This is a genomic window from Ruegeria sp. YTSA075, assembly GCF_059610245.1.
This window is the reverse complement of sequence record NZ_JBXWNG010000002.1, coordinates 517,518-614,482: the sequence shown is the minus strand read 5'-3', so window position 1 is coordinate 614,482 and position 96,965 is coordinate 517,518. Positions and strand designations below refer to the sequence as shown.

The window sequence follows — 96,965 nt, the reverse complement described above, 5'->3', positions numbered from 1 at the left end:
ATCGCGCAGAAAACCAGACAACAACGTCCGACCCTCAACCTCCCCGATCACAGCAGTACCGTTCACGGTCATCGAGATTTTCATTAGATTTTCCTCCCTAAAACTTCCGGCTCAACCGCCAAGAACGCGCTTGAGCCAACCTTTCTTTTCCTCGGTCTCTTGATCTGGCTCACCCGGTATCGCCGGGGCCTCGTCCTGCGCTGCTGCCGGTTCGACTTCGACCGCGCTCTGGAAATTCTCGAAGAACTGATCGGCCATCTTTTTGGCCACGCCATCAATGATCCGACCACCCAGTTGCGCCAGCTTGCCACCCACACGGGCATCGACACTATAGGCCAACAACGTCCCTTCAGGCGCGTCAGACAGGGTGACATCGGCAGAACCCTTGGCGAACCCGGCCGCACCGCCTTTGCCCTCACCTGATAGCTTGACGCTTTGCTGATCGACCATGTCAGACAATGTGACCGAGCCTTTGAAGGTGGCTTTGACCGGCCCGACCTTCTGCACCACGGTTGCTTCAAAACCGTCAGCGGCCGTGCCTGACATTTCTTTGCAGCCCGGTACGCAATCTTTCAGTACTTCTGCAGACAACAACGCATCCCAGACTTTGGACCTTGGTGCTGCTATGACGCGGCTATCCTGTAGCTCCATGTCACTCCCTCCAAATTTCCTGCTACGCTACGCGGTGATTGGCGTGCTGCCTATTCGACCTTGGGAGTAGTCAGCGAAGTTTCGGAGGGGTGTGGGTTAAGCCATGGGTTTCAAAGATCTTTTGGATTCGCCCATCTTGCAAAGCAGCATAAATGGCGTCATCGATCGCGTAGCTGAGACCGCGATAGGCAAAATGAACGGCGACGCCGCTGGTCCAGGTGCTGACAGCAAAACCCGGCAGCGGGGGCGTATGGATGTCCAGATCCTGCGTAAGCCCGGCTTCCAGTTGCGCGCGCGGGCCCATGGCCGCCATCGTTTCCCCCTGGGCCAGGGCGGCCATCGCCTGTTCTGCGGTTGGGAACCTGCGCAGATTTTGTGAAAGCTGGCCACCCGGAAAAGATGACAGGTAGAAATCCGCAATCGAGTCGTTTTCCACGGCCACCGTGTCAAACCGGAAATAGGCTGGGACCGGGGGGTTTTCGGGGTAGGCATCGCGGCGATACGCGATGGCGATCTCTTCGTCGTGATATTGCCCGGTAAAGACAACCTGCTCAACGCGGCAGGCGAATTCACTGTCATAGGGGATATGCAGCATCACATTGGCCACGCGACCATTGATCAGCGGGCCTTTCCAGATCCAGTTGCGCAAATCGGCTTCGAGGTTTTCCCCAGCGGCAACCAGATTAAACCTTGGTTCGACCCCCAGATCCTCGGCGATCAGCTTCCCGATTTCGATATCTACGCCCTGTATCTTGCCTTCTTTTTCAAACGACCAGGGGGGGAAGTCCTCGTAGGCGGCAAAGTCGATATAGCCGCGCTCGACAATGGTATCGAGATCGGCGCCGACAATATCCCGACTGGCATTTTGAGGTTTAGGTTGAGGCACATGATCTTCGCATCTGGCCAGAGCCGACCCGGTTGAAAGGGCGGCAGCTAACAGGGAGAGTAAGAAGAGCGATTTGAACATGTGCCTCAGTCTGCCGTGCTATTGCGCTGCAGACAATCCGATAGTCAGTTGTTCGGCGGCCTCTGCGAAATCAGGGCTGTCACCCGAGATCAAAATAGCGGCGCGCAAGGCGACACTGTCTGCAACCGGCGCGCCCGATCCTGTCTCGATCGAACTGGCAATCTCGTCTAGCTCTGCCTGCAATGAGCTTGCATCAGCATCGCCACCATCCGCCATTCCGGCGAGGATATCCCTGATTTCTTTAAGCCGTTCGGAATGATCATCCAAGGCACCGTCATCGGGACGGGTTTCAATATAGGTCCGGATCGCCCAGGCCGCTTTTTGACCCAGCAGGTCTCCGAAAGCGGGCATTTTGGTAATGCCGTTCTGTGTATAGCCTTCGCGGAAGCGCTCGATGTACCATTCGTCGCCATATTCTTCGGCTTCGAGATAGCGCAGGTCCGGGGCCAGCCCGCCTGAGACACCGCCCAGCCCATGGCACCGGGCACAGTTCTGGTTGTAGCCCGAGTCTCCGATTTCGATGGCCGCTTGCCAAACCTCTTCCCCCTGATCGCGATAGGGGTTTTCGATCAGCCACTCTTCGCTCACGTCGGGCAGAACATCCGTGTTCACCGGTTGCGGCGCGACGTCGCCATGGGCCAGCGCCATGCCTCCGGCGGTGATAGCGCCAAGCACTACACCATAAAATCCAAGACGCATCTTCTCCTCCTTCTGATGCTTTCTCCGGTCATAGCCCAAGCAGAATCGCCGCGAAATTCGACCTTGGTTGCACATCCGCGCCGATTTTCGACTAAGGTCCAATAGGCGCTCGGGGGTGCGGCCTGCTTTAGTCTGGCCGATAGGGAGGAGGCCCATACATGTTCAGGATATTCCGTGTTTTCGCGGTGTTAACCCTGCTGCCCGGTATGGCCATGGCCGAGCTGGAAATCTCGGTCACATATCTGCAGCTTCAGACAACCAGACCGCCGGTTCTGTCCAATCTGGACCCTTTGCCGGAAGATCTGGGTGTATCCGGGGCCGAGCTAGGGCTTGCAGACAATCTGACAACGGCAAAGTTTCTGGGTCACAAATACACTCTGGATGTCCAAACCGTGCCCGAGGATGGTGACTGGCTGGCCGCTGCACGGCAGGCCCTGAGCAGAACCCCTTATTTGATTCTGGACGCTCCTGCTCAGGCGCAGCTTGAGGTTGCGGATTTGCCCGAGGCGGCAGCGGCCGTTTTGTTCAACGCTTCTGCCCCCGAGTTGTCGATCCGGGATGAGGCATGCCGAGCCAATCTGCTGCATACGTTGCCCTCAAATGTCATGAGAACCGATGCGCTGGCACAGTTTCTGGTTAAGCGCCGGTGGCAGAGGCTGGTACTGGTGTCCGGGGTACATCCGGGTGATCAGGCATTTGCAGCCGCGATCAAACGTTCGCTTGAGAAGTTTCGGCTGGATCTAAAAGCAGAGAAAACATGGGTTTTTGACGCCGATCTGCGCCGCAACGCCGCGCAGGAAGTGCCATTGTTTACCCAGGATTTTGGTGATTACGACGTTTTGTTGGTCGCGGATGAATTGGATGATTTCGGCCGTTACATCGCATTCAATACATGGGAGGCACGGCCCGTGGCCGGATCCGAAGGTTTGCAGCCCGTCACATGGTCTCGAGTGGTTGAACAATGGGGTGCGGCGCAAATGCAAAATCGGTTCTTTGACCAGTCCGGCCGGGCAATGAGGCCGAAGGACTACGCCGCCTGGGCTGCATACCGGTCTTTGGGCGAAGCCGTCACGCGCACCAATTCTGACGATCCGGAAACATTGCGGGCGTACATTCTGTCGGACGATTTCGAACTGGCGGGTTTCAAGGGCCGTGCGATGAATTTTCGCCATTGGAATGGTCAGTTGCGCCAACCGATCCCTCTGGTGACGGATCGGGCCGTGGTGGCCATGGCCCCGCTTGAAGGATTTTTGCACCAACGTACCGAGTTGGACACGTTGGGAATCGATCAAGCCGAAAGCCAATGCCAGGCATTCAAGGAGTGACACGGATGAGACTAGCAGCACTTTTGGCAGCAACCGCGCTTTGCGCTCCGGCGGCTGCGGATGAGATTTGGATAAGCAACGAGAAAGACGACACGCTGAGTGTAATCGATATTGAAACACTTGAGGTGATCAGAACCATCGAGACGGGAGAGCGCCCGCGGGGCATTACGTTCTCAAAGGACTACTCGGTCCTCTATATCTGCGCATCCGACAGCGATGCCGTGCAGGTTATGGACCCTGAGACCGGTGAGATCCTGCATGATTTGCCATCGGGTGAAGACCCGGAACAATTCGTGCTGCATCCTAATGATCGGCATTTGTATATTGCTAACGAAGATGACGCGATAACAACTGTCGTTGACACCGAGTCGCGCGAAGTGATCGCCCAGATTGATGTTGGGATTGAGCCAGAGGGTATGGCCGTCTCACCGGATGGGAAGATTGCCATTACCACGTCCGAGACGACGAATATGGCACATTGGATCGACACGGAAACGCGTGAGTTGTTTGCCAACACGTTGGTCGATTCGCGCCCGCGCCACGCGGAATTCCTGAAGGATGGCGCCGAGCTGTGGGTGAGTTCCGAGATCGGAGGCACGATCACAGTGTTTGATGTCGTCTCGCAGACGGAAAAAGCCAAGATCGAGTTTGAGGTTGAAGGTGTACACCCTGACAGGGTGCAACCCGTCGGATTCGAGCTGTCGAACGATAATGAGATCGCCTTTGTCGCCCTTGGGCCGTCGAACCACGTGGCGGCGGTGAATGCCGAAACCTACGAGGTGGAAGACTACATTCTGGTCGGGCGCAGGGTTTGGCACATGGATTTCAACGCGGACAAATCGCTGTTGTTCACCACCAATGGCGTGTCCGGCGACGTGACTGTGATCGACGTTGCCAAACGCGAACCGATCAAGACGATCAAGGTCGGCCGGTTCCCATGGGGCGCGGCTTTCCGCCCAACCAATTGAGCAAAACAGGGAGATTTAAGATGGTTCGACTAACAACGCTGGTCGCGATGTTGGCTTTGGCTGTGCCGACGGCGGCTTTGGCAAATGATGACGACGATGATGATGGGTTTGGCCTCGCGGGTTTGCTGTCAGCCAAAAATAAAGAGGACCTGCCGCCAATCACCTTGTCTGCTGGCGTCCCATTGTCTGAAGCGCCTTGGGAGTTGAAATCCGGCACCTATTACGAGTTCGAGATTCAGGGCGACGGAAGTCAGGAACTTGCCATTATCGGACCCGAATTCTTCCGTGCGATCTGGGTCGATGAGATTGTGGTTGAAGGGCTGGAAATCCGACCACTTGGTGTCGATTCAATCGAGTTTGACGAGGCAGGCGAGATGGAAATAGGCTTTGTCGCCATCAAGCCGGGCAGTTACTATCTGAAAGTGCCAGGTAGCACCGGTGAAACACAACGGCTGGAGATTACCATTAAGTGACAGGGCTTTCAGTCCGGAATGTCAGCTATGACTATGGCGAAAAACGTGCCCTTGATGATGTGAGTTTTCACGTTCCACAGGGCGCGTTTTGCGCGCTTTTGGGCCCCAATGGCGCAGGTAAATCCACATTGTTTTCGCTGCTTACCCGTTTGTTCACCACGTCGCAGGGGACCATCGAGATTGCCGGGTTCGACATGTCTCGACAGCCTCGGCAGGCGCTGGCGCAGATCGGCGTGGTGTTTCAGCAGCCAACCCTGGATCTGGATCTGACCGTTCACAGAAATCTCAGCTACTTTGCTGCGCTGCATGGGCTCTCGGGTCGCAAGGCCGAGGCGCGAATTGTTGACGCGCTTGACCGGCTGTGCATGCGCGAACGTATGGCTGAGCGGGCGCGCGACCTGAATGGCGGGCATCGCAGACGTCTTGAGATCGCACGGTGCTTGATCCACGAGCCTTCAGTCCTGCTGCTGGACGAACCAACCGTTGGGCTGGATGCGGCGGCGCGTAGCTCGATCACGGCACAGGTGCATGATTTGTCTGCACATAGCGGTCTGACCGTACTTTGGGCCACTCACTTGACCGATGAGATTAAGCCCGATGATCAAATTGCTGTGCTGCACCGGGGTCAGTTGCTGCATCAGGGTATCTGTCGGGATCTGACAGGGGACGCGCCATTGCAACAGGTTTTTCTGTCCATGACTGGTTCGACCGAATGAAAGGCGCGTTTGTTGCTCTGTACGCGATCATGATCCGCGAGGCGCTGCGTTTCGTGAGGCAACGCAGTCGGTTCATCGCAGCGCTTGTACGCCCATTAGTGTGGCTAATCGTATTCGCGGCGGGGTTCCGCGCGGCGTTAGGCCTGTCGATCACGCCGCCTTATCAGACCTATATCACCTATGAGATTTACATTGTGCCGGGGCTTTGCGGCATGATCATGCTGTTCAATGGGATGCAAAGCTCGCTTAGCCTTGTTTACGACCGCGAAATGGGTTCGATGCGGTTGCTGCTGACCAGCCCCTTGCCACGCTGGTGGCTGCTATTTAGTCGGTTGTTGGCCAGCACCACGATCTCGATCCTGCAGGTCTATACCTTTTTGGTCGTCGCCGCGATTTACGGAATTGACATGCCTTGGTTCGGGTATCTGCTGGTTTTTCCTGCGCTGATTGTTGCCGGGCTGATGCTGGGCGCTTTGGGGCTGGCGCTGTCTTCAGCGATCAAACAGCTGGAGAATTTTGCAGGGGTGATGAATTTCGTCATCTTCCCAATGTTTTTTTTGTCGTCGGCACTTTATCCGCTGTGGAAGATGGCTGAGAGTTCAGCTCTGTTGCGCGATATCTGTGCTTTCAATCCGTTTACACACGCAGTCGAATTGATCCGTTTTGCGTTGTATGGCGAATTCAACGGCCCGGCGTTGGGTTGGACGATGCTGGCTGGGCTTGTGTTTCTTTGCCTCGCACTTTGGGGTTATGATCCGGCGCGTGGGATGAAACGAGCGGGGCGGTAGCCCATCTACGACCATAGCGGGGATGAAATGCATGTCCCGATGCGATAGACTGACCTTCTAATCGGAGGGTTCGATCATGATCCGCATTGCATGTTGCCTGCTGTTTCTCGGCACTTCTGCTACGGCACAAACCGTCGAGGATGAGTTCGGGACGCTTAATCCACAGGACAGTGGCTTTGGCCGTGTCATGAGTAACATCGAAAATGGTGTTACGGATATGGCGACCTGTGCCACCGGCTATTACATCACCAAGTCTGGTCGGCATGAAATGGCGCGCACACTTTTCACAAGCTGTGCTGAAGCGGGATATGCCAGCGCGATGACTTGGATGAGCCAGTTAGACAACAACGGGCTGGGTGGAGGATATAACCCCGATGCCGCCGCTGCATGGGATAAGCGGGCGGCGGATATTGGCGATCCGGTCGGCAAGTTTAACTACGGGCTCAATCTGTTGCGGGGGCATGGTGTGCCACAAGATGAACGACTGGGGCGTGCTTATGTGGATAGTGCTGCACAAGACGGGCTGAAAATTGCTAAGCGTCTTCAAGATTCCGGATATGATCCCAACGAAGTTACGCCCGATGCAGATGAATGGAAGTATGCTCCGTTGTTCTAAGTCTTCATTCGATCACGAGCTGTGGCAGCCAGTGATTGTCTGGATCGGATGCGTGAATATCCTGCTTGGAAACAGGCCTTAGATTCCCGCTTTCTGGTGGTGCCGAAAGCAGACCCATATCCATCTCATGCAGGGTGCCGACAAGGCGGTCGCCGTCAATTCGCAGCTGATAGTAAATGCCGTTCCACATATCGATGCCATACTCGGTTGCGCCTTTGTGAATGAACAGCAGATCGTATTCCAGATCCGTCAGATCTGTGTGCGACACCTGACGCCGCAGGACATAGGGATAGGGCACGTGACACCAATGCTTGTCCGGCCCCTCCAGACACCGAAACGGTCGCATCGACAGGAAATGTTCGGCGAACGGGTCTGTGCTTAAATCGATGGTGTACGAAACAACCCCTTCGAATTCTGAGAAATTTACATCGCCGATCAGTATCTTGTGATCGGATCTGTCCAGCATGTATATTTGTTTTTGCCCGTCCAGCGGCGCGGCTGGCGCACTTGTTTTAAATCCGAATAGGGCGATCAGAAAACACGCAAAGAACCTCAACATGGCAACCTCCAGACAAAAAAAGTTGCGTCAATCTAGTTGAAATTCGGCATCTGCCTCCTACGACCATTGTGCAATTTCACTGATGGCCCGACCCGCGAATAATACCCTCGCCAACAATCCCGACGCGTCGGAGATTCGGCGTGGAGGAAAGACACAAGTCTAGGGAGGACACCGATGAGCCGGTTTATAATGGCGGTGGTTGCAAGCGTCATAGCGACAAGTGCGGCCTATGCAGAAGTTACCGAAGACGATCTGGCCAATGACCAAACGATCACCAATCAGATCGTTACAAATGGCATGGGACGTCACCTACAGCGCTACAGCCCGCTGGACATGTTGAACAAAGACAATGTTGAGAATCTGCTGCCGGCCTGGGCCTTCAGTCTGGGTGGTGAAAAGCAGCGCGGGCAAGAGACACAGCCGCTGATCTATGACGGCATGATGTATATTACCGGGTCGTATTCTCGCCTTTATGCCATTGATCTGGAGACTGGCAAAGAGGTCTGGCAATATGATGCACGCCTGCCGGAAGGCATTCTGCCGTGCTGTGACGTGGTCAACCGCGGCGCTGCGATCTATGGCGACAAGGTGATCTTTGGCACGCTGGATGCACGGATCGTGGCGCTGAACAAGGACACGGGCGATGTGGTCTGGCGCGACAAGATCGCGGACTACAAGGCGGGCTATTCCTACACGGCGGCTCCGCTGATTGTGGACGGGCTAGTGATCACCGGTAACTCCGGTGGCGAGTTTGGTATCATCGGTGCGGTGCAGGCACGTGACGTAAACACCGGCGATTTGGTCTGGGAACGCCCGGTGATCGAAGGTCACATGGGTACGCTGAATGGCGAAGAAAGCACCATGACCGGCGAGCTGAACGCAACCTGGCCCGGTGACATGTGGAAAACCGGCGGTGGCGCGACTTGGTTGGGCGGATCTTATGACGCCGATACCGATACTTTGGTCTTTGGCGCAGGCAACCCGGCACCGTGGAACAGTTGGTTGCGCGACGCGGGCACCCCGACCGAAGGCAACAAAGGCGACAACCTCTATGCCGCCAGCCGTATCGGAATCGATCCGAAAACCGGCGAGATCAAATGGCACTATCAAACCACGCCCCGAGAGGGTTGGGACTATGATGGTGTGAACGAAGTGGTGGCCTATACTGACCGTGAAGGTAACCAGAGATACGCCACGGCCGATCGGAACGGATACTTCTACGTCCTGAATCGTGAGGATGGCGCCTTTGTGTCGGCTACGCCTTTCGTCAAGGATATCACATGGGCCGATGGCATTGATGAAACCGGTCGCCCGATCTTTAACGAAAGCAATCGACCAGGCAATCCTGCGTCAGCTGCTGATGGTAAGAAGGGTGAAGTGATCTTTGCCTCGCCATCTTTCCTGGGCGGCAAGAACTGGATGCCGATGGCATTTTCACAAAACACCGGCAATTTCTATGTGCCCTCGAATGAATGGGGCATGGATATCTGGAACGAGCCCATCACTTACAAAAAGGGTGCCGCCTATCTGGGCGCGGGCTTTACCATCAAGCCGAACTATGAAGACCATATTGGCTCGCTCAAGGCCATCGACCCAGACACTGGCGAATGGAAATGGGAATACAAGAACGATGCTCCGCTGTGGTCGGGCGTGATGACGACAGCAGGCGGGTTGGTGTTCTTCGGCACCCCCGAGGGCGAATTCATCGCATTGGATGACGAAACCGGTGAAAAGCTGTGGTCGTTCCAGACCGGCTCGGGCATCGTCGGTCAACCTGTGACCTGGGAACAGGACGGTGAGCAATATGTCTCGGTCATCTCCGGCTGGGGCGGTGCGGTTCCACTCTGGGGCGGCGAAGTGGCCAAGAAGGTCAACTATCTGAACCAGGGCGGCACGTTATGGACCTTCCGTTTGCCGAAAGAGCTCGCCTCGGCGAACTAATAGCTGGTCAGGAAAACCAAAAAAACGCGCGTCAGGAATGGTGCGCGTTTCCTCATTTGTACGACTTTCCGACAGTAGGCGTGGTCTGGTCAACTTGATAGGATTGATTAGGTTGGGGCAATTCGATTGCAGAGGCCAGAACACATGCTTGCTGAAGCCACCAGAAAAAACGATTTTGAGAAGGTTCTGATCGTAGACGACCACCCGCTGTTCTGCGACGCGTTGTCCATGACGTTGCAAAGTGTTGCACGGATTGGCGAAATTCATACGGCAGACCGATTGGAAAATGCGATCGAGTTGATTGCAAAAGGGTTTAAGCCGGACGCAGTCATGCTGGATTTGAACTTGCCCGACGTCAATGGGCTTGACGGGCTTATACGCCTCAAATCCGTCGCAAATGTTCCGATTATTGTTGTGTCTTCGCTCTCAGAGCCCCGGATTATCAGTCAGGTTATTAATGCCGGTGCCACAGGGTATGTTCCCAAACATAGTCAACGCGAAGTCTTTCGCGCCGCAATTGAAACGGTACAGACCGGAGATGTCTTCGTTCCCGACGGATGTGCCCTGATCGACGCGAATGAGGATAGTGAACATAGCGATGCTGTTAACAAGCTAACAACTCTGACGAACCAGCAATCGCGGATTTTGCAGCTGATCTGTGAAGGCAAGTTGAACAAACAGATTGCGTATGATCTTTCGATTGCCGAAACGACTGTTAAGGCACATGTTACTGCTATCATGCGCAAACTCGGCGTGCAAAGCCGCACCCAGGCCGTATTGATCGCCAATAAGGCATCGTTTGAGAGCGTCTTGCAAGAATAGGGCCAAGCTGCATACTTTCAGATAAAGTCGCGCCTTTTAGGGAGGATGGCTCGATGGACCAAGCTGTTGGGTGGGCTTCGGCCCAGACCCGTCCGCCAGGTATTGTGAGAACAGAGTTTGTCCCCTGTGGCACAGATCAAGCGATCTCTGTGCTGGCAGGGGCATTTGACTGTGACTCGCTTTCTCTGGTCGTCCTGTTCGTAAGTGCCAGCACGGATGCAGACACAGTGATCTCGGAAGCGCGTACAGCGTTTGCACCAGCACCCGTCGTCGGTTGCACCACTGCTGGTGAGCTTGCCGATTGCGGTTATAGTGAAGATCTGATTGTCGCGATTGGATTTCCCCAGAGTCATTTCGAAGTTCGCACTGTTTTAGTTCCCGATCTTGATGATTTTTCGTCTGAGGACATCATTGATGAGATGATCAGGAATCGAAACCAGATGATGACTGCCGCGCCGGATTGGAGGCACGAGTTCACATTTCTGATGATCGACGGTCTGTCCACCAGGGAAGATGCGCTGACCTCAGAGCTTGCCGTTGGCCTGGGCCCGGTGCCCCTGTTCGGCGGCTCTGCCGGAGACGGAACGCGCTTTGATAGCACATATGTGCTGTCGGATGGGCAGGCGTTGCAAAATGCGGCCGTCCTTTGCCAGCTGCGCACGCGTTGTCCGATCAAGGTCTTCAAAACTGATCATTTTGTCCCCAGCGCCCAACGCATGGTCGTAACAAAGGCTGACCCGGTGAAGCGCATTGTACAGGAAATCAACGCAGAACCCGCCGCGCGAGAGTACGCTCGCATCCTTGGCAAAGATCCCGAACAGCTGACAACGTTTACTTTTGCGGCCCATCCGGTGGTGGTACAGATCGGTGGACAGCATCATGTAAGATCCATTCAAAGGGTCGACGAAAACGGTGACCTGGTGTTCTTTTCCGCGATTGATGAGGGTTTGGTTCTAACCTTGGCTGAACCCAGAGATATGGTGGAACATCTTGAGGAAGAGATTGGACTACTGATGCAGGATCAAGTGCCAGATACTATTTTGGGCTGTGATTGCATTTTGCGCCGTCTTGAGGCGCAGGAGAAGCAAATGACCGGGGCTATCTCTCGGGTTCTGCGCGAGAACCACGTGGTTGGGTTTTCAACATATGGCGAGCAATTCAACTCGATCCATGTAAATCAAACATTGACCGGGGTTGCGATCTACCCCCCTGACGAAGGGTAGGCGATGATTGAGGCTCTCACCAATCCTGCTGACTCGCTGGCGCGCCAAAACGAAAAGCTCCTGAAGATCGTGGCGGCGCTTATGCGGCGGGTTGAAGAGTCTACGGATGAGTCCGGTGCAGCCTATGCACAGTTTCAAAGGGCGGCGATGCTGGAACAGGAGGTGCGCGCCCGTACGGACGATTTGGAACGGGCGCTGGAGTTGCTCAACGACTCGAATGCCCGGCTGGCCACGGCAAATCAGGAAACCGAAGCCGCGCGGGCAAACCTGACCAACGCGATCGAGACCGTGCAAGAAGGGTTTGCGCTGTTCAACCTCGAAGAAGAGCTGGTCCTGTGTAACAGCCGTTTCGGGCTGCATATGCCAGACATTCAGGATCGGTTGTTGCCAGGCTTAAGTTTCACCGAGTATGTCGAGTTGGTCAGCCGATCCAAGTACCTGTCCCTGCCGGATACAGTAACAACCGAAGAATGGGCGCAGCGCAGGTTGGCGCGTCACGCTGATGAGCACGTGGTATTTAACGTCCGGCTAAGTGGCAATCGCTGGTCACAGGTATCTGAACACCGCACACCGGACGGTGGGACCGTTATTCTGCAAACGGATGTCACGGACATCATGCGGATTGAGCGGAAGGAACGGGATCGCATACTGGACGATCAAGCGCGCCTGATCCGTGCCACATTGGAGCATATCGATCAGGGTGTCTGTATTTTCGACAACAAGCTGAGACTGGTCGGCTGGAACAACCGCGCCAGCGAGTTGCTGGTCATTCCCATTTCTCAGTTCCAGATGGGGGCGCAGTTCAAAACCCTATTTGACCGTCTCAGCACGACAATAAGCTTGGAAGGCGGCGTTGCCGACACAGACCTGCTCGCCTGGGTCAATCATCCGACCAACCGACCCCCTTTGCAGTTTCAGATGCAAAGTGGCGGATCAAAGATTCTTGCTGTGTTCGCGCAGGAAATGCCTGACCGGGGCTTTGTGATTTCATTTACCGATGTGACTGCCGAACGCCAGTCAGCACAGGCATTGTACGAAGCCAAGGAACTGCTGGAACAACGTGTGGCATCACGCACGATGGAGCTTGCAGATGCGTTGAACGAGGCAGAGCGTGCGAATGCATCAAAATCCCGGTTTGTTGCTGCAGCCAGTCACGATCTGCTGCAACCATTGTCGGCTGCGAAGCTCTATGTCGCAGCATTGGGCGGCGGATTAGGCAGATCCGAAGCTGGCATTGTCGCTGCAAAAGCCGAAAGCGCGCTAAACAGCGTCGAGCACATTCTTGAAGCCTTGCTTGATATTTCCAAGCTGGATTCAGGGCGCGTATCCGTGCACATGTCGACCGTTTCGATCAAAGAACTTTTCTTGCAGATGGAAGACGCATTTGGACCTGTGGCCCAGGCCAAAGGGCTAGACTTGCGGTTCGTCGCAACCAATGCATTGGTCAGAAGTGACGCCACATATCTGCGCCGGATTCTGCAAAACTTGTTGTCGAATGCGATCCGCTACACTGAAACGGGTAAAGTGCTGGTGGGTGTGCGGCGGCGCGGGGACGGCTTTTTGATCGAAGTCTGGGATACCGGTATCGGGATAGCGTCCCATCATCAAGATTCTGTTTTTCAAGAGTTTCGGCGTCTGAATTCTGACGCCAGCGCAGCCGAAGGGATGGGCTTGGGGTTGGCAATTGTCGAACGCGCCTGCGAATTGCTGAAACATCCCATTCATCTTCGTTCGGAACTTGGCCGCGGAACTGGTTTTTCGATCGGTGTACCGTCAGCCGAACTCATGGCTCCGCAGCAACAAAGCCCGACGGATGCCAGTAAACCGGGTTCCAGTGTTCTTGCCTCGAAAATCGCATTGCTGATTGAAAACGACGAAAGTTTGCGTGGCGCCTTGAGCATGACGATGGAAGCTTGGGGACTACATGTTCTGGAATGTGAGAGCGAGAGCCAGGCGCTCGAGCTACTGCAAGAAATTGATATTTCGCCTGATGTGATCGTCGCTGATTTTCAACTGAGTGGCGGGAAAACAGGAACTGACGCCGTCATGGCGTTGACTGGAAGATTCGGGAAGTTACCAGCCTGTATTGTTTCAGCCAATCGATCAGCTGAACTGACGGAGTTGTGTAAAGAGGCGAACCTGCCCTTACTCTATAAGCCAATCGATACGCAGAACCTAAAGTCTACTCTAGAGGCCAGTATGCGCCCGCGTCCGATGTGACGGAATTGAGATCTGGTTTTGGTTTTCCCCCACTGAAGAGGTCCTCCGCTATGTTTAGGAAAACGGAGGAAACCCATGACAAACAAGCGACCGAAGCCAGAAGAGATTGTCACGAAGTCGCGGTAAGTTGAGGTTCTGACGGGACAAGGAATACCGCGTCTTGATACGATCAGACAGATTGGTGTGACTGAACAAACTTATTACCGCTGGAAGAAGTATGGTGGAATGGGCACGGTGCAATTGAAAGAACTGAAGCGCCATCGACAAACACGGTAAAACCCTGGACTTCATGCTATCCAAACGCAGGAACAAAGTTGCAGCGACGAAGTTCTTCGCTCGTGCGCTTGAGGTGAACGGTTTGCCACGGAAGATTGTCATCGACAAAAGCGGGGCCAACACAGCTGGTATCAAAGCCATAAACAAGATGCTGAAGGGCTTTGGCTGCCCAGTACCAATCGAGATGGTGAGGCGGAAATACCTCAATAACATCATTGAACAAGACCATCGATTCATCAAGCGCCGGATCAGGCCTATATTGGGTTTCAAGGCTTTCGATTCAGCTGCATTTGCCCTAGCCGGTATCGAACTGGTTAACATGATCCGCAAAAGTCAATTCACACCAGGAAACCGTCCCTTTCAACAATTCAAAGATCTGGTCGTTTAACATTACTGGCCAGATGTAATATTCTGAACTTCAATAAGCTTTGCAACAGAACCTGGCCTTTGCATTTGTCGCCGGACTGGACGATCTTACATGCTCACGTGTCCATATGCCTGTATGGCCAACTAACCAGGCACCTTTGTGATGTCGCGCCTGTCCTAATAACTGAGCCTAGAAAATCTGCATGTTGTAAGCGTATTTTACTGGAATTTGCCGTTTGGCGGCGCCAAAACTTCGCAATTTGATGTTTCCCATAGTGAACAAGAGTGTACGATGCGCGCAAATCGGATGAAGTTGAAATGAGACGGATAGACCATGAGCGAACTTGAAGCGCAGCGCAAAATCTCCATCGAAGCGACACAGAGCGGACCTCCGCCTCGGACGATCAACCCGTTCTTCGGCGTCGGGCCTATCACTGACGTGATTCAGGATGAGGCTGAAGGGCGCAAAAACCGTTTCGACTTTGACCGTTGGTTGGAAGCCACCTATCGCAAGCTTGACGACACCGGCGACGATCTTGGGCCGTTCACAACCGCAGAAATCGGCCGTTCGATGCACCGCGGCTATCCGGCGGACGCAATCCTGCGGGACATGATGTTCCATATCCATCGGTATTTTGGTTTCCCCAAAACAAACCCTATGGCTGTGGGCCTTGGCGGCGGCCATAGCGGCTTCACCGTCGCGATCATGCATCTGATGAACCCGAATCTGGATGGTCAGAAACTGTTCGTCGACACCCCGCGTCCGGAATCGGACGAAGCCACCAAGGGCGGGTTCTTTCGCCAAAGCTGGGGCACACAGATCCTGGAATTGCAGCGATTTGCCGCCAACGGGCACGAAGACAAGGTCGTCTTCGCGGGCGCCGAAGGCACGATCCCGTCAGCGGACGAGCTGGAGGCCATGGGCATCACCCTTTTTGTCGGCGTTGGGCACGAAACCACAGGGGCGACCACATATACAACAGAAGAAGTCACCTCGCTTCTGGAATGGTTGGACCGCGATCCGGCGAACCGGCATGCAATGATTGATGCAACTTCAATGCTGGGCGGGATGCCCTGGCCGCAGAACGTGGTCGAGGCCTTCATGGCCAAATGCAACATTTTCACCCCGTTCCAGAAAGCAATCGGTGGGATTTCGGGTTACTTCCTGGCATCGTTCACCCCAGCAGCGATGCAGCTGATCGAAGACAACCAGAAGAACCCGGCCTGGGCGATTGCGCGCCAGTTGAAACTGGTTGTTCCGACCGATGCCAAAAAGCCGCTGACCGGTGAAAAGACAGTGGGTCTTGGCCCGTTCTATGACGCCGCGGCGGACAAGATGACTGGCGGAGTGATCAACACATTCTCGTCGCTGGCTTTTGCTGAAACGACCTATGGTCTGCTGCGCGTCGAAAAGATGTTTGGCTCGGTTGATGTGATGAACCAGCGCTCTGCCGCCAACCGCGCGCAGATTGATACGTGGCTCGCCGGTCAGGACCTGCTGGTTGCCGGTGTTGGCGATGCACAGAAACGCGGTGCGGCGGTGACCTTGCTGGCGGTGAATGATCCGGGCATCATCGATCCCGCCATCCACGCACGCATCATCGCGCGGTCGAAACAACTGTTGGGCTACGAGGGGTTGACCCATCCAAATGGCGACTATGAACCAGGCCTGGACGCAGCCCGCTACGTAAATGCCTTCCCCGGCACACCTGGCGACTATCGCGCCTGGATCGGTGGCATTCGTGAGCCCGAGGATATCGTGCGTCTGCTGGACAACATCTCTTATGCCTATCACCGTGCCAAGGTCGTGGTGCTGGAAGAGGAGCTGGCGGCGCAAGGCATCACCTTCGACGCCTCGACAACAGGTGGTGCGGATCTGCGCCAGGACGATCCGAACCGCGCCTATCGCATTCTGGTGGCGGATCTGGTTGGCCTGAAATTTGGTGCCGACGGGCAGCCGGATGCCTCGGCGGTCAAGGCCTATGTTGAGGAGCAGGGCGCAACCTTCACCTATGGCGGCTGGGATGGGTCCGATTTGCCTGCTGGCCAGCATTTCTTTTACCTGCCAGACCTGTCCACACATGAGGAACTGTCGGCAGCGTGCTGCGGCAATCAATATGATGCGGTCATCGCGGCGGCGACCTTCTTTCCCGAGAATGCAACCTTCCCTGAAGGGGGCGTGCGTATCGGTGCTGGAACCGGCAATATGGCCTGTGCCTGCTGGGGCGGCGGGGATGGTACCGGCGGTTCTGCCCCGCTGATGAACACCCCCAGCTTCAACAGCCGCGCGACGGCACAGACCGCGATGAAGGCTCTGCTGCGTGTTCTGCCCGATCTGAAGGTTGACGAGATGCACAAGCGTGTCGTTGACGGCGACTTTGACACCGGCAAGCACCTGCGCGATTACCCGACCGAAAAGCTGGAAGGCAAAAGACTGGGCGTGATCGGCTACGGCAATATCGGCCGCGAAGTGGCCAAGCTGGGCAAAGCCTTCGGCATGACCGTCGCCATATATGCGCGCGCGCGGCACCGTCAGTGGATTGAAAGCGAAGGTTTCATCTACGCCGCAACTCCGGAAGAGGCCGCCGCAGGCGCGGATGTGTTGTCGCCCCATACCGGTCTTGGTGCCAAGGGTGCGGATGGTGTCTTTGCCAATGCGGGGCTTGTTGGCGCGTCGGTTCTGAATGCCCTGAATGACGGCGCAATACTGGTCAACTACGACCGTGGCGAGGTTGTCGATGCAGACGCGCTGAACGATGCGATGGCTTCGGGCAAAGTGTCCTATGCCGCTATCGATGCCGATCTGTTCATCGCAGAAGATGGCAGCCTGTTTGGTCCGATGGTGCCTTACCGTCCGCTGATCGACGCCTATCCGGGCCGATTGGAGCTGCTGCCCCATGCGGCGGCGGATACCGAGCATACCTCGCGCGTTGAAGGGGCGAAGCAGGCGGTCGATCAGATCCTGTCGGCCATTCGCTATCGCAAAGTCATCAACTGCAAGGGTGATATCCCCAAGGGCTATACCAGCGGCGGCGCCCATACTGTCGCCGGGGTCGGCAAAGTATCCGCCTCTGTGATTGCGTCGGCAGCAGCAGATGCGGATACTCTGATCCGCCTGCGCGACGCGGCTGAAACACTGGCAGCGATCTGGGGTGCTATTGAGTCAACCCGCGATCAGGCCCGTCGGGCGGAACTGATCCAACGGCACGGAGAAGCGCTGACGCTGGCTTCTAACACGCTGCACACAGACTTTGACACATTTGGCCTGGTCGGTGGTTACGATTGATCAGGGTCTGATGGGTAAGTGATACGATGCAAACCGTCCATTGGATGGTTTGCATCCCATACCCGCTGTAGGCATCTGTTTGTGCGACCGCGGAAACACCTGCCAGTATTTCGTGGATGTGTTCCATCCCACGTCCAGCGCGATGCGAGTAGACCACGACGGGAGGTAGATTTCCTCCAAAAGGGCGATCATCACGGTAAAGCGCATACAGGCGCAGCAGGTTTTTGTCTTTCCGTTACCCTGAACCATGATTGGATGCGTTGTCTCATCCATGAACAAGCGCCTGGAATTGAATTTGATGTCCTGGGCCAGCGCATCAAAAGTGGGCGTGGGGTCGCGAAAACCCCCTTTCGTTCAGGGCTTAGAAAGTGACCACAACGAGCCCATTTTGCCCGCTGCTGCGTCATTCATGATTGGCGGATTTGCTCTTCGCTGTTCAGTCGAAATCAATTCCAGTGATGCAACGGTCGATCAGAGTGTCGCCCGTCGCGGGAATGTGCAGACCGTGTCAGCTATGCGTCCGCGATTTCTGAGGATCATAGACGGGGCTTGAAGTGATTGTGGCCGTTGTTTCCAGACCGTCGCCCGACACCATGAGCGTTGTTCCAGCCGAAAGGTCAGGATCTACATGCGCTAGCGCCAGCGATTTGCCCATCCGGTGCGAATAGCAGGGGCTGTTGATTACGCCGACCTCCTGACCATCCAACATCAGGGTTTCTCCGCCTGCGACCATGTCCGGGTGGTCGATGTCGAGGCAAACGTTGTTGACCTTCTCGGCGCCTTTCGCCGCCATGACCGCCGATTTGCCGCGATAGTCACCCTTGGCACTGCTCACCGTGAAGCTCAGGCCGACCTCCCACGGGGTGTTGTCCTGGGTCATGTCGTAGCCGTAGAACAGCAGGCCCGCCTCGATCCGCACCTTGTCGAGCGCGGTGAAGGAACAGGGCATGACGCCTGCCTCGACCAGCTTGTCCCAGATGTCGGCGATCACCGCGCCATCGGCAAAGATCTCGTAGCCACGTTCGCCGGAGTATCCGGTGCGTGAAATCCGGCAAGGATGGCCGAAAAGCGCTGCTGGTGCGTGTTCGAAATAGGCCAGATCGGCCAGGTCGATATCCGTGTGCGCGTTGAGAATCTCCAACGAGGCAGGTCCCTGCACCGACAGATCATGCAGATCATCGGTGAACTGCACCTGAACATCGCGCCCTTCCGCCGAAGCCTCCAGCAGCGCCATCGTGTCGCCAGACCCATGCACGATCATCCATTCGTCACCGCCGTTGTTCGACACGATCGCGTCGTCGGCGATGCCGCCCTGATCGGTGAGAACACACAGGTAAGCTGCCTTGCCCGGTGTAACCTTGGACAGATCCCGCGTTGTTAGGTGATCGAGAACCGCCATCGCGTCCAGCCCGCGTACGAATACCTTTTTCAAAGGCGACATATCGAACATGCCCGCGCGTTCGCGCACCGCGTCGTGTTCGTCATTGGGATCGGTGTCGTAGGTCCAGGCAGTGCCCATTCCGTTCCAATCCTCCAGCCCCGAGCCGAGCGCGATGTGGCGTGAGGCAAGGGCGGATGTGCGGCTAAGCTCTTCGGTCAAGGGTGTTCCTTTCTAGTACCATTCGTCCGGCATCCGCGCCTTGCGCCCGGATACGAAGTCCTCAAGCGCTGCCTGAATGCCGGGTTCCATGTCGGGTTGTTGATAGTCGTTCAGCATCTGATGCCACCGCGCGGTGGCGCGCTGATCAGCGGTGAGTGCGCCATTTTCAGACCAGGTCTCGAATGGGCCGGCGTCAGATATCTGTGGTTCAAAATTCGCCGTCGTGTAGTGGCGCAGGGTGTGACTGGTGGACAGGAAATTTTCGCCTGGACCCGTCTCATAGTAGGCATCCCGGCCAAATGCCTCGTCATCGGTATCGAAGCCCTGCAAAAGTTTCAGCATCGCGCCGCAATGGTCGAGATCCATGATGAACTTCTCATAGGACATCACAAGCCCACCTTCGAGCCAGCCTGCTGCATGCCAGACCTGATGCGCACCTGATAGCAGCGTGGACCACATCGCGTCGGTGCTGTCCTGCATGGCTTGTCCGTCCGGGGCGTTGGACGCGGTGATCTGCCCTCCGCCAGAGCGCACCGGCACGCCAAGCCTCCGGCCCATTTGAGTCAGGGCCATAGTGGTCATGTTCGCCTCGGGCGATCCAAAGGTCAGGGCGCCTGTCCGCAGGTTCATGCTGGAGTGGAATGACCCGAAAACCACCGGACAACCAGGCCGCACCAATTGCGCCAACGCGATGCCCACCATGGCTTCGGCTAGCGTTTGTGCCGCCACCGCAGCCGGAGAAAGTGGCCCCATGGCGCCGGCGAAAATCGCGGGAGAGACACAGACACACTGGCCCGCCTCTGCATAGATGCGCAGAGCTGAGGACATGGTGTCATCATAGATCAGCGGTGAGTTGACGTTGATGTTGGCCTGCATCACCGCGTGCCGGTCCATGACGTTACGGCCAAAGACGATGCGTGCCATCTCGATACTGTCCCGCGCGCGTGAGGGTGCCGTGACAGAGCCCATGAAAGGCTTGGTCGAGAGGGTCAGATGCGCCAGCATCATGTCGAGATGGCGCTTGTTGACCGGGATATCTGTCGGCTCGACCACGGTGCCGCCGGAATGGTGCATGGCGGGCGCAAGATAGGCCAGTTTCACAAAATTGCGGAAATCCTCCAGTGTCGCATAGCGTCGACCCTTTGCCAGATCGCTGACAAAAGGCGAGCCATATCCCGGCATCAACACAACGTTGTCGCCGCCAAGCGTTACGGTTTTGGCCGGGTCGCGGGCATGTAGCTGAAATTCGCTTGGGGCCGTGGCGCACAGCGCGCGGGCGTGACCCGGTTCAAACCTTACACGTTCACCGTCAACCCGCGCGCCCGCCTGGGCGAAGAGATCCAGCGCCGTTTGGTCCCCACGGAATTCGACACCGATCTTGTCCAATATCCAGTCGGCCTGATCTTCGATGCGGGCCAATGCCGTTTCATCCAGCAAATCGTATGCAGGTATCTTGCGGCCGGTGAACGGCGTGCTCTCGCAACGTGCGTTGTGACGAGACAGACGGCCACGGCGCGCGCTGCTGCGGCGACCCTGAGGTGCTGACATACCTGCAGTTGCGTTCAAAGGCTCCAACGCCATCTCTCTTCTTTTGGCTCTGAACGTAGATGATGTTCATAAAAATATAATTGGAAATCGAAAAATTCTGTTCTCTGCGTATAAATAAATTATACGCTAAATTATGTCTGCCCGTTTTCATCACCATGATCAGCTGAGGCTTTTCGCCGAGATCGCTCGCTATTCCAGCTTTTCGACGGCGGCGGAGGCGCTCAATATGACAAAGGGCGCGATCAGCTATCAGATCAAGACGCTTGAGGCCGATCTGGGGTTGAACCTCTTCCAGCGCACAACGCGCGGCGTCACTTTGACCGGAGAAGGTCTGAAACTGCTGGCGATCTGCCAGACGCGATACGACGAGATCGAAGCTGAAATTCAGGCGTTAAAGGGGGCCTCGACCCGCTCTCTGACAGTTGGCGTTTCGACCTATTTCGCGGCGCGCTGGTTGTCGCCACGCCTGATGACCTTCATGCAAACACACCCGGACGTGCAGCTTCGCATTCAGCCGATGATCGAGTTCTCACAAGTCGAGATGCAGGATGCGGATCTTGCAATCAGGTGGGGCAACGGGAATTGGAACGATGGCACCGTGACACCATTCATGCCGATGCCGCCCTTTCCGGTTGGCAACGCCGATGTTGCGGGCCGGGTGGAACGGCTGGGGATCAGGGAGGCAGTCACAGAACTGACACTGCTGCGCGATCGCGAAGACAGCAACGCCTGGTCTGAATGGTTGGAGCTTGCGGGCCTGCCGCCGCAAGCGCGGTGCGACGTGCTGATCGTGCCCGATCCCAATGTGCGGGTTCAGGCGGTGATCAACGGTCAAGGGATCGCATTGATGGATGATCTGGTGGGCGATGAGTTGGCGGCAGGCAAGCTTCATCCGCTGTCAGATATCGCGCTGTCGGACTATGGCTACTTCATCGTCAGGCCGGATCGCGCAGCGGTTTCGGAACCGGCGACATTGTTCTCAGATTGGTTGCTGGATGCCGCTTCAACCCGCAACCAGTCCACGAACGCATCAGCGCCCTGAGCCATTTGCCGATCAACGAAATGTCACCGGGATTGGCCCCGGTTGTTATTGAACGCCACATTGAATCGGTTCGGAATTTGCAAACGGACGGGTTGGGGATCTTCTTGATCGAGCCATTTACCCAACTCGCCCTTACCGGTTGGCCCTCGGTTTGGGTCGGAATAGTTTCGGCGGACCTGTTTCAGGGCGTGACCTTCGGGACAGACATATTGATCGTTTTCTGTATCCCACCCGAAATCCGCCCGCGTCCAGGTTCAGGCACGCTATCGCAGGCCCTGCCCCTCTCAGGTCTATGCAGAGGCCAGCCGTTCCATAGCGTTTATGAGGGGCATCGCCCTGACGCCTCCTTGCCCCGGAACCTCTCTGTCGTCTGCATAGACAAGGATACGTTCCGAGACGTCCAGTTCTTCTGTCGCGATGTGAAACCCACGCGTTACTTTCGCCGATGTCGTCCGCTTGATCTCAATGGCCCAGAGGGCGCCGCGGGGAAGTTTCAACATCAGATCCACCTCAGCCCCCGCTGAAGAGCGATAGAAGCTTGCTTCTGTTCCGCGCGGTGCCGCAGCAATCAGGTTTTCAATACAGAATCCTTCCCAACTGCCGCCGACAACTGGATGCCCCAGCAGGTCTTCCTGTGTTTCGATCCCAAGAAGCGCATGGGCTAGACCAGAATCGCGTATATAGACTTTGGGAGACTTGACCAGACGCTTCCCGGCATTGGAATGCCAGGGCGGTAGGCGACGCACCAGCATCAGGTCAACCAGCAAGTCAAGATAACGCGCAACGCTCTGGCCGGAGACTCCCAGGTTTCCCGCTAGTTTTGCCGCGTTGAGTAACCCGCCTTGCTCATGGGCGAGCATTGTCCAGAATCGGCGCAACGTCTCTGCCGGAATGCGCAACCCGAAAGCCGGAACATCGCGTTCCAGATAGGTGCGGATGAAATCCTCGCGCCACGCCAGGCTGGTCCGGTCGTTCTTTGCCAGGAAGCTGTCTGGAAACCCACCCCGCAGCCAGAGTGCGGAGAGCGCGCCGGCTCCGGTTTCCGACAAGGTGAAAGGCGTCAGCTCGTGGTAACTGACACGTCCCGCCAGGGACTCTGCGCTTTGGTGCAGAAGCGTGTTCGAGGCCGACCCGAGCAACAGGAATTGACCAGCCCGATGCCCTTGCCTTCGCCGCCGGTCAATTTGACCACGTAAGGCCTTGAACAGGTCCGGCATAAGTTGAACCTCATCAATCACCACCAGGCGGCCAACCTGTTCATCGAGATAAAGGTCGGGCTCTTCGAGTACCTGGCGATCGGCAGATCTCTCCATATCGAGATAGACAGCATCACGACTTTCAGCGATATCCTGTGCGAGCGTTGTCTTCCCAACTTGTCGCGGCCCAAGCAGGACTACGCCCGCCTGGTTCTCCAGAGAACCTTCAACTGATTTTTTGTCACCGCGCTCGATCATACCCTGCATTTATTCCATTCAATGGAAGATTTACAAGGATAAATTTTGAGAGTAGTTTCCCTTTCAGCATTCAAATCGGTGTAGTCATCCATTTGCCGCGAACACGTACACATGTCTCGCTCATGCGCCAGGAGCTCAGCGTTTCTTTGATTGCGCTCTCGCTGCGATCACCGGTGAATGCTTTACAACCCACCTGTTGAGAGTGGCATGATCCACCTGCACGCCGCGCTCAGCCATGATCTCTTCCAAGTCACGATAGGACACCGTGTACCGCAGATAGAAGTACACGCGTAGAAAACTTCATCTTTGGGGAAGTGGCAGCCTTTCAATGAGATCATGTTGAAACCTGTTCAAAAAATATTCGAGGGCAACAAGCGTCAGATCACGCATGTTCATCAACTGGGCGTCGGAGTTTGCGACACATCCAACTATGCTGCGTCAGTTCAGCCTGGATCAGGTGGATCATATCGCCAAAGCCCGCGCGCCCGAAACTGCTGTTGCGCTGGACGACCGGCTGAAACGGTTCTTTGGCATTGGTAATTCGACCGGTCTGGGCATGGCCCCATATCTGGTGAACCACGGCGAGTTGCTGAGCCAGTGGATCGAAATGCGTGAAACCGCGCTGGCGCAGGTTCTGCACAAGGCGACGCCCACCGATTGGCGGATCAAACTGTTCCATGACCTGATCGACCGGGCCGAGCAGCATTTTGCCGAAAGCCGCACCGGGGATGAGGAACAGATCGAACACAATCGGGTTCTGATCGCGGAGCTCGCCGAGGTGCGCGATTGGCTTTTTGTCCAAAGCGAGGCGCTGGAAACCTGGTCGGTTTTGTCCAATCACGCCCGCGCTGCCTGGAGCCTTGAGACACAGGAACTGATCCATGCGCTGTGTTTGGAAATCCATCCCGAACTGGTGAATGATCTGGAGGACAGCTTTGCCGTCATCCCGAACCCTGTCATCGACCCGGACATGACCACCGCCCAACTGCGCGCCCTGATCGAAGACCGTTATGACTGGGCGCTGGTCATCGACTTTTCGAAGTCCGAACATTCAGACGCGTTCTGGTATCGCTCGGAAGAAAAGCTGGAACCGCGTTTGGGTTTTGCCGGTGCCGATCCCGGGGTGGAAAAGCAGATGCCGCTGCCCATCGGTCGCCGTGTCCGCGCGTGCTATGACGTGCTGTTGGAAGACCTTGAGGAACATCCTGACAGCGATGTAATCCACTTCCTGCTGCGTCGCCCGGCGCTCAAAAGCATTGTCCGGCGCATCCAGACCATGAGCAAACACAAATACGCGGAAATACGCGCCAACCTTGCGGACCGGGACGTGCGTCCCATGGATTTGCTGCGCTGCAAACTGGCCTTCTTTGGCGTCAGCAAGTTCGACCCGCGTTCAAAGTTGTGGGTGTGCAACACGATGTCTTCAGCACTCTTGCGACCGTGGTTGCGGCGACGTTGCCGCCGGTAAGTTCGGCAAAGGACGCAATAGGGATGAGGTACTCGCGATGCCCATCGTCGAATGCGGTACGAGGCCCATGCTTCTTTCCATTCGGATCATGGTAGTAGGCCAACGCCTGCTTGAACAACCTATCGCTTAATGCTGCGAGCCCAGTCTTTATAGTCGTCGACATATTCCTGAGAAAAATCTTCCCAAGCGACGTCGCCCAAAAACTCCTTGAGACGGGCTACTTTTGATTGCATCGGCACCACGGTGCCTTCGGCTTTCTCTTTCTGAATATGCAAAAAGTACCGATCAATGATGTAGCCAAGTGACACATGCTTTGGTGGTCGAGTGTCTCCAGATAAAATCAGTTCCGCAAGCTGACGTTTTGCTTCGGTATCATTTCGGGTTTTTGTCGATCTACGCTTCGGTCTCCCATCTTCGTCCGTCCACACGATTTCCCAGATTTGGTTTTCGGGGCGCTTACGTAGTCGAAATTCAGGTTGATGAGCGAGCATAACGCTTTCGGGATCAAGCTGCGAATATGACATTTTCTCAGACCTCTGTCGGTGTTCCGTGCCAAGCTGGCACGAAGAGCTTCGTTAAAAGTAGGTCATAGCAAAACGGCAAGATTATGATCTTGAACGTTTTTTATTGGTCGGAGTGAGAGGATTCGAACCTCCGACCCCTGCCTCCCGAAGACAGTGCTCTACCAGGCTGAGCTACACTCCGACCGTGGCGCGGGTCTATACGCGGTGGGGTGGGGGTGCAAGGGGGATTCTGAGCCGGGCGAAAGGATGTGTCGCAAACTCTGAGGCCCATTTGACGAACTTTGCAGTTAAGATACAGGCTCTTTTGCAATTCGCTGTGGTTTAAACTGATGACTTCACGGCACTAAGCGAGGACGGCAGCCTACATAGCCTCTAGGGTGTGAGCGAGGCCATTTCGGATGTGATCTTCCAACAGCTTCTTAGCCATGTCCGCGTCTCTGATCAATGCGGCATCGAACATACCTTTGTGTTCCTTGACGGCCTCTTCGCCGCGATAGGTCAGGACGAGCATCTGATACCGCAGATACTTGTCGTAGATGATCGAGTGCAGAGACAGAAGGTTCTTGGACTTGCAGGCCGCGATCATCGCTTGGTGGAACTCCCAATCATATCTTTTCCAAGTCTCTTTCTCGGACTCGTCGCCCCTGAGAAGTTGTTGTTCCATCAGGTGTAGTTTGTGGTGAGCGGCAACAAGGTTGCCTTCCCAATCCGTGTCGCCGTTCGCAATGGACAGCTCCAAGGCGTGGCGCTTACCAACCGTTTTGACGAACCAGCAGGTGTTGTTGCAAGCTTCTTTGTCAATCCTCGTGAGGTGTGCGTGTTTCCCTCAGGTCATGAGCTTGAGGGGAAGGAACGAATAACGATCAAAGACTTGGAGGGCGTGCCATTGATCGGCTACCGTCCGGCTAAGCCGCACTATGCGCCGCTACGTGATGATCCTCGCTGAGACGTTGCACATTTTTATCTAGCGCTCAGGTCAGGGGGTCGGTTTGGTAGAGCTTCACTTTGGTGCCGCCATGATCGACCACGGGGCCGGCTGACAGGTCGGGCAGGCGTGTGGCACGGGCAAGGGAGGGGTTGCTGGTGACGATCCCGACGCGCCAGCCCTGAAAGCGAGAAATCAGGGTTTTGCCCAGGCTGCCGTATAGCGCACGCAGACGTTTTTCGTCGCCGATACGGGCACCGTAAGGTGGGTTCACGATCACAAGGCCGGTCTGATCGCCGATGGGATTGATGTCACTGACAGAGCGCTGGGCGTACTGAGTGACATCTGAGACCCCTGCCTGTGCCGCGTTGGCGCTGGCGGCCTCAATTGCGCCGGCATTGCGGTCCGAGCCGTGAAAGGCCAGAGTTGTCTCGGTGGTCGGGCCGGTCTGGCGCAGCGCTTCAAATGCGGTGGCATCAAAGCCTGCCAGATCTTCGAATGCGAACCGGCGGGATCGACCGGGCTGCAGGCCAAGGGCGATTTCTGCCGCTTCGATCACAAATGTGCCCGAACCGCACATCGGGTCCAGCACCGGTTCAGATCCGTCAAAACCGCAGGATCGCAGAAACATCGCTGCCATGGTTTCGCGCATCGGTGCCTTGGCTACTGCGGGTTTGTGCCCGCGCTTGTGCAGGGGGTCTCCGGATGTGTCCAGAGACAGTGTGCAAACATCTTTTTCGATCCGCAGCATCACGCGCAGATCAGCATCCGTGGATAGGGATGCGCCCAGTGTTTCGGTGATCGCGCGCTCGATCCGCTGGCGCGCGGCACCGGCGTGATAGATGCGTGACTTGCGGCTGGTTGCTTCAACCTTCACAGGAATGTCGGGACGCAAGAATTCGGACCAGGGAAACTTGCGCGCGCGCTTGTCCAGTTGCGCCAGATGAACCGCTGGGAAACTGCCGATGCGCACCAGGACCTTGTTGGCGCCGCGCAGACACAGATTGGCGCGCCAGACCTCGGACCAATCACCCCGGCAACTGACCCCGCCCGCCACGCGGTGCGCATTTGCGAATCTTTTCTCAACCGCTTCGTCAAAAAGCGGTGCTTCAAGGCCAGGTGTGGCCGCCAGAAAGATTTCGAACAAACCGGGTGTTTTCATTCGGGTTGCTTACACCGGATACAAATCAGGCGCGATACGCTTTTTTTGTGCTAGATTGCGGCCCAGATGGCGGCCTGTTCAGAAAGTGAAGCGGTTATCGGTTTTTCGGCGGTAACAGGTTTGCGTTTCGCGTCCCGCGCGCGTAAAGGGTCCCTGATCGAAGGAACGCTGGCGGATTGCAGAGGGGATTTGGCGCAATCGTCCCCCTGAAATGATGTGGTTCGCGCTATCTTGTCCCTGAACCAGCGGGCAAGATAGTCGGCGTAGGAAAAGAGGCTTGGAAGACCGTAGCGACATGCAAACTTTCAAACTGAAAAAAGGGATGGAATTGCCGGTTCAGGGTGCACCTGAGCAGGAAATCCATCCAGGGCCGGAATTCAAAACCGTGGCCGCACTGGGCGCAGATTATCTGGCGCTCAAGCCGCGTATGCTGGTGCAGGAAGGCGATGCGGTTCAACGCGGCACGCCGTTGTTCTGCCATAAGGATGCGCCCGAGGCGATGATGGTAGCCCCGATGACCGGTAAGGTCGTCGCCATCAATCGCGGCGCGCGGCGTGTGCTGCAAAGCGTGGTGATCGAAGTGTCGGACGCCAATGATGCTGGTGTCGATTTCTCAGGCGTTGGCAATGCGGATACTGCCGAGGGTGTGACCGAGAAGCTATGCGCGGCTGGTCTGTGGACGGCATTCCGAACACGACCCTATTCTAAGATGCCCGCGCCGGGCACCAAGCCGGCAGCCATCTTTGTCACCGCGATGGAATCCGAGCCATTGGCCGGCGATGCCGCAGTGATCATCGCAGATGCGGGGGATGCCTTTGCTACGGGTCTTGCGGCCATCGCAAAGCTGACCGAGGGCAAGACATATCTGTGCCACAAGGACGGCGACAGTATCCCCGGTGCGGATGTAGCCGGTGTCGAAGCCGCTGCCTTCGCAGGCCCGCACCCTTCAGGTCTGGCCGGTACGCATATCCACTTTCTTGAGCCGCTGGCGGGTGACAAACAGGTTTGGACCGTCGGGTATCAGGACGTGATTGCCATCGGTCGCCTGATGCAGACCGGGCATCTGGACCCGAATATTGTCATCGCGCTGTGCGGCCCAGGTGCGCGGCAGCCGCGGCTGATCCGCACGGTCATGGGTGCATCGACTGATGATCTGACCCGCGATGAGGTCAATGTCGACGGCACGCCCCGGATTATCTCGGGCTCGATCCTTTCGGGGACACAGGCCGAGGGGCCAACCGCCTACCTGGGTCGGTTCGCGCGGCAGCTGTCGATCATTCGCGAAGACCACGATCAGATCCCGCTGGGATGGATTCGTCCGATGCCGTCGAAGTATTCTGTCCAGCCCGTGCTTGGGTCCGCCCTGTCGAGAAAGCTGTTTCCGCTGACATCGAACCTGAATGGGGGTCGCCGAGCGATGGTGCCCACCGGCGTGTTCGAGCGGTTGATGCCGCAGGACTACCTGCCAACGCAACTGTTGCGCGCGCTTTTGGTGATGGACACCGACACCGCTCAGGCGTTGGGCGCATTGGAGCTGGACGAAGAGGATCTGGGCCTTGTCGGCTTTGCCTGTCCGGCAAAATATGAATATGGGCTGGCGCTGCGCGACTGCCTTGCAAAGATTGAAAAGGAGGGCTGAGCCACATGGGTTTGCGCAGCTTCTTTGATCGGATCGAGCCGAACTTTACCAAGGGCGGCAAGTACGAGAAGTATTTCCCCATCTACGAGATGGTTGAAAGCTTCATCTACACTCCGAAGACTGTCACCACTGTCGCACCGCATGCGCGGTCGTATATCGACATGAAGCGGATCATGACCTACGTCGTGATTGCGACGATCCCCTGTATCCTGTGGGGGATGTACAATACCGGCTATCAGGCGAACTCGGCCATTGCGCTGTTGGGGCCTGAATCGGCCACCGGATGGCGGATTGCCCTGCTGCAGATGTTTGGCATCTCGCTGGACCCCAGCAGCATCTTTGCCAATGTGATGCACGGGCTGACCTATTTCCTACCGATCTACATCGTGACACTTGTCGCAGGTGGTATCTTCGAGGTCATCTTTGCCACCGTGCGCGGCCACGAGGTCAACGAAGGTTTCCTTGTCACCTCAATGCTGTACACGCTGATCATGCCCGCAACCGCGCCTCTGTGGCAGGTGGCTCTGGGCATCATTTTCGGCGTCGTGATCGGGAAAGAAGTCTTTGGCGGAACCGGCAAGAACTTCCTGAACCCGGCTCTGGTTGGTCGTGCGTTCCTGTATTTCGCTTATCCGGCCAGTATGTCCGGTGACACGGTCTGGACGCCGGTCGATGGCTTCTCGGGCGCGACTGCTTTGTCCGTCTCCGCGTCGCAGGGCTTTCAGGCGCTGGCGGCTGATGGCATCACATGGTGGAATGCCTTCTTCGGTTCGATCCAGGGCAGCTTCGGGGAAACCTCAACGCTGGCCTGCATGATCGGTCTGGCCTTCCTGCTGGCCACTAGGATCGCCAACTACCGCCTGATTGTTGGCTGCTTGGCAGGTACGATTGGCTTCACATTGCTGCTGAACCTGATCGGTTCGGACACGAACCCGATGTTCGCGATGCCTTGGTACTGGCATGTGGTCATCGGTGGCTATGCCTTTGGTCTGGCTTTCATGGTGACCGAGCCGGTTTCGGCCAGCCACACCAACATGGGTCGCTACATCTATGGCGCGCTGATCGGTATCATGGTTGTGATGATCCGCGTCATCAACCCGGCTTTCCCCGAAGGCATGATGCTGGCCATTCTGTTCGGCAACGTCTTTGCTCCGCTGATCGACTATTTCGTCGTGCAAGCCAACATCAAACGGAGGGCGCGTCGCCATGTCTGATCCGCAACCTCAAGAACCCAAAGGCGCGATTGCCCGGTTTCTGGCGGCCTCGCCAGACTCAGTCGGCAAGACGATTTTCATCGCGGTCGCAGTCTGCCTTGTAGCCTCGATGGTCGTATCCGCCGCCGCCGTCAGCCTGCGCCCGGTGCAAGAGACCAACCGTCTGAAGGACAAGCAGGTCAACGTTTTGCAGGTGGCAGGTGTCTTTGAGCCTGGCATCGACGTGACCGAAGCCTTTGCCGCGTTCGAGCCGCATGTTGTGGAATTGTCCACCGGTGATTTCGTCGATGACCAGTTCGACCCGGCCACCTTCGACGACATTGCCGCTGCCAGCGATCCTGAGCTGAGCGTCGCGCTGGACGATGATCCAGCGGGCATTGGCCGCAAGTCGAAATACCGCGTGATCTATCTGCTGCGTGACGACGCGGGTGGTCTGGACAAGGTGATCCTTCCGCTGCACGGCTACGGCCTTTGGTCCACACTCTATGGCTTCATCGCTTTGGAGAATAACGGCAACGATATCTACGGCCTGCAATTCTACCAGCACGGTGAGACCCCCGGCCTTGGGGCCGAGGTGGACAACCCGCGCTGGAAGGCTCTGTGGAATGGCAAGAAGCTGCGAGACGACAATGGTGATCTGCAAATCACTGTGTCGAAATCCCAGCCGGCCGCCGGACCCGACTTCTATATCGACGCGCTGGCGGGTGCAACCTTGACCTCGGTTGGTGTCGATAACCTGGTGAAATTCTGGATGGGTGACGCGGGCTACGCTCCGTTCCTGGCCAAACTGCAAGCAGGAGAGTTCTGATGTCCCAGACCAAGAAAGAGATGCTGGTCGACCCGCTTGTCGACAACAACCCAATCACGCTTCAGGTGCTGGGCATTTGTTCGGCACTAGCGGTGACCTCGTCGCTGCAGGTGTCGATGGTGATGGCGCTGGCGGTTATCTTCGTGACCTCGTTCTCGTCCTTCTTCATCTCGTGCCTGCGCAACCAGATCCCCGGCTCGATTCGGATCATCGTGCAGATGGTGATCATCGCCTCGCTGGTGATCCTGGTGGACCAGATACTCAAGGCCTATGCGTTCGAGATTTCGAAAACCCTGTCGGTCTTTGTCGGTCTGATCATTACCAACTGTATCGTGATGGGTCGCGCCGAGGCGTTTGCGATGAAGAACCCTCCGGTGGCGTCATTCATTGACGGCATGGGCAACGGCATGGGCTATGGCCTGATCCTGCTGCTGGTCGGCTTCATTCGTGAGCTGTTCGGTGCCGGGTCGCTGTTCGGTGTCACCATTCTGGAGACCGTTAACAACGGCGGCTGGTACGTGCCCAACGGCATGTTGCTACTGCCGCCCTCGGCGTTCTTCATCATCGGTCTGATCATCTGGGCCTTCCGCACATGGAAGCCGAACCAGGTGGAAGAGCGTGAATACAAAATTCAGCAGGTAGAGGCCCACTGATGGAAGGTCTGATCTCACTGGCCGTAAAGGCCATCTTTGTCGAAAACCTCGCGCTCAGCTTCTTTCTGGGGATGTGTACCTTCATCGCCGTGTCGAAGAAAATCTCGACCGCGCTGGGTCTTGGGATCTCGGTCATGGTTGTGCAGGCGATCACCGTGCCTGCCAACAACCTGCTGCTGAATTACCTGCTGAAACCGGGCGCGCTGGCCTGGGCCGGGTTCCCGGATGTGGACCTGACCTTCCTTGGCCTGATCTCTTATATCGGCGTGATTGCGGCCATGGTTCAGATCCTTGAGATGGTTTTGGACAAGTATTTCCCGCCGCTCTACAACGCGCTTGGGATTTTCCTGCCACTGATCACGGTGAACTGCGCGATCCTGGGTGGGTCGCTGTTCATGGTGGAACGGGATTACAACTTTGCCGAGGCGACCACCTATGGCCTGTCTTCGGGATTTGGCTGGGCGCTGGCGATTACCGCGATGGCGGGCGTTCGCGAAAAGCTGAAATACTCGGACATCCCCGATGGTCTGCAGGGTCTGGGTATCACCTTCATCACCGCAGGGCTGATGGCGATGGCCTTCATGTCCTTCTCGGGCGTGAAACTGTAAGGAGGGGCGGATGGAAACCTTTGGCTTAGGCGTCGTTCTATTTACCCTGATCGTTCTTGGTCTGGTGGCCATCATCATGGCGGCCCGGTCTAAACTGGTGTCCACAGGCAACGTGAACATCACCATCAACGGTGAGAAAACCGTATCGGTCCCGGCGGGTGGCAAGCTGCTGCAAACCCTGGCGGCTGAAAAGCTGTTCGTCCCGTCGGCCTGTGGCGGTGGTGGCACCTGCGCCCAGTGCCGGGTGAAGGTGCATTCCGGTGGCGGCTCGATCCTGCCGACCGAAGAAAGCCATATCACCAAACGCGAGGCTGCATGCGGTGATCGCCTGTCCTGTCAGGTTGCGGTCAAGCAGGACATGGATATCGAAGTCCCCGAAGAAGTCTTTGGCGTCAAGAAATGGGAATGCACCGTGCGTTCGAACGAGAACGTGGCGACCTTCATCAAGGCCCTGACTCTGGACCTGCCCGAAGGCGAGGATGTGAACTTCCGCGCGGGTGGCTATATCCAGATCGAAGCGCCTGCGCACCAGTTGAAATACACCGATTTCGACGTAGAGGATGAATACCGCGAAGATTGGGATCGCTTCAATCTGTGGCAATATGAGTCGGTTGTGAACGAACCAATCGAACGCGCCTATTCAATGGCCAACTACCCGGATGAAAAAGGCATGATCATGCTGAACGTCCGGGTTGCCTCGCCGCCTCCGGGTTCAGAGGGTATACCGGCGGGTCAGATGTCGTCCTATATCTTCAACCTGAAACCGGGTGATAAGGTGACGATCTCGGGTCCGTTTGGTGAGTTCTTTGCCCGCGATACCCAAAAAGAGATGGTCTTCATCGGCGGTGGCGCGGGCATGGCCCCCATGCGCAGCCATATCTTTGACCAACTCAAGCGTCTGGAAAACCGCGATCGCAAAATCAGCTTTTGGTATGGTGCGCGGTCGAAGAAAGAGATGTTCTTTGTCGAGGATTTCGACCAACTGGCCGAAGAATTCGACAACTTCGAATGGCATGTGGCGCTGTCAGACGCGCAGCCCGAGGATGATTGGAAAGGCTATACTGGCTTTATTCATAACGTCCTGTTCGAGGAGTACCTCAAGAACCACCCCGCGCCTGAAGATTGCGAGTTCTATATGTGTGGACCGCCAATCATGAACCAGTCGGTCATCAACATGCTGCTGGATCTGGGTGTGGACCGCGAAGACATCATGCTCGATGATTTCGGCGGGTAAGAGACAAAAAAAGCCGACGCATCATGCGTCGGCTTTTTTTGTTGGATTCAGACCGCGTCAGAGCCTCAAGTCACTCGCGTCCCTTGGCAGGCAGGACTTGATGTCGAACACCACGCTGTTGGATTTACCGTAAGATCGGAATGTTGACGGATCAGCGTCTTTGTATTCCTGATGCGCCACGGCCAAAATGACCGCGTCGTAAGTTCCGTCCCGAGGGGAACTTAAAAGCGAGAGGCTGTATTCAGCTTCCGCTGCGGCGGGGTCGGCATGGGGATCGTGGACATCAACGCTGATGCCATAGCTCTGTAATTCCTCAATGATGTCGACCACGCGTGTGTTGCGCAGATCGGGGCAGTTTTCCTTGAAGGTCAGCCCCATGACCAGAACGCGGGACGCGCCGACGTTGATGCCGTTGCGCGTCATGCGTTTGACCAGTTGAGATACCACGTAGCTGCCCATCCGATCGTTCAGCCGCCGCCCGGCCAGGATGATCTGAGGATGATGGCCAACGGCCTCGGCCTTGTGGGTCAGGTAATACGGATCAACGCCGATACAGTGGCCGCCGACCAGACCGGGGCGGAAGGGCAGGAAGTTCCATTTGGTGCCTGCGGCGCGCAGGACGGCGTCGGTATCAATACCCATCCGGCCGAAGATCATCGCCAGCTCATTCACCAGCGCAATGTTCAGATCGCGTTGGGTGTTTTCGATCACCTTTGCAGCCTCGGCCACGCGGATGCTTTCGGCCTTGTGGGTTCCGGCGGTGATGATCCGGGCATACAGCGCATCGACCAGATCAGCCACTTCGGGGGTCGAGCCCGATGTCACCTTGCAGATATCCGCGATCCGATGGGTCTTGTCGCCGGGGTTGATGCGTTCCGGGCTGTAGCCCGCAAAGAAATCCGTGTTGAAGCGCAGGCCGGACATACGTTCCAGCACTGGGACGCAATCTTCCTCGGTCGCGCCGGGATAGACTGTTGATTCATAGATCACCAGATCGCCGGGTTTCAGGACTCCGCCCATGGATTCCGACGCCGCGAGCAGGGGTGACAGATCCGGCTGCTTGCCCGCTGTGATCGGAGTAGGAACGGTGACAATATAGGTGTCACAGTCCGCAAGATCTGCGACATCTGTGGTGAAGGTCAGACCGGCGGCTGCGGTCAAATCTTCGGGCTCAACCTCTTGCGTGGCATCGTGACCAGCGCGCAGCGCGTCGATGCGGGCCGGGTTGATGTCGAACCCGATGACCGGGCTGATCTTGCCAAAGGCCACCGCCAAAGGCAGGCCCACATAGCCCAATCCAATGACAGCGATCTTGCGGGCATCGGGGTTCGTTTGCAGCATCCAGGTCTCAGTCTCTATTTGCCGTGATAGTCCCGGAACCACGCGACAAACCGGGCGATCCCGTCTTTGAAATCGGTTTGCGGACGGTAACCAGTCAGCCGTTGCAGCAGATCGGTATTGGCCCATGTGGCGGGGACATCGCCCATCTGCATAGGCATATAGTTTCGGATGGCCTCTTTGCCTATCGCTTCTTCAATGGCTTCGACGAAATCCATCAGGCGCACCTTGTCGCCATTGCCGATATTGACGACGCGATAGGGCGCAACCGGGGACAGGCTGTCCCCCTCTTCAATCTGATCGGCGCTTTCGGGCCGCACGGGCGGCACATCGATCAACAATCGGATGCCCCGAACCAGATCGTCCACGTTTGTGAAATCACGATACATGTCGCCGTGGTTATAGATGTCGATCGGACGGTCATCCAGAATCGCGTCCACGAACTTATAGAGCGCCAGATCAGGCCGTCCCCAAGTGCCATAGACAGTGAAGAACCGGAACATCGTTGTCGGCAGGTCCCACAGATGCGCATAGGAATGGCCCATCGCCTCATTGGCCTTTTTGGTGGCCGAGTAGATGGTCAGCTGGGTATCGGCCTTTTCGACCTCGGTAAACGGCATCTCTTCGTTGGCACCGTAAACCGATGAAGTCGAAGCCATCAGAAGATGATCGACCTGGTGGATGCGCGCGGCCTCCATCACGTTGAATGTACCTACAACGTTGGAGTTAATATAGCTGCGTGGCTCCTCCAGGCTGTAACGGACCCCGGCTTGTGCGGCGAGGTGAACGATAATATCGGGCTGAAAGTCGTCGGCAACTTTCATCAGCTGTTCGTGATCTTCCAGCATCGCCTCGGTCGCGGTGAAACCGGGGGTTTGCATCAGCATCTGGTGGCGGCGCTGTTTCAGGGTGACGTCGTAGTAGTCGGTCATCCCGTCATAGCCATGCACCCGGAACCCTTCTGACAGCAGCAGCTTTGCCAGATGGAAGCCAATGAACCCTGCGGTACCGGTGATCAAAACACGTTTCATGAAACCCTCGAACACAATAAAACTCTGCGCATCAGGGATACTTTCCCCAGCGCAAGGTCAAGCAGATTTTCCCATTTTGCGGCTATTCGGCCAAGCTGGTCGATTAGGTGCACGCCGAAACGCCACCGGGAATTGCCGATTGTCGCCAAGGGCGGGCCGGGGTAGGGAAGGCGTGTGATGATTAGGGATTGGATCAAAGGGCTGTTTCGTCAGCGCGACGCGCAAGCGTCGGCGCCCGCCATGCCCGAAATGGCACCGGACCAGCCCTTTGTCGCCATTGGTGACATACACGGACGGCTGGATTTGTTGCAGGATTTGCTGCCCCGGTTGGACGACAGTTGCCCCTGGGTTTTCGTGGGCGACTATATTGACCGCGGTGCCTACAGCGCTCAGGTCTTGCATCAGCTGCGGCATCTCAGCGAAGCTTCGGGCGGGCGGGTCACCTGCCTGCTGGGCAATCACGAAGAGATGCTGTTGCGCTTTGTTGACGATCCAAAACGGGTCAGCCGCCTGTGGTTGCAAAATGGAGGTGTTCAAACGCTCGCCTCGTTTGGCATCACCGGCGTGGCCGAGGCCATTTTAGGCGAACCGGCGGTCGAGATTGCAGAGAGATTGCAGCAGGTCATGGGTGAGGATCTGTTAAGCTGGCTCCGGGATCGTCCCCTGACCTGGACCAGCGGCAATGTCACTGTTGTTCATGCAGCCCTGGACCCGCGCCATCCCGTTGACGCACAACCGCGCGATATTTGCCTGTGGGGGCATCCGATGCTGTCGCGCGAGCCCAGAGAGGATGGTCAATGGGTGCTGCATGGGCACACCATTGTTGATCAGGCGCGGGCGGAGAACGGCATTATATCCATCGACACCGGCGCTTTTGTCACCGATCGCCTGACAGCGGCTGAGGTGTTTCAGGGCGGGGTGCGATTTACCGCGACCTGAGTGCGGTCAGCCCACGATCATCTGCTTCATACGCAGGGCTTCGTATTCCAGTTCCTGCAACCGGAAATGCACCACATCGCCGATGGTGATCACACCGCACAGAGTGCCGTCGCGCAGGACGGGCATGTGACGAAACCTGCCTTCGGTCATCGTTTTCAGAACGTCATTCAGATAATCATCGGGCGAACAGGTTTTGACATCGCGTGTCATCAGGTCCTCGACCGATTGGGGCAGGGTCTGGCCGGGCGTATCTGCCATGCGGCGCACAATGTCGCGTTCCGACAGAATACCCTGTAGCGCCCCGTTCTGATCCGTTACCAGAACCGCCCCGATCCGCTTTTCCTTGAGCGTGTTGACCACGGAATGGATTGTCTCATTCGGGCGCACGGAAAACACATCATCTCCTTTACCTGTCAACAGTTTGGCCACTGTTGTCTGCGCATGCGACAGGTTCGATTCCGTCGACTGGCTGTAGGTCGACTTGTCAGCCTTGTCGCCGCGCGAGGGGGACTGATACGAGGTTGGAGCCATAGGCATTCTCCTTCCGGGGTATTGTGTGTCTTTCCCTTTCACCTTAGCGCAGCTAAACGACCTGTATAGGGTCCAATTGCCTGAAAGGCGAAAAACCGGACTTGGACAGGAGCCCGAAGACGTGAGCGATCTTTATCTGACACCGCCGATTGCCGCGCTGATTTTCTTGGCCGTGGTTGTCTGCGGGCATAATTTTCGTCTGGCGTGGAAACAGCAGCCCGAAGGGTGGCAAAGGCGCGCGTGGCTGTTTGGGGTGCCTGCTGGCGTTGGCCTTTTGATGCTGGGCTTTTTGCCGCTGAAACTGTGAAGCCGGTTTGACTCTGGCACAGGTGGCTGGCATATGCCGGGCACTGATTTTCCCGGAGACCACCCCATGCGTCTGTTGCCAGCATTGGCTCTTGCAACCGCTCTGACCGGTTGCCCGTTCGACAAGGAACCCGAAGTTGTTCGCCTGTCTGGCGAGACGATGGGCACAACCTTCAATATCACCGCGATTGGCGAGGATTTGGATGAGGCGGCATTGGCCGCAGCGGTCGAAGAGACTCTGGTTCAGGTTAATGCAAAAATGTCGAACTGGGATCCGAATTCCGAGGTCTCGACCTTCTCGGCCTCGACCAGCACGGACCCTGTGGCTGTGTCGGAAGAATTTGCGCTGGTTATGGCAGCAGCCAACGACGTGCATGAAAAAACAGGCGGGACCTTTGATGTTACACTCGGCCCGCTGATTGAATTGTGGGGCTTCGGACCACGCAAACCCGAAGATCCGGTGCCATCCGACGAAGATATCGAAACAGCACTAAGCGGTGTTGGTCAGGCTCGGTTGCTGACATTGGACAGCGCTGCCGGCACTTTGGCGAAATCCGATCCAGCCGTGGGGATCAACCTGTCCGCAATTGCCAAGGGGTACGGCATCGATGCAGTGGCAGGAACGTTGCGCGCCGCGGGGATCGAGGATTATCTGGTCGAGATTGGTGGTGATCTGGTTGCCAAGGGACAGAATGACAAAGGCGAGGCCTGGCAGATTGGTATCGAAAAGCCTGAGGCCGGATCGCAAACCGTGCAACTGATCGTTCCGCTGAATGATCGTGGCATGGCCAGCTCGGGCGACTACAAGAACTTCTTTGAAAAAGATGGCGTGCGCTATTCACATATCATCGACCCGGTCACGGGCCGTCCGATCACACATCGGACAACCTCGGTCACCGTTCTGGCGGAAAACGCCATGATGGCCGATGCCTGGGCGACAGCCATGCTGGCTTTGGGGCAGGAAAATGGGCTGGCGCTGGCAGAACAGCATAAACTTGCCGTGTATTTCATCTCGCGGGATGTGACAGGCGGCGATGATGCCTATATTACGGTCCATAGCAGCGCGTTCAAAGACGCGTTGGGAGCCGACTGACGGGTAGGAACCGAGATGAGCACTTTCATTCTAGCCTTTGTTCTTCTGGCACTTGTCATGGTTGGCATGTCACTGGGTGTGATGCTGATGGGCAAAACCATCAAGGGCAGCTGCGGTGGTCTGAACGCAATCTCGGGCGCGGATAAATGCGTGGTTTGCCAGAAGGATATCGACTCGGACAGCCCGCTGCGGGATCAGCTGCAATGCAAACGCGCAAAGAAGATGCTAGAGCAGATGGAGCGACAATCCTGATTGTCGGGCTCTAGCTGCGCCGCGCTTTCCACTGCACATAGCGCGCCATGCCGCGTTCCAGCAGGTTTGGCGCTTTTCCATCATCCAGATGCAGACCACCGCCCCCTGCGCGATACATCTCGGCGAATACATCCAGCACTTTGGATTTGACCATCCCGCGCATTGGGACATGCGCCATCATACCATAGGTCGCTGCGCCGCCGGTTTTGGCCAGATCGGGATTTGCGCGCACGGTGGCAACCGCCTGTGCCAGATCAGCCAGATATTCCTCCGCCACATGCAGATGTTTGGCAGTGACCATACAGTGAATGCCATCGGGATTCTGGACGCGATTGATGCTCCAACCCGCGCGTTCCAACTGATCAGCGACGGCATAGATGTTGAGTTTCGGGTCGGTTGAGCCATAAGCCAGCAAGGGCCCTTGGGGATTACCAAGAATACGTAGGCCGTCCATCGCTGCAATGCCCGATTTCAGCTTTTCGACGGCTTCGGTTGTGTCTTTGGCCAGCTGGCAATAGCCCTTGACCCCCAGTCTCTGCATGACCGCCCAGGCGGCGGCATAGGCCCCACCTGGCCGGGTGCCCAGCAGGGCGGGTGAGGCAAAGACCCCTCCGGGCCAGTCCTGGCAGATGAACATCTGATGCTTGAGCAGATCGAGATTGCGGTAAAGGATGGTCGAGGCCCCTTTGGCCGCATAGCCGTATTTGTGCAGATCAGCTGAGATTGATGTCACCCCCGGAACGCGGAAATCCCAGTCGGGTAGGTCAACACCGTTCCGCTCCATAAACGGCAGAATCAACCCGCCGACGCAAGCGTCGATATGCAGGGGAATGCCTTTGGATTTGGCTATCTCCCCCATTTTGGCAATTGGGTCGATCGTGCCATGCGGGTACTCGGGGGCCGACCCTAGGATCATCACAGTGCCCGCGTTGATCAAGCGGCCCAGCCGGGAAATGTCTGTCGCATGATCCGGCGTCATCGGCAGCAGGCGGGCTTTGACGCCGAAATACTCGGCCGCCTTGAACCAAGCCACATGCGCGGTCTTTGGCAGGATCATGTTGGGCCGTGTCACCTTGCGCTGTTTGCGCGCCATGTCGCGGTAGGTTTTGACCGCCATAAGGCAACTTTCCGTCCCGCCTGCCGTGACCACGCCACAGGTATCCGGCTCGCCGTGCAGCAACCCGGCCATGGTCGAGATGATCTGGGTTTCCATGCGTTTCAGGCTTTGGAACGCAGCGGGGTTCAGCCCATTGGCCGATGAGAACGCGCTGTAAGCTTTGGCGGTGAAGGCGTCATGATCGTCATCCAGATGGTAGACAAGGCTCCACGTGCGGCCCTCACGATAATTCGGGTCATCCTCGGCAAAGGATTTGAGCTGATCCAGTATCTCATCCTCGGGGCGACCCGTCGCAGGCAGTTTCTGATGATCCAAATCCTATCCCCCTCTGGCCAGAAGCAGCGCCAGTGAAATGCCCAGATAGTTCCCGATGGCAAAACCCAGAATGCCGGTTGCCATGCCCGACATCAAGATCGCGGGGTTGCGCAAACTGCGCGAGATCATGGGGACAAAGGCAGGTGACATGACGGCGGCAACCGATGTGATCAGGAATGTGTCCCGGTCAATTCCCGCGATCCGGGCGAACAGCGCGTGCAGGGCGAAACTGCCGAATGTGGCGATCAGGACAAACCCCAGAACGGTCAGATCCATGTCCTGTAGCTTCGCCAGATCCATGGACGCGGCAACACTGAATGAGAATATATAAAGCAGGAACATACCCATTTCAGGCGCGGCCCGGTTCTGATGCAACGATGGGGTGAGTGATCCCAAAAGGCCCAGTGTTGTCAGTAGTATAACGATCACTACGGGCTGAGCGGCAAAGCTGATGGCCGGCGCAAAGATCAACGCGGCCGCAACACAAAGCGACGCTGCTAGAAAGGCGATGATGCCATGCAGATACAGATTTGGCTTTGTCGTCTCGCTTTCTGGCGGTTGGTCTGCATCACGGTCGCCAGTGAAGGGTCTCAGGAACAGACCAAAGACCGCAGGCGCAAGGGTTAGCACAAACAACAGATAGGCCGCGCCTACGACCGTATCGACCGTTGCAAACAGCAGATAGCGGCCCTCGGGAATATCCAACGCCAGTTTGATCGCGCCCATGTTCGCCAGACCGCCGGTATACATACCGACTGCCATACCCGAAAGCTGCTCGGCCTGTTCGGTGCCTGTGGCGCTGAAGGCAAAGAACAGCCCTGTGGCGACAAGCCCAACCGCAAGAACAGCCAGTGCCATGGACAGCAACGCAGACCCGGCCACGCGGCCCCAGGCTCGCAGGTTGACGCCAAACAGCAGCAGGGGTAGGGCCAGTCCCAGGCTTGCTTCGATCACGGATTCCCTAAGTTGCTGTGCGGCTTCGGGTTGCAGCCCGGAAACCCCCAAGGCTAGCCCGGCCATGTAACACAGAACAATCGGCCCGATACGCCCGGCCAAAGCCCAGTGCCGCGCCAATAGCATCAGTGCGGCGGGCGCCAACACATAGATCAGGGCAAAACCCGAAAGTCCTGTTTGCATGACTGTCCTCTTCCTCAGGACCCGAGACTAGGCGGCCCGGCCCTGATCACACAAGAGGACCTGACGTAAGGTTCTTCTGCGCTGACGGTTTGATTAAATCTGCACCAATTCCTGCAAAGGCGGTTCACCCCCCGGCGACCAGAGGCTAGAAGATGGGGCAAGAGCAGTTACCGGAGATCGAAATGGCCACGCCCAAACCCGTAGTCTTGTGCATCCTGGATGGTTGGGGATTGTCCGAAGACACGCAGGCGAATGCGCCTTATCTGGCTGAGACGCCGACCTTTGATGCGATTATGAAAGGTCCTCATGCTACGCTGATCACCCACGGCCCGGATGTGGGCCTGCCCAGCGGGCAAATGGGTAATTCCGAGGTCGGGCACACCAATATCGGTGCCGGTCGCGTTGTCGCGATGGACCTGGGGCAGATTGATTTGGCGATTGAGGATGGATCCTTCTTCGACAATGACGCGTTGCAGGCCTTTATCGCCAAGGCGAAAGCCGCAGGCGGCACGGCGCATCTGATGGGTCTGGCCTCGGATGGCGGCGTACATGGGCATGTGAACCATATCTTAGCAGCGGCCAAGGCGATCACAGATGCCGGTGTTCCTGTGGCGCTGCACGCTGTGACCGACGGGCGCGACGTGGCCCCGAAATCGGCCCTGACCTATATCGCAGAGCTGGAGGATCGCCTGCCTGAAGGGGCTCGTATAGTCTCCGTCAGCGGGCGCTATTTTGCCATGGACCGCGACAACCGGTGGGAGCGGGTCTCACAGGCGTATGATGCCGTGATCAAAGGGCAAGGCCGCGCGGCCGGCACGGCGCATGGGGCGGTGGATGAGGCCTATACCCAATCTGAAACGGATGAATTCATCATCCCGACGGTTCTGGATGGGTATGAGGGCGTCAAAGATGGCGACGGGTTCTTTTGCCTGAACTTCCGCGCCGATCGTGCGCGGGAAATCCTGCGCGCCATTGGCGAGCTGGGCTTTGCTGATTTTGATACCGGTCCGCGCCCGATTTTGTCGGCGCTGTTGGGGATGGTCGAGTACTCGGATAGCCACAACGCCTATATGACCACAGTGTTCCCGAAACGCGCTATCATAAACACGCTGGGCGAATGGGTGGCCAAACAGGGCTTGCGCCAGTTCCGGCTTGCCGAGACCGAGAAATACCCGCATGTGACCTTCTTCCTGAATGGCGGCAAAGAGGCGCCCGAGGAAGGTGAGGACCGTTTCATGCCCAAATCGCCTAAAGTGGCGACCTATGATTTGCAGCCCGAAATGTCCTCGGCCGAGGTGACTGAAAAATTCGTTGAGGCCATCGAGGCGGGGTATGACCTGATCGTCACCAATTATGCCAACCCGGATATGGTGGGCCATACCGGCGATTTGCAGGCCGCGATCAAAGCCTGTGAGGCGGTGGATCATGGACTGGCGCAGGTGGTCGAGGCGTTGAACAAGGCCGGTGGCGCGATGATCATCACAGCAGACCATGGCAATTGCGAGGTAATGGTCGACCCGGAAACTGGCGGACCGCATACCGCGCATACGCTGAACTTGGTTCCGGTAGCCTTGGTTGGGGGTCCCGAAGGGACCGTGTTGCGCAGCGGGCGCTTGTCTGATCTGGCGCCAACATTGTTGGACCTCATGAACCTGCCCAAGCCGCCAGAAATGACGGGCGAAAGCTTGATCTCATGAGGGTAATGGCAGCTGCCATAGCATTGTTTCTGGCTGGTCAGGCGATAGCACAGAACCCGTCTCAGGCGGCGCTTGACGCGGCGGAGATGCTGGAGCAGGCCTCCATCTCGCTGACCGAAGCGGACAGCGCCCGGGACAGGGTGCGTGCTTTGACCCAGACGATCCAGGCCTACGAGGCTGGTCTGTCTGCGATGCGCGATGGCCTGCGCATGGCCGCAACGCGTGAGGCTCAGCTATCGGCTGAACTGCGCACAAGGGAAAAGGAGGTGGCGCAGCTGTTGGGTGTGTTGCAGACGATCGAAACCACGGCACCGCCGGTTCTGATGCTGCATCCTTCAGGCCCTCTGGGCGCAGCGCGGACGGGCATGATGCTGTCTGAAGTTACGCCGGGCCTGAACGCCAAGGCCGAAGATCTGGCGCGTGATCTGCAAGAGGTTCAGACTCTGCGTCTGCTGCAACAGGGCGCTGCTGAGACCCTGACCGAGGGCCTGAGCGGAGTCCAATCCGCCCGAACCCGGCTGAGCGAGGCGATTGCCGATCGTACCGATCTGCCAAAGCGTTTCGTCGAAGACCCGATCAAGACGGCAATCCTGATCTCATCCACTGAAACGCTGGATGGGTTCGCCAGCGGATTGTCCGAAATCTCGGAAGGCGAGATTGCTGCGACCGATGCAAGCGTGGCCAGCCGCAAAGGCGATGTCCAGCTTCCGGTTCAGGGCATTTTGCTGCACGGCGCAGGGGAAACCGATGCGGCGGGTGTCACCCGCCTCGGATTGGTTTTGGGCACACGGCCCCGTGCGCTGGTCACAGCGCCCACTGCAGCGACGATCCGCTATCGTGGGCCATTGCTGGATCTTGGAAACTTGATCATTCTGGAACCTCAGCCCGGACTTCTGTTCGTTTTTTCCGGCTTGCAGGAGGTATACGGCGATATCGGACAGGTTATCCCCGAAGGTACACCGGTTGGGCTGATGCCCGGCGCGACGCCCGAAATCGGCGCTATTTTGTCAACAAGTGGTGATGGCACTGGAACTGACCGGTCAGAAACGCTCTATATAGAGGTAAGAGAAGACAATAGCCCCGTGGACCCGGAATCGTGGTTTCGGACCAACAAGGATGGATAGACGAGTATGAAGAGATTTGTGATGGCCGGTCTGGCCGGAACCGTGGCAGGGATTATCGCAACCACCCAGATCGCCGGTCCGCTGCTGGCGCAAGAGGCCGAGAAAAAGGCCGATGTGTATCAGCAACTGGATTTGTTCGGTGATATTTTCGAACGCATCCGCGCGCAATATGTCGAAGAGGTCGAGCCTGAGGAACTGATCGAGGCCGCGATCGACGGCATGCTCACATCGCTGGATCCGCATTCCAGCTATCTGTCGCCCGACGACGCTGAGCAGATGCGCGTGCAGACACGGGGTGAGTTTGGCGGCCTCGGCATCGAGGTGACGCAAGAGGAAGGCTTTGTCAAAGTCGTCTCGCCCATCGATGATACGCCTGCCGCCGCAGCTGGGATCGAAGCTGGGGATTTCATCACGCATGTGGATGGTGAAAGCATTCTAGGCCTGACGCTGGACAAGGCGGTTGACCTGATGCGCGGGCCTGTGGGCTCCGAGATCATCATCACTGTTGTCCGCGAAGGAGAGCCCGAGCCCTTTGATGTCACCATCATCCGCGACACGATTAAACTGACCGCTGTGCGCGCCCGTACCGAAGGCACCAGCGTTGTGTTGCGTGTAACCACGTTCAACGATCAGACCTTCCCGAACCTGCAAGCGGGTCTTGAGGAACAGATCGCCGAAGCTGGCGGGATCGATAAGGTCAACGGCGTTGTGCTGGACCTGCGGAACAACCCTGGCGGTTTGCTCACTCAGGCGATCCGGGTGTCGGATGCGTTCCTGAACGAAGGCGAAATTGTTTCGACCCGCGGTCGTGATCCCCAAGATGGTGAGCGGTTCAACGCCACCCCCGGCGATTTGGCCGAAGGCAAGCCCATCGTGGTGCTGATCAATGGTGGCTCGGCCTCGGCCTCGGAAATCGTTGCGGGTGCCTTACAGGACCATCGTCGTGCGATCGTTGTGGGCACCAAGAGCTTTGGCAAAGGCTCTGTCCAGACGGTGATGCCGCTGCGTGGCGACGGTGCGATGCGTCTGACCACATCGCGCTATTACACGCCCTCGGGTCGGTCGATCCAGGCGCTTGGCGTCAGCCCGGATATCATCGTCGAGCAACCACGCCCGCAACCCGAAGTGGAGGAAGAAGAGGAAAACGGCTTCACCCGCTCCGAGGCGCAGCTGCGCGGTAGCCTGGACAATGACAGCCTGAGCGAGGATGAAATCCGCCAGATCGAAGAAGATCGCGCCAAGGCCGAAGAAACAGCCGAGCTGCGGGAAGAGGACTATCAGCTGGCCTATGCCATCGATATCCTCAAGGGCTTGTCTGCGTTCAACCCCAACGGGCCGTCTCAGTAAGGCGCTTGTCTAAAGGAGCCTTGGGCGGCGCAATTGCTGTCAAAACTGTTGCTGATCGTGCCTGATTGGATGCGCGATCAGCACAGTTGAATGGCGGTTGTGAACCCTGTCTGCTGAATGCTGCACGACGCAGGGATGGCCGCTATTCACACTCGGAGGCAAGCCGTTTGGCGAGGATGCCGATCAGGACAACGGCTATGGCAAGAAACACGGCGCCGACCATCCAGGCTGTGGGTGTTGAGTAGAGCTCTGCGATGGCTCCGGCCAAGATCAGGCCCAAAGCTGCCCCGAGTTGCTGTATCAGCGATTTCAGTGACAGCATTGTAGATCGCTGATGATCCTCTACGCATCTATGCAGAATGCTGCTGGCTGGCGTTTCAGATACACCAAGCAGAACGGAATAGAGGATAAACACCGCTACAAAACCGACGATGTTGCCTTGCAACGCCAATGCGATCTGAACACCCGCCATGCAGGCAAAAGATGCTGCGAGTGTAATTGCGTGCCGACGCCCAAAAATCCGACTGATGTACGGAGACAGCGACGCGCCGAATGCGATTGAGAAGAAATAGGCAGCGGTCAGGACACCAATGAGCGTATTGGCATAGTCGGCCTCCAACATGGGTTTTGCATGTGTCGGCCAGATCACCTCGACCGGGTTGGTCGCCATCAGAAAAAATGCCAGTGCTGCCAACAGCACGGATAAGACCGGATGCCGCAGGGCCAGAAGACCCGCGTCTTTGATCACCAAGGGCACGCTTGCAAAACCCTGTTTCAGTACCTGAGGGTTCAGAGGGCGCGGTTTCTCCACAATGAAGAACTGGGTGTAGACGAATACCCCAAGCATCACTGCCAAGCTCGCCGCGTAAGACACGTCATAGACACTTACGCCCCGACCTTGTGCCACCGAACCCAAGAGGTCAGGCAGCAATCCCCCCAACACAGCCCCCACAGCCAAGCCCATGGCGTTGGCCCATTGCGCTTTTGCAAGAGCGGGTTGAACATCCACGTTCGGCGCCACGGTTTTGAAAGTTTCCACAAACCAGGCGTCGAGCGTGCCCGACCGCAATGCGCGTCCAAACCCGATAAAGGCAAATGAAAGCGCAAGAACATAGAAATTGCTTGTCGAGAGAAAGAGCCCCAGAGATATCATGCTGGCGACGACTGCAGCCAGAAAGACCGGCTTTCGCCCAATGTTGTCGGCCAACCCGCCGAACGGGAGTTCCATCGCCAGGGTCGTAAGTGAGTAGATCCCGAAAAGCAGCGAAATCTGGAAGAGGTCCATGCCGCGATCGGTCAACGCCAGTGCCACAACGGCAACCGTCAAACCCATCGCAAACCGATCAAGAAATTGCTGAACCTGAAATACCCGGATGTGCCGTCTTGCCGAACCGGTGAGCGTAGCGAAGGAGAACTCTAATTCCGTTGACATAGTCGCACCTTCGGTTCTGTGGGCGACTTGCGCAATGCTCTGGCAAAAAAAACCTGCAAGCGTAGAACAAATTAATATCCGGTTGCTTCGTACCTTGTGCCCGGGGCAGGGCGCGATCGGGTTAGTCCTCGATCTTGTGCAGCTTGCTTTCGTCCAGCATTAGCGCCAGCAAGATGCCCACGGAAACCGAGATCGTGGAAAAGACGAAGGCCACGTTCATGCCGCTGTCAAAGGCGCTGGCAATGGCGGATTTCAGGGTTTCGACCTGATCGGTGTTCAGCTTTGCCAATACGGCGCGGGCGGAGTCTGTGTTCAGCGTTCCGCCATTGATGGCGCGTTGATCGGCGTCAGACAGGGTGATTTTGGCCGCCATTAGCGTGTCGCGCAGGCTGGACAAAGACACCACATACATGATTGCCGTGGCGCAGGCGACCGAGATGGCGCCGTAGACAAGATGAGTCATGAAACTTAACCCACCCACAAGCCCGGCGCGTTCGGGTTTGACGGCACAGACCGCAGCCGTTCCAGATGGTCCAACCGTCAGTGTTGCCCCAAGCCCGATCATGGCCATGCCGGGCAGGATCTGAAAATATCCGAAACTGGCAGGAAGAACCACGATACTGGCCGCGCCAATCGTGGCGATCAGATACCCCCAGAACAGCAACCGTTTGGGGCCGAAATCGTTGTAGAGCGTGCCGGAAACCACCGACCCCACCGCCAGCAACAGGGTAAGCGGCGCCAACCCAAGCGCAGATTCGAGGGTCGACCACCCCAGAACCTTTTGCATGTATTGTGGGAAATACAGCAGTCCGACAAAGGCGGCAGATACGTTGAATATGTTCAGCCCCAGCGTGATCCGAAACTGTTTGTTCTGCATCATCTGAGGCAGCAACAGCGGTTCGACCACGCGTTTTTCGACCTTGGGGAAGAGAAAGAACAAAACCGCGCTGACGAAGAACAAAAGCAGCAGCGGGACCGAGGTCCAGCCCCAATCGGCACCAACATCCAACCCGTACAGCAACAGCAGCACGGCAAATGACAGGATGCCCATACCGGCGTAGTCGATATGTTCACCCTGTTTGTGCTGAGTCTCGCGCTGCATCAGCAGCAGCGCTGTCGCCATGGAGATGCAGGAAAAGACGATGTTGGCCAGAAAGAAATACCGCCATTCTCCGAAGCTAACCGCCAGCCCGCTGATCATGGGGCCGAAGACATTGCCCGTGGTCACACCGGCCAGGATCAAGCCCATCACCAGAGCGCGATGTTCCGGGCGTGAGACTTTGGTGGCCCCAAACGCCAGCGTGCAAGGCCAGACACAACCCGCGCCGATCCCCTGCAGGGCCCGTGCGCCAATCAGAAAGTCCAGGCTGGGGGCGGCAAAGCACATCACGGATGCAAACAGAAAGATCGTCAGGCCGATGAGCATGATCTTTCGATGGCCATACATATCGCCCAGGCGGCCCCCGGCGACCATGGTCATCGCAAAAAACAGGGCGTAGATATTCAGCACCCATTGCGTGCTGGTAATGTCAGCGTCGAAACTGTTTTCGATTGCGGGCACCAGCATCAGGGCGCCGGTGAAATCGATACCGATGCCAAAACCCGTCACCATCAATGCGGCAACTTTTACAATGCTGTTGCGATCCACATTCGCATCCTTCGTGATCCAAACGGGTCAATGATGCACGAATAAGGCTAAAAAGATAGGTTGACGGTCTCTTGGCGGTTAGTCACCGGCCCTGCAAATCTGGCGAAAAGCGCGTTTGAGCATTTCCAGCTCGGCGCGCAACAATTCGACCTCGGTCCGCAGATCATCTGCGGCGGGTTCGCCGGCAATCACGGTGAAGTCCCCGAGTTTCTGCGTGGTTGCTGTGTCGACGATGACAAAGCTGTGCACCCCTTCAGACAGGGCCGTGGAGGGTACGGGAACGGTTAGGTCCCAGCCGCCCTGGGCCTCAGTCAGTGTGACCTCGGGCAGGGGCTCGCCCCAATAGCGAACTTCGACATCTGGTTTTGTTTCGGCCTCAAGATGGCCTTGCCACAGGCCGTTTTCAAACCGAAGGGGGATCAATCTGGGGTGCGTCATGGTCTGGCGTCTCATAAATCGGCGCGATGGCGGCGGCACAGGGTCAGATCGCGCAGAAGAATGCGGTTCATGCGCGGGTTCTCAAAAATCACATCCAGCCAGATCTTCTCGATCCGCCGTTCGTTCAGAGGCAAATGGGCCAGATCAAAATCAACAGCGCTGGGCGTTTTTGACAGATCGATCTGTCGCAATACCTGTTCGGTATTGGGGCCGTGTTGGATATTGAGCCGCGCGAAAATGCCAGTGTCCTGCTCGCTTTTCACCAGCGCATCCAGTCGCAGCAGGTGCTGTTTGGTCAGATCACGCGCGGCGTTGGCTGGTAATTCAATCGACAGGGACAGGAATGTCCCTTCAAAATTGAACGCCTCGACCGATAGGCTGAACGGCGCAAGATCGCTTTCATCGCGGTTGCGGATTTGGCGCACTGCGATCTGGGTGCAGGGACAATCGTGAAACAGGGTCACCTGCCCGTCGATATCCGCCTTGCGCGGGGCTGAGGCAAGCCCAGGCTGAGCCAGCGGTCCACGCCACAAATCGGGCCGCCAGGCCCAGTCGGTGCCAACAGGTTTTGGAAACTGTGCCGACCCGATCTGAGGTCGGGTCAGTCGGCTATCTGCGATATGAAGCAACTTGTTCAGGCTGGCCCGCAACCCGCGCGCTTGATCGCGTTGCAGGCGCAGTGCCGATTGCGGCGCATCCTGCGCCTGCTCCGCCGCTTTGCGCCATCGCTGCACAGTCTTGCGATGTATGTAGCGATCCAGAATCCTGCCCATTGTCCTATCGTCCCAAGTTGCACCTCTTTAGTCAAAGACGGGGTAGGGGACAAACCCGGAATGGCATTATGGGGGTGAATTATCACCAAATTCTGAAGACCGGCCTGTGCCGACCTGCACTCGGTGCGACAAAGACCCGTTGCATTCTTGTAATCAGCCGGGTCAATGCTTACCGTCTGGCACCGGGCTGAGGGTGGGTTTTCCTCGGAACCTCCGCGCAACAGATTAAGCACAGATAAGGCCAGTTCATGGAACCCACTCTGTTTTCATTCATATGGAAATATTCGAAAAAGCAGCAGCTTGTGCTGCTGGGTTTGACGGTTCTGTCCTTTCCGTTTCTCTATGCTTCGCTTGAGCTGCCCAAGCAGATCATCAACGATGCCATCGGTGCGCCTAGTGATACGGTTGCCGTCTGGGGGATCACCTTCACCCAGGTGCAGTATCTGCTGATCCTGTGTTTCGCCTTTCTGGCGACAGTCATCACCAGCGGTGTGATGAAAATGCGGATCAACACGATGAAGGGTGTTCTGGCCGAACGGATGCTGCGACGCCTGCGATTCACTCTGATCAACCGGTCGATGCGCTTTCCAAAGTCGTATTTTGCGACCACCAGCCAGGGAGAGCTGGTATCGATGATCACATCCGAGGCCGAGCCGATGGGCGGGCTGATGGGCGATGCCATCGCACAGCCCGTGTTCCAATTCGGTCAGATGATGACAATCGTGACTTTCCTGTTCATGCAAAGCGTCTGGTTCGGGCTGGCCAGTATCGCGTTGATTCCTTTGCAGGCCTGGCTGATCCCCAAGCTGCAACGCCAGATCAACCTGCTGAACAAGGACCGCATTCAGGAAGTGCGCAGCCTAAGCTCTGAGATTGGCGAAAGTGCCGCCGGCATCAGCGATCTGCGGACCAATGGCGGCTGGCGTTATCGTCTGGCGCAATTCAGCCATCGGTTGGGGACCCTGTTCGAGATCCGGTTCAAGATCTACAACAAAAAGTTCTTTATGAAGTTCCTCAACAATCTGATCACTCAGATCACGCCGTTTCTGTTTTATTCTGCTGGCGGCTATCTGGCGATCAAAGGCGAGATCACGGTGGGTGCTCTGGTTGCGGCGCTTGGGGCGTACAAAGACCTGAGCGGCCCGTGGAAGGATCTGTTGACCTACTACAATCAGGTGCAGGATATGTCGCTGCGCTGGGAAATCGTGACCGAGCGCTTTGCCCCGGACAACATGATCCCGGAGGAGCTATTTGACGGTGAACCCGAGACGATCCCGCATTTGAATGGTGATATCGAACTGCGCAATGTGACCGTGCGGGATGGCGATGGCAAAACCATTCTTGAAGACCTTGACCTGAAGATCCCGAAAGGTGCGCGGGTGGCGATCCAGTCGACCAACTCGGCGGAGCGTACAGCGCTTGGCCAATTGCTGACACGAGAGGTGCTGCCGGTTCAGGGTGAGGTGATCATGGCCGGGCATGATCTGTGTGACATGCATCAGGCGGTAATCGCGGCGCGCATTGGTTATGCCTATTCGCGGCCCTATTTATTTGATGGCACGTTGGGCGACAACCTGATGATGCCCTTGCGAACGCGCCCTCAGGTCGATGAGGCTGATGTCAAGGCCCCGACCCGCCGACAGATCGAATCCGCGCGTTCGGGCAACCCGACAGACTTGCTGAGCGATGAGTGGATTGATCCTAGTTTGGCAGGGCTGGACGATATCGACGATATCCGCGACTGGTGGTTCCAACTGGTCGAGGCGATGGGCATTGACGAGTTCATGTTCCGCCGCACACTCGGCTCTCGTCTCGACCCCCAATTGCATCCCAGGTTCGCGCAAGAGATCGTCAACCTGCGGGAAACCATTGCAACCCGGCTGCGGGAAAAGGGGTTGGACCAGCATGTCTACCGGTTCGATCCAGAGCGATTCAATCCTACGGTCCCGCTGGGTGGCAACCTGCTTTATGCGGCGCCAACGGGTCATATCTCACCCGAGAGCCTGGCCAGCGACGGGCATTTCCTGTCCATGCTTAGGTCGCATGATCTGGCGGAAGAGGCGTTGAATATCTCGAATGCGGTTCTCGATACGCTAAGTCGCACATTTGGGCGCGACGGCACCGATCACCCGCTGTTCCTGCGGTTGGGAATGAGCAAAGAGATGTATCATCGGTGGCTGGACATCGAACAGCGACGCAAGTCCAAAGGCGATGCAGAGCTCAGTGATGAGGAACATGCCTTGCTGCTGACGGTGCCTTTCCTGCTGACGGCAGAGCAAATCGGCCCTGACTTTCCCGATGAATACAAGCGTAAGATCCTTGCGATCCGACAGGGACAGGCTGAGACGTTGCGCGGGGCAATGAACGGGATGTTCCTGCCATTGTCTCCAGAGACGTATGTTCCAATGCTTCCGGTTATGGAAAACGCGCTTTATGGGCGGGTGTCTCTGACCGCAGGTGCCCACGCGGATGAGATCGAGGATGTGGTCGCTGAAGCCATGAACGAAGCGGGCCTCAGGCGTCAAGCTGCGGCCATCATCTATGATCTGCCGTCGGGTCTGGGCGGAAACAACCTGCCGACTGTTTTCCAGGAACGCGCAGCCTTTTCCCGGGCTGGCATCAAACGCCCCGACATTCTGATCCTCGACAAGGCACTGGCCAGCCACGATTCAGAAAGCCGCCTGCGAACACGGTTGAAACTGCGCGAGTTGCTGCCCGAGTCGATCATGATCTTCATGGAAGATCACTTTGCGCATCCCGAAGCCTATGACCTGTTTATTGAGATCAAAGATGGCCGGATTGACGGTGTCGCGCGTACCCAAACCAAACATGAGGAAAGTAGTTCGGTCGATCTGAGCCGTAAGCTCAAGATCATCTCGTCAACCGAACTGTTTTCTGGTATCGATGGGCGCAACCAACGGCTGTTGGCGTTTTCTGCGCAATGGTTCGACGTGACGGCGGGGCAGCAGATATTCTCACGCGGGCAGGCGGCTGATGCGGCCTATCTGTGCATCAAGGGCACGGCCAATCTGGACTGGGCCGATGAAGATGGTGGCAGTCGTACCATTTCGGTTGTCGAACCCGGGCGTCTGATTGGGGACTTGTCGATTATCACAGACGAACCCCGTCAGCTGGACCTAACTGCGGTGTCAGACTGTACGTTCCTGCGCATCGGGGCCGAGGAACTGCGCGCCGTGATTGAAAACGACGCAACAGTTGCGGTTCAGTTGTTGCAAACGGTTGCGGGCTATCTGACTACGTTGGCAACGCGGATCAACACCGCCCAGACCCCATCGGAAATCTTCCCGGAGGTAGCTCAGGCGATTTCGGGCGAAAGTGCTGCCAATGACGCCTGATTCCGGCGTGTATGCAGCCCATGAGGCACTGGTTGCTGATGCGCGTGCCCGGCCCGAGCTTTGGCGGTTTTTGGCCGGTCTGGTCATCGTTGCTGTGCTGTACATGGCGCTGAATTCGGTGATCTTCGCGCTCGTTGCCGGACTGATCCCACCCGTTCAGGCTGAGGGGTTCTTTCGCGGATCGACTGCGGCAGGCACATTGTTACTGCTGGTCAGCTTCGGGTTTCTAATCGTGGGTGTCGCGGTGGCGGCGCGGGTAATGCAGCACCGATCTCTAGGTCACATCCTCGGGTCACGCAATTTGGCCCTACAGCAGTTCGGGCGCGTGTTTCTGGCCCTGCTGATATTGGGGTTGGTGATGATTGCCTTGCCTCCCTATGGGATGGGCGAGCCGCTGATCCAGAATTTGGCGCTGCCGGTCTGGCTGATCCTGTTGCCCGTAGCTGCCTGTGCGGTTCTGATTCAAACCAGCGCCGAAGAGATCCTGTTTCGCGGCTACATCCAGCAATCGCTGGCGGCCAGGTTCCAATCGCCCCTGATCTGGATGGGCGTGCCCTCGGCCCTGTTTGCGGCTGGCCACTATGCCCCCGAATTGGCCGGAGACAACGCACTCATCGTGGCTGTCTGGTCCTGTGTGTTTGGCCTTCTGGCCTCGGACCTGACAGCGCGATCCGGCACATTGGGTCCGGCCATCGCCTTGCATTTCTTCAACAATCTCATCGCGCTTGTGTTTATCTCGTTGCCGGATTCGCTGAGTGGTTTGGCGCTCTATCTGCTGCCCTATGAGATGTCAGAGACCGATACGCTGCGCCAATGGCTGTTCGTGGATTTCGCAACGATGCTGGTCTGCTGGCTGACCGCGCGGATTGCACTCAGGCGTTGATTGCATTTCCTTCCGTTGCGTCTTATTTGACGTCAAAGCCGCACAAGCCAAGGTTCCGATATGAACTGGATCACAAATTACGTCCGTCCCCGGATCAACTCGATCTTCTCGCGCCGCGAGGTGCCCGAAAACCTATGGCACAAGTGTTCGGAATGCGGAACCATGCTGTTCCATCGCGAGCTGGCAGAAAACCAGAATGTCTGCACTCAGTGCGGCCATCACATGGCGATCACCCCGCGCGACCGATTCAAGCATCTGTTTGACGGTGGCATCTTCACCGAGATCGACGTGCCTGCGCCTAAGGACGATCCGCTGCATTTCCGTGATCAGAAGAAATATCCCGATCGCATGAAAGCGGCGCAGAAAAAGACGGGCGAGAAAGAGGCGATGTTGGTTGCGGTTGGCGAGATCGGGCGCACGCCGATTGTGGCGGCAGCGCAAGATTTCTCATTCATGGGCGGGTCGATGGGTATGTATGTTGGCAATGCCATCATCGCCGCCGCGCAAGAGGCAGTGAAACTGAAACGCCCGCTGGTCCTGTTTTCCGCGGCGGGTGGCGCGCGGATGCAAGAGGGTATCCTGAGCCTGATGCAGATGCCCCGCACCACAGTTGCGGTCGAAATGCTGAAAGAGGCGAACCTGCCCTATATCGTTGTGCTGACCCATCCCACAACCGGCGGGGTGACCGCGTCTTATGCGATGCTGGGCGATGTGCATATCTCGGAACCCAACGCGCTGATCTGTTTCGCCGGGCCGCGTGTGATCGAGCAAACGATCCGTGAAAAACTGCCCGAAGGCTTCCAGCGCGCTGAATACCTTCTGGACCACGGTATGCTGGACCGCGTGACCAAACGAACCGAAATGCGGGATGAGCTGATCACCATTACCCGGATGCTGATGAACCAACCCCCGGCGATACGGGGCGATCTGCCAGCGCCGGAACCGGACGAGGCCAAGGCAGACGCGACAGCTGACGATACGGATCAGAAATGACCCCCCAAACATCCGACGCCATCCTCGACCGGATGATGGCGCTTCACCCCAAGATCATCGACCTGACCTTGGATCGTGTCTGGCGTCTGCTGGGTGCGCTGGACAATCCGCAAGCCAAACTGCCACCCGTGATCCATATCGCGGGCACCAACGGCAAGGGATCAACCCAGGCCATGATCCGCGCCGGCCTCGAAGGGGTCGGGCTGTTGGTCCATGCCTATACCTCGCCGCATCTGGCGCGGTTTCACGAACGGATCCGTTTGGCGGGCGCGCTTATCTCGGAATCCGATCTGACGGCAGTGCTGGATGAATGCTACGCCGCCAATAGCGGTGAGAATATCACTTATTTCGAAATCACCACCTGCGCGGCCCTTTTGGCTTTTGCACGCGCGCAGGCCGACTACACGTTGCTTGAGGTCGGACTGGGTGGACGTCTTGATGCCACCAATGTGATCAATACTCCGGCGATAACGGTGATCACACCGGTTTCCATCGACCACGAACAGTTTCTGGGCAACACGCTGGCCAAGATCGCCGCCGAAAAGGCCGGGATCATCAAGCGCGGTGTGCCCTGTGTCGTTGGTCCGCAACCGGACGAAGCGATGGAGGTCATCGAACAGACCGCTGCCCGCCTCGGCGCGCCGCTGATCGCTTGTGGCCAGCATTGGCATGTGCAGGAGGAAAATGGCCGCCTGATCTATCAGGATGAAACCGGCCTGCGCGACTTGCCGCTGCCCAACCTTCTGGGCGCACATCAAATCCAGAACGCGGGCGCGGCGCTGGCGGTTTTGCGCCATCTCAATCTGGGCGATGCCGCCTATGAGGCCGCCGTCACCCACGCCGAATGGCCCGCCCGCATGCAGCGGCTGAACACCGGCCCTCTGGTCCAGGCCGCACCACAGGCCGAGCTGTGGCTGGATGGTGGCCATAACGCCGCCGCCGGTATCGCACTGGCGGAGGTATTGGCGAAGCTGCCGAAACGCCCGACCCATATGATCTGCGGTATGCTGAACACCAAGGATGTCACGGGCTATCTCGCGCCGCTGGCCGCGCAGGCGGACAGCCTGACCGCCGTGTCGATCCCCGGCGAAACAGCGACGCTAAGCGCCCAAGACACCGCCGCTGTCGCCGCAAAAGTCAATCTGACCGCCACAACGGCGAACAGCGTCGGCGATGCGCTCAACTCCATCGTAAATCAGGACCCACAGGCCCGCGTTTTAATCTGCGGCTCGCTCTATCTTGCCGGTCATATCCTGCGCGAGAACGGTTAAGGGCATCTGTTCGCAGGGCTTCATCTGGCCAGAAATATCCCGGGGGAGCCGCCAAGGGCGGCGGGGGCAGAGCCCCCTAAACCCCCCAATCCTCCGCCTGCATCTCCCTCAGGCGCGAGGCGGTGCGTTCGAATTCAAACGTGCCTTCCCCCTCGACATACAGCATCTCGGGCTCTGCTGCGGCAGAACAGATCAACCGCACCCGCGCCTCGTAGAGCGCATCGATCAAAGTGACAAAGCGCTTGGCTTCGTTGAAATTGTTGCGCGACAGGCGCGGGATGTCTTCCAGCACCAAAACCTTCACCGCTTCGGCAATCGCCAGATAATCCGCAGGTCCCAACATCCGGCCGCACAGATCATAAAAGGTCGCACGGGCAATTCCATTGCGGAACTGAGGCAGCTCGACCGCGCGCCCATTGACCTGCAACACCAAAGGATCAGCCGAACCACCAGCCAGATCAGTCCAGACCGTGCGAATACTCTGGCGGGCCTCGGGGCCAATCGGGGTGAAATAGACCGGAGCACCCTCCAACCGGTTCTGGCGATAGTCGGTGGGCGAGACCAGCTCCCACACCTGCAGCTGCTCTTTGATATGCGCGATAAACGGCAAGAAGAGCTGTCGGTTCAACCCGTCCTTATACAGATCATCCGGATGCCGGTTCGATGTCGTCACGACCACCACGCCGCCGTCATGTAACATGTCGAACAAGCGTCCGACAATCATAGCATCGGTGATATCGGTGATCTGCATCTCATCAAAGGCCAGCAACCGGACGGATTTGACCACATCTTGCGCCACCGGTGCCAGCGCATCCTCAACGCCGTCCTTGCGCGCTTTGTGCATCCCTGCGTGGATTTCCTGCATGAAGGCGTGAAAATGCACGCGGCGTGCGGGAATGTCCTGCAAACTGTCGACGAACATATCCATCAACATGGATTTTCCACGCCCAACACCGCCCCACAGGTACAACCCTTTGGGCGCAGGCGGCGCTTTGCGAAACAAACCGCGCTTTGCAGGGGCTGCCAGCGCCGCGCGGATCCGTTCGAAATGCGGCAGCACAGCCTCTTGCGCATCGTCGCGGGTCAACTCTCCGGCGTCGATGCGGGTGTCATAAAGCGAGATCAAATCCGTCATAACTCAGAGCCTTACCGATGAGGCGGCGACTTGAAAAGCAAGCAGTTCTGCCGATACATCAATTTTCCTTATCTGCGACCGCAAATCTGTTGAATTGACGGTCAGAGTGAATCCTGTACCGTCGGCAAACATTTAATTGACCGAGGCTCCCATGCCGCATTCTGCCCGCCTGATAAATCCCATTCTGATCGTCGGATGTATCATCATCACGGTCAGTTTCGCTGTGCGTGCCTCATTCGGGGTGTTCCAGATCCCGATCGCGGATGAGTTTGGCTGGCTGCGCACCGACTTCTCACTTGCGATTGCGATTCAGAACCTCGCCTGGGGCATCGGACAACCTATCTTCGCCGCGATCGCCGAAAAGATTGGGGATCGTAAGGCAATCATTCTTGGGGCGCTGACCTATGCGGCAGGCATGGTTTTGTCGGCCTGGTCTATCACCCCGTTTGGGCATCAGATGTATGCCTGGTTGGTGGGATTTGGCATCGCAGGCACCGGGTTTGGTGTGGTTCTTGCGGTGGTCGGTCGGGCCTCATCAGACAAGAACCGGTCCATGTCTTTGGCGATTGTAACCGCGGCTGGCAGTTTCGGCCAAGTGATCGGCGCACCAACCGCGGAATGGCTCCTCACCTTCCTGCCGTGGCAACAGGTGTTCATCGTGTTCGCTGTGGCAGTCCTTGCCCTCGTTCTTACGTTGCCGTTCATGCGAGCCCCGCAGCCGGTCAGCAAAGCCGAGCTGGAAGAAAGCATGAGCCAGATCCTTGGCAAAGCGTTCCGTGATCCGTCCTACGCGCTGATCTTTCTGGGCTTTTTCAGCTGCGGCTATCAACTGGCTTTCATAACCGCCCATTTCCCCGCCTTCGTGACCGAGATGTGCGGCCCGATTCAGCCAGGGGGGATGCTGCATTCACTTGGCATAACCACCACATCGGCCTTGGGCGCGGTAGCAATTTCACTGGTGGGACTTGCGAATATCGGAGGCACGCTTCTGGCTGGATGGGCCGGGAACTATTTCCCCAAGAAATATCTCTTGGCCGGGATATACACTGCGCGGACCATCGCGGCTGCGGCGTTTATTCTAATGCCGATTACGCCGATGTCCGTGATCATCTTCTCAATCGTCATGGGTTCGCTCTGGCTGGCCACGGTGCCACTGACTTCTGGCCTCGTCGCGCATCTTTACGGGTTGCGCTACATGGGCACGCTTTACGGTTTCATCTTCCTCAGCCACCAGATCGGAGGGTTCCTTGGTGTCTGGTTGGGCGGACGGATGTATGACGTCTCTGGTGACTACACCATGGTTTGGTGGATCGGCGTCGCGGTCGGAGCCTTCAGCGCCATTGTCCACCTGCCGATCCGTGAGAACCGGAGCGCGGCACCCGCACCGGCCTAACGGGCTTCGTCGACGGTCAACAACCCCTCGGCCACCAGTCGATCGGCCCAGCCTTCTGGACCCTTGAAGTGATGCGTTTGCCATCCGCGCGCGCGTGCCGTTTCGATATTGTCGATCCGATCATCTGCGAACAAAAGTGACGCGGGCGGCAGGCCGCAATCGGCTTCGACTTGCTCATAGATCGGAACATGAGGCTTCACCATCTTCATACGGCCCGAGACGTATTGCCGATCGAACTCGTTCAGAAACGGGTAGATTGTGGTGGCATAGTCGAAATTCTGCACCCCGAAATTCGTCAATGCAAACACCGGCACGCCCTTGGCGCGCAACGCCTTCTGCAACCGGACCGTATGTGGGATTTCAGGCGCGGCAAGCTCGATCCACTTGTCGTGCCACATGCGGATTTCATTGCTCCATTCGGGGTATTTCTCAGCCCAGTCGTAGATCGTATCGGTGAAATGATAGCCCTGATCCACAAGATCGTTCATACCGTGCAGATCGACCTCTTCGAACATGGCCCGACGGCGGTCTTCGCCGATCACGCGGTCATAATAGCGCTCGGGCTGCCATTCGATCAGGACATTGCCGATATCAAAGATGACTGCTTGGATTGACATGTTGTGATCCTGTGCTGAGTTCCTGCCGCGCGCCGACTGAACCAAGGCAGGCGCTTAAGTTCAAGCACCAACCGCAGCGCGCAGCGCTGCTTGGCCCAACTGGAGAAGATGCATCTGTGATGCGTCGCCGACGGGCGGGAGCCTTATGCCTGTTTTGCTGCCCTGAGTTCCCGTTCCAACGCGTCCAGAAACCGGGACCGGTCGGCTTTGCCAAAGGGTTTGCCGCCGCCGCCTGCACCCAAAGGGTTGGCTGCGCGCAGATCGGCCATCAGGTCGCGCATGGCCAATTGCTGGCCGATATTGGCGGCGGTGAAGGCCTCACCATTGGGGCGCAGCGCGCGGGCCCCAGCTTCAACGCATTTCGCGGCCAGCGGGATGTCCGATGTCACCACCACATCGCCAGGCCCGCAACGCTCGGCAATCCATTTGTCAGCTTCATCGGCCCCTTCCGAGACGATGACCACCTGCACCAACGGGTTCGCCGAAGGCCGCAGCCCGCCATTCGAGACCAGCGCGATCGGAACCTTGTGGCGGGTTGCGACCCGCTCGGCCTCGGCCTTCACAGGGCAGGCATCGCCATCGATATAGAGCGTTGTCACGCTTTCTTGGCCTCTTTGGCTGCAGGCTTTTTCTTTACCTTGAATTCTTCCGGGATCGGCATTCGGTTGAATGCGTCCAGACCCGCGATCTTGTAGGCTTCGGCCAGCGTTGGATAGTTGAACGTGTTCTGGACAAAGTAATCCACGGTGCCTTTTAGGTTCAGCACAGCCTGGGCGATGTGGATCAATTCGGTCGCCCCTTCACCCACAATCTGCACCCCCAGAACCCGGCGGGTTTTCAGCGAGAACAGCATCTTCAGCATGCCATGTTCCAACCCCATGATATGTCCGCGGGAAGTTTCGCGGAACCGCGCCACGCCAACCTCGTAGGGAATGCCCCGTTCCTGCAATTCCTCTTCGGACATGCCACAGGTGGAAATCTCGGGCACCGAGTAGATGCCATAAGGATACCAGGGGCTCTCCGGCAGGGTCGGCGTTTCCAGCGCATGGCAAGCAGCGACACGGCCCTGCTGCAGCGACGTTGAGGCGAGTGACGGATGCCCGATCACGTCACCTGTCGCATAGATATGCGGCACGTCGGTCTGATAGGTCTTGCGATCCACGTTGATCCGGTTGCGATGATCGGTTTCCAGCCCGACTGCATCCAGGTTCAACGCCGAGGTTGCGCCCATGCGACCGGCTGCAAACAGCAGCATTTCGGCCCGGACATGGCGGCCGTTCTCCAGCGTGACCTCGACATGTTCACCCGCATCTTCGATTTTCTCAACAGCAGAGCCGAGGCGCAGATCGACACCGTTTTCGCGTATCTGATGGGTGAATTCATGGATCAGGCGGCTGTCAATGAAATCTAGAAAGCTCTCGCGGGGTTCAATCAGCGTGACCCGCACGTCCAGGGCCGAGAACATGGTCGCGTATTCCACACCGATCACCCCGGCACCGATCACGATCAGTGAGCGCGGAATCTCTGCCATTTCCAGAAAATCATCGCCATCCACGACGGTCTTGCCGTTGAACGGCACATAATCGGGGCGATAAGTTTTGGTCCCTGTGGCGACCAGAAACTTGGCCGCAGTCAGGCGGGTTTTCTCACCCGCGTCGGTCGCGACTTCGATCTCGTGCGGGCCTGTGAAGGTTGCCAGCCCGTTCAGGGTTTCCACGTGGTTCCGGTTGAATTGATGTTCCAATACGTCAACCTCATGATCCAGTGTCATGTGCAGACGCGCCTTGAGGTCTTCGGCGCGGATCTGGTCTTTGACCCTGTAGGAACGACCATAAAAGCTGCGCTCGCGCCAGCCAGAGAGGTTCAGCACCGTTTCGCGCAGGGTTTTCGAAGGGATCGTGCCGGTGTGGACCGAGACACCACCAAGCCGGTCCTTGCGGTCGATCACCAATACACGACGTTTCAGCTTACCTGCCTGGATTGCCGCAGACCGCCCCGAAGGACCCGACCCGATGATGATCAGGTCATAGTTATATTTGCTCATGCGTTACTCTCCGTACAGCGCTTCGGCGTGGAAGGTGACGTGGTCTTCCATGAAGGTGGAGACAAAGAAATAGGAATGATCATAGCCCGGTTGCAGACGATAAGTGGCCTGCTGGCGGCGTTCTGCAATCGCAGCGGCCAGAGCTTCGGGGCGCAGCAGATCAATGAACTGGTCATTGGCGCCCGTGTCGATCAGGACCGGGCCGTCAAAACCGACCTCTTTCATCATCAGGGACGCATCGTGCTTTTTCCAAAGCCCTTCATCCTCACCCAGGTAGGCAGCTAGCTGTTTGCGACCCCAATCCGCACCGGTCGGGTTCGAGATCGGCGCAAAGGCTGAAACCGAGCGGAACCGACCCGGAAGATTCATTGCCAGCGTCAGGGCGCCGTGGCCCCCCATGGAATGGCCAGTGATGGCTTGACGCTCCATATCTATGGCGAAATTTTCAGCTAACAGGGCGGGCAATTCTTCGGCCACATAGTCCCACATGTTGAAATGCGGGGCCCATGGGGATTGCGTTGCATTCACATAGAACCCGGCGCCCTGACCCAGATCGTAGTCTTCGTGATCGGCCACGCCCTCGCCACGGGGCGAGGTGTCAGGGAAGATCACGGCAATCCCTTGCTCAGCCGCCCAGGCCTGTGCCCCGGCCTTGGTCATCGCGTTTTCATGGGTGCAGGTCAGGCCAGACAGATACCACAGGATCGGAACCGGACCATCCTTGGCTTCGGCCGGAAGGAACAGGCCAAAGGTCATGTCACATTGGCAGGCTGTCGAAGCGTGGCGGTAGACGCCCTGCACGCCACCGAAACAGGCGTTTTCCGAAACGGTTTCCATCTGGTCTTATCCTCACGTTAGGGTCGGCTCATGGCTAACGACCCAAGGGCTTGACGTAAAGTCCGGGCGCGTTTGGCGCACGTATTTTTTAAGGAATGAAGATCAGGGCGCGGTGACCCAGGCAATCACAAGCGGCACGGTCAGGATGCTGGCTACGGTCGACAACAAGATCGCGGCAGAGGCGCGATGGGGTGCGACGCCATAATGGGCGGCCAGCATGTAGACATTGCCGGCCACTGGCAGGGCGGCGGCGGCAATTGCCACGGCAGCCGGGAACGTGTCGATGGGCACCAGCCAGAGCACCGCAATCGCGACGCAGGCCGGGTGGATAACCAATTTGCAAAAGCTCAACCAGGCAGCGACCTGAATGCGCTCGGCGGATTTACCAGCCAGAGACGCCCCGATTGCAAACAGCGCGCCGGGCGTTGCCGCGCCGCCCAGAATGGTCAGGAAATCGTTCAGCGGGCCGGGGACTGGTACCTGAAAGGCCGACCAGATCAGACCGGCGGAAATCGACACGATCATGGGATTTTTCAGCAACCCGATACCGATCAGCCGCAGCGTGGCAGGGGTTAGCTTACCGTCGCGCCCCCCATGGATCAGGATCACGATGAGCGACGAAAATACCACTAGATCAACGGCCAGAACCAGCATCACAGGGCCAATTGCAGCTTCGGTCAGCAGCAGGGCCAGCATCGGCAGGCCAAGAAACCCAACATTACCGATAGCGGCGCATTGCGCCTCGACCGCCGCGGTGGGGATATCCAGGCCTCGGAACCAGGCGATCAGGGTTGCAATCAGATAAACGGCCAGCGTACCGATCAGATAGCCAATGATCAGGCGACCATTGAAAATCTCGGCAAATGGCAGAGTCGCGGCAAAGCGAAACAGCATTGCCGAGAGGGCAAAGAAGAACACAAATTTGGTCAGATAAGCCGTGGCCTCGGCGCTGAAAAACCGGCTGCGCCCGGCCCAGTAGCCCAGGCCAATGATCGCAAAAAAGGGCAGGGTGCGCAGAAATATCTCGACCATGGCCTGTCCTAACATGGTTTTGGCGCGTCGCAAGTGCGGACATTTTGTTGGCCGACCTTGGTGAAGCGGGTCGTGCAAAGAGGTGATTCAACAGAATTGTGAGGTCAATTCACTTGAGCATACCGAGAATCCTTGTATCTAAACCGAACGGTTTATAAGCTCGGAGCACTTCAGACTAGGAGACGACATGACCCAGACCGCTACGATCCTGCGCACCGGCCGAAAATTTGAACAGGTACTCAGCGGGGCCCGAGAGGTTTTTATGGCGGATGGGTTTGAAGGAGCCAGTGTGGACGATATCGCCCGGGCGGCGGGTGTATCCAAGGCTACGCTATACAGCTATTTCCCGGACAAGCGTCTTTTGTTTGTCGAAGTGGCGCAGACCGAATGCCGTCGGATGGCCGAGCGTGTGATTGCGATGGTTGATGAAACCAAACCCGTGCGCGAGGTTCTGACTATCGCAGCCACTCAGTTGATAACCTTTTTTGTTTCCGATTTTAACCAGCAAGTTTTTAGGGTCTGCGTTGCTGAACGTGATCGTTTTCCTGAATTGGGTCGGGCGTTTTATGAGGCTGGGCCGCAAAACGGGCAGCGCAGGATGGCCGAGTATCTGGATAAGGCCGTGGCCAAGGGCGAGTTGGCGATCGAGGATATTCAAATTGCCGCAGAACAGTTTGCTGAACTTTGTAAGGTACGCTTGTGGCTACGTGCCGCCTTTGGAATCCAGAAAGAGTTCAGTCAGGAAGAAATAGACGAGGTTGCCTTGCACGCGGTTGATATGTTCCTTGCCCGTTACGGGGTCTGAATCCTGCACCGGCGTCAATAGGTCGTTCGCATCTGATAGCCTTGGTGAAATGTCATTCTGACAAAGGTCACGGGTTTGTTCTGAAACCACGTGGTGCGTTCCAGCTGGAACAGCGGCGTTCCCGACGGCACCGACAGAAACTCCTGTAGCTGGCCTGCCGCAGGCACGGCAGAGAACGCGATTTCCGCATCCGAGAATGGAATTTCGGACAAAAGCCACTCATTGGGGCCGACGGTCAGAAAATCCTGATCCATCACATGCGGCACCGTATCCGTGTTGATCCAGCGTTCTTCGAACTGAAACGGGCGGTTGTCTGCGTGGTGCATGCAGTTCAGATGCAACACCTGTGCCCCCTCTTGCAGCCCCAGCTTTGCCTGCAGCCAGGGCGGGCAGCTGATCATATTGCGGCTGACCAGAGCATAGCGGTATTCCGCATTCATATCCTCGATGGTCTGGCGTACCACGGTGATCGGCAGCTTCGCCTGTTTCACTGGGGTGGTCACAACACGGGTACCACCTTTGCGGCGACGCGTGATGATGCCTTCATCGGCCAGTTCGCGCAAGGCTCGGTTGACGGTGGCGCGGGCACAGCCAAACTCGGCCGCCAGTTCCAGTTCGGTTGGTAACAGACTGCCCTGTGGCCAGATGCGTGTTTGAATGCGGCTCAACACCTCATCCCGAATATCCTGAAATCCCATGTTCTTTTGTGCGCTCACAGCTTGCTTGGCCTTTAGTGGTGTTCATAAGTAGTTTATGTCTGTATATTTGCATAGGCAAAGAATTTGGCCGTCAATTGCCTAAAGTGCTGCCAGAAGAGTGCGCATCGCGTTGCGATAGTTCGCAATGATCCTGTCACGTTGAACATGCCGCCCGCTTTGAACCTGATGTCGGCCAGCGGACCACAGGTCAGTGATAACATGATCTTTGGCGGCAAATACCAAGCCGTCCAGCAGTTGATCAGGCCGCAGCGCGCAAAGCGACGGATGCTGGCTGTCAATAGCGACCAGATCGGCCAGATTACCCGGTGCGATCTGCCCTGAATCACGGGCGAGCGCCTGCGCCCCGCCTGCGGCGGCATTGGAATACAGCGACTGCCCGACCGATCCTTCGCCTGTCACCAGCACATTGCGAGACAGATCGCGCAGGCGTTGCGAGTATTCCAGCGTCCTCAATTCTTCGGTCAGTGAGATCAGCACATTCGAATCCGACCCAACGCCAAACGCGCCGTCTGCGGCCAGATAGCTGGGGCCGTTGAAAGGCCCGTCGCCCAAATTGGCCTCGGTCACCGGGCACAGCCCAGCCACAGCGCCGGACCGGGCCATGGCCAGTGTTTCGCCTTCGGTCATTTGGGTGGCGTGGATCAGGCACCAGGTGGTATCGACCGGGGCATTGGCCAGCAACCATTCGACCGGGCGTGCGCCGAGCCCGGCTTGCACTTCGGCCACTTCTTTGGGCTGTTCGGCAATGTGGATATGAATTGGGCCTTGGCCTTGTGCCCGCAAGACCTCTGTCAGATCACGTGGGCTGGTGGCGCGCAGAGAGTGTGGCGCGATGCCAACCCGGCAATCATCGGGCAGGTTCGTGGCCGCTGCTCGTGCCTGATCGACCAGTGCGCAGAACCGATCAACATCATTACCAAACCGTTTCTGACCTTGCTCCAAGGGGCGTTCTCCAACGCCCGCATAGGTATAGAGCACGGGCAGGTGAGTCAGGCCGATCCCCGTTTCAAGGGCGGCGGCCATGATGCGGTCGCTTAGCTCAGCCACGTGGTCATAGGGTTGCCCATCCGGCTGATGGTGCAGGTAGTGAAACTCGCCCACCGCCGCATATCCGGCCTCTTGCATCTCCAGATAGACAAGCGCTGCGATGGCCTGAACCTGATCCGGGTTCAAATGTGCAGTAAAGCGATACATCAGATCGCGCCACGTCCAGAAGCTGTCGCGCCCCGCTAGCCGGTATTCTGTCATCCCGGCCATGGCGCGTTGAAACGCATGGCTGTGCAGGTTGGACAGCGCAGGCAGCAGGGTGTCAACACACGAATCGCCAGCTTGCGGCGTGGTGTCCAGCGTTAGCTTTCTGATCCGTCCATCCTTGATCTGCACCCTCAGATTTCGGGCCCAGCCCGTATCCAGCAAGGCGTTCTGTGCGAAAACGGCGGTCATGAGACTCTCCCAAATATGGATAGACAATAAACATAAATGCATATACTGGAAAAGAGAGAAATTGTGATGTGAGAGTCCCATGCAGCCCCAGGATCATCTTTTGACTGATTTGCGTGCCGCGACGATGTCAGGCGCTGATGCCTATGGGTTGATTGACGATGCCGCGATTGCCGTTCAGGCGGGAAAAATCGCTTGGGTTGGTCCGCGAGCGGATGTGCCTGGCGCTTACGCGGGACTGCCACAGCGCGCGCTCGAAGGTCGATTGGTAACCCCTGCGCTGATCGATTGTCACACTCATGTGGTGCATGGCGGCCATCGCGCGGTTGAGTTTGAGATGCGCCTGAACGGGGCCAGCTATGAAGAGGTTGCGCGCGCGGGTGGCGGTATCATTTCGACCGTGACTGCAACCCGTACCGCCAGCGTTGCCGATCTAATAGCGCAGGCCTTGCCGCGCGTGGACGCCATGCTGGCCGAAGGTGTGGCGGTAATTGAGGTCAAATCAGGCTATGGGCTGGATCGAGACACCGAACTGAACATGCTGCGCGCCGCCCGTGCATTGCCGCAGCATCGTCCAGTGAGGGTTGTGACCAGTTTTCTAGGCGCACATGCTGTGCCAGCAGAATATAACGGTCGCCCCGACGCCTACATTGCCGAGGTCTGTATCCCGACGCTGCGTGCGGCCCAAGCCGAAGGGCTGGTGGATGCGGTGGATGCGTTCTGTGAGGGCATTGCCTTTCAACCTTACCAGCTGGTGCCTCTATTCAATGCGGCGCAGGAGCTTGGCCTGCCGATCAAACTCCATGCCGAGCAGTTGTCCAATCTAGGCGGGGCGAAGTTGGCGTCCTCATATGGTGCTCTGTCGGCAGATCACATTGAATATCTTGACGAAGAGGGGGCGCTCGCCATGGCCCAGGCGGGCACCGTCGGTGTGATCCTGCCTGGCGCCTTCTACACCCTGCGCGAGACGCAGGCTCCACCCATCGACCTGCTGCGTAAACACAATGTGCCGATGGCGCTGGCAACGGATTGCAATCCTGGCTCGGCTCCGATGACCTCGTTGCTGTTGACCATGAATATGGCTTGCACTCTGTTTCGCATGACACCCGAAGAGGCATTGCGGGGTGTAACCACCCATGCCGCCCGTGCCTTGGGGCTGAAAGACTGTGGCCAGATTGCCCCCGGCTTGCGCGCCGATCTTGCGGTTTGGGATGTGGCCCACCCGGCCGAGCTGGCTTATCGCATCGGATTTAACCCACTTCATACCCGCATCATCGGAGGTGCAGTTTGACAACACTGACACTCACGCCCGGCGCAGTCTCACTGGCGCAGCTGGAACAGGTCTATCGTGAAGAATGCGCTGTCAGGCTGGACCCGGCGTGCAGGCCCGATATCGAAACTGCTCATGTCCGCATTGCAGATGCGGCTGCGGGTGAGGCGGCGGTTTACGGGGTCAATACCGGCTTTGGCAAACTGGCCAGCGTCAAGATCGCGGCTGAGGATACGGCAACCCTGCAGCGCAACCTGATCCTGTCGCATTGCTGTGGCGTGGGGCCTGCCATCGCGCGGGCGCATGCGCGATTGATGATGGCGCTGAAACTGCTCAGTCTCGGGCGTGGCGCGTCCGGCGTGCGGCTGGAGCTGATCGATCTGCTGGAGGCGATGCTGGATAAGGGTGTAACCCCGGTGATCCCAGCGCAGGGGTCGGTCGGCGCGTCCGGGGATCTGGCGCCGCTGTCCCACATGGCGGCGGTCATGATGGGCGAGGGTGAGGCAGAGTTTGGCGGCAAGGTCATGCCCGGCGGTCCTGCATTGGCGGCTGCCGGTCTGACGCCGGTGGTACTGGGCCCCAAGGAAGGTCTGGCGCTGATCAATGGCACCCAGTTCTCGACCGCCTTTGCGCTGGCGGGCCTGTTTGGTGCGTGGCAGGCGGCACAGAGCGCATTGGTGACGTCGGCGCTTACGACCGATGCCATCATGGGCTCGACCGCGCCTTTACAGCCCGAGATCCACACATTGCGCGGCCATCGCGGCCAGATCGAGGCCGGTGCGACCATGCGCGCTCTGCTGGCCGGGTCGGTGATCCGCGAAAGCCATCGTGAGGGCGACACGCGGGTGCAGGATCCGTACTGCATTCGTTGTCAGCCACAGGTCGTTGGTGCGGCGATGGATGTGCTGCGTCAGGCGGCCGTTACGCTGGAGATCGAGGCCAATGCCGCCACCGATAACCCTCTGGTCCTGACCGGCGCCGGGCTGATCGTCTCGGGCGGCAACTTCCATGCCGAGCCGGTGGGCTTTGCCGCCGATATGATTGCGCTGGCCGTGGCCGAGATCGGGGCGATTGCCCAACGTCGGATTGCGTTGATCGTGGACCCGGTGCTCAGCTTTGATCTACCGCCCTTCCTGACGCCCAATCCGGGGCTGAACTCGGGTTTGATGATTGCCGAGGTGACAACGGCGGCCCTGATGAGCGAGAACAAACATCTGGCCAACCCCTGCGTGACGGATAGCACGCCGACCTCAGCCAATCAGGAGGACCACGTCAGCATGGCCGCCCATGGCGCGCGGCGATTGGGGCAGATGGTGACCAATCTGGAGCGCATTCTAGGGGTCGAACTGCTGTGTGCGACGCAAGGGGTCGAATTCCGCGCGCCGCTGCCCACCAGCGAAACCTTGCAGGGAGTTATGGCTCAATTGCGCGCGGTTGTGCCGCCTTTGGGCGATGACCGCTATACCGCTCCGGATATCGAGGCGGCGTCGGCCCTGATTGCCAGCGGCGAGATTGCCCATAACACGGGCGTCGACATGCCAGGGCTGGGCGCATGAGTGACCCGGTTGAGATATCCCGAGGCACGGGCCCAATCGTTTTGGGCTTGCCCCATACCGGTACATATGTGCCGCCCGAAATTGAGGCGAATCTGAATGATCAGGGCCGGACGCTGGCAGATACGGATTGGCATATTCACATGCTCTATGACGGGCTGCTTCCCGGTGCCACGACGGTGCGCGCCACGTTCCATCGCTATGTGATCGATGCCAATCGCGATCCGTCTGGTGCGTCGCTATATCCCGGTCAAAACACTACAACTCTGGTCCCGCTGACCGATTTTGATGGCCACGGAATCTGGGACCAGCTGCCATCTGACGCGGAAATCGAAAACCGGCTGACCATGTTCCACGCGCCGTATCACGCCGCCCTTGAGGCCGAACTGGCGCGGGTCAAGGCGATCCATGGGGTCGCTGTTCTTTATGACTGCCATTCGATCCGCAGCCACATTCCCTTCCTGTTCGACGGGGTGTTGCCAGATATGAACCTCGGCACAAATGACGGCACAACCTGTGCCCCCCCAATCGAGGTCATCGCGCATGAGTTCGTCGCTTCATCACCTTATAGCACCGTCCTGAACGGGCGTTTCAAAGGGGGCTGGACCACTAGGCACTACGGCCGCCCTACCGAGGGCGTGCACGCCATTCAGATGGAACTGGCTCAATCCACCTATCTCAGCGCCGAAACGGCCCCGTGGACCTATGACGCCCAAAAAGCCAGTCGGCTGCGCCGATGGCTCAAAGACATACTGGATGCAATCCAGGACACTGCATTGGAGATTGCCGCATGACTGATCCTCGCAAAAACACCCGTGATATCTTTCCGCCCACCGGCCCGGAGCTGAATGCCAAAAGCTGGATGACCGAAGCTCCGCTGCGGATGATGATGAACAACCTGCACCCGGACGTGGCCGAGAACCCGCACGAATTGGTGGTGTATGGCGGCATCGGGCGCGCGGCGCGGACGTGGAAGGATTTCGATACTATCGTGGCCAGTCTTAAGGACCTTGAGGAAGATGAGACCCTAGTGGTGCAATCCGGCAAACCGGTGGCCATTGTGCGGACCCATTCGGATGCGCCACGGGTGCTGATTGCGAATTCGAACCTCGTGCCGCATTGGGCCAACTGGGATCATTTTAATGAGCTCGATAAGAAGGGCTTGATGATGTACGGCCAGATGACCGCTGGCTCGTGGATTTACATCGGCACACAGGGCATCGTGCAGGGTACCTATGAGACCTTTGCCGAAGCCGGGCGTCAGCACTATGATGGCGATCTGACCGGCAGATGGATTCTGACCGGGGGTCTGGGCGGCATGGGTGGCGCGCAGCCGCTGGCCGCCGTTTTCGCTGGGGCCTGCTGTCTGGCGGTCGAGTGCAACCCGGACAGTATCGATTTCCGTCTGCGCACCAAATACCTGGACGATAAGGCCGAGACGCTGGATGAAGCGTTGGAGATGATCGACTGCTGGACCAAGGCGGGAGAGGCCAAGTCGGTCGGACTGCTGGGCAATGCCGCCGAGATTTTTCCCGAAATTTACGCGCGGATGCAGGCCGGTGGCATGCGGCCCGATATCGTCACCGATCAGACCAGCGCGCATGACCCGGTCAACGGTTATCTGCCCATCGGCTGGACTATGGCGCAGTGGAAGGACACGCGCGAAAGCGACCCCAAGGCGGTTGAAAAAGCCTCGCGCGCCTCAATGAAACAACACGTCGCCGCGATGGTCGACTTCTGGAACGCGGGCGTACCGACTTTGGACTATGGCAATAACATCCGGCAAGTGGCGCAAGATGAGGGTCTGGAGAATGCCTTTGCCTTCCCCGGCTTCGTGCCAGCCTATATCCGCCCGCTGTTCTGCCGCGGCATTGGCCCGTTCCGCTGGTGTGCGCTGTCTGGCGACCCCGAGGATATCTACAAAACCGACGCCAAGATGAAGGAACTGTTCCCCGAGAACACCCATCTGCATAATTGGCTCGACATGGCGCAGGAACGGATCGCCTTCCAGGGTCTGCCAGCACGTATCTGCTGGATTGGGTTGGGTGATCGACACAAGGCTGGGCTGGCCTTCAACGAGATGGTGCGCAACGGTGAGTTGAAAGCACCCATCGTCATCGGGCGCGACCATCTGGACAGTGGCTCAGTCGCCTCACCGAACCGCGAGACCGAGGCGATGAAGGATGGCTCGGACGCCGTGTCGGACTGGCCTTTGTTGAATGCGCTGGTCAACACTGCTTCGGGCGCGACCTGGGTTAGCCTGCATCATGGCGGTGGCGTAGGGATGGGGTTCAGCCAGCACGCGGGCGTTGTGATCTGTGCTGACGGCACCGACGAAGCCGCCAAACGTCTTGAGCGGGTGCTTTGGAATGACCCGGCCTCGGGCGTGTGGCGTCACGCAGATGCGGGCTATGACATCGCCAAGGATTGCGCCCGCGCACATGGGCTGCGTTTGCCGGGCATTCTGGGTTGATCGCGGGCAAGAGAGCCGGGCTAAGTCAGGTCCGGCTCATGTGACCTGACCGACGTCAGCGCCGCGCGGCACCAGACGCAATCATGATCGGAAAGCGGCGTTCCCTCGTCTGAGATTGAGGTCAACAGCCCCTTTTCTTCACAGCCCAGATCGCGGCCTGCCAACCAATCCAGCTTCATCACACGCTGAGGGTGTGGGGTGATCAGGCTGGGGCGGGTGGTCGTTCCGTCGGCTGTGAAACCCCAATCGTAACCATGCGTCCCGGCCAGACCAAAAAGGCTCTCGTTCTGCCAGTTGAAATCCGGAGGCAGGTGGTTGCCGGTGTTCAAATCCCCACCGATCAGAACCGGCAGGCCCGGCGCGAAGCTGTCAATTGCCCTAAGCAGGATATCGAACTGCGTGTGGCGATGGGCGGCATTCGCGTTGCTTTCCAGATGGGTGGACACGACGCAAACCGGGCCGTTTTCCGTAGGCAGAACAGCAGCGATGGCCATACGGCCACCGACGCGCGGCTGGTCGGGATCTGCGGCACCTTCATCGCAAGAGAACCAGTGGCCATGATCGTCCAACCGAAACAGGGCGGCGCGTTCAAACGGCACCGAAGACAGGATCGCATTGCCATGCCATCCCAGTGCGTTGAAGTCGTCTTTGCAGAAATGGCGCTCGGTCGGGCCGCCCAGATCGAGTTCGTGAAACTCGACCCCAAAGGCGTAGACCATTCCAAGGGCATCTGCCATCGCTTCGGTCGTGTGCCGTTGCGATGTGCGCGCCATGCCGTGATCGACCTCGGACAGGAGAACAACATCGGGGCTGATCCGACCAAGATGCGCGGCGGTCGCCTCGGGGAATAGGCAGCGTTCCACATTCCATGCAGCCACGGTGAACTGCGCGGGCAGAGTGGATATCTGCGCCTGCCCGCCAAGCTGCAGCGCATTCATCGCTGGAATATCGCGCAGCAACTCCCGATGCGCCGCAGCGGTTCGCGGGGCGGACAATATACTTAACCGCTGATCCGGTGTTACAGCGGGAAGCACATCCAAAACGTCTGTGATCAAATGACTTTTCCTGTTTCCACATCAAACAGACGCAGCGCGTCGGGTTTCAGGGTGATCTGGGTTTCGCCTGTTTGGGCCGCGTGATCTTTGCTGACCAGAACCGTGAAGGGCTGACCGCCAAGCTGACCGTGCAGCAACCGATGCGCCCCCAGTTCTTCAAGGATATCCACCTGAAACGGCACGGAACCCTGACCTTCCAGCTCGATATCTTCGGGTCGGATGCCCAGTGTAACCGGTCCGTTGGCCGAGGCGGGCGCGGTCATGATCCCGTCATAGCCGTTGATCCGCACCTGGCCTTGATCGACCTGCGCCTCAATCAAATTCATCGGCGGCGCACCCATGAACGAGGCGACAAAGGTCGAGGCCGGGTTGTGATAGATTTCAGAAGGCGTGCCGATCTGCTCAATCTGGCCAGCGTTCAGAACGATGATGCGGTCGGCCATGGTCATGGCTTCGACCTGATCGTGGGTCACATAGACGGCCGTCGTGCCAAGGCGGCGTTGTAGGGCCTTGATTTCGATCCGCATCTGGTTGCGCAACTTGGCGTCAAGGTTGGATAGCGGTTCGTCAAACAGGAACAGCGCCGGATCGCGCACAACTGCGCGGCCCATCGCAACGCGCTGACGCTGACCACCCGACAGTTGCGCCGGCTTGCGATCCAGATACTCGGTCAGATTCAGCATCTTGGCGGCGTCTTCGACCTTGGCGGCGATCTCGGACGCGGGCGTGCCGCGGTTCTTCAACCCGTAGCCTATATTCTTTCGGACAGTCATATGCGGATACAACGCGTAGTTCTGGAACACCATCGCGATGTCCCGGTCCGCCGGGTCTACGTTGTTGACCACCCGGTCGCCGATTTTCAGCGTCCCTTCGGTAATATCCTCCAGCCCTGCAATCATCCGCAGCAGGGTGGATTTACCACAACCCGACGGACCAACCAGAACGACGAACTCGCCGTCCTGAATGGTGAAACTGGTGGTTTCAACCGCTTTGAAGCCGTTGGGATAGACCTTGCGGATGCCCTCTAATGATACCTGAGCCATGCGCGTATTCCTTATTTGTCGGATTCTGTGAGGCCCTTGACGAACCAATTCTGGAAGAAAATGACGATGGCCACCGGCGGGATCATTGCGACGATCGCCAGTGCCAAAGCCTGCCCGTGTTCAGGGATCTGACTGTCAGTATAGGTCAGCACGATCTGCTTGATACCGCGGACCAGCGTAAAGAAGCTTTCGTCTGTCGTGATCAGCGTTGGCCACAGATACTGGTTCCAGCCAAAGACGAACATGATGATGAAGATCGCGGCGATCATCGTCCGGCTGAGCGGGACGAGGATGTCGACAAAGAACTTCCACGGACCTGCACCATCGATCCGGGCGGCCTCGGCCAGTTCCTCAGGGACGGACATAAAGAACTGTCGGAAAAAGAAAGTACCAGTGGCCGATGCGATCAGCGGGACGATCAGACCGGTATAGGTGTTGGTCAGGCCCAGCTTCTGGATCGCCTCATACGAGGGCAGAATCCGTACCTCAAGCGGGAGAAGGAGGGTGGTAAAGATCACCCAAAAGGCCAGCGTGGCAAAGCGCAGGCGGAAATAGACGATGGCATAGGCTGCCATCATCGAGATGATGATCTTGCCGACTGCGAAGCCGATGCCCAGAATGAACGAGTTCATCAGCATCAGCGTGCCGTCGACGGTTTGGGTAAATCCGCCTTTCTCGAACATGGCGGCGTGGAAGTTCTTGCCCAGATCGTCGCCAAGGCCGATCTGAATGCCCTGTCGATGGATGGTCACCGCATCATGGCTGGCGGTGGTCAGCGCCAGCAGGGGCGGCAGGATCATCAGCAACGAGCCCAGGATCAGCACAAAGTGATCACCGATGGTCTCCCAACGGATTTTGCGGGGGCGGCGGGTGGTTTCGGTCGTCTCAAGGGTTGTGTCAGCCATTGTTCGCCCCTTCAGGTATAGTGGATCCGGCGCTCAACCAGCCGGAACTGAAAGACGGTGAGGAGTAGAACCAAACCCATCAGAATGACGGATTGCGCGGAAGAGCCGCCCAGGTCATTGCCTCGGAACCCGTCCAGATAGACCTTGTAGACCAGCGTCATCGGATTATTGCCCGGCTCACCCTTCATCAGCGCGTCAATCACACCGAAGGTGTCGAACAGCGCATAGGTGATGTTGATGATCAGCAGGAAGAACGCGGTGGGGGCCAGTAGCGGGAAGGTGACCTGCCAGAACCGCCCGGTGGCCGAGCGGTTGTCGATCATCGCCGCCTCGCGCACCGAGCGCGGGATCGATTGTAGGCCCGACAGGAAGAAGATGAAATTGACAGGGATTTGCTTCCAGACCGATACGATGATCATCGCGGTCGCGGTGGCGTTGTAGTCAACGCCCAGTTTGAAATCCCAGCCAAACATCTGGAAGAACTTGGTCATCGGGCCTGTGCTTTGGTCAAAAAACAGGATGCCCAGAAATCCGGCAACCGGAGGCGCGATGGCGTAGACCCACATCAGCAAGGTGCGATAGGTCTTGGCGCCGCGCAGGACCTTATCGGCCTTGACGGCCAGCAGCAGCGCGATGGCCAGTGAGAAGAAGGTAACCAGAACCGAGAAGACAATCGTGAACCAGGCAATGCGTTTATACTGATCATTGCCAATCAACGACGTATAGTTCTCGGCCCCGACAAAGGTTGACCCGAATCCGAACGGGTCTTGCAGAAAGAAGGACGATTGCAGCGCCCATCCCGCAGGCCAGTAAAAGAAGATGGCGATGATCATCAACTGTGGCAGCAGCAAAGCCACAGGAAGCCAGACATTATCAAAACCCGCGCGTTTCATAGGTCTTCCAGTTGCAGAAAAGGGGGATGGCCGCACCCGAAGGCGCGACCATCCTGGGGGTGATCCCAGGGATTAACCCTGAGTCTTTGCAAAGCGGGCCAGCAATTCGTTGGCTTCTGCTTCGATGTTCTGGAAGGCGGTTTCCACGTCGGTTTCACCGGTCAGGATACGGCCATATTCGCGGTTCATGATGTCGCGGATCTGGACATAGAAGCCCATGCGGTAGCCTTTGGTGTTGTCGCCTGCTTTGGCGGACAGCTGGTTGACGCCAACTTCGGCTGCCGGGAAGCGGTCATAGTGGCCGTCTTTTTTGGCGACTTCGTATGCAGCTTCGGTGATCGGCACATAACCGGTTTCCTGATGCCAGAAATACTGGGTTTCAGGCGCGGTCAGGAAGTTGAAGAATTCGGCTGTCGCCTTGTTTTCTTCATCCGATTTGCCCGCCATGGCGAACAGGGCCGCACCACCGATGAACGTTTGTGTCGGCTCGGCTGTTACGGCTTCCCAATAAGGCAGCTCGGTTGCGCTGAATTCAAACGGCAGGTCTTTCTGCAGCAGGCCCCCAAACGAGCCGGAAGACCCCAGCCACATGGCAACTTTGCCTTCTTCGAACGGCTTGGCGTTGTCGCCCCAGCCAGTGCCGTACCATTCAAACAACCCGTCTTCTTTCCAGTCGCTCACCGCCTGGAAATGGGCCTTGATGGCGTCGTTGTTGATCAGGATTTCGGTGTCGGTGCCGTCATAGCCGTTGTTGTTGGTCGCAAACGGCAGGTTGTGACGCGACATGAAGTTTTCGGTGAAGATCCAGGGCAGGTGCGACTGGCTGAGCGGGATATAGCCTGCGTCTTTCAGCGCCGGTGCGGTGGTTGACTGGAACTCTTCCCATGTCTTGGGGGGTGTAACGCCCGCAGCTTCCAGCGCATCTACATTGTAGTACATGATAGGTGTTGACGAGTTGAACGGCATGCCGATCATCTTGCCATCGCTGTCTGCGTAGAAGTATCGCACGCCAGCGATGTAGTCATTGATGTCGAAATCAACGCCATTGTTAGCCAGCAGATCCTGAACCGGGATAGTCGCACCTTTTGCACCGATCACGGTGGCAGCACCGGCGTCAAACACCTGCATGACGTTGGGCTGTTCGCCAGCGCGGAATGCAGCGATACCGGCGGTCAGCGTTTCTTCGTAGCTACCCTTGTAGACCGGAGTGATTTTGTATTCGTCCTGCGAGGCGTTGAAATCCTCGGCAATTTTGTTGACGGTCTCGCCCAGCTGGCCGCCCATTGCGTGCCACCAGGTGATTTCGGTTTCGGCAAAGGCTGCGGTCGCGGTAAAGGCGACGGTGGCAGCAGTTGCGCAGAACTTAAGGTTGGTCATTTTGGTTCTCCGGTTCGGTGTCGAGCTCTTTCAATAAAGAGCTTGTAGGCAATTCGATGCCAGATTGTGGTGCAGGTCCCCCCTGCGGTGTTGGTGTTGCACAGCATTCGATCACATCGTGGAGAGCGTCCGAAATCTGCACACGTGCTCACATACTGTTAACGTGTGACAGTTCGATGAAAGATTCCTAGCAATATTGACAAATTCCACCAATTCGAAGGACAGGTTGGGCGTGGCTCAGGATCATGACAAACCAGCCGATAGGCGCCGCCGGGTAACCGCGCAAGCCGTTGCAGATGCGGCTGGTGTGTCGCGTTCAGCGGTTTCACGCGCCTTTACGCCGGGTGCGTATCTTGATGAAAGAAAAAGAAAAATTATCGAGAAAGTGGCCCATAAAATGGGCTATCAACCAAATGCATTGGCTGCCGGGCTGAAGGATGGGCGCTCGCATCTGGTGGCTGTCTTTGTCGGCAATATGCGTAGCACATATGATTCCGAATTCGTGAGCGCTTTGGTCGGAAAACTGAACGCTTTGAACAAATGGCCGATTCTCATTGATGGCGGGGATCAGCGTGCAGAAGACGCGATCGAGCAGGTTTTGCGTTATCCTTTGGACGCTTTGATCTTGCGTGGTGGCAGCATGCCGCGTGCATTGGTCACGCGGTGCACAAAGTTCGGTGTGCCGATGATTTCCACAGGCCGAATCGTCCAGGCGCCGGGTGTCGATAATGTCTGTTGCCGCAATGCCGACGGTACGGGGCTTGCAGCTCAGGTGCTGATCGACAAGGGGCGCACACGGTTTGGGTATCTGGGCGGCGCGCCCAGTTTCTCGTCATCGGTCGAGCGTAGATCGGGTGTGATCGGGGTTCTGGACGAAGCAGGATTAAACCTGATTGCCGAAGCCACAGGGGATTTCACGGTTGAGACCGGGCACGAGATTGCGCTGAAACTGCTTACCGAGCACAAGCTGGACGCGTTGGTCTGTGCCAACGACGCCAGCGCGATCGGTGCGCTGACCGCCGCGCGCGAGCTGGGTTTGGATGTTCCGGGTGACCTCTCACTGATCGGGTTTGACGATATCGAAATGGCAAGTTGGCCGAATTTCGATCTCAGCACCGTCAACAACCCGATTGATGATGCGGTTGATCAGGTCATTGCGTTGCTTGAACGCAGGCTGGCAGAGCCCGGTAAGCAGAGCGAAACCATTATGATCGATCCGTTTTTCGTCCCGCGTGGAACGCATTAGGGTCAACCGTTTCGCGCTGATTTGAACAGGTACAGGAATACGAAAAGCGACCCGATAGAGGTGGTCACGATGCCGACCGGTAACTCCTGAGGTGCTAGCAGCAATCGGGACACGATATCCGAGGCGGTCAGAAGGATGGCGCCCACGATGGCCGAGGTGATCAGCAGGTTGCGGTGAAGTGTTCCCGCTATTCCACGCGCGATATGAGGGACCATCAGGCCGACAAAGCCGATGACACCCGCGACTGACACGAAGCTTGCCGTGGCCAGGGCCGCAACAAAGAACATGCGAAAGCGCAGGCCCTGTACAGGAATGCCAAGCGTCGCGGCGGTGAAATCTCCGGTCAGAAGGGCATCTAGCCAGCGGCTGCGATAGAGTGCATAGCCCAGGATCAGGGCCAGCCCGATCAAGACCAGTGGAAACGTCTCCCACCGCGCAAGGCCCAGTCCGCCCAGCATCCAGAAGATCACAGAATGGGCGGCGCGGCTGTCGCCGGCAAAGATAAGATAGTTGGTGATGGCGGAGAACAGGAAAGACACGGCAAGCCCCGCCAGGATCAGCTTTTCCGGTGCACTTGTGCGCAAACCCTGGACCAGGGCCAGCACGATGCCTGATGCGATCAGACCGCCACAGAAAGCCGCCAGCGGTAAGGTCCAGAAGCCCAGTACATCGCCCGTGACCGTGATAACCAGCACAGCGCCCGCAGCCGCGCCCGACGAGAGGCCGAACAGAAATGGATCGGCCAGATCGTTGCGCGTGGTGGTTTGCAGAACCACGCCCACAACACCAAGCCCGGCACCGATGACAGTGGCGAACAGCGCACGGGGCAGGCGCAGATCAAACACGATCCGATGCAGCGGCGACATCTCGCCTTCGGACAGGCCAGTTCCCAAACCGATGGCAGCAATGACATCGGCCACGGGGATCGGGGTGGTGCCATAAACCGTCGACAGCAGCAAAAGGGCGGTCAGAACGACCGCCCCCAGCACAACTATCCGGCCTGTCTGGACCATATCAGTTGGTCGCCGTCGGGTGCATCGCATCCGCCATTTTCTGGATCGCGTCGATATTTGCCGGTCCCGGTGTCAACTCTTCGTAACGCAGACCGATCCAGCGTTCATTTTTGACTGCATCTGTTTGGGACATCACTGGGTGCTCTTGCAGGAACGTGAACGTATCCTCTGCCCCGTTGCCGGTCTGATAGTCAAGCAGCACCAGGAATTCCGGGTTCGACGCGGCAACCGCCTCCCACGAGGTACGGCCCCAGCTGGTCTCCATGTCATGGGTGACGTTTTCGCCGCCAGCCGCTGCGATCATCGCATCGGGGATGGCGAATTTGCCAGCGGTGAAGGGCGCATCCGCTGGACCGTCCAGCAGGAAGACACGGGGTTTGGCCAGATCGGCGGTTTTGGCTTCGATGGCAGCCAGCTGTTCTTTCCAGCCTGCAACCAGTACCTCGGCCTTCTCCTCGACATGCATGACCTGACCCAGACGCAGCACATCGTTGAACAGCAGGTCCATGCTGGCCTCAGGGCGGTCTTTGTCCAGATGCACGCAGCTTTCGGTCAGGATCATGGTCTTGATGCCGAACGGGGCCAGGGTGTCCGGCGTCACGTCGCCGCCGGGCTTCATGCCGTAGTACCAGCCCGCGAAGAACAGGTCGGGTTCGGCCGCGACCAGGTTTTCGACGGTTGGGTATTTTGGTGCGAGCTCGGGGATGTCGCCGCGCAGCTTGTCGAAATCTGGGCTGGTCTTGTACCAGCCGGTGATTCCGGTCAAACCAACGATCCGGTCTTGTAGGCCAAGCGCAAAGGCCATGTCGGTCATGTTCATATCATGCACCACCAGCCGTTCGGGCATGGTTTCGAACACCAGCGGTTCGCCGCAATTGTCCACGGTTACCTCATGGGCTGCCGCGCTGCTGGCCAAGCCGGTGATCATCAAAGCTGACCAAAGTTTTTGTTTCATCAATCTCTCCTGTTAAGATGAAAGCGTTCGTTTTCGGATATCCAGCGCCGGGATCATGCGCCCTTCGTGCTGGAAGCACAGGTAGTCAACACCAAAAGTGTCGCGCACATGATCCGGCGTTAGTATCTGGTCGACTGGCCCAAAGCCCGTCATGCGTGTGGATTTCATCAGCGCGACATGGCTGGCGAATTCCGGGATCATGACAAGGTCGTGTACGATCATCACCACCGTCACGCCCAGTTCGGCAACCAGCGACAGCATGTGCCCCTTGGCATCGGGGTCCAGATGATTGGTGGGCTCGTCCAGAAACAACAGCGAGGGGTTCTGAGCCAATGCACGCGCGATATGGGCGCGTTGGCGTTCGCCGCCCGAGAGCCGCTGCATCGGCTTATCCGCCAGATGGGTCAGCTCGGTTGTGCGCAGAACGCACGCAAGATCCATCTTGTGGTCTTTCGCCGAGCGGTCGCTTTGAATGGGAATCTGACCCAGCGCAACGTAGTCGCGCAGCTTTAGGCGGCCATCGGGCAGTTCCTGCTGACCAACAACCGCAATGGTCCGGGCGCGTTCTTGCGCAGACAGGCTGCGCAGGCTTTGACCGTTGATCCGCACGTCCCCCAGCGCCAGACGCTCGACCCCGCAGATCAGGTTCAGCAGCGTTGTTTTGCCGGCACCGTTCGGACCGGCAATGGCAAGTATGGCCCCTTCTTCCAAAGAGAATGAGACGTCTTGTAGCAACACATCGCCATTCAGGGCGTAGTATTCCAGATTCTCCGCGACCAGAAAGCTCATGCCTTACCCGCCTTTGGAAGACGGGGCAGACGTGCCAGAGTTTTGAACAGCAAGGCGGGGGGGCGATCCGTTGCGCTGGTCCAGCCGCTCTCGCTGTCGCGGTACTGATGGGCGAAGGTGGCGATCGCATCCAGATCGGCAGTGCTTTGAATATCGCCAAACAGGTATTGGGCTTTGCCTTCGGCTTGCAGACCTATGGCCATGGGACGTTCGCATCCTGCCATACATGGGATCAGTCGCGTAGCGAACCCGTCGGGCAGCGACGCGTCCAGCAGACTTTGGGCGGCGCTGGCTTCGATCTCACCCTGGCAGGTCGAGCAGATCAGCACAAAGTGGTCAGGTGTTTTGTCCACGGCTATCCTCAACGCGCAAAATGCCCGCATAGAAAGTACCGGTCCTGTAAGGGCGCAAATCTGCCATCAATCCTCCTTCCAGGACGCCCCGTCCCGGGTTGGTTTCACAGGTGATGGCAGGTCTCCTGACTTGCGGGTCGTTGCTTGGCCAACCTTCCCGGCCTTTTCGGGCCAGTGGTGATTTGGCGTTGCTCACCGCTTACAGTTGCGGGGGCAGTCACGGATTTGGCCTGACCCGGGTGTCCCGGGGCCGCACCGTATTCCCATTTTCATCCCGCAATCAAAGTAGCGGGAACCATCACAGGCCAGCTATTCTGGAGAAGGCAAGCTTGTCAAGCAATCGCTGAGAGGCTCGTGTCAGATACGGGGTGGATCAGTAATCCGCAACCAGCAGGAATTCGGCCTCGGTATCTTCTTCGATCGTGGCAAAGCGCGGGATGGGTTGTTCGAAGACGTTATCGGTGCGGTCGTCGTTTACGGTTGAGACCTCGCCGATTAGGCAATCCCCGCGCTCGGCCCAGAAGGCGTGCCAGATACCGGGCATCAATGTTACGCTTTCGCCGGGTTTCAGGCGCAGCAACTCACCAGGAGTGATGGTGATGTCGCATCCATCACTGGGAACCACAACTGGTGTGTCGCGGTCGACGCTGCCGTCGGGGTCCGAGGCATAGATCTCCATCACCAGATCGCCGCCGCCCCGGTTGATGATATCTTCGGCTTTGACGATGTGGCGATGCATTGGCGACAGCTGCTTGTCGCGCGAGATCAGTAGTTTCTCGGCATAGAGCATCCCGCGGCCCTGGCTCAGATCATTCTCATCCCCATTGCGCAGGGTGAACAGGAACAGGCCAAGCTCATCAAATTTGCCTTGCCCGTAATCGGTGATGTCCCATCCCAGCCCCCGGGCGCGGATCGTGTCGGCCTTGGCGCTGCGCATCTGATCCGGGGACCAGTCGGCAAATGGGGGCAGGATGAACCCGAAAGACTGGATAAAGGCCTGTGCTTCGGTCTTGATGCGGTTGATGTCGGAACGTTTCATGTGACTTCCCTTTTGGGGACTAAAGCTCATGCGCCCAGGGTGGGTTGGCCCCGGCACGCGACACGGTGACTGCTGCAACATCTGCACCCAACGCTAGAGCGGCGCGCAGGCACTCTGTTGTCAGATCGCGTAGCGCGGGTTCGGTCAGATGCCCAGAACGGTGAAGTTCGGCCAGTACACCAGCGTTGAACGTATCACCCGCCCCCACCGTATCGACAACCTGAACCGCTTTAACCGGTATCGTGGTTTCCGAGCCATCGCGTAGATAGCCCGAGGCTCCTTGGCTCCCACGTGTAACAATCACAACCGAGGGCCCGGCTTGCAGCAACAAAGGCACCTTTTCGGCATGGGTTTCGGGCCCCGGAATGATCCAGTCCAGATCCTCATCCGAGACTTTGAGGATATCAGTCTGCGCAATCATGGCATTCAAACGGGTGCGGTATCTGGTCTGATCCTGAATAAATCCCGGTCGGATGTTGGGGTCCAGCATTACGGCCCGATCCGCCCCGTGATGGCTCAGCAGGGCAGCATAAGCATCGGCGCAGGGTTCGCAGGCAAGACTGATACCGCCTAGATACAGGGTCGAGATCGCAGGCAATTGGTCGGGCATATCCTCAGGCCGAAGCATGCGCCCGGCAGTATTTTCGTCAACAAAGTTGTACGACGCGTGTCCATCGACCAGTTTCACAAACGCCAACGTGGTGGGGCGGTCGCTGGTGATCACATGGGATGTATCCACATGGCTCGCTTTCAGCGTTTCTGCCAATTGTTCACCAAACATATCGGACGACAAGCCGGTCAGCATGCCAACAGGCGCGCCCAATCTCCCCAACGCGATCGCCGTGTTGAAAATTGCACCTCCAGAATGGGGTACATACCCTTGGGCACCCGAGACTGTAGGCTCGGTGATCATATCGATCAGCGCTTCTCCGCAGCACAGGATCATCCCGCGTTCCTTCATTGAGAATTGTCAGGCGGTTCTACCGCATGAGGGCATTTTTGCAGAAGTTGTTAGCGCCAACAATGCCAAATTCGACCTGTTCGGAGACATAGAGATCCATTCCGCGCCGCAGCTCGCTGAACCGGCCACCATTGTTGAAGGCATCCAGAAAACTGTCTCCGAACAGCCAACGGTTTTTTTCCGCCACGCCGCCGACCAAAAAGACGCCGCCAATCGGCATCAATGTGACGGCCATATCCCCTAGTAGAGCGCCCAGATGCGTTGTGAACAGCGCTGCGGTTTGGACTGCGTGCGGATCAGTACCGGATCGTGCATCCTGCAGGATGTCCCGTGCCGGGCGCGCGGAGATATTGGTTTGACCCGCCGCCATCGCCACTGCTCGGTACAAGATTGGCAGTCCGGTGCCGCTGAGAAACATCTCGGCCTCCAAGCTCAGGCTGTCGCCAAAGAAGCATTCGGGTGCGATACGCCGGGCCGCATCAAAGATATCAACCTCATCCCGGTGGCGCGGCGCAAGGCCGACATGGCCTCCTTCGCCCGAGACGGTGTGATAATGTCCTTCGGAATACAGCAATGCGCCAACACCCAACCCGGTTCCGGGTCCGACCACCAGTCGGGTACCAGGCGGAGGGGTATTCGCGCCTTGTAGAACGGCGACGTCCTTGTCCGTGACCTCCGCCACTGACCAGGCAGCGGCGGTGAAATCGTTGATCACATAGGTGTGCCGGGCGCCGGTGGCCTTAACCAGTTCGGCCTCGGACAAATCCAGATTTGCGTTCGTCAGCTGGATAACGCCATCCTGAACGGGGCCCGCACCTGCGGCAACAACTGCCTGAGGGTCGGTTCCGACGTCATCACGTAGACTGTGAAACGCTTCCAGCAGGTCGGGCAGGGTGCCGGTTGGATGCTTGCGCAATTCGGTGAGTGCACCGTTCTCGACAACCCCAAGCCGGGTATTGGTGCCACCGATATCGGCCACCAGATTCCAATGCTCGTGGACTGCCCCCGCTGGTTGCGCGAGTGGCAGGGCAACAGGGTTCCCTTTGGCCAGCGCGGCTTTTAGGGCGAGATATGAGGCTTTGGGTTTGCGTTCCAGCGTCTCGAAATCCACATCGATCAGACCGAACCGCTTCTCATACCCAAAGGCCCATTCGTAATTGTCGAGAAGGGACCAGACAAAATAACCTTTGACTGGGATCTCTTGCTCCAATGCGCTCTGAACCGCAGTAAGATGCTGGTTCAAATAGTCAATTCGGTCATCATCCTGATCCCGTTCAGGGCTGGCCATGCCGTTTTCGGTTACAAACAGAGGTAGGTTGCCGGTGTATTCCTGTGCGGTGCGCGTCAGGAAGCGGGTGAGGGCGGCCGGCTCGATCTCCCATCCCATCTGGGTTTTGGGCAAAGGTCCGGGAACCTCTTTCAGGCTGGGCCAGGTGGTATCAGACGGGGCAATCAGCTTCCGGGTATAGTAGTTCAGCCCACACCAATCGACAGGTGCGCCGATGGTGTCAAAGTCGTCCTGCCATCCGGTCGGCAAATAAGGCGCGAGCCCCTCCAGAACATTCGCCGGATAGGCCTTCTTGAACGCACCACCCAGAAAGAACCGGTTATAAATCCCATCATACAGATCCGCGGCCTTTCGCGCCTCTGGGCTGTCATCGGCGGGTTCGGCCCATTCCAGATTGAACACCGCACCGAGATTGGACATTCCAAGCCCGCGCATTGCTTGAATGGCGCGACCGTGGGCCAGCAGTACGTGATGCATAGCGCGGGCGGCAGCTCGGATATCGCGCATGCCGGGGGCGTGGTGGCCTTCGAAATGGCTCAGCCAGCTGACGCACCAGGGCTCGTTGATGGGGGCGACGCTATACATGCGATCCCCGATCCGGCCCATGATGATCTCGGTGAAATCTGCAAACCACCCGGCGATATCGCGGTTGCGCCAGCCACCCAGATCAGCAAGGGCCGATGGCAATTCCCAGTGATAAAGCGTTGCGCATGGGCGGATATCGCGCTCTAGCAAGGCGTCGGTTAGCCGGTCGTAGTAATCCAGCCCGGCCTGGTTCACCGTTCCGCGCCCTTCGGGCAGCACACGGGCCCAGCTGGTGGAAAAACGGTAGCAATCAAATCCCGCATCGCGCACCAGATCGAGGTCTTCCGGGAACCTGTTCAGGTGATCGCACGCGAGATCGCCGTTTTCCTGACGCACAACATTGCCGGGGGATGCGGCGAATGTATCCCAATGGGTCTGGCCAGCCCCGCCCTGAGCGTGGCCTTCTATCTGATAGGCAGAGGTTGCCACGCCAAAGAGGAAGTCTTTGGGAAAGTCAGTACGGGTATATTTCATTGCTAGTCCCTGTTGGGCGCCGGGCCTGTTGATCTGCCTACTACCAGTTCAGCTTCCAGCAATCTAGTTTTGGTCGGCGCATCAGGGGATTTGATGCGTTCGATCAGCATATTGGCCGCTATTTCCCCGGCCTTGCGAACAGAGGAGCGGGTGGCAGTAAAGATCGGAACATCCTGTCCATTCTTGAGATAGGACAGGTCATCGTCATGGGCGATGACGGATACATCGCGGCCCATTTGCAAGCCCGCTTCGTCAATCGCGCGCCGAACGCCTATCGCAGAAATCATCGAAGAAATCAGGATTGCGGTTGGTGGATCGTCAAGGTCAAGCATCGTGCGTGTCTCGTGGTGGCCATAGACTTCGGTCATCTCGGCGCTGCGCATTAGATCAGGATCAGGTGCAATACCTGCCTGCGCCAGCGCAGCGAGATAGCCATCACGGCGGCGCTGGGCGAAATCCATGTCTTCAAGGCCGTTAATCAGTGCGATGCGCCGATGACCCAGATCCAGCAAGAATTGGGTTGCCCGTAGGAACGAGCTTTTGTTGTTCACATCAATCCAGTCATAGGGCAGGTCAACACCGGTCGAACGGCCATGCACAATGAACGGAACTGACATCTTGCTGAGTACCGAGATTCGATACTCGTTCACTTTGGGGCCCTGCAAAACCACGCCATCAACTGCACCGCGCTGGAACAGGCTGCGATATGCTTCTTCGATCGAGGTGTCATCGGCATTGGTGAACATCATGTCATAGCCATGCTCGGCATATGTTTTCACGGCGCCAGCGACGAAATCCCCGAAGATGGGGTTCACCATCTCGTGCTGCGACGAACTGGGGATGACATGGCCGATGACCATGGATTTGCCGGTTGCCAAGCCCTTGGCGCGGCTGTTTGGGCGATAGCCATGTTTGGACGCTGCTGCCTGAACGCGCGCGCGCGTGGCCTCATTCACTTCCGGATAGCCGTTCAGGGCGCGACTGACAGTGGTCGGCGAAAGCCCAAGCATATCCGAAAGTTCTTTTAGCGTCATAAGGTGCTCATATTCTGCAAGCGCTTTGAGTTTCTCAAACTCATCTGTTGCGTTTCGTCATACTCATAAAATACGCCATAAAAGTAAAGGTTATTGAACGAAAATTTCAAGAGCCCCCGGAATCGTTGACTTTGAAGCGTAAACGCGCAACTTTACATCTATCCAAAGCGCTTTGGATTGCGGTAGGAAGCTATATTGCCGTGATTCTCGTGTCGGAACGCGTGGCAGATACGTCGCGGATCGGGTCGGGCCCGAACAACTAAAAGCTTGATAAGCTGTGGGAGGACATCATGAAGAAGTCGTTTTACGCCAGTGCTGCGGCACTGGCGCTGAGTGCGGGGGCGGGATTGGCGCAGGCTGATCTGACGTTTACGCCGGGCGAAGGCCCGTTCAATTGGGACAGCTACAATGCCTGGGCAGAAACAGCGCCGGATCTGAGCGGCCAGACCGTTACCGTCTCGGGCCCCTGGCTTACGCCGGAAGATGGCTATTTCAACAACATGACCGCCTATTTCGAAGCGGCGACGGGCGCAGATGTGATCTATACCGGCTCGGACAGTTTCGAACAGCAGATTGTCATCGATGCCGAGGCTGGTTCGGCCCCCAATGTTGCAGTGTTCCCGCAGCCTGGCCTGGCTTCGATCATGGCGTCGAAAGGACAGTTGTCCCCCCTGGGCGACGACATGGCTGCCTGGGTCGGTGACAACTACGCCGCGGGTGAGTCCTGGGTCGATCTGGGTACCTACAAAGACGCTGATGGCAACGACCAGATGTACGGCTTCTTCTACAATGTGAACGTCAAGTCTCTGGTTTGGTACAACCCCGAGAACTTCGAGGATGCCGGATATGAAGTGCCGACGACCATGGAAGAACTCAAGGCTCTGACCGAACAGATCGTTGCAGATGGTGAAACGCCCTGGTGTATCGGTCTGGGGTCCGCGCCGCAACTGGCTGGCCTGCGACCGACTGGGTTGAGGATATGATGCTGCGCACCCAGCCGCCGGAAGTCTATGACCAATGGGTTACCAACGAGATTCCGTTCAACGACCCTCGTGTCATCGCTGCAATCGACGAATTCGGTTGGTTTGCGCGCGATGATGCCAAAGTCTCCGGCGGTGCAGGTGCGGTTGCCTCAACCGATTTCCGCGACAGCCCCAAGGGTATGTTTGCCTCACCGCCTGAATGCTACATGCATCGTCAAGCGTCCTTCGTTCCGGCCTTCTTTCCGGAAGATGTCGAATTCGGTCTGGATGCAGATTTCTTCTACATGCCGGCCTTTGCTGACAAGGACCTGGGTAACCCGGTTCTGGGTGGCGGGACATTGATGGCTGTAAGCAACCCCTCCGACGCGACAACCGCGTTCATGGAGTTCCTCAAACAACCCATCGCGCATGAGATCATGATGGCGCAGACCGGCTTTCTGACACCGCATAAAGGCGTAAATACAGAAGCTTATAAGGATGATACCCTGCGCGGTTTGGGGGATATCCTGCTGGGCGCGACCACGTTCCGTTTCGACGGGTCGGACCTGATGCCAGGTGCTGTTGGCGCAGGCACGTTCTGGACTGGCATGGTCGACTATACAGGCGGCAAATCCGCCGAAGAAGTCACGGGTGAGATTCAATCCTCCTGGGACGCCATCAAATAATCTGACAACCCTTTGGGCATCCCGCACGCCGGGGTGCCCATGCCTGTCGCCGCGAGGGAGGATAGCATGCATCCGGCAATACAAGGCCTGCTGACGATCGCCATTGGTGTGTCGGGATGTGTGGGCTACTTCTACCTATCCAACCAAGTTCTGGATAAATTTCTGTTTCCAGCGCGTGGCCCAAATGCAGGGCGCAATATCAACCGCGCCAACATGATCCGGCCCTGGCTGTTTCTGTTGCCCGCCTTGCTCGCACTGGGTGTGTACCTGGCCTATCCGGTTGTTGAAACCCTACGCCTGTCGCTGACAGACCGCGTTGCGGGTGGCGGCTATGTATGGGCCGGATTCGACAATTACGTGCAAATGGTTGCCGAACCCAAGTTCTGGGAGGCGATGCGCAACAATATGCTATGGCTGATTGTGGTTCCGGCCATGTCCACAGCATTTGGTTTGCTGGTTGCACAGCTGACCGACCGCATCCGCTGGGGCAACGTCGCCAAATCGCTGATCTTCATGCCGATGGCAATTTCATTCGTCGGTGCCTCGGTGATCTGGAAACTGGTCTACGATGCGCGGCCCATCGATCAGGATCAGATCGGCGTCCTGAACGCGATTTATATCTTCTTCGGTGGCACCGAGACGCACACCTGGCTGACGCTTCCGTTCTGGAACAATTTCTTCTTGATGGTCGTTCTGGTCTGGATTCAAACCGGCTTTGCCATGGTGATCCTGTCTGCCGCCCTGCGCGGTATCCCGGAAGAGACCATCGAGGCCGCCATTCTGGACGGGGCCAACCCCTTCCAGATCTTCTTCAAGATCAAAGTGCCGCAGATCAAAACCACGATCATGGTTGTCTGGACCACCATCACAATCGTCGTTCTCAAGGTCTTTGACATCGTCTTTGCCATGACCAACGGTCAGTGGGAGACGCAGGTTCTGGCCAATTACATGTACGACAAGATGTTCCGTGCCAATGACTGGGGCGTGGGGTCGGCCTCGGCCATGGTGATCATGTTGCTGGTCACTCCGATTTTGGTCTGGAACGTGCGCAATGCGCGCAAAGAAATGCAGTAGGAGGTTGGGGATATGAGCGATATTGCGGGAACCCGGCCAGCCCTTCGCTGGGTTGTACATGCCTCGGTGGTGTTTCTTGTCGTGCTTTGGGTGTTCCCAACGCTGGGCTTGTTGATCTCGTCTTTCCGAACGGGGGATCAGATTGCCAGCAGCGGCTGGTGGCGGGCTTTGTTTCCGTCAGAACAGAACCTGACCCTACGCGCTGCCGGGCCAGACACGCAGGTCTCAACCGACGGGATGTATGTCATCGAAGGCAATGTTTTTGACGGTGAGAAGGCCTCGGACATCAGCAGATGGGGGGTCAACTCTCGGGCCATCGATGCCTTTGCCCCCGGCGAAACGGCTGAGCTGCGCCGCGGAGGGACAATAACGGTTCAGGCCAACGGCGACTACCGGATGGAGAACACAGAGGCGTTTTCTGGCAATCGCGGTCCCCGAGTGTTTGTGACCACCACCTTGCCGCCCGAGTTCACGACCGAGAATTATGCCCATGTTCTGTTCAACGCGAACAGTGCCGACAGCATGGCTAAGGCGTTTTTCAATACGTTGACGGTGACGATACCGGCGACGATCATCCCAATCCTAGTTGCGGCCTTTGCGGCTTACGCGCTGGCTTGGATGGATTTCCCGGGGCGGGCATTGTTGATCGCTGCCGTTGTTGGTCTGTTGGTGGTGCCGTTGCAGCTGGCTTTGATCCCGCTGCTGAAACTACACCTCAATATCGGGATCGGCAAAGGGTACCTGGGGGTTTGGATGGCCCATACCGGTTTTGGGATGCCTTTGGCGATCTACCTGTTGCGCAACTACATGGCCGGATTGCCACGCGATCTGATCGAAAACGCGCGGGTGGATGGGGCGACTGAGTTCCAGATTTTCACCAAACTCATCCTGCCACTGAGCTTTCCAGCGCTGGCATCCTTTGCGATCTTCCAGTTCCTGTGGACATGGAACGATCTGCTGGTTGCCAAAGTGTTCCTGATAGACTCATCAGGTCAGACGACGGTGATGACCAACCGCATCGTCGAGTTGCTGGGTACGCGCGGCGGTAACTGGGAAATTCTTGCCACGGCGGCCTTTGTATCGATTGCCGTTCCGCTGGCTGTCTTCTTCGCAATGCAAAAATACCTGGTCCGGGGCCTGTTGGCCGGATCTGTCAAATAGAGGCGTCTGATGAACGTGCAGAACACCGCAGAACTTTCCAAAGCAACCAAAGTGTCGTCCGAGTGGTGGCGCGGTGGGGTGATCTATCAGATTTACCCGCGCAGCTTTCAGGATAGCAATGGCGACGGTATTGGTGACCTTAAAGGCATCACGCAACGGCTTGATTATATCGCGTCGCTTGGCGTGGATGCGATCTGGATATCGCCGTTCTTCAAATCTCCGATGAAGGATTTTGGCTATGATGTCAGTGACTATCGGGACGTGGATCCGATGTTCGGCACCTTGGCCGATTTTCAGGAGCTTCTGGACAAGGCGCACGCCAAGGGACTGAAGGTCATGATCGATTTGGTCCTGTCTCATACGTCGGATCAGCACCCTTGGTTCAGCGAAAGCCGCACCAGCCGGGACAATCCGAAATCTGATTGGTTCGTCTGGGCCGATCCCAAACCCGATGGGACGCCGCCGAACAATTGGCTGTCGATCTTTGGCGGTTCGGCCTGGCAATGGGATTCTCGCCGTCTGCAGTATTACCTGCATAACTTCCTGAGTTCGCAGCCTGATCTGAATTTCCATTGCCGTGAGGTGCAGGATGCGCTGTTGGACATGGCGCGATTCTGGTTGGAATTGGGGGTTGATGGCTTCCGTCTGGATACGATCAACTTTTACTTTCACGACAAGGAGTTGCGGGACAACCCAGCCCTTTCGATTGAGCAACGCAATGCTTCGATCGCACCAGCCGTGAACCCCTATAATCACCAAAACCATCTGTATTCCAAAAGCCAGCCGGAAAACATCGCGTTCCTGGAGCGCCTGCGCGCCTTGACGAATGAATACGAGGGCCGTGCCTGCCTGGGTGAGATCGGTGATGCGCAGCGTGGGCTTGAGATCATGGGCGAATACACCACCGGCAACGAGCGGATGCACATGTGCTACGCGTTCGAATTTCTTGAGAAACGGGCGCTGACGGCAAACTATGCCAAACAGGTCTTTGACGAATTGGCCGCAAAGGCGCGGGATGCCTGGCCCTGCTGGGCGTTCTCGAACCACGATGTTGCGCGCCATGCGTCGCGCTGGAACCTCACTGAGGCTGCCGCCCGGCAATATGCGGTGCTGATGATGTGTTTGCGCGGATCGACCTGCCTGTATCAGGGCGAGGAACTGGGCCTGCACGAAGCGGATGTTCCGTTTGACAAGCTGCAAGACCCGTATGGCATCGAGTTCTGGCCTGAATACAAAGGGCGCGACGGGTGCCGCACGCCGATGGTCTGGGTGTCGCAGGATGAACAATCCGGGTTCAGCGCAGGCGAGCCTTGGTTGCCGGTCAGCGCTGCACAGGCCGAACAGGCTGTTGACCGGTTAGAAGCTGATCCGCAATCGATGCTCAACCATTATCGCCGTGCCATTGCTTTGCGCCACGCGCATCCGGCGCTGGCGACCGGCGCACAGGCACAGATGGAGCAGACCGGAACGGTTCTGACCTTCCTGCGCGAAAATGAGACCGAAGAGGTGTTTTGCGCCTTCAACCTGGGATCAGAGGCTGCGGAGATCTCGTTGCCTCAAGGCCAATGGCGCGCCATTGGTCAGGATCTGGGCGCGGTTGAAGGCAAAGATCGGGTCACACTGGGTGCAGCGCAGTTCTGCCTGACGGTCAGGGAAAAGGGGTAAACCATGTCTGAACTCAAACTGACGGATGTTGCCAAATCCTATGGCCCAATTGATGTCCTGAAACATATCGATCTGGACATCGAGCAAGGTGAGCTGATCGTTTTTGTCGGCCCCTCGGGTTGCGGGAAATCAACGCTCTTGCGGATGATCGCTGGGTTGGAGAAAATCACCGGTGGCACGCTGGAGATTGAAGGGCAGGTGATGAACGATGTCCCGCCCGCGCAGCGGGGTATCGCCATGGTGTTCCAAAGCTACGCGCTTTATCCGCATATGACTGTGCGCGAAAATATGGCCTTCGCGCTGAAAATCGCCAAGATGCCCGCATCGGAAATTGACGCCTCAGTGGAGCGTGCGGCGCAGATTTTGCAGCTTGAACCGTTCCTGGATCGTCTGCCCAAGGCCTTGTCGGGCGGGCAGCGCCAACGTGTTGCCATTGGTCGTGCGATTGTGCGCGACCCAAAGGTCTATCTGTTTGACGAGCCGCTTTCGAACCTTGATGCCGCGCTTCGTGTGGCGACCCGGATCGAGATCGCACGTCTGAAAGAGGCGATGCCAGACAGCACAATGATCTATGTGACCCATGATCAGGTTGAGGCGATGACCTTGGCCAGCCGCATCGTTGTTCTCGCAAACAAGGGTATTGCGCAGGTTGGTACGCCGCTGGAACTGTATGAGACACCCGACAATGAATTCGTCGCGCAGTTCATTGGATCGCCCTCGATGAACCTGCTTCCCGGGCGGATCACCGGCACTGGAGCGACAACCACGATTGCGTTGGCGTCAGGGGGAACTGCAGTTTCGTCGATCCCGACTGAGGCCAGTGACGAAGGGCGAGAGGTGAATATCGGCGTGCGTCCCGAAGACCTTGTGCTGACCGAGGAGACTCCGATCCTGACCGGAACCGTAGATTTCACCGAAGCCCTGGGTGAGGTGACATTGCTCTATTTCGAGAAATCCGAGGGGGTCGAGTCATTCATCGCCAAACTGCCTGGCATACAGCGCAATCTGCGGGGTCAATCCGTATCGGTGACGGCGGCGCCACACAAGGTGCATCTATTCCATAACGGCATGTCAATGAGACGGCACAGCGCCTAAACTGGCCGTGGCGCTCCCCCGAGGGGCCACTTAACTGAATTTCATAATGCCAGATTCGGTTCGTTTGTTCGACGATCAGATAGTGATCAGGCGCCGGACGTTTCGGATTATGTCTTTGCCTTTCGCAGACCGCTGGCGAGGTAAGAGTTTGCTGTATGGCGTTGTTCGAGCGGGTCCTGGTTTCCACGACAGAGCGGAGCGCCAGTTGGCGACCAGGCAATGATCGCCATAATATCGTATATATATCAACATTATAGTGCTGCCTCTAAGCTGCTTTGGTGGGCTCATCTCGTCTTTTGGTGTTCGACTGGTCTTGCCCAATGCGATAGGTGCCAATCGAAATGCGAACTGTTAGCTGTGCAGATCACCATTTGTTATTTGGTACAAGTATGTTGTTGGTCCTTTTACAAACCCGGCCTAAGGTGAACGCGTCTGGCATATTTTGAAACATGTCGACGAAAGAAGCCGGACATGATTGCAAACTGGACTCATCAAAACTGCCAACTGTCACTTTCGAGCAGACAGCTCTGCCGCGAAGGTCTAGCCTGCAATCAAAACAAAAAAATCCAACGGCTAACCATGGGAGATACAAAATGGTCGATCGGAAAACTCTTTCCAGACGCACGGTGCTGAAAGGCGCAGGTGCTGCTGCTTTGGCGGCCCCGCTTTACAGCAAAAGCGCGCTGGCATCGTCGGGCGAAATCAACATTCTGATGTGGTCGGACTATCTGCCGCCCAGCTTTATTCAGGAATTTGAAACGCTGACCGGGATCAAGGTGAACTATACCGGTATCGGATCGAACGAAGAAATCATCAACAAGATGAAGGCCACCAAAGGCCAGGGCTTTGACATCGTGTCGCCCACCAACAACCGCTCGCTTCAGTGGGAACCGCTGGAGCTGCTGCAACCGTTCGACATGAACAAGGTGCCGGTTGATCTGGTGAACCCGGCGATGGCGAAGATCGGTACCGACGCGTGGAACTTTGGCGACAGCGGCGCGCATTGGCTGCCGCATATCTGGGGCACCGAAGGCATTGCTTACCGTACTGACCTGTGGTTGCCCGAAGGTGACGCGCCATCATACGGCGATGTCTGGTCCGAAGCGAACGCGGGCAAAACCATGGGTCGCGCGCATTCGATGATGCTGGGTGCAGGTCTCTACATGGAGCGCGCGGGCGAGATGGAGCCTGGTTCGGTCTGGGCCGCTTATGGCGACGAAGACACCATGCGCAAGGTCTGGGGTCAGATCACCGATTGGTGCGTTGCGCGCAAGGATCGGATCAAACTGATCTGGAACGACGCCGACACCCAAAAGAACGGTCTGCTGAACGAAGGTGTGGTCGTTGGCCAAACTTGGGACGGCCCGCCGCTGGCGTTGAAATCCGCAGGTGAGCCTGTGCACTATCAAGCCCCGGTCGAGGGTGCGATGGCTTGGGTCGACGGTATCTCGATGCCGACCGGTGCGCAGAACGTTGAACAGGTTTATGCCTTCATCGATTTTGCCTATCAGGCGAAACCGGCGGGCGTTGCGATTGACAGCCACGGCTACAATTCGCCTGTTCTGGGTGCTGACCAGTATTCGGGTGACACCTACAAGAAGAACTTTGCGGAAGCCTATCCAGGTGACTCGCTGGCCAACCTCAACCCGTGGCCGGCCGAAGCACCTTGGTATGCGGAAACGCGGACCGAGTTCGTCAACAAGTTCAAAAGCGCCTGATCGCGTAACATCTGGTCCCTCGCCATTGGGCGAGGGACTAAACCCTGAGCGTCGCAAAGGCGCCTCAGGCCCTATCCGCGTGCCAGCACAACGCGCGCCAGTCGGAGATATCTAACATGAGTGCAGGGGTCGGAGTAGATCTGGAAAACCTGTGGATCCGTTTCGGTGATTTTGTCGCCGTGCGTGATGCCAATGTGAACATCAACGGGGGCGATTTCTTTTCGTTCCTTGGCCCCTCGGGCTGTGGCAAGACCACGATCCTGCGCGCGGTCTCGGGGTTTTTGGACCCTAGCGAAGGTAAGGTTCTGATCGGTGGCAATGACATGCGGGGCATTGGTCCCAATAAACGCCCGACCGCACTGATCTTTCAGAACCTTGCGTTGTTTCCGCTGATGAAGGTTTGGGAGAACATTACCTTTTCGATGGAAATCAACGGCGCGAGCGCCGCGGAACGCCGCAAGCGCGCTGATGAGCTGCTGGATATGATCGCGTTGCCGGGGCAGGGCGACAAGCTGCCCAGCGAGCTTTCCGGTGGTCAGCGTCAGCGGGTGGCCATTGCACGCGCGCTTTGTGCGGAACCTGATGTTCTGCTGCTGGATGAACCGCTTTCTGCGCTTGACCTTAAGTTGCGCCAGCATATGCGGACGGAACTGCGCGAAATTCAACAACGCGTCGGCATTACCTTTATCTACATCACTCATGACCAAGGCGAAGCGCTGACCATGTCGGACAATATCGCCGTGATGCGTGCGGGAGTGATCGACCAGATCGCGGATGGCAAAACCATCTACAACGATCCCAACACCGCCTTTGCGGCCTCTTTTGTGGGGGAAAACAATGTGTTCCGCGGCAAGATCAAGCAGGTCATGGGCAATGAGGCGATGATCGCGACCAACCGGTCCGGCGATCTGGTGGCGCGCATCTCTACCGCCAATCAGGGCAAACTGAAAGAGGGTGACGACGCAATGATGTTCGTCCGGCCCGAGGCGTTTGCCATCGCGCCTGATGGCAGCACCGGAGATCACTTTGTCACTGCGCAGGTGAAACACGAAGAGTTTGAAGGCAATGTCTTCAACATCTTCACCGAAGGGGATGGGGGCAAAGAGATTAAAGTCTCGCTACCCAACCTCGGGCAGTCCTTCGAAGACCACACTGGCCAGATGATCACGTTGGAATACGAGACCCGCAATGCGGTTCTGGTTCCGGCGGGTGAACTGGCGGCAGAGTAAAGGGTCAGACAAATGCCCCAATTTCTGAGGGAATTCTTCAACCGCAATGGCACCGGCATGGGTTTGATGATCCTGGGTCTGGTCCTGTTTTGGACCATCGGCCTGATCATCCTGCCCCAGCTATCTATGCTGGACTTCTCTTTCCGTCCAAACTTGCCCCCGCCCGAGATTGGTGGGCCAAAGGACGTCTATACGCTGGAGAACTATAAATATCTGATCTACGGGCCAGAAGGTGGCAGCCAGGATTACAA

The 96,965-nt window shown here is 57.5% G+C and carries 86 protein-coding genes, 1 tRNA gene, 6 pseudogenes and 1 riboswitch (1 of these 94 only partly in view); of the genes and pseudogenes, 48 read left to right on the top strand and 45 right to left on the bottom strand.

Annotated features, from left to right (window positions below; genetic code table 11):
* The 4 genes and pseudogenes from AC2FGE_RS05975 to pedF all read right to left on the bottom strand — a co-directional run.
* A pseudogene (locus AC2FGE_RS05975) lies at positions 1-84 on the bottom strand ((2Fe-2S)-binding protein); the annotation flags it as partial.
* Positions 85-111: 27 nt separating this feature from the next.
* Positions 112-651, bottom strand: coding sequence for an SRPBCC family protein (locus tag AC2FGE_RS05970; protein WP_496818283.1), 540 nt, complete (start codon positions 649-651; stop codon positions 112-114).
* 70 nt (positions 652-721) lie between these two features.
* Positions 722-1,618: a substrate-binding periplasmic protein gene (locus AC2FGE_RS05965; protein WP_496818282.1), complete on the bottom strand. Its 897-nt coding sequence runs from the start codon at positions 1,616-1,618 to the stop codon at positions 722-724.
* An 18-nt stretch (positions 1,619-1,636) separates the two neighbouring features.
* The gene (pedF, locus tag AC2FGE_RS05960) at positions 1,637-2,317 is read right to left on the bottom strand and encodes a cytochrome c-550 PedF (protein ID WP_496818281.1); all 681 of its coding nucleotides are present in this window, start codon (positions 2,315-2,317) and stop codon (positions 1,637-1,639) included.
* Between the two features lie 158 nt (positions 2,318-2,475).
* On the opposite strand from pedF, the gene AC2FGE_RS05955 reads away from it, so the two are divergent.
* The 6 genes from AC2FGE_RS05955 (at position 2,476) to AC2FGE_RS05930 (ending at position 7,203) form a co-directional block, all read left to right on the top strand.
* Positions 2,476-3,642 (top strand): ABC transporter substrate-binding protein, encoded by a 1,167-nt coding sequence (locus tag AC2FGE_RS05955; RefSeq protein WP_496818280.1) that lies wholly within the window; start codon positions 2,476-2,478, stop codon positions 3,640-3,642.
* A 5-nt stretch (positions 3,643-3,647) separates the two neighbouring features.
* Positions 3,648-4,610 carry a YVTN family beta-propeller repeat protein gene (locus AC2FGE_RS05950; RefSeq protein WP_496818279.1) on the top strand — a complete coding sequence of 321 codons (963 nt, stop codon included), beginning with the start codon at positions 3,648-3,650 and terminating at the stop codon, positions 4,608-4,610.
* 20 nt (positions 4,611-4,630) lie between these two features.
* Positions 4,631-5,083 carry a cupredoxin domain-containing protein gene (locus AC2FGE_RS05945; RefSeq protein ID WP_496818278.1) on the top strand — a complete coding sequence of 151 codons (453 nt, stop codon included), beginning with the start codon at positions 4,631-4,633 and terminating at the stop codon, positions 5,081-5,083.
* Positions 5,080-5,799, top strand: a complete 720-nt coding sequence (locus AC2FGE_RS05940) for an ABC transporter ATP-binding protein (RefSeq protein ID WP_496818277.1) — start codon at positions 5,080-5,082, stop codon at positions 5,797-5,799. Before AC2FGE_RS05945 ends, AC2FGE_RS05940 begins: the two co-directional genes overlap by 4 nt.
* Entirely contained in the window at positions 5,796-6,587 is a 792-nt protein-coding gene (locus AC2FGE_RS05935) for an ABC transporter permease (protein ID WP_496818276.1), read from the top strand. Before AC2FGE_RS05940 ends, AC2FGE_RS05935 begins: the two co-directional genes overlap by 4 nt.
* A 76-nt stretch (positions 6,588-6,663) precedes the next feature.
* A complete protein-coding gene (locus AC2FGE_RS05930) occupies positions 6,664-7,203 on the top strand; it encodes an SEL1-like repeat protein (RefSeq protein WP_496818275.1) in 540 nt (179 codons plus the stop codon).
* A 4-nt stretch (positions 7,204-7,207) separates the two neighbouring features.
* Here the strand turns inward: AC2FGE_RS05930 and AC2FGE_RS05925 are convergent, their stop codons facing one another.
* On the bottom strand, positions 7,208-7,669 hold the full coding sequence (locus AC2FGE_RS05925; RefSeq protein ID WP_496818274.1) for a hypothetical protein: 462 nt from the start codon (positions 7,667-7,669) through the stop codon (positions 7,208-7,210).
* A gap of 267 nt (positions 7,670-7,936) precedes the next feature.
* Here AC2FGE_RS05925 and AC2FGE_RS05920 point away from each other — a divergent pair, with 267 nt between their 5' ends.
* The 7 genes and pseudogenes from AC2FGE_RS05920 (at position 7,937) to AC2FGE_RS05890 (ending at position 17,896) form a co-directional block, all read left to right on the top strand.
* Positions 7,937-9,703 carry a PQQ-dependent methanol/ethanol family dehydrogenase gene (locus tag AC2FGE_RS05920; protein ID WP_496818273.1) on the top strand — a complete coding sequence of 589 codons (1,767 nt, stop codon included), beginning with the start codon at positions 7,937-7,939 and terminating at the stop codon, positions 9,701-9,703.
* A 144-nt stretch (positions 9,704-9,847) separates the two neighbouring features.
* Positions 9,848-10,525, top strand: a complete 678-nt coding sequence (locus AC2FGE_RS05915) for a response regulator (RefSeq protein ID WP_496818272.1) — start codon at positions 9,848-9,850, stop codon at positions 10,523-10,525.
* A 53-nt stretch (positions 10,526-10,578) separates the two neighbouring features.
* A complete protein-coding gene (locus AC2FGE_RS05910; protein WP_496818271.1) occupies positions 10,579-11,748 on the top strand; it encodes an FIST N-terminal domain-containing protein in 1,170 nt (389 codons plus the stop codon).
* Between the two features lie 3 nt (positions 11,749-11,751).
* Positions 11,752-13,968, top strand: a complete 2,217-nt coding sequence (locus AC2FGE_RS05905; protein ID WP_496818270.1) for a hybrid sensor histidine kinase/response regulator — start codon at positions 11,752-11,754, stop codon at positions 13,966-13,968.
* A 135-nt stretch (positions 13,969-14,103) separates the two neighbouring features.
* Positions 14,104-14,226 (top strand): annotated as a pseudogene (locus tag AC2FGE_RS05900) (IS3 family transposase); the annotation flags it as partial.
* Positions 14,225-14,632 (top strand): annotated as a pseudogene (locus tag AC2FGE_RS05895) (IS6 family transposase); the annotation flags it as partial. The pseudogenes AC2FGE_RS05900 and AC2FGE_RS05895, both read left to right, overlap by 2 nt.
* A 312-nt stretch (positions 14,633-14,944) precedes the next feature.
* Complete coding sequence (locus tag AC2FGE_RS05890) at positions 14,945-17,896, top strand: NAD(P)-dependent oxidoreductase (RefSeq protein WP_496818269.1); 2,952 nt, start codon at positions 14,945-14,947, stop codon at positions 17,894-17,896.
* Here AC2FGE_RS05890 and AC2FGE_RS05885 read toward each other — a convergent pair.
* From AC2FGE_RS05885 to AC2FGE_RS05875, 3 genes are all read right to left on the bottom strand, one after another.
* Positions 17,841-18,116 (bottom strand): IS66 family transposase, encoded by a 276-nt coding sequence (locus AC2FGE_RS05885; protein ID WP_496818305.1) that lies wholly within the window; start codon positions 18,114-18,116, stop codon positions 17,841-17,843. The two genes, AC2FGE_RS05890 and AC2FGE_RS05885, sit on opposite strands and share 56 nt — an antisense overlap.
* A gap of 288 nt (positions 18,117-18,404) precedes the next feature.
* Positions 18,405-19,496 carry an aminomethyl transferase family protein gene (locus AC2FGE_RS05880; protein WP_496818268.1) on the bottom strand — a complete coding sequence of 364 codons (1,092 nt, stop codon included), beginning with the start codon at positions 19,494-19,496 and terminating at the stop codon, positions 18,405-18,407.
* A gap of 12 nt (positions 19,497-19,508) precedes the next feature.
* Positions 19,509-21,044 carry a trimethylamine methyltransferase family protein gene (locus tag AC2FGE_RS05875; protein WP_496818267.1) on the bottom strand — a complete coding sequence of 512 codons (1,536 nt, stop codon included), beginning with the start codon at positions 21,042-21,044 and terminating at the stop codon, positions 19,509-19,511.
* 133 nt (positions 21,045-21,177) lie between these two features.
* Between AC2FGE_RS05875 and AC2FGE_RS05870 the strand changes: the two genes are divergently transcribed.
* Complete coding sequence (locus tag AC2FGE_RS05870; RefSeq protein ID WP_496818266.1) at positions 21,178-22,086, top strand: LysR substrate-binding domain-containing protein; 909 nt, start codon at positions 21,178-21,180, stop codon at positions 22,084-22,086.
* 290 nt (positions 22,087-22,376) lie between these two features.
* Here the strand turns inward: AC2FGE_RS05870 and AC2FGE_RS05865 are convergent, their stop codons facing one another.
* Both AC2FGE_RS05865 and AC2FGE_RS05860 read right to left on the bottom strand, forming a co-directional pair.
* Positions 22,377-23,540 (bottom strand): ATP-binding protein, encoded by a 1,164-nt coding sequence (locus tag AC2FGE_RS05865; RefSeq protein WP_496818265.1) that lies wholly within the window; start codon positions 23,538-23,540, stop codon positions 22,377-22,379.
* Between the two features lie 88 nt (positions 23,541-23,628).
* Positions 23,629-23,878 (bottom strand): annotated as a pseudogene (locus AC2FGE_RS05860) (transposase family protein); the annotation flags it as partial.
* 50 nt (positions 23,879-23,928) lie between these two features.
* Between AC2FGE_RS05860 and AC2FGE_RS05855 the strand changes: the two are divergent.
* Positions 23,929-25,008: a hypothetical protein gene (locus AC2FGE_RS05855; protein ID WP_496818264.1), complete on the top strand. Its 1,080-nt coding sequence runs from the start codon at positions 23,929-23,931 to the stop codon at positions 25,006-25,008.
* A gap of 119 nt (positions 25,009-25,127) precedes the next feature.
* On the opposite strand, the gene AC2FGE_RS05850 is transcribed toward AC2FGE_RS05855, so the two are convergent.
* The 3 genes from AC2FGE_RS05850 to AC2FGE_RS05840 all read right to left on the bottom strand — a co-directional run bounded on the left by AC2FGE_RS05850 (position 25,128) and on the right by AC2FGE_RS05840 (position 26,271).
* Complete coding sequence (locus tag AC2FGE_RS05850) at positions 25,128-25,532, bottom strand: hypothetical protein (RefSeq protein ID WP_496818263.1); 405 nt, start codon at positions 25,530-25,532, stop codon at positions 25,128-25,130.
* Between the two features lie 104 nt (positions 25,533-25,636).
* Positions 25,637-25,713, bottom strand: a tRNA-Pro gene (locus AC2FGE_RS05845).
* Positions 25,714-25,893: 180 nt separating this feature from the next.
* Positions 25,894-26,271 (bottom strand): FCD domain-containing protein, encoded by a 378-nt coding sequence (locus tag AC2FGE_RS05840; RefSeq protein ID WP_496818262.1) that lies wholly within the window; start codon positions 26,269-26,271, stop codon positions 25,894-25,896.
* Between AC2FGE_RS05840 and AC2FGE_RS05835 the strand changes: the two genes are divergently transcribed.
* The gene (locus AC2FGE_RS05835) at positions 26,212-26,478 is read left to right on the top strand and encodes a hypothetical protein (RefSeq protein ID WP_496818307.1); all 267 of its coding nucleotides are present in this window, start codon (positions 26,212-26,214) and stop codon (positions 26,476-26,478) included. The two genes, AC2FGE_RS05840 and AC2FGE_RS05835, sit on opposite strands and share 60 nt — an antisense overlap.
* A gap of 25 nt (positions 26,479-26,503) precedes the next feature.
* Here the strand turns inward: AC2FGE_RS05835 and AC2FGE_RS05830 are convergent, their stop codons facing one another.
* Positions 26,504-27,619, bottom strand: a complete 1,116-nt coding sequence (locus AC2FGE_RS05830) for a THUMP domain-containing class I SAM-dependent RNA methyltransferase (RefSeq protein ID WP_496818261.1) — start codon at positions 27,617-27,619, stop codon at positions 26,504-26,506.
* A 295-nt stretch (positions 27,620-27,914) separates the two neighbouring features.
* Between AC2FGE_RS05830 and AC2FGE_RS05825 the strand changes: the two genes are divergently transcribed.
* The 6 genes from AC2FGE_RS05825 to nqrF are packed head-to-tail and all read left to right on the top strand — an operon-like array spanning position 27,915 to position 33,775.
* The gene (locus tag AC2FGE_RS05825; protein ID WP_496818260.1) at positions 27,915-29,258 is read left to right on the top strand and encodes a Na(+)-translocating NADH-quinone reductase subunit A; all 1,344 of its coding nucleotides are present in this window, start codon (positions 27,915-27,917) and stop codon (positions 29,256-29,258) included.
* A 5-nt stretch (positions 29,259-29,263) separates the two neighbouring features.
* Positions 29,264-30,472 (top strand): NADH:ubiquinone reductase (Na(+)-transporting) subunit B, encoded by a 1,209-nt coding sequence (locus AC2FGE_RS05820; RefSeq protein ID WP_496818259.1) that lies wholly within the window; start codon positions 29,264-29,266, stop codon positions 30,470-30,472.
* Positions 30,465-31,280: a Na(+)-translocating NADH-quinone reductase subunit C gene (locus AC2FGE_RS05815; protein WP_496818258.1), complete on the top strand. Its 816-nt coding sequence runs from the start codon at positions 30,465-30,467 to the stop codon at positions 31,278-31,280. The genes AC2FGE_RS05820 and AC2FGE_RS05815 overlap by 8 nt, the downstream gene beginning before the upstream one ends.
* On the top strand, positions 31,280-31,933 hold the full coding sequence (locus tag AC2FGE_RS05810) for an NADH:ubiquinone reductase (Na(+)-transporting) subunit D (protein ID WP_152460184.1): 654 nt from the start codon (positions 31,280-31,282) through the stop codon (positions 31,931-31,933). Before AC2FGE_RS05815 ends, AC2FGE_RS05810 begins: the two co-directional genes overlap by 1 nt.
* The gene (gene nqrE, locus AC2FGE_RS05805) at positions 31,933-32,541 is read left to right on the top strand and encodes an NADH:ubiquinone reductase (Na(+)-transporting) subunit E (protein ID WP_039526851.1); all 609 of its coding nucleotides are present in this window, start codon (positions 31,933-31,935) and stop codon (positions 32,539-32,541) included. Before AC2FGE_RS05810 ends, nqrE begins: the two co-directional genes overlap by 1 nt.
* A 10-nt stretch (positions 32,542-32,551) precedes the next feature.
* The gene (nqrF, locus tag AC2FGE_RS05800; protein WP_496818257.1) at positions 32,552-33,775 is read left to right on the top strand and encodes an NADH:ubiquinone reductase (Na(+)-transporting) subunit F; all 1,224 of its coding nucleotides are present in this window, start codon (positions 32,552-32,554) and stop codon (positions 33,773-33,775) included.
* A gap of 57 nt (positions 33,776-33,832) precedes the next feature.
* Here the strand turns inward: nqrF and tviB are convergent, their stop codons facing one another.
* Positions 33,833-35,116: a Vi polysaccharide biosynthesis UDP-N-acetylglucosamine C-6 dehydrogenase TviB gene (gene tviB, locus AC2FGE_RS05795; RefSeq protein ID WP_496818256.1), complete on the bottom strand. Its 1,284-nt coding sequence runs from the start codon at positions 35,114-35,116 to the stop codon at positions 33,833-33,835.
* 14 nt (positions 35,117-35,130) lie between these two features.
* Entirely contained in the window at positions 35,131-36,144 is a 1,014-nt protein-coding gene (locus AC2FGE_RS05790; protein WP_496818255.1) for an SDR family NAD(P)-dependent oxidoreductase, read from the bottom strand.
* 177 nt (positions 36,145-36,321) lie between these two features.
* Here AC2FGE_RS05790 and AC2FGE_RS05785 point away from each other — a divergent pair, with 177 nt between their 5' ends.
* On the top strand, positions 36,322-37,083 hold the full coding sequence (locus AC2FGE_RS05785) for a metallophosphoesterase (protein ID WP_496818253.1): 762 nt from the start codon (positions 36,322-36,324) through the stop codon (positions 37,081-37,083).
* Between the two features lie 6 nt (positions 37,084-37,089).
* Here the strand turns inward: AC2FGE_RS05785 and AC2FGE_RS05780 are convergent, their stop codons facing one another.
* On the bottom strand, positions 37,090-37,614 hold the full coding sequence (locus AC2FGE_RS05780; protein WP_496818252.1) for a CBS domain-containing protein: 525 nt from the start codon (positions 37,612-37,614) through the stop codon (positions 37,090-37,092).
* 121 nt (positions 37,615-37,735) lie between these two features.
* On the opposite strand from AC2FGE_RS05780, the gene AC2FGE_RS05775 reads away from it, so the two are divergent.
* From AC2FGE_RS05775 to nqrM, 3 genes are all read left to right on the top strand, one after another.
* Complete coding sequence (locus AC2FGE_RS05775) at positions 37,736-37,921, top strand: hypothetical protein (protein ID WP_496818251.1); 186 nt, start codon at positions 37,736-37,738, stop codon at positions 37,919-37,921.
* Positions 37,922-37,987: 66 nt separating this feature from the next.
* Positions 37,988-39,013, top strand: coding sequence for an FAD:protein FMN transferase (locus AC2FGE_RS05770; RefSeq protein WP_496818250.1), 1,026 nt, complete (start codon positions 37,988-37,990; stop codon positions 39,011-39,013).
* A gap of 15 nt (positions 39,014-39,028) precedes the next feature.
* Positions 39,029-39,265 (top strand): (Na+)-NQR maturation NqrM, encoded by a 237-nt coding sequence (nqrM, locus tag AC2FGE_RS05765; protein WP_496818249.1) that lies wholly within the window; start codon positions 39,029-39,031, stop codon positions 39,263-39,265.
* A gap of 10 nt (positions 39,266-39,275) precedes the next feature.
* Here the strand turns inward: nqrM and AC2FGE_RS05760 are convergent, their stop codons facing one another.
* Together AC2FGE_RS05760 and AC2FGE_RS05755 are read right to left on the bottom strand one after the other, a co-directional pair.
* On the bottom strand, positions 39,276-40,697 hold the full coding sequence (locus AC2FGE_RS05760; RefSeq protein WP_496818248.1) for a pyridoxal phosphate-dependent decarboxylase family protein: 1,422 nt from the start codon (positions 40,695-40,697) through the stop codon (positions 39,276-39,278).
* 3 nt (positions 40,698-40,700) lie between these two features.
* A complete protein-coding gene (locus AC2FGE_RS05755) occupies positions 40,701-41,834 on the bottom strand; it encodes a DUF819 family protein (RefSeq protein WP_496818247.1) in 1,134 nt (377 codons plus the stop codon).
* A gap of 182 nt (positions 41,835-42,016) precedes the next feature.
* Here AC2FGE_RS05755 and gpmI point away from each other — a divergent pair, with 182 nt between their 5' ends.
* Genes gpmI through AC2FGE_RS05740 form a run of 3 tightly spaced genes read left to right on the top strand, consistent with a single transcriptional unit; the run spans position 42,017 to position 46,002 of the window.
* Entirely contained in the window at positions 42,017-43,531 is a 1,515-nt protein-coding gene (gene gpmI / locus AC2FGE_RS05750) for a 2,3-bisphosphoglycerate-independent phosphoglycerate mutase (protein WP_496818246.1), read from the top strand.
* Positions 43,528-44,655: a murein hydrolase activator EnvC family protein gene (locus tag AC2FGE_RS05745; RefSeq protein WP_496818245.1), complete on the top strand. Its 1,128-nt coding sequence runs from the start codon at positions 43,528-43,530 to the stop codon at positions 44,653-44,655. The genes gpmI and AC2FGE_RS05745 overlap by 4 nt, the downstream gene beginning before the upstream one ends.
* Before the next feature lie 6 nt (positions 44,656-44,661).
* Positions 44,662-46,002 (top strand): S41 family peptidase, encoded by a 1,341-nt coding sequence (locus AC2FGE_RS05740; protein ID WP_496818243.1) that lies wholly within the window; start codon positions 44,662-44,664, stop codon positions 46,000-46,002.
* Between the two features lie 142 nt (positions 46,003-46,144).
* Here AC2FGE_RS05740 and AC2FGE_RS05735 read toward each other — a convergent pair whose 3' ends face one another.
* The 4 genes from AC2FGE_RS05735 to AC2FGE_RS05720 form a co-directional block, all read right to left on the bottom strand.
* Positions 46,145-47,434, bottom strand: a complete 1,290-nt coding sequence (locus AC2FGE_RS05735; protein WP_496818242.1) for an MFS transporter — start codon at positions 47,432-47,434, stop codon at positions 46,145-46,147.
* 121 nt (positions 47,435-47,555) lie between these two features.
* Positions 47,556-49,082, bottom strand: a complete 1,527-nt coding sequence (locus tag AC2FGE_RS05730) for an MFS transporter (protein ID WP_496818241.1) — start codon at positions 49,080-49,082, stop codon at positions 47,556-47,558.
* A 78-nt stretch (positions 49,083-49,160) separates the two neighbouring features.
* Positions 49,161-49,520, bottom strand: a complete 360-nt coding sequence (locus tag AC2FGE_RS05725; protein ID WP_496818240.1) for a hypothetical protein — start codon at positions 49,518-49,520, stop codon at positions 49,161-49,163.
* 11 nt (positions 49,521-49,531) lie between these two features.
* Positions 49,532-50,293, bottom strand: coding sequence for a DUF6478 family protein (locus AC2FGE_RS05720; protein ID WP_496818239.1), 762 nt, complete (start codon positions 50,291-50,293; stop codon positions 49,532-49,534).
* A gap of 248 nt (positions 50,294-50,541) precedes the next feature.
* Between AC2FGE_RS05720 and AC2FGE_RS05715 the strand changes: the two genes are divergently transcribed.
* From AC2FGE_RS05715 to AC2FGE_RS05700, 4 genes are read left to right on the top strand one after another with little or no spacing between them, the layout of a single operon-like run.
* Complete coding sequence (locus AC2FGE_RS05715) at positions 50,542-53,649, top strand: ABC transporter transmembrane domain-containing protein (RefSeq protein ID WP_496818238.1); 3,108 nt, start codon at positions 50,542-50,544, stop codon at positions 53,647-53,649.
* Positions 53,639-54,532, top strand: coding sequence for a CPBP family intramembrane glutamic endopeptidase (locus AC2FGE_RS05710; RefSeq protein ID WP_496818237.1), 894 nt, complete (start codon positions 53,639-53,641; stop codon positions 54,530-54,532). The genes AC2FGE_RS05715 and AC2FGE_RS05710 overlap by 11 nt, the downstream gene beginning before the upstream one ends.
* 60 nt (positions 54,533-54,592) lie before the next feature.
* A complete protein-coding gene (gene accD / locus AC2FGE_RS05705; protein WP_496818236.1) occupies positions 54,593-55,525 on the top strand; it encodes an acetyl-CoA carboxylase, carboxyltransferase subunit beta in 933 nt (310 codons plus the stop codon).
* The gene (locus AC2FGE_RS05700) at positions 55,522-56,796 is read left to right on the top strand and encodes a bifunctional folylpolyglutamate synthase/dihydrofolate synthase (RefSeq protein WP_496818235.1); all 1,275 of its coding nucleotides are present in this window, start codon (positions 55,522-55,524) and stop codon (positions 56,794-56,796) included. Before accD ends, AC2FGE_RS05700 begins: the two co-directional genes overlap by 4 nt.
* 76 nt (positions 56,797-56,872) lie before the next feature.
* Here the strand turns inward: AC2FGE_RS05700 and zapE are convergent, their stop codons facing one another.
* Positions 56,873-57,931, bottom strand: coding sequence for a cell division protein ZapE (gene zapE, locus AC2FGE_RS05695; protein WP_496818234.1), 1,059 nt, complete (start codon positions 57,929-57,931; stop codon positions 56,873-56,875).
* Positions 57,932-58,082: 151 nt separating this feature from the next.
* Between zapE and AC2FGE_RS05690 the strand changes: the two genes are divergently transcribed.
* Positions 58,083-59,324, top strand: coding sequence for an MFS transporter (locus AC2FGE_RS05690; protein ID WP_496818233.1), 1,242 nt, complete (start codon positions 58,083-58,085; stop codon positions 59,322-59,324).
* Here the strand turns inward: AC2FGE_RS05690 and AC2FGE_RS05685 are convergent.
* From AC2FGE_RS05685 to AC2FGE_RS05665, 5 genes are all read right to left on the bottom strand, one after another.
* The gene (locus tag AC2FGE_RS05685; RefSeq protein WP_496818232.1) at positions 59,321-59,941 is read right to left on the bottom strand and encodes an HAD family hydrolase; all 621 of its coding nucleotides are present in this window, start codon (positions 59,939-59,941) and stop codon (positions 59,321-59,323) included. The genes AC2FGE_RS05690 and AC2FGE_RS05685 overlap by 4 nt on opposite strands.
* Positions 59,942-60,084: 143 nt before the next feature.
* Positions 60,085-60,540 (bottom strand): YaiI/YqxD family protein, encoded by a 456-nt coding sequence (locus AC2FGE_RS05680; protein ID WP_496818231.1) that lies wholly within the window; start codon positions 60,538-60,540, stop codon positions 60,085-60,087.
* On the bottom strand, positions 60,537-61,985 hold the full coding sequence (sthA, locus tag AC2FGE_RS05675; protein ID WP_496818230.1) for a Si-specific NAD(P)(+) transhydrogenase: 1,449 nt from the start codon (positions 61,983-61,985) through the stop codon (positions 60,537-60,539). Before sthA ends, AC2FGE_RS05680 begins: the two co-directional genes overlap by 4 nt.
* A 3-nt stretch (positions 61,986-61,988) precedes the next feature.
* Positions 61,989-62,822 carry an S-formylglutathione hydrolase gene (fghA, locus tag AC2FGE_RS05670; protein WP_496818229.1) on the bottom strand — a complete coding sequence of 278 codons (834 nt, stop codon included), beginning with the start codon at positions 62,820-62,822 and terminating at the stop codon, positions 61,989-61,991.
* A gap of 102 nt (positions 62,823-62,924) precedes the next feature.
* Positions 62,925-63,854: an AEC family transporter gene (locus AC2FGE_RS05665; protein ID WP_496818303.1), complete on the bottom strand. Its 930-nt coding sequence runs from the start codon at positions 63,852-63,854 to the stop codon at positions 62,925-62,927.
* A gap of 187 nt (positions 63,855-64,041) precedes the next feature.
* Between AC2FGE_RS05665 and AC2FGE_RS05660 the strand changes: the two genes are divergently transcribed.
* Complete coding sequence (locus tag AC2FGE_RS05660; protein ID WP_496818228.1) at positions 64,042-64,659, top strand: TetR/AcrR family transcriptional regulator; 618 nt, start codon at positions 64,042-64,044, stop codon at positions 64,657-64,659.
* A gap of 14 nt (positions 64,660-64,673) precedes the next feature.
* Here the strand turns inward: AC2FGE_RS05660 and hutC are convergent, their stop codons facing one another.
* The gene (gene hutC / locus AC2FGE_RS05655) at positions 64,674-65,375 is read right to left on the bottom strand and encodes a histidine utilization transcriptional repressor HutC (RefSeq protein WP_496818227.1); all 702 of its coding nucleotides are present in this window, start codon (positions 65,373-65,375) and stop codon (positions 64,674-64,676) included.
* Positions 65,376-65,456: 81 nt separating this feature from the next.
* The gene (locus AC2FGE_RS05650; RefSeq protein ID WP_496818226.1) at positions 65,457-66,821 is read right to left on the bottom strand and encodes a formimidoylglutamate deiminase; all 1,365 of its coding nucleotides are present in this window, start codon (positions 66,819-66,821) and stop codon (positions 65,457-65,459) included.
* 79 nt (positions 66,822-66,900) lie between these two features.
* On the opposite strand from AC2FGE_RS05650, the gene hutI reads away from it, so the two are divergent.
* From hutI to hutU, 4 genes are read left to right on the top strand one after another with little or no spacing between them, the layout of a single operon-like run.
* Entirely contained in the window at positions 66,901-68,109 is a 1,209-nt protein-coding gene (hutI, locus tag AC2FGE_RS05645; protein WP_496818224.1) for an imidazolonepropionase, read from the top strand.
* Positions 68,106-69,644: a histidine ammonia-lyase gene (gene hutH / locus AC2FGE_RS05640; RefSeq protein WP_496818223.1), complete on the top strand. Its 1,539-nt coding sequence runs from the start codon at positions 68,106-68,108 to the stop codon at positions 69,642-69,644. Before hutI ends, hutH begins: the two co-directional genes overlap by 4 nt.
* Positions 69,641-70,435 carry an N-formylglutamate deformylase gene (gene hutG, locus AC2FGE_RS05635; RefSeq protein WP_496818221.1) on the top strand — a complete coding sequence of 265 codons (795 nt, stop codon included), beginning with the start codon at positions 69,641-69,643 and terminating at the stop codon, positions 70,433-70,435. The genes hutH and hutG overlap by 4 nt, the downstream gene beginning before the upstream one ends.
* Positions 70,432-72,114 carry a urocanate hydratase gene (hutU, locus tag AC2FGE_RS05630; protein ID WP_496818220.1) on the top strand — a complete coding sequence of 561 codons (1,683 nt, stop codon included), beginning with the start codon at positions 70,432-70,434 and terminating at the stop codon, positions 72,112-72,114. The genes hutG and hutU overlap by 4 nt, the downstream gene beginning before the upstream one ends.
* 20 nt (positions 72,115-72,134) lie before the next feature.
* Here hutU and AC2FGE_RS05625 read toward each other — a convergent pair whose 3' ends face one another.
* The 5 genes from AC2FGE_RS05625 to AC2FGE_RS05605 all read right to left on the bottom strand — a co-directional run bounded on the left by AC2FGE_RS05625 (position 72,135) and on the right by AC2FGE_RS05605 (position 77,387).
* Positions 72,135-73,166: an endonuclease/exonuclease/phosphatase family protein gene (locus tag AC2FGE_RS05625; RefSeq protein ID WP_496818302.1), complete on the bottom strand. Its 1,032-nt coding sequence runs from the start codon at positions 73,164-73,166 to the stop codon at positions 72,135-72,137.
* Complete coding sequence (locus tag AC2FGE_RS05620) at positions 73,166-74,212, bottom strand: ABC transporter ATP-binding protein (protein WP_496818219.1); 1,047 nt, start codon at positions 74,210-74,212, stop codon at positions 73,166-73,168. The genes AC2FGE_RS05625 and AC2FGE_RS05620 overlap by 1 nt, the downstream gene beginning before the upstream one ends.
* A gap of 11 nt (positions 74,213-74,223) precedes the next feature.
* On the bottom strand, positions 74,224-75,117 hold the full coding sequence (locus AC2FGE_RS05615; protein ID WP_496818218.1) for an ABC transporter permease subunit: 894 nt from the start codon (positions 75,115-75,117) through the stop codon (positions 74,224-74,226).
* Between the two features lie 11 nt (positions 75,118-75,128).
* Positions 75,129-76,010, bottom strand: a complete 882-nt coding sequence (locus AC2FGE_RS05610) for an ABC transporter permease subunit (protein WP_496818217.1) — start codon at positions 76,008-76,010, stop codon at positions 75,129-75,131.
* Positions 76,011-76,082: 72 nt separating this feature from the next.
* A complete protein-coding gene (locus AC2FGE_RS05605; protein WP_496818216.1) occupies positions 76,083-77,387 on the bottom strand; it encodes an extracellular solute-binding protein in 1,305 nt (434 codons plus the stop codon).
* A gap of 196 nt (positions 77,388-77,583) precedes the next feature.
* Here AC2FGE_RS05605 and AC2FGE_RS05600 point away from each other — a divergent pair, with 196 nt between their 5' ends.
* Entirely contained in the window at positions 77,584-78,633 is a 1,050-nt protein-coding gene (locus tag AC2FGE_RS05600) for a LacI family DNA-binding transcriptional regulator (protein ID WP_496818215.1), read from the top strand.
* 2 nt (positions 78,634-78,635) lie between these two features.
* Here the strand turns inward: AC2FGE_RS05600 and AC2FGE_RS05595 are convergent, their stop codons facing one another.
* The 9 genes and pseudogenes from AC2FGE_RS05595 to AC2FGE_RS05555 all read right to left on the bottom strand — a co-directional run bounded on the left by AC2FGE_RS05595 (position 78,636) and on the right by AC2FGE_RS05555 (position 87,124).
* Entirely contained in the window at positions 78,636-79,646 is a 1,011-nt protein-coding gene (locus tag AC2FGE_RS05595; RefSeq protein WP_496818214.1) for a FecCD family ABC transporter permease, read from the bottom strand.
* A 1-nt stretch (position 79,647) separates the two neighbouring features.
* Positions 79,648-80,601, bottom strand: coding sequence for an ABC transporter substrate-binding protein (locus tag AC2FGE_RS05590; RefSeq protein WP_496818213.1), 954 nt, complete (start codon positions 80,599-80,601; stop codon positions 79,648-79,650).
* A gap of 12 nt (positions 80,602-80,613) precedes the next feature.
* On the bottom strand, positions 80,614-81,390 hold the full coding sequence (locus AC2FGE_RS05585) for an ABC transporter ATP-binding protein (protein WP_496818212.1): 777 nt from the start codon (positions 81,388-81,390) through the stop codon (positions 80,614-80,616).
* Entirely contained in the window at positions 81,387-81,743 is a 357-nt protein-coding gene (locus tag AC2FGE_RS05580; RefSeq protein ID WP_496818211.1) for a DUF1636 family protein, read from the bottom strand. Before AC2FGE_RS05580 ends, AC2FGE_RS05585 begins: the two co-directional genes overlap by 4 nt.
* Before the next feature lie 98 nt (positions 81,744-81,841).
* Positions 81,842-82,058, bottom strand: a riboswitch (cobalamin riboswitch).
* Positions 82,059-82,116: 58 nt separating this feature from the next.
* Positions 82,117-82,782, bottom strand: a complete 666-nt coding sequence (locus AC2FGE_RS05575; RefSeq protein ID WP_496818210.1) for a D-lyxose/D-mannose family sugar isomerase — start codon at positions 82,780-82,782, stop codon at positions 82,117-82,119.
* A 19-nt stretch (positions 82,783-82,801) separates the two neighbouring features.
* The gene (locus AC2FGE_RS05570) at positions 82,802-83,728 is read right to left on the bottom strand and encodes a carbohydrate kinase family protein (protein WP_496818301.1); all 927 of its coding nucleotides are present in this window, start codon (positions 83,726-83,728) and stop codon (positions 82,802-82,804) included.
* 34 nt (positions 83,729-83,762) lie between these two features.
* Positions 83,763-84,722, bottom strand: a complete 960-nt coding sequence (locus AC2FGE_RS05565; protein WP_496818300.1) for a glucokinase — start codon at positions 84,720-84,722, stop codon at positions 83,763-83,765.
* Between the two features lie 66 nt (positions 84,723-84,788).
* Positions 84,789-86,090: pseudogene (locus tag AC2FGE_RS05560) on the bottom strand (GH1 family beta-glucosidase); the annotation flags it as partial.
* 2 nt (positions 86,091-86,092) lie between these two features.
* Positions 86,093-87,124, bottom strand: coding sequence for a LacI family DNA-binding transcriptional regulator (locus tag AC2FGE_RS05555; RefSeq protein ID WP_496818209.1), 1,032 nt, complete (start codon positions 87,122-87,124; stop codon positions 86,093-86,095).
* A gap of 290 nt (positions 87,125-87,414) precedes the next feature.
* On the opposite strand from AC2FGE_RS05555, the pseudogene AC2FGE_RS05550 reads away from it, so the two are divergent.
* From AC2FGE_RS05550 to AC2FGE_RS05515, 8 genes and pseudogenes are all read left to right on the top strand, one after another.
* A pseudogene (locus AC2FGE_RS05550) lies at positions 87,415-88,772 on the top strand (ABC transporter substrate-binding protein).
* Positions 88,773-88,838: 66 nt separating this feature from the next.
* Positions 88,839-89,846 (top strand): carbohydrate ABC transporter permease, encoded by a 1,008-nt coding sequence (locus AC2FGE_RS05545; RefSeq protein ID WP_480499858.1) that lies wholly within the window; start codon positions 88,839-88,841, stop codon positions 89,844-89,846.
* 12 nt (positions 89,847-89,858) lie between these two features.
* On the top strand, positions 89,859-91,007 hold the full coding sequence (locus AC2FGE_RS05540) for a carbohydrate ABC transporter permease (RefSeq protein ID WP_480548003.1): 1,149 nt from the start codon (positions 89,859-89,861) through the stop codon (positions 91,005-91,007).
* 9 nt (positions 91,008-91,016) lie between these two features.
* Entirely contained in the window at positions 91,017-92,672 is a 1,656-nt protein-coding gene (locus tag AC2FGE_RS05535) for an alpha-glucosidase (RefSeq protein WP_496818208.1), read from the top strand.
* 3 nt (positions 92,673-92,675) lie between these two features.
* On the top strand, positions 92,676-93,767 hold the full coding sequence (locus AC2FGE_RS05530) for an ABC transporter ATP-binding protein (RefSeq protein ID WP_496818207.1): 1,092 nt from the start codon (positions 92,676-92,678) through the stop codon (positions 93,765-93,767).
* Positions 93,768-94,360: 593 nt separating this feature from the next.
* Entirely contained in the window at positions 94,361-95,485 is a 1,125-nt protein-coding gene (locus AC2FGE_RS05525; protein WP_496818206.1) for an extracellular solute-binding protein, read from the top strand.
* A gap of 116 nt (positions 95,486-95,601) precedes the next feature.
* Positions 95,602-96,714 (top strand): ABC transporter ATP-binding protein, encoded by a 1,113-nt coding sequence (locus tag AC2FGE_RS05520; protein ID WP_496818205.1) that lies wholly within the window; start codon positions 95,602-95,604, stop codon positions 96,712-96,714.
* A 12-nt stretch (positions 96,715-96,726) separates the two neighbouring features.
* Positions 96,727-96,965, top strand: the beginning of a protein-coding gene (locus tag AC2FGE_RS05515) for an ABC transporter permease (protein ID WP_496818204.1). 682 nt of this gene lie beyond the right edge of the window; 239 of the gene's 921 nt are visible here — the first part of the coding sequence; the start codon lies at positions 96,727-96,729; its stop codon lies beyond the right edge, outside the window.

Excerpts from the sequence above, each read along its gene's own strand:
- AC2FGE_RS05785 (WP_496818253.1), top strand. The coding sequence starts at position 36,322 with ATGATTAGGGATTGGATCAAAGGGCTGTTTCGTCAGCGCGACGCGCAA.
- nqrE (WP_039526851.1), top strand. The coding sequence starts at position 31,933 with ATGGAAGGTCTGATCTCACTGGCCGTAAAGGCCATCTTTGTCGAAAAC.
- AC2FGE_RS05735 (WP_496818242.1), bottom strand. The coding sequence starts at position 47,434 with ATGTCAACGGAATTAGAGTTCTCCTTCGCTACGCTCACCGGTTCGGCA.
- AC2FGE_RS05530 (WP_496818207.1), top strand. The coding sequence starts at position 92,676 with ATGTCTGAACTCAAACTGACGGATGTTGCCAAATCCTATGGCCCAATT.
- AC2FGE_RS05855 (WP_496818264.1), top strand. The coding sequence starts at position 23,929 with ATGTTCATCAACTGGGCGTCGGAGTTTGCGACACATCCAACTATGCTG.
- AC2FGE_RS05815 (WP_496818258.1), top strand. The coding sequence starts at position 30,465 with ATGTCTGATCCGCAACCTCAAGAACCCAAAGGCGCGATTGCCCGGTTT.
- AC2FGE_RS05555 (WP_496818209.1), bottom strand. The coding sequence starts at position 87,124 with ATGACGCTAAAAGAACTTTCGGATATGCTTGGGCTTTCGCCGACCACT.
- AC2FGE_RS05770 (WP_496818250.1), top strand. The coding sequence starts at position 37,988 with ATGCGTCTGTTGCCAGCATTGGCTCTTGCAACCGCTCTGACCGGTTGC.
- AC2FGE_RS05825 (WP_496818260.1), top strand. The coding sequence starts at position 27,915 with ATGCAAACTTTCAAACTGAAAAAAGGGATGGAATTGCCGGTTCAGGGT.
- AC2FGE_RS05740 (WP_496818243.1), top strand. The coding sequence starts at position 44,662 with ATGAAGAGATTTGTGATGGCCGGTCTGGCCGGAACCGTGGCAGGGATT.
- AC2FGE_RS05920 (WP_496818273.1), top strand. The coding sequence starts at position 7,937 with ATGAGCCGGTTTATAATGGCGGTGGTTGCAAGCGTCATAGCGACAAGT.
- AC2FGE_RS05945 (WP_496818278.1), top strand. The coding sequence starts at position 4,631 with ATGGTTCGACTAACAACGCTGGTCGCGATGTTGGCTTTGGCTGTGCCG.
- sthA (WP_496818230.1), bottom strand. The coding sequence starts at position 61,985 with ATGAGCAAATATAACTATGACCTGATCATCATCGGGTCGGGTCCTTCG.
- gpmI (WP_496818246.1), top strand. The coding sequence starts at position 42,017 with ATGGCCACGCCCAAACCCGTAGTCTTGTGCATCCTGGATGGTTGGGGA.
- AC2FGE_RS05820 (WP_496818259.1), top strand. The coding sequence starts at position 29,264 with ATGGGTTTGCGCAGCTTCTTTGATCGGATCGAGCCGAACTTTACCAAG.
- AC2FGE_RS05890 (WP_496818269.1), top strand. The coding sequence starts at position 14,945 with ATGAGCGAACTTGAAGCGCAGCGCAAAATCTCCATCGAAGCGACACAG.
- hutG (WP_496818221.1), top strand. The coding sequence starts at position 69,641 with ATGAGTGACCCGGTTGAGATATCCCGAGGCACGGGCCCAATCGTTTTG.
- AC2FGE_RS05620 (WP_496818219.1), bottom strand. The coding sequence starts at position 74,212 with ATGGCTCAGGTATCATTAGAGGGCATCCGCAAGGTCTATCCCAACGGC.
- AC2FGE_RS05875 (WP_496818267.1), bottom strand. The coding sequence starts at position 21,044 with ATGTCAGCACCTCAGGGTCGCCGCAGCAGCGCGCGCCGTGGCCGTCTG.
- AC2FGE_RS05965 (WP_496818282.1), bottom strand. The coding sequence starts at position 1,618 with ATGTTCAAATCGCTCTTCTTACTCTCCCTGTTAGCTGCCGCCCTTTCA.
- AC2FGE_RS05905 (WP_496818270.1), top strand. The coding sequence starts at position 11,752 with ATGATTGAGGCTCTCACCAATCCTGCTGACTCGCTGGCGCGCCAAAAC.
- AC2FGE_RS05590 (WP_496818213.1), bottom strand. The coding sequence starts at position 80,601 with ATGAAACAAAAACTTTGGTCAGCTTTGATGATCACCGGCTTGGCCAGC.
- AC2FGE_RS05610 (WP_496818217.1), bottom strand. The coding sequence starts at position 76,010 with ATGAAACGCGCGGGTTTTGATAATGTCTGGCTTCCTGTGGCTTTGCTG.
- AC2FGE_RS05865 (WP_496818265.1), bottom strand. The coding sequence starts at position 23,540 with ATGATCGAGCGCGGTGACAAAAAATCAGTTGAAGGTTCTCTGGAGAAC.
- AC2FGE_RS05915 (WP_496818272.1), top strand. The coding sequence starts at position 9,848 with ATGCTTGCTGAAGCCACCAGAAAAAACGATTTTGAGAAGGTTCTGATC.
- zapE (WP_496818234.1), bottom strand. The coding sequence starts at position 57,931 with ATGACGGATTTGATCTCGCTTTATGACACCCGCATCGACGCCGGAGAG.
- AC2FGE_RS05665 (WP_496818303.1), bottom strand. The coding sequence starts at position 63,854 with ATGGTCGAGATATTTCTGCGCACCCTGCCCTTTTTTGCGATCATTGGC.
- AC2FGE_RS05810 (WP_152460184.1), top strand. The coding sequence starts at position 31,280 with ATGTCCCAGACCAAGAAAGAGATGCTGGTCGACCCGCTTGTCGACAAC.
- fghA (WP_496818229.1), bottom strand. The coding sequence starts at position 62,822 with ATGGAAACCGTTTCGGAAAACGCCTGTTTCGGTGGCGTGCAGGGCGTC.
- AC2FGE_RS05790 (WP_496818255.1), bottom strand. The coding sequence starts at position 36,144 with ATGAAACGTGTTTTGATCACCGGTACCGCAGGGTTCATTGGCTTCCAT.
- AC2FGE_RS05950 (WP_496818279.1), top strand. The coding sequence starts at position 3,648 with ATGAGACTAGCAGCACTTTTGGCAGCAACCGCGCTTTGCGCTCCGGCG.
- AC2FGE_RS05570 (WP_496818301.1), bottom strand. The coding sequence starts at position 83,728 with ATGATCCTGTGCTGCGGAGAAGCGCTGATCGATATGATCACCGAGCCT.
- AC2FGE_RS05615 (WP_496818218.1), bottom strand. The coding sequence starts at position 75,117 with ATGGCTGACACAACCCTTGAGACGACCGAAACCACCCGCCGCCCCCGC.
- AC2FGE_RS05755 (WP_496818247.1), bottom strand. The coding sequence starts at position 41,834 with ATGCAAACAGGACTTTCGGGTTTTGCCCTGATCTATGTGTTGGCGCCC.
- AC2FGE_RS05690 (WP_496818233.1), top strand. The coding sequence starts at position 58,083 with ATGCCGCATTCTGCCCGCCTGATAAATCCCATTCTGATCGTCGGATGT.
- AC2FGE_RS05780 (WP_496818252.1), bottom strand. The coding sequence starts at position 37,614 with ATGGCTCCAACCTCGTATCAGTCCCCCTCGCGCGGCGACAAGGCTGAC.
- AC2FGE_RS05720 (WP_496818239.1), bottom strand. The coding sequence starts at position 50,293 with ATGGGCAGGATTCTGGATCGCTACATACATCGCAAGACTGTGCAGCGA.
- AC2FGE_RS05595 (WP_496818214.1), bottom strand. The coding sequence starts at position 79,646 with ATGGTCCAGACAGGCCGGATAGTTGTGCTGGGGGCGGTCGTTCTGACC.
- AC2FGE_RS05930 (WP_496818275.1), top strand. The coding sequence starts at position 6,664 with ATGATCCGCATTGCATGTTGCCTGCTGTTTCTCGGCACTTCTGCTACG.
- AC2FGE_RS05715 (WP_496818238.1), top strand. The coding sequence starts at position 50,542 with ATGGAACCCACTCTGTTTTCATTCATATGGAAATATTCGAAAAAGCAG.
- AC2FGE_RS05935 (WP_496818276.1), top strand. The coding sequence starts at position 5,796 with ATGAAAGGCGCGTTTGTTGCTCTGTACGCGATCATGATCCGCGAGGCG.
- AC2FGE_RS05830 (WP_496818261.1), bottom strand. The coding sequence starts at position 27,619 with ATGAAAACACCCGGTTTGTTCGAAATCTTTCTGGCGGCCACACCTGGC.
- nqrF (WP_496818257.1), top strand. The coding sequence starts at position 32,552 with ATGGAAACCTTTGGCTTAGGCGTCGTTCTATTTACCCTGATCGTTCTT.
- AC2FGE_RS05585 (WP_496818212.1), bottom strand. The coding sequence starts at position 81,390 with ATGAGCTTTCTGGTCGCGGAGAATCTGGAATACTACGCCCTGAATGGC.
- hutI (WP_496818224.1), top strand. The coding sequence starts at position 66,901 with ATGCAGCCCCAGGATCATCTTTTGACTGATTTGCGTGCCGCGACGATG.
- hutU (WP_496818220.1), top strand. The coding sequence starts at position 70,432 with ATGACTGATCCTCGCAAAAACACCCGTGATATCTTTCCGCCCACCGGC.
- AC2FGE_RS05970 (WP_496818283.1), bottom strand. The coding sequence starts at position 651 with ATGGAGCTACAGGATAGCCGCGTCATAGCAGCACCAAGGTCCAAAGTC.
- AC2FGE_RS05870 (WP_496818266.1), top strand. The coding sequence starts at position 21,178 with ATGTCTGCCCGTTTTCATCACCATGATCAGCTGAGGCTTTTCGCCGAG.
- AC2FGE_RS05545 (WP_480499858.1), top strand. The coding sequence starts at position 88,839 with ATGCATCCGGCAATACAAGGCCTGCTGACGATCGCCATTGGTGTGTCG.
- tviB (WP_496818256.1), bottom strand. The coding sequence starts at position 35,116 with ATGCTGCAAACGAACCCCGATGCCCGCAAGATCGCTGTCATTGGATTG.
- AC2FGE_RS05520 (WP_496818205.1), top strand. The coding sequence starts at position 95,602 with ATGAGTGCAGGGGTCGGAGTAGATCTGGAAAACCTGTGGATCCGTTTC.
- AC2FGE_RS05850 (WP_496818263.1), bottom strand. The coding sequence starts at position 25,532 with ATGTCATATTCGCAGCTTGATCCCGAAAGCGTTATGCTCGCTCATCAA.
- AC2FGE_RS05725 (WP_496818240.1), bottom strand. The coding sequence starts at position 49,520 with ATGACGCACCCCAGATTGATCCCCCTTCGGTTTGAAAACGGCCTGTGG.
- AC2FGE_RS05575 (WP_496818210.1), bottom strand. The coding sequence starts at position 82,782 with ATGAAACGTTCCGACATCAACCGCATCAAGACCGAAGCACAGGCCTTT.
- AC2FGE_RS05710 (WP_496818237.1), top strand. The coding sequence starts at position 53,639 with ATGACGCCTGATTCCGGCGTGTATGCAGCCCATGAGGCACTGGTTGCT.
- AC2FGE_RS05910 (WP_496818271.1), top strand. The coding sequence starts at position 10,579 with ATGGACCAAGCTGTTGGGTGGGCTTCGGCCCAGACCCGTCCGCCAGGT.
- accD (WP_496818236.1), top strand. The coding sequence starts at position 54,593 with ATGAACTGGATCACAAATTACGTCCGTCCCCGGATCAACTCGATCTTC.
- AC2FGE_RS05540 (WP_480548003.1), top strand. The coding sequence starts at position 89,859 with ATGAGCGATATTGCGGGAACCCGGCCAGCCCTTCGCTGGGTTGTACAT.
- AC2FGE_RS05660 (WP_496818228.1), top strand. The coding sequence starts at position 64,042 with ATGACCCAGACCGCTACGATCCTGCGCACCGGCCGAAAATTTGAACAG.
- AC2FGE_RS05685 (WP_496818232.1), bottom strand. The coding sequence starts at position 59,941 with ATGTCAATCCAAGCAGTCATCTTTGATATCGGCAATGTCCTGATCGAA.
- AC2FGE_RS05745 (WP_496818245.1), top strand. The coding sequence starts at position 43,528 with ATGAGGGTAATGGCAGCTGCCATAGCATTGTTTCTGGCTGGTCAGGCG.
- AC2FGE_RS05955 (WP_496818280.1), top strand. The coding sequence starts at position 2,476 with ATGTTCAGGATATTCCGTGTTTTCGCGGTGTTAACCCTGCTGCCCGGT.
- AC2FGE_RS05605 (WP_496818216.1), bottom strand. The coding sequence starts at position 77,387 with ATGACCAACCTTAAGTTCTGCGCAACTGCTGCCACCGTCGCCTTTACC.
- pedF (WP_496818281.1), bottom strand. The coding sequence starts at position 2,317 with ATGCGTCTTGGATTTTATGGTGTAGTGCTTGGCGCTATCACCGCCGGA.
- nqrM (WP_496818249.1), top strand. The coding sequence starts at position 39,029 with ATGAGCACTTTCATTCTAGCCTTTGTTCTTCTGGCACTTGTCATGGTT.
- AC2FGE_RS05535 (WP_496818208.1), top strand. The coding sequence starts at position 91,017 with ATGAACGTGCAGAACACCGCAGAACTTTCCAAAGCAACCAAAGTGTCG.
- AC2FGE_RS05525 (WP_496818206.1), top strand. The coding sequence starts at position 94,361 with ATGGTCGATCGGAAAACTCTTTCCAGACGCACGGTGCTGAAAGGCGCA.
- AC2FGE_RS05650 (WP_496818226.1), bottom strand. The coding sequence starts at position 66,821 with ATGACCGCCGTTTTCGCACAGAACGCCTTGCTGGATACGGGCTGGGCC.
- AC2FGE_RS05700 (WP_496818235.1), top strand. The coding sequence starts at position 55,522 with ATGACCCCCCAAACATCCGACGCCATCCTCGACCGGATGATGGCGCTT.
- AC2FGE_RS05925 (WP_496818274.1), bottom strand. The coding sequence starts at position 7,669 with ATGCTGGACAGATCCGATCACAAGATACTGATCGGCGATGTAAATTTC.